General features: G+C 69.9%; 103 protein-coding genes and 1 pseudogene (2 of these 104 cut by a window edge). 41 read left to right on the top strand and 63 right to left on the bottom strand.

Annotated elements, in window-relative coordinates:
- The 6 genes in view from FB561_RS15610 to FB561_RS15585 are tightly spaced (each overlapping or abutting the next) and all read right to left on the bottom strand, a layout consistent with a single transcriptional unit that may run on beyond the window.
- Positions 1–587, bottom strand: partial view of a sirohydrochlorin chelatase gene (locus FB561_RS15610; protein WP_238334830.1) — the 5' portion only. 157 nt of this gene lie to the left of the window's left edge; the window shows 587 of its 744 coding nt (coding positions 1–587); it begins with the start codon at positions 585–587; the stop codon falls past the left edge of the window.
- Positions 584–1,711: a uroporphyrinogen-III synthase gene (locus tag FB561_RS15605; protein ID WP_145807341.1), complete on the bottom strand. Its 1,128-nt coding sequence runs from the start codon at positions 1,709–1,711 to the stop codon at positions 584–586. The genes FB561_RS15610 and FB561_RS15605 overlap by 4 nt, the downstream gene beginning before the upstream one ends.
- Complete coding sequence (gene nirD, locus FB561_RS15600; RefSeq protein ID WP_145807339.1) at positions 1,701–2,048, bottom strand: nitrite reductase small subunit NirD; 348 nt, start codon at positions 2,046–2,048, stop codon at positions 1,701–1,703. The genes FB561_RS15605 and nirD overlap by 11 nt, the downstream gene beginning before the upstream one ends.
- Positions 2,045–5,980, bottom strand: a complete 3,936-nt coding sequence (gene nirB, locus FB561_RS15595; RefSeq protein WP_145807337.1) for a nitrite reductase large subunit NirB — start codon at positions 5,978–5,980, stop codon at positions 2,045–2,047. Before nirB ends, nirD begins: the two co-directional genes overlap by 4 nt.
- A complete protein-coding gene (locus FB561_RS15590; protein WP_145807335.1) occupies positions 5,977–8,097 on the bottom strand; it encodes a molybdopterin oxidoreductase family protein in 2,121 nt (706 codons plus the stop codon). The genes nirB and FB561_RS15590 overlap by 4 nt, the downstream gene beginning before the upstream one ends.
- Positions 8,094–9,476, bottom strand: coding sequence for an MFS transporter (locus tag FB561_RS15585; RefSeq protein ID WP_145807333.1), 1,383 nt, complete (start codon positions 9,474–9,476; stop codon positions 8,094–8,096). Before FB561_RS15585 ends, FB561_RS15590 begins: the two co-directional genes overlap by 4 nt.
- Positions 9,477–9,700: 224 nt before the next feature.
- Here FB561_RS15585 and FB561_RS15580 point away from each other — a divergent pair, with 224 nt between their 5' ends.
- Positions 9,701–11,896 (top strand): MMPL family transporter, encoded by a 2,196-nt coding sequence (locus tag FB561_RS15580; protein WP_145807331.1) that lies wholly within the window; start codon positions 9,701–9,703, stop codon positions 11,894–11,896.
- A 182-nt stretch (positions 11,897–12,078) separates the two neighbouring features.
- Positions 12,079–13,515: an Nramp family divalent metal transporter gene (locus tag FB561_RS15575; RefSeq protein ID WP_145807329.1), complete on the top strand. Its 1,437-nt coding sequence runs from the start codon at positions 12,079–12,081 to the stop codon at positions 13,513–13,515.
- Positions 13,516–14,261: 746 nt separating this feature from the next.
- On the opposite strand, the gene FB561_RS15570 is transcribed toward FB561_RS15575, so the two are convergent.
- The 4 genes and pseudogenes from FB561_RS15570 to FB561_RS15555 all read right to left on the bottom strand — a co-directional run bounded on the left by FB561_RS15570 (position 14,262) and on the right by FB561_RS15555 (position 18,291).
- Positions 14,262–15,272 carry an IS630 family transposase gene (locus FB561_RS15570; RefSeq protein WP_420371357.1) on the bottom strand — a complete coding sequence of 337 codons (1,011 nt, stop codon included), beginning with the start codon at positions 15,270–15,272 and terminating at the stop codon, positions 14,262–14,264.
- Between the two features lie 430 nt (positions 15,273–15,702).
- Positions 15,703–15,942: pseudogene (locus FB561_RS39215) on the bottom strand (Hint domain-containing protein); the annotation flags it as partial.
- 57 nt (positions 15,943–15,999) lie between these two features.
- A complete protein-coding gene (locus tag FB561_RS15560) occupies positions 16,000–17,775 on the bottom strand; it encodes an acetyl/propionyl/methylcrotonyl-CoA carboxylase subunit alpha (RefSeq protein ID WP_145807323.1) in 1,776 nt (591 codons plus the stop codon).
- Positions 17,776–17,841: 66 nt separating this feature from the next.
- Complete coding sequence (locus FB561_RS15555) at positions 17,842–18,291, bottom strand: Lrp/AsnC family transcriptional regulator (RefSeq protein WP_145807321.1); 450 nt, start codon at positions 18,289–18,291, stop codon at positions 17,842–17,844.
- Between the two features lie 70 nt (positions 18,292–18,361).
- On the opposite strand from FB561_RS15555, the gene FB561_RS15550 reads away from it, so the two are divergent.
- Together FB561_RS15550 and FB561_RS15545 are read left to right on the top strand one after the other, a co-directional pair.
- A complete protein-coding gene (locus tag FB561_RS15550) occupies positions 18,362–19,312 on the top strand; it encodes an SMP-30/gluconolactonase/LRE family protein (RefSeq protein ID WP_145807319.1) in 951 nt (316 codons plus the stop codon).
- A gap of 10 nt (positions 19,313–19,322) precedes the next feature.
- Positions 19,323–20,249, top strand: a complete 927-nt coding sequence (locus FB561_RS15545) for an SMP-30/gluconolactonase/LRE family protein (RefSeq protein ID WP_145807317.1) — start codon at positions 19,323–19,325, stop codon at positions 20,247–20,249.
- Positions 20,250–20,264: 15 nt separating this feature from the next.
- Here the strand turns inward: FB561_RS15545 and FB561_RS15540 are convergent, their stop codons facing one another.
- Entirely contained in the window at positions 20,265–20,582 is a 318-nt protein-coding gene (locus FB561_RS15540; RefSeq protein WP_145807315.1) for a nucleoside triphosphate pyrophosphohydrolase, read from the bottom strand.
- Between the two features lie 103 nt (positions 20,583–20,685).
- On the opposite strand from FB561_RS15540, the gene FB561_RS15535 reads away from it, so the two are divergent.
- Positions 20,686–21,567 carry a peptidylprolyl isomerase gene (locus FB561_RS15535; protein ID WP_145807313.1) on the top strand — a complete coding sequence of 294 codons (882 nt, stop codon included), beginning with the start codon at positions 20,686–20,688 and terminating at the stop codon, positions 21,565–21,567.
- Positions 21,568–21,660: 93 nt separating this feature from the next.
- Here FB561_RS15535 and FB561_RS15530 read toward each other — a convergent pair whose 3' ends face one another.
- The 3 genes from FB561_RS15530 to FB561_RS15520 all read right to left on the bottom strand — a co-directional run bounded on the left by FB561_RS15530 (position 21,661) and on the right by FB561_RS15520 (position 25,752).
- Entirely contained in the window at positions 21,661–22,833 is a 1,173-nt protein-coding gene (locus tag FB561_RS15530; RefSeq protein WP_145807311.1) for a glycoside hydrolase family 76 protein, read from the bottom strand.
- 94 nt (positions 22,834–22,927) lie between these two features.
- Positions 22,928–24,136, bottom strand: a complete 1,209-nt coding sequence (locus FB561_RS15525; RefSeq protein WP_145807309.1) for a SpoIID/LytB domain-containing protein — start codon at positions 24,134–24,136, stop codon at positions 22,928–22,930.
- Positions 24,133–25,752, bottom strand: a complete 1,620-nt coding sequence (locus FB561_RS15520; RefSeq protein ID WP_145807307.1) for an N-acetylmuramoyl-L-alanine amidase — start codon at positions 25,750–25,752, stop codon at positions 24,133–24,135. Before FB561_RS15520 ends, FB561_RS15525 begins: the two co-directional genes overlap by 4 nt.
- Before the next feature lie 152 nt (positions 25,753–25,904).
- Here FB561_RS15520 and FB561_RS15515 point away from each other — a divergent pair, with 152 nt between their 5' ends.
- Positions 25,905–26,396 (top strand): winged helix-turn-helix transcriptional regulator, encoded by a 492-nt coding sequence (locus tag FB561_RS15515; protein ID WP_145807305.1) that lies wholly within the window; start codon positions 25,905–25,907, stop codon positions 26,394–26,396.
- A 72-nt stretch (positions 26,397–26,468) separates the two neighbouring features.
- Positions 26,469–27,335 (top strand): hypothetical protein, encoded by an 867-nt coding sequence (locus tag FB561_RS37905; RefSeq protein ID WP_170284681.1) that lies wholly within the window; start codon positions 26,469–26,471, stop codon positions 27,333–27,335.
- Between the two features lie 374 nt (positions 27,336–27,709).
- On the opposite strand, the gene FB561_RS15505 is transcribed toward FB561_RS37905, so the two are convergent.
- Positions 27,710–28,120, bottom strand: coding sequence for a VOC family protein (locus FB561_RS15505; protein WP_202880624.1), 411 nt, complete (start codon positions 28,118–28,120; stop codon positions 27,710–27,712).
- A gap of 10 nt (positions 28,121–28,130) precedes the next feature.
- Complete coding sequence (locus FB561_RS15500; protein WP_170284680.1) at positions 28,131–28,574, bottom strand: helix-turn-helix transcriptional regulator; 444 nt, start codon at positions 28,572–28,574, stop codon at positions 28,131–28,133.
- A gap of 181 nt (positions 28,575–28,755) precedes the next feature.
- On the opposite strand from FB561_RS15500, the gene FB561_RS15495 reads away from it, so the two are divergent.
- The 3 genes from FB561_RS15495 (at position 28,756) to hypB (ending at position 33,818) form a co-directional block, all read left to right on the top strand.
- Complete coding sequence (locus FB561_RS15495; RefSeq protein WP_145807301.1) at positions 28,756–32,604, top strand: S8 family serine peptidase; 3,849 nt, start codon at positions 28,756–28,758, stop codon at positions 32,602–32,604.
- A 63-nt stretch (positions 32,605–32,667) separates the two neighbouring features.
- Complete coding sequence (locus FB561_RS15490) at positions 32,668–32,997, top strand: hydrogenase maturation nickel metallochaperone HypA/HybF (protein ID WP_145807299.1); 330 nt, start codon at positions 32,668–32,670, stop codon at positions 32,995–32,997.
- A gap of 2 nt (positions 32,998–32,999) precedes the next feature.
- Positions 33,000–33,818, top strand: coding sequence for a hydrogenase nickel incorporation protein HypB (hypB, locus tag FB561_RS15485; protein ID WP_145807297.1), 819 nt, complete (start codon positions 33,000–33,002; stop codon positions 33,816–33,818).
- 22 nt (positions 33,819–33,840) lie between these two features.
- Here the strand turns inward: hypB and FB561_RS15480 are convergent, their stop codons facing one another.
- Complete coding sequence (locus FB561_RS15480; RefSeq protein WP_145807295.1) at positions 33,841–35,538, bottom strand: 13E12 repeat family protein; 1,698 nt, start codon at positions 35,536–35,538, stop codon at positions 33,841–33,843.
- Positions 35,539–35,656: 118 nt separating this feature from the next.
- On the opposite strand from FB561_RS15480, the gene FB561_RS15475 reads away from it, so the two are divergent.
- A complete protein-coding gene (locus tag FB561_RS15475) occupies positions 35,657–36,157 on the top strand; it encodes an AAA family ATPase (protein ID WP_145807293.1) in 501 nt (166 codons plus the stop codon).
- Here FB561_RS15475 and hypE read toward each other — a convergent pair.
- The 5 genes from hypE to FB561_RS15450 all read right to left on the bottom strand — a co-directional run bounded on the left by hypE (position 36,140) and on the right by FB561_RS15450 (position 41,532).
- Entirely contained in the window at positions 36,140–37,231 is a 1,092-nt protein-coding gene (hypE, locus tag FB561_RS15470; RefSeq protein ID WP_238334829.1) for a hydrogenase expression/formation protein HypE, read from the bottom strand. The genes FB561_RS15475 and hypE overlap by 18 nt on opposite strands.
- The gene (gene hypD, locus FB561_RS15465; protein WP_145807291.1) at positions 37,224–38,354 is read right to left on the bottom strand and encodes a hydrogenase formation protein HypD; all 1,131 of its coding nucleotides are present in this window, start codon (positions 38,352–38,354) and stop codon (positions 37,224–37,226) included. The genes hypE and hypD overlap by 8 nt, the downstream gene beginning before the upstream one ends.
- Positions 38,351–38,665, bottom strand: coding sequence for a HypC/HybG/HupF family hydrogenase formation chaperone (locus FB561_RS15460; protein ID WP_145807289.1), 315 nt, complete (start codon positions 38,663–38,665; stop codon positions 38,351–38,353). Before FB561_RS15460 ends, hypD begins: the two co-directional genes overlap by 4 nt.
- Positions 38,656–40,950 carry a carbamoyltransferase HypF gene (hypF, locus tag FB561_RS15455; protein ID WP_145807287.1) on the bottom strand — a complete coding sequence of 765 codons (2,295 nt, stop codon included), beginning with the start codon at positions 40,948–40,950 and terminating at the stop codon, positions 38,656–38,658. Before hypF ends, FB561_RS15460 begins: the two co-directional genes overlap by 10 nt.
- Positions 40,951–41,049: 99 nt before the next feature.
- Positions 41,050–41,532: a helix-turn-helix domain-containing protein gene (locus tag FB561_RS15450; RefSeq protein ID WP_145807285.1), complete on the bottom strand. Its 483-nt coding sequence runs from the start codon at positions 41,530–41,532 to the stop codon at positions 41,050–41,052.
- Between the two features lie 252 nt (positions 41,533–41,784).
- Between FB561_RS15450 and FB561_RS15445 the strand changes: the two genes are divergently transcribed.
- Genes FB561_RS15445 through FB561_RS15405 form a run of 9 tightly spaced genes read left to right on the top strand, consistent with a single transcriptional unit; the run spans position 41,785 to position 49,492 of the window.
- Entirely contained in the window at positions 41,785–42,855 is a 1,071-nt protein-coding gene (locus FB561_RS15445) for an NADH-quinone oxidoreductase subunit B family protein (RefSeq protein ID WP_202880623.1), read from the top strand.
- Between the two features lie 4 nt (positions 42,856–42,859).
- Positions 42,860–44,665, top strand: a complete 1,806-nt coding sequence (locus tag FB561_RS15440; RefSeq protein WP_145807282.1) for a nickel-dependent hydrogenase large subunit — start codon at positions 42,860–42,862, stop codon at positions 44,663–44,665.
- Entirely contained in the window at positions 44,665–45,516 is an 852-nt protein-coding gene (locus tag FB561_RS15435; protein ID WP_145807280.1) for a NifU family protein, read from the top strand. The genes FB561_RS15440 and FB561_RS15435 overlap by 1 nt, the downstream gene beginning before the upstream one ends.
- Positions 45,513–46,199 carry a DUF5947 family protein gene (locus FB561_RS15430; RefSeq protein WP_202880622.1) on the top strand — a complete coding sequence of 229 codons (687 nt, stop codon included), beginning with the start codon at positions 45,513–45,515 and terminating at the stop codon, positions 46,197–46,199. Before FB561_RS15435 ends, FB561_RS15430 begins: the two co-directional genes overlap by 4 nt.
- On the top strand, positions 46,192–46,824 hold the full coding sequence (locus FB561_RS15425) for a DUF6084 family protein (protein WP_145807278.1): 633 nt from the start codon (positions 46,192–46,194) through the stop codon (positions 46,822–46,824). Before FB561_RS15430 ends, FB561_RS15425 begins: the two co-directional genes overlap by 8 nt.
- Positions 46,821–48,119, top strand: coding sequence for a hypothetical protein (locus tag FB561_RS15420; protein ID WP_145807276.1), 1,299 nt, complete (start codon positions 46,821–46,823; stop codon positions 48,117–48,119). The genes FB561_RS15425 and FB561_RS15420 overlap by 4 nt, the downstream gene beginning before the upstream one ends.
- Entirely contained in the window at positions 48,116–48,604 is a 489-nt protein-coding gene (locus FB561_RS15415; RefSeq protein WP_145807274.1) for a hydrogenase maturation protease, read from the top strand. Before FB561_RS15420 ends, FB561_RS15415 begins: the two co-directional genes overlap by 4 nt.
- A 1-nt stretch (position 48,605) precedes the next feature.
- Complete coding sequence (locus FB561_RS15410) at positions 48,606–48,824, top strand: HypC/HybG/HupF family hydrogenase formation chaperone (protein ID WP_145807273.1); 219 nt, start codon at positions 48,606–48,608, stop codon at positions 48,822–48,824.
- Positions 48,821–49,492 (top strand): DUF6390 family protein, encoded by a 672-nt coding sequence (locus FB561_RS15405; RefSeq protein WP_145807271.1) that lies wholly within the window; start codon positions 48,821–48,823, stop codon positions 49,490–49,492. The genes FB561_RS15410 and FB561_RS15405 overlap by 4 nt, the downstream gene beginning before the upstream one ends.
- A 5-nt stretch (positions 49,493–49,497) precedes the next feature.
- Here FB561_RS15405 and FB561_RS15400 read toward each other — a convergent pair whose 3' ends face one another.
- Genes FB561_RS15400 through FB561_RS15390 form a run of 3 tightly spaced genes read right to left on the bottom strand, consistent with a single transcriptional unit; the run spans position 49,498 to position 51,584 of the window.
- Entirely contained in the window at positions 49,498–49,878 is a 381-nt protein-coding gene (locus tag FB561_RS15400) for a helix-turn-helix domain-containing protein (protein ID WP_145807269.1), read from the bottom strand.
- 45 nt (positions 49,879–49,923) lie between these two features.
- On the bottom strand, positions 49,924–50,202 hold the full coding sequence (locus FB561_RS15395) for a muconolactone Delta-isomerase family protein (protein ID WP_145807268.1): 279 nt from the start codon (positions 50,200–50,202) through the stop codon (positions 49,924–49,926).
- Positions 50,203–50,204: 2 nt separating this feature from the next.
- Entirely contained in the window at positions 50,205–51,584 is a 1,380-nt protein-coding gene (locus FB561_RS15390; RefSeq protein WP_145807266.1) for an NAD(P)H-quinone dehydrogenase, read from the bottom strand.
- Between the two features lie 31 nt (positions 51,585–51,615).
- On the opposite strand from FB561_RS15390, the gene FB561_RS15385 reads away from it, so the two are divergent.
- Complete coding sequence (locus FB561_RS15385; RefSeq protein WP_145807264.1) at positions 51,616–52,077, top strand: gamma-glutamylcyclotransferase; 462 nt, start codon at positions 51,616–51,618, stop codon at positions 52,075–52,077.
- Positions 52,078–52,115: 38 nt separating this feature from the next.
- The gene (locus FB561_RS15380) at positions 52,116–53,765 is read left to right on the top strand and encodes a phospho-sugar mutase (RefSeq protein WP_145807262.1); all 1,650 of its coding nucleotides are present in this window, start codon (positions 52,116–52,118) and stop codon (positions 53,763–53,765) included.
- 101 nt (positions 53,766–53,866) lie between these two features.
- Here the strand turns inward: FB561_RS15380 and FB561_RS15375 are convergent, their stop codons facing one another.
- From FB561_RS15375 to FB561_RS15360, 4 genes are all read right to left on the bottom strand, one after another.
- Complete coding sequence (locus tag FB561_RS15375; RefSeq protein WP_145807260.1) at positions 53,867–54,328, bottom strand: hypothetical protein; 462 nt, start codon at positions 54,326–54,328, stop codon at positions 53,867–53,869.
- A gap of 187 nt (positions 54,329–54,515) precedes the next feature.
- Entirely contained in the window at positions 54,516–55,445 is a 930-nt protein-coding gene (locus FB561_RS15370; RefSeq protein WP_145807258.1) for a neutral zinc metallopeptidase, read from the bottom strand.
- A 112-nt stretch (positions 55,446–55,557) separates the two neighbouring features.
- Positions 55,558–56,439: an alpha/beta hydrolase gene (locus FB561_RS15365; protein ID WP_238334828.1), complete on the bottom strand. Its 882-nt coding sequence runs from the start codon at positions 56,437–56,439 to the stop codon at positions 55,558–55,560.
- Positions 56,436–56,993 carry a PH domain-containing protein gene (locus FB561_RS15360; protein ID WP_238334827.1) on the bottom strand — a complete coding sequence of 186 codons (558 nt, stop codon included), beginning with the start codon at positions 56,991–56,993 and terminating at the stop codon, positions 56,436–56,438. The genes FB561_RS15365 and FB561_RS15360 overlap by 4 nt, the downstream gene beginning before the upstream one ends.
- A gap of 127 nt (positions 56,994–57,120) precedes the next feature.
- Here FB561_RS15360 and deoC point away from each other — a divergent pair, with 127 nt between their 5' ends.
- From deoC to FB561_RS15345, 3 genes are read left to right on the top strand one after another with little or no spacing between them, the layout of a single operon-like run.
- Positions 57,121–58,089, top strand: coding sequence for a deoxyribose-phosphate aldolase (gene deoC / locus FB561_RS15355; protein ID WP_202880621.1), 969 nt, complete (start codon positions 57,121–57,123; stop codon positions 58,087–58,089).
- 3 nt (positions 58,090–58,092) lie between these two features.
- A complete protein-coding gene (locus tag FB561_RS15350) occupies positions 58,093–59,529 on the top strand; it encodes an aldehyde dehydrogenase family protein (RefSeq protein WP_145807256.1) in 1,437 nt (478 codons plus the stop codon).
- Complete coding sequence (locus FB561_RS15345; protein WP_145807255.1) at positions 59,519–60,394, top strand: aldehyde dehydrogenase family protein; 876 nt, start codon at positions 59,519–59,521, stop codon at positions 60,392–60,394. The genes FB561_RS15350 and FB561_RS15345 overlap by 11 nt, the downstream gene beginning before the upstream one ends.
- An 81-nt stretch (positions 60,395–60,475) precedes the next feature.
- Here the strand turns inward: FB561_RS15345 and FB561_RS15340 are convergent, their stop codons facing one another.
- From FB561_RS15340 to FB561_RS15330, 3 genes are all read right to left on the bottom strand, one after another.
- Positions 60,476–61,243: a class I SAM-dependent methyltransferase gene (locus tag FB561_RS15340; protein WP_145807253.1), complete on the bottom strand. Its 768-nt coding sequence runs from the start codon at positions 61,241–61,243 to the stop codon at positions 60,476–60,478.
- 66 nt (positions 61,244–61,309) lie between these two features.
- Complete coding sequence (locus tag FB561_RS15335; RefSeq protein ID WP_145807251.1) at positions 61,310–61,930, bottom strand: hypothetical protein; 621 nt, start codon at positions 61,928–61,930, stop codon at positions 61,310–61,312.
- 55 nt (positions 61,931–61,985) lie between these two features.
- Positions 61,986–63,002: a serine/threonine-protein kinase gene (locus FB561_RS15330; protein ID WP_145807249.1), complete on the bottom strand. Its 1,017-nt coding sequence runs from the start codon at positions 63,000–63,002 to the stop codon at positions 61,986–61,988.
- 79 nt (positions 63,003–63,081) lie between these two features.
- Here FB561_RS15330 and FB561_RS15325 point away from each other — a divergent pair, with 79 nt between their 5' ends.
- Entirely contained in the window at positions 63,082–63,621 is a 540-nt protein-coding gene (locus FB561_RS15325; RefSeq protein WP_145807247.1) for an RNA polymerase sigma factor, read from the top strand.
- A gap of 22 nt (positions 63,622–63,643) precedes the next feature.
- On the opposite strand, the gene FB561_RS15320 is transcribed toward FB561_RS15325, so the two are convergent.
- Positions 63,644–66,001, bottom strand: a complete 2,358-nt coding sequence (locus FB561_RS15320) for a M1 family aminopeptidase (protein WP_145807245.1) — start codon at positions 65,999–66,001, stop codon at positions 63,644–63,646.
- Between the two features lie 139 nt (positions 66,002–66,140).
- Here FB561_RS15320 and FB561_RS15315 point away from each other — a divergent pair, with 139 nt between their 5' ends.
- Positions 66,141–66,635 (top strand): GAF domain-containing protein, encoded by a 495-nt coding sequence (locus FB561_RS15315; RefSeq protein WP_202880620.1) that lies wholly within the window; start codon positions 66,141–66,143, stop codon positions 66,633–66,635.
- Positions 66,636–66,641: 6 nt separating this feature from the next.
- Here FB561_RS15315 and FB561_RS15310 read toward each other — a convergent pair whose 3' ends face one another.
- Positions 66,642–67,526 carry a LysR family transcriptional regulator gene (locus tag FB561_RS15310; RefSeq protein ID WP_145807242.1) on the bottom strand — a complete coding sequence of 295 codons (885 nt, stop codon included), beginning with the start codon at positions 67,524–67,526 and terminating at the stop codon, positions 66,642–66,644.
- A 96-nt stretch (positions 67,527–67,622) separates the two neighbouring features.
- On the opposite strand from FB561_RS15310, the gene FB561_RS15305 reads away from it, so the two are divergent.
- Positions 67,623–68,081 carry a hypothetical protein gene (locus FB561_RS15305; protein ID WP_145807240.1) on the top strand — a complete coding sequence of 153 codons (459 nt, stop codon included), beginning with the start codon at positions 67,623–67,625 and terminating at the stop codon, positions 68,079–68,081.
- A 3-nt stretch (positions 68,082–68,084) separates the two neighbouring features.
- Here the strand turns inward: FB561_RS15305 and FB561_RS15300 are convergent, their stop codons facing one another.
- Positions 68,085–69,344, bottom strand: coding sequence for a sensor histidine kinase (locus FB561_RS15300; RefSeq protein WP_145807238.1), 1,260 nt, complete (start codon positions 69,342–69,344; stop codon positions 68,085–68,087).
- Positions 69,341–70,033 (bottom strand): response regulator transcription factor, encoded by a 693-nt coding sequence (locus tag FB561_RS15295; RefSeq protein WP_145807236.1) that lies wholly within the window; start codon positions 70,031–70,033, stop codon positions 69,341–69,343. Before FB561_RS15295 ends, FB561_RS15300 begins: the two co-directional genes overlap by 4 nt.
- Before the next feature lie 127 nt (positions 70,034–70,160).
- On the opposite strand from FB561_RS15295, the gene FB561_RS15290 reads away from it, so the two are divergent.
- From FB561_RS15290 to FB561_RS15270, 5 genes are read left to right on the top strand one after another with little or no spacing between them, the layout of a single operon-like run.
- Positions 70,161–70,433, top strand: coding sequence for a hypothetical protein (locus FB561_RS15290; protein ID WP_145807234.1), 273 nt, complete (start codon positions 70,161–70,163; stop codon positions 70,431–70,433).
- Positions 70,430–71,458, top strand: coding sequence for an AAA family ATPase (locus FB561_RS15285; protein WP_145807232.1), 1,029 nt, complete (start codon positions 70,430–70,432; stop codon positions 71,456–71,458). The genes FB561_RS15290 and FB561_RS15285 overlap by 4 nt, the downstream gene beginning before the upstream one ends.
- A complete protein-coding gene (locus tag FB561_RS15280) occupies positions 71,455–72,459 on the top strand; it encodes a DUF58 domain-containing protein (protein WP_145807230.1) in 1,005 nt (334 codons plus the stop codon). Before FB561_RS15285 ends, FB561_RS15280 begins: the two co-directional genes overlap by 4 nt.
- Positions 72,456–73,403 (top strand): VWA domain-containing protein, encoded by a 948-nt coding sequence (locus FB561_RS15275; RefSeq protein WP_145807229.1) that lies wholly within the window; start codon positions 72,456–72,458, stop codon positions 73,401–73,403. Before FB561_RS15280 ends, FB561_RS15275 begins: the two co-directional genes overlap by 4 nt.
- A 19-nt stretch (positions 73,404–73,422) precedes the next feature.
- A complete protein-coding gene (locus FB561_RS15270; protein ID WP_145807227.1) occupies positions 73,423–74,364 on the top strand; it encodes a S1C family serine protease in 942 nt (313 codons plus the stop codon).
- A gap of 22 nt (positions 74,365–74,386) precedes the next feature.
- Here FB561_RS15270 and FB561_RS15265 read toward each other — a convergent pair whose 3' ends face one another.
- The 18 genes from FB561_RS15265 to FB561_RS15180 form a co-directional block, all read right to left on the bottom strand.
- The gene (locus FB561_RS15265; RefSeq protein ID WP_145807226.1) at positions 74,387–75,661 is read right to left on the bottom strand and encodes a sulfatase family protein; all 1,275 of its coding nucleotides are present in this window, start codon (positions 75,659–75,661) and stop codon (positions 74,387–74,389) included.
- Positions 75,654–77,318, bottom strand: a complete 1,665-nt coding sequence (locus tag FB561_RS15260) for a glycoside hydrolase family 13 protein (RefSeq protein WP_145807225.1) — start codon at positions 77,316–77,318, stop codon at positions 75,654–75,656. Before FB561_RS15260 ends, FB561_RS15265 begins: the two co-directional genes overlap by 8 nt.
- A gap of 15 nt (positions 77,319–77,333) precedes the next feature.
- Positions 77,334–79,178: a glycosyl hydrolase family 28-related protein gene (locus FB561_RS15255; RefSeq protein WP_145807223.1), complete on the bottom strand. Its 1,845-nt coding sequence runs from the start codon at positions 79,176–79,178 to the stop codon at positions 77,334–77,336.
- Positions 79,179–79,229: 51 nt separating this feature from the next.
- A complete protein-coding gene (locus tag FB561_RS15250; protein ID WP_145807221.1) occupies positions 79,230–80,039 on the bottom strand; it encodes an ATP-binding cassette domain-containing protein in 810 nt (269 codons plus the stop codon).
- Complete coding sequence (locus tag FB561_RS15245; protein ID WP_145807219.1) at positions 80,036–81,067, bottom strand: ABC transporter ATP-binding protein; 1,032 nt, start codon at positions 81,065–81,067, stop codon at positions 80,036–80,038. The genes FB561_RS15250 and FB561_RS15245 overlap by 4 nt, the downstream gene beginning before the upstream one ends.
- A complete protein-coding gene (locus FB561_RS15240) occupies positions 81,060–82,553 on the bottom strand; it encodes an ABC transporter substrate-binding protein (protein ID WP_145807217.1) in 1,494 nt (497 codons plus the stop codon). Before FB561_RS15240 ends, FB561_RS15245 begins: the two co-directional genes overlap by 8 nt.
- A 65-nt stretch (positions 82,554–82,618) precedes the next feature.
- Positions 82,619–83,503 (bottom strand): ABC transporter permease, encoded by an 885-nt coding sequence (locus FB561_RS15235; protein ID WP_145807216.1) that lies wholly within the window; start codon positions 83,501–83,503, stop codon positions 82,619–82,621.
- Complete coding sequence (locus FB561_RS15230) at positions 83,500–84,429, bottom strand: ABC transporter permease (protein WP_145807214.1); 930 nt, start codon at positions 84,427–84,429, stop codon at positions 83,500–83,502. The genes FB561_RS15235 and FB561_RS15230 overlap by 4 nt, the downstream gene beginning before the upstream one ends.
- Before the next feature lie 51 nt (positions 84,430–84,480).
- Complete coding sequence (locus FB561_RS15225) at positions 84,481–84,807, bottom strand: DUF6385 domain-containing protein (RefSeq protein ID WP_145807212.1); 327 nt, start codon at positions 84,805–84,807, stop codon at positions 84,481–84,483.
- A 45-nt stretch (positions 84,808–84,852) separates the two neighbouring features.
- Positions 84,853–85,785: a DUF6772 family protein gene (locus FB561_RS15220; RefSeq protein ID WP_202880619.1), complete on the bottom strand. Its 933-nt coding sequence runs from the start codon at positions 85,783–85,785 to the stop codon at positions 84,853–84,855.
- A gap of 46 nt (positions 85,786–85,831) precedes the next feature.
- The gene (locus tag FB561_RS15215) at positions 85,832–86,896 is read right to left on the bottom strand and encodes a LacI family DNA-binding transcriptional regulator (protein WP_145807210.1); all 1,065 of its coding nucleotides are present in this window, start codon (positions 86,894–86,896) and stop codon (positions 85,832–85,834) included.
- 111 nt (positions 86,897–87,007) lie between these two features.
- On the bottom strand, positions 87,008–87,751 hold the full coding sequence (locus FB561_RS15210) for an alpha/beta hydrolase (protein WP_170284679.1): 744 nt from the start codon (positions 87,749–87,751) through the stop codon (positions 87,008–87,010).
- Positions 87,752–87,780: 29 nt separating this feature from the next.
- Positions 87,781–89,571, bottom strand: coding sequence for a hypothetical protein (locus FB561_RS15205; protein ID WP_145807207.1), 1,791 nt, complete (start codon positions 89,569–89,571; stop codon positions 87,781–87,783).
- A 266-nt stretch (positions 89,572–89,837) separates the two neighbouring features.
- Positions 89,838–91,265, bottom strand: a complete 1,428-nt coding sequence (gene xylB, locus FB561_RS15200; protein ID WP_145807205.1) for a xylulokinase — start codon at positions 91,263–91,265, stop codon at positions 89,838–89,840.
- Between the two features lie 82 nt (positions 91,266–91,347).
- On the bottom strand, positions 91,348–92,832 hold the full coding sequence (locus FB561_RS15195; protein ID WP_145807203.1) for a mannitol dehydrogenase family protein: 1,485 nt from the start codon (positions 92,830–92,832) through the stop codon (positions 91,348–91,350).
- Positions 92,829–93,686, bottom strand: a complete 858-nt coding sequence (locus tag FB561_RS15190; RefSeq protein ID WP_145807201.1) for a carbohydrate ABC transporter permease — start codon at positions 93,684–93,686, stop codon at positions 92,829–92,831. Before FB561_RS15190 ends, FB561_RS15195 begins: the two co-directional genes overlap by 4 nt.
- Positions 93,683–94,639, bottom strand: coding sequence for a carbohydrate ABC transporter permease (locus FB561_RS15185; protein ID WP_145807199.1), 957 nt, complete (start codon positions 94,637–94,639; stop codon positions 93,683–93,685). The genes FB561_RS15190 and FB561_RS15185 overlap by 4 nt, the downstream gene beginning before the upstream one ends.
- A gap of 10 nt (positions 94,640–94,649) precedes the next feature.
- Positions 94,650–96,017 carry an ABC transporter substrate-binding protein gene (locus FB561_RS15180; RefSeq protein WP_145807198.1) on the bottom strand — a complete coding sequence of 456 codons (1,368 nt, stop codon included), beginning with the start codon at positions 96,015–96,017 and terminating at the stop codon, positions 94,650–94,652.
- A 148-nt stretch (positions 96,018–96,165) separates the two neighbouring features.
- Between FB561_RS15180 and FB561_RS15175 the strand changes: the two genes are divergently transcribed.
- Both FB561_RS15175 and FB561_RS15170 read left to right on the top strand, forming a co-directional pair.
- A complete protein-coding gene (locus tag FB561_RS15175; RefSeq protein WP_145807196.1) occupies positions 96,166–97,140 on the top strand; it encodes a sugar-binding transcriptional regulator in 975 nt (324 codons plus the stop codon).
- A gap of 5 nt (positions 97,141–97,145) precedes the next feature.
- Positions 97,146–97,934: a phosphotransferase gene (locus tag FB561_RS15170; RefSeq protein ID WP_145807195.1), complete on the top strand. Its 789-nt coding sequence runs from the start codon at positions 97,146–97,148 to the stop codon at positions 97,932–97,934.
- 9 nt (positions 97,935–97,943) lie between these two features.
- Here the strand turns inward: FB561_RS15170 and FB561_RS15165 are convergent, their stop codons facing one another.
- Positions 97,944–98,375, bottom strand: a complete 432-nt coding sequence (locus FB561_RS15165) for a hypothetical protein (RefSeq protein WP_145807193.1) — start codon at positions 98,373–98,375, stop codon at positions 97,944–97,946.
- A gap of 274 nt (positions 98,376–98,649) precedes the next feature.
- Between FB561_RS15165 and FB561_RS15155 the strand changes: the two genes are divergently transcribed.
- The 4 genes from FB561_RS15155 to FB561_RS15140 all read left to right on the top strand — a co-directional run bounded on the left by FB561_RS15155 (position 98,650) and on the right by FB561_RS15140 (position 102,424).
- A protein-coding gene (locus tag FB561_RS15155; RefSeq protein ID WP_145807189.1) for an IS3 family transposase occupies positions 98,650–99,815 on the top strand; the annotation gives its coding sequence in 2 pieces (ribosomal slippage) (positions 98,650–98,934 and positions 98,937–99,815; 1,164 coding nt in all).
- Between the two features lie 500 nt (positions 99,816–100,315).
- Positions 100,316–100,915 (top strand): uridine kinase family protein, encoded by a 600-nt coding sequence (locus tag FB561_RS15150; protein ID WP_145807188.1) that lies wholly within the window; start codon positions 100,316–100,318, stop codon positions 100,913–100,915.
- 86 nt (positions 100,916–101,001) lie between these two features.
- A complete protein-coding gene (locus FB561_RS15145; protein ID WP_145807186.1) occupies positions 101,002–101,673 on the top strand; it encodes a hypothetical protein in 672 nt (223 codons plus the stop codon).
- 70 nt (positions 101,674–101,743) lie between these two features.
- Entirely contained in the window at positions 101,744–102,424 is a 681-nt protein-coding gene (locus FB561_RS15140; RefSeq protein WP_145807184.1) for a DUF998 domain-containing protein, read from the top strand.
- An 18-nt stretch (positions 102,425–102,442) separates the two neighbouring features.
- Here the strand turns inward: FB561_RS15140 and FB561_RS15135 are convergent, their stop codons facing one another.
- From FB561_RS15135 to FB561_RS15105, 7 genes are all read right to left on the bottom strand, one after another.
- A complete protein-coding gene (locus tag FB561_RS15135; protein ID WP_145807182.1) occupies positions 102,443–102,994 on the bottom strand; it encodes a hypothetical protein in 552 nt (183 codons plus the stop codon).
- A gap of 94 nt (positions 102,995–103,088) precedes the next feature.
- Positions 103,089–104,363, bottom strand: coding sequence for a thymidine phosphorylase (locus tag FB561_RS15130; RefSeq protein ID WP_145807180.1), 1,275 nt, complete (start codon positions 104,361–104,363; stop codon positions 103,089–103,091).
- A 3-nt stretch (positions 104,364–104,366) separates the two neighbouring features.
- Positions 104,367–104,783, bottom strand: coding sequence for a cytidine deaminase (locus tag FB561_RS15125; RefSeq protein ID WP_170284678.1), 417 nt, complete (start codon positions 104,781–104,783; stop codon positions 104,367–104,369).
- Complete coding sequence (locus tag FB561_RS15120) at positions 104,761–106,050, bottom strand: ABC transporter permease (protein ID WP_145807178.1); 1,290 nt, start codon at positions 106,048–106,050, stop codon at positions 104,761–104,763. The genes FB561_RS15125 and FB561_RS15120 overlap by 23 nt, the downstream gene beginning before the upstream one ends.
- The gene (locus FB561_RS15115; protein WP_145807176.1) at positions 106,047–107,252 is read right to left on the bottom strand and encodes an ABC transporter permease; all 1,206 of its coding nucleotides are present in this window, start codon (positions 107,250–107,252) and stop codon (positions 106,047–106,049) included. Before FB561_RS15115 ends, FB561_RS15120 begins: the two co-directional genes overlap by 4 nt.
- A complete protein-coding gene (locus FB561_RS15110) occupies positions 107,253–108,803 on the bottom strand; it encodes an ABC transporter ATP-binding protein (RefSeq protein WP_145807174.1) in 1,551 nt (516 codons plus the stop codon).
- A gap of 93 nt (positions 108,804–108,896) precedes the next feature.
- The gene (locus FB561_RS15105; protein ID WP_145807172.1) at positions 108,897–109,973 is read right to left on the bottom strand and encodes a BMP family lipoprotein; all 1,077 of its coding nucleotides are present in this window, start codon (positions 109,971–109,973) and stop codon (positions 108,897–108,899) included.
- 304 nt (positions 109,974–110,277) lie between these two features.
- Between FB561_RS15105 and FB561_RS15100 the strand changes: the two genes are divergently transcribed.
- Positions 110,278–111,465, top strand: coding sequence for an amidohydrolase (locus tag FB561_RS15100; RefSeq protein WP_145807170.1), 1,188 nt, complete (start codon positions 110,278–110,280; stop codon positions 111,463–111,465).
- Positions 111,466–111,569: 104 nt separating this feature from the next.
- On the opposite strand, the gene FB561_RS15095 is transcribed toward FB561_RS15100, so the two are convergent.
- On the bottom strand, positions 111,570–113,150 hold the full coding sequence (locus FB561_RS15095) for an acyl-CoA mutase large subunit family protein (protein WP_145807168.1): 1,581 nt from the start codon (positions 113,148–113,150) through the stop codon (positions 111,570–111,572).
- Positions 113,151–113,284: 134 nt separating this feature from the next.
- On the opposite strand from FB561_RS15095, the gene FB561_RS15090 reads away from it, so the two are divergent.
- On the top strand, positions 113,285–114,572 hold the 5' end (the start) of the coding sequence (locus FB561_RS15090) for a M14 family metallopeptidase (RefSeq protein WP_145807166.1). The gene runs 1,820 nt beyond the window's last position; 1,288 of the gene's 3,108 nt are visible here — the first part of the coding sequence; the start codon lies at positions 113,285–113,287; its stop codon lies off the right edge, out of view.

The following is a 114,572-nucleotide window of genomic DNA, read 5'->3' as shown; positions in this document are numbered from 1 at the left end:
TACGTCGCGACCGCGACGCGTCCTGGTGTCCGGGCAAGGACCGACGGGAGACGCTCGCCCGCACCGGAGACGCACCCGATCTCCACCGGGCGGTCGACCAGCTCGGCCAAGGACGCGGCGACGGCCGAGCAGTCCAGGAGGGCCCGCCGGTCCGAGGATCCGGCCGCGGCCAGGACGACCCGGTCGATCCGCCGGAACGAGCCGACCGCCTCGATCAGCCGATCGGCCAGCACCTCGGCGAGGACCGGGTCGGGTCCAAGCGCACCGGCAGCGTGGACCTGGCCGGGTCGTCGCTCGGCCTCCCCCGCGACGTCGACGGCGACGTGGTACCCGCTGCTGAGCAACAGTGGCACGACCACCGCCTCGTTGCTGTCGGCCACAACACGGGAGACGAGGGACGGCAGCGCCGGCTCGACCACGTCGACGAAACCGAGCGAAATCGGTACGTCCGGCCGCAACCGGGCCATCTCGCGGACCAGCGCGTGCACCTCGCGGAGTCCCCGAGGATCCGCGGTCCCGTGCGCGGCCGCGACCAGGTCGACAACCCGCTCCGGCCGATGTGGGTCGACAACGCTGGGCTCGATCACGTCGGTACCCCCGCGGGTTCGACGGCCAGGCGGTAGCCGCGGCGGACGACGGTACGGACCAGCTCGGGTTTGCCGACCGCGGTCCGCAGACGGTTCACAGTCACCTCCACCGCATGGACGTCCTCGGCTCCCGGCAGCACTGCCAGCAGATCCGGACGTGACACCACATCACCACCGGCCGCCACCAGAGCAGCCAGTACCGCTCGGGGCCCAGGTCCCAGCGGCAGCACCACACCGTCCAGGACCGCGGCACCACCACGGATCACCAGTTGACCGAACGTCGTCTCGATCGAGCGCGCGTTGTCGTCCGTGAGCCGGTCGGTCACGCTCCGGATCAACGCACCCAGCCGGAACCGGTCCGGTACCAACGGCTCCAGCCCCAACGCGACGAAGGGCGCGGCGGTCACCGGACCCACACACGCGTTCAGCACCCGCCCTGTCCGCAGTGCCGTCACCAGCGCGTCGTACTGCCCGTTCAGTGCGGCCGCGTCCAGCAACGCCTGAGCACCGGGCGCGGACGTGTGGACGACCGCGTCCACGGCACCCGTGCAGAGCTGACCGATCATCTTGTCCACCGCGGCCGGATCGGGCGCCGGACCCCAGCGGTACACCTCCAGCCCGCGGACCGACGCACCGGCGGAGCGCAGCGCTTCCTGCAGCGCGGGGTCCGACAGGCCGTGCAACTGGACGACGATCTTCCGCCCGCCGACGCCCTGGTCGCGCAACCAGTCCACGACCTCGGCCGTCGTCTCCGAGCGGGCCGACCAGTGCTCCACCAGCCCGGCCGCGCGGATCGCGCCGCGCGCCTTCGGACCCCGCGCCAGCAACCTGGCCTGCTCCAGCGTGCTGAGCAGGTCTGCCGCCAGACCCGCGGTGTCGGCCGCCTCGATCCAGCCGCGGAAGCCGACCGCGGTGGTGACCACGACGTCGTCCGGCGGGTTCGCGATCACCCGCCGGGTCGCCTCGATCAGCGCATGGTCGTCCGGCGCGGGCACGATCTGCAGTGTCGGCGCGTGCACCACCTTCGCCCCGCGCCGCTCGAACGACGCGATCAGGTCGTCCGCGCGCCGGTGGGCGGTGACGGCGATCGTGCAGCCGCTGAGCGGGCCGGGCCTAGTCGTCACCGAGGCTCACCAGGACCTGACCGTCGACGATCTGCACCGGGTACGCCGGGACCCGGACGTCCGGGTCGTCCAGGCACGCCCCGGTGCGCAGATCGAAGACCTGCTTGAACATCGGCGACGCCACCGTCGGGACGTCGCCCCGGCTGCCCACGATGCCACGGGACAGCACGTTCGCCCCACTGAACGGGTCCTGGTTGCCCAGGGCGTATACCGTGCCGTCGTAGGTACGGAACAGCGCGATCTGCCGGTCCCCGAGCAACGCGGCCACACCGCGCTCGGGCAGCAGCACCTCGTACGCGCAGACCGGGGTTGCCGTCGTCACTGTCGGGACACTCATCCACGGACCTCCAATCGGGGGCCGGCCAGCAGCACCGGCTCGAGCTGACCGCGTTCGGCCGGGGTCGCCGGGCGCGGCTGGTTGCGTTCGACCACGTAGCGCAGGTCGGCGTCGGGCTGGTCCGGCGCGTTCACGAACGACACGAACCGGGCCAGTTTCTCCGGGTCCCGCAGGGTCGCCTGCCACTCGTCCTCGTACGAGCCGATGTGCGCCGCCATCGCGGCGTCGAGGTCGGCCGCGATCCCCAGGCTGTCCTCGAGCACGACCGCGCGGACGTGGTCCAGGCCGCCCTCGATCTCGTTCAGCCAGACCGCGGTCCGCTGCAGCCGGTCCCCGGTCCGGACGTAGTACAGGAGGAACCGGTCGATCGCCTGCAGCAACTGCTCGTCGGTCAGGTCCGAGGCCAGCAACTGCGCGTGCCGCGGGGTCATGCCGCCGTTGCCGCCGACGTACAGGTTCCAGCCCTTCTCGGTGGCGATCACGCCCACGTCCTTGCCGCGGGCCTCGGCGCACTCGCGGGCGCAGCCGGAGACGCCGAGCTTGAGCTTGTGCGGCGACCGCAGCCCGCGGTACCGCAGCTCCAGCGCGATCGCCATCCCGACCGAGTCCTGCACCCCGTACCGGCACCAGGTGGACCCGACACACGACTTCACCGTGCGCAGCGACTTGCCGTACGCGTGCCCGCTCTCGAACCCGGCGTCGACCAGCCGGGACCAGATCGCCGGCAGCTGCTCGATCCGGGCGCCGAACAGGTCGATCCGCTGGCCACCGGTGATCTTCGTGTACAGCCCGAAGTCGCGCGCGACCTGGCCGATCACGATCAGCCCCTCGGGGGTCACCTCGCCGCCGGGGATCCGCGGGACGACCGAGTACGTGCCGTCCTTCTGCAGGTTGGCCATCACGTGGTCGTTGGTGTCCTGCAGGGTGGCCCGCTCGCCTTCGAGCACGTGGACGCCCGGGTCGAGGCTGGCCAGGATCGACGCGACCACGGGCTTGCAGATGTCGCAGCCGCGGCCGGTCCCGTGTCGTTCGACGATCTCGCTGAAGGTGCGCAGCTCGGTCACCCGGACCACGTCGAACAGTTGCGCCCGGGACAGCGCGAAGTGCTCGCACAACGCCTTGCTGACCTCGACACCGGCCGCGGCCAGTTCGGAGTTCAGCAGGTTCTTCACGATCGGCAAGCAGGAACCGCAGCTGGTACCGGCCTTCGTCTTGCCACACAAGGACTTGAGGTCACCGCACCCGTCGTCGCGGACCGCGCACCGGATCGCGCCGGCCGACACGTTGTTGCAGGAGCAGACGGGAGCGTCGTCCGGCAGCTCCAACTGAGCCGGCTGCACACCCTCGGGCAGCAGGTACGACGCGGGGTCGCCGCCGAGCTCGCGTCCCACCATCGGCCGCAGCGCGGAGTACGCCGAGGCGTCGCCGACCAGGATGCCGCCGAGCAACGTGCGCGCGTCGTCGGAGAGCACCAGCTTCTTGTAGACCCCGGCCACCGGGTCGGCGTACACGATGTCGAGCGCGCCCTCGGTCGCGCCGAACGCGTCGCCGAAGCTGGCCACGTCGACCCCGAGCAGCTTCAGCTTCGTGGACGAATCGGCGCCCGGGAACGTCGCCTCGCCACCGAGCAGCCGGTCCGCGACGATCTCGGCCATCGCGTACCCGGGCGCGACCAGCCCCCAGACCCGGCCCTCGATGCAGGCGACCTCGCCGATCGCCCAGACTCCGGGGACCGAGGCTCGGCAGGCCGCGTCGACCACGATGCCACCGCGTTCGCCGACCGCCAGGCCGGCGGCGCGCCCCAGCTCGTCCCGCGGCCGGACCCCGGTGGCGAACACGACCACGTCGGCCGGCAGATCGGGTCCGTCGGCAACGGCCATCGCCTTCGCGGACCCCTGGGACGTCGTCTTCACCCGGGTCACCTGGGTCGAGGTGAGCACGTCGACGTCGAGCCCGCGGATCAGCCGGGCAAGCGCACTCCCACCGCCCTCGTCCACCTGCAACGGCATCAGCCGCGGCGCGAACTCGACCACCTGCGTGACCGCACCGAGCGCCCGCAGCGCACCGGCCGCCTCCAGGCCGAGCAGACCACCGCCGACGACGACGCCGCTGATCTCGTCGCGTTCACCGCGCAGCCGTTCGACGTACGTGCGCAGCGCGGCAACGTCGTCGATGGTGCGGTAGACGAAGCAGCCCGTGGCGTCGCTGTTCTTCACCGGCGGCACGAACGCGTTCGAGCCGGTCGCGAGCACCAGCTCGTCGTACCCGATCACCTCGTCGCGCACGGTCCGGACCGTCTTCGCGTCCACGTCGATCGAGGCGACCGTGACGCCCTTGCGCAGGGTCACGGCCGGGTCGTCCCACAGCTCCGGCTCACCGAGGCTGAGGTCGTGCGGGTCGCGGCCGGAGAAGTACGTGGTCAGCGCGACCCGGTCGTACGGGAGCCGCGGCTCCTCGGCGAGGACGGTGATCCGCCACGCGACGTCGGCGTCACGGGAGCGCAGTGCCTCCACCAGCCGGTGCGCCACCATGCCGCCACCGACGATCACCAGGTGCTTGGCCCTGTTCAGCTGTTCCATCGTCGCCCTCCTGGTCGGGGGTTCGGTCTCGCCGCGCCGGAGCCGGTCGAGAAGGGAGCCGACCGCGCCGGTGCAACTGCCGCATCCGGTGGTCGCCCTGGTCGTCGCCGCGATGCCGGCCACACTGTCGGCACCCGCCTGCCAGGCCGCTTCGATCGCGGCCTTCGTCACTCCGTTGCACCGGCACACCGGGGCCGGCTTCCGCGGCGGTTCCGGTGCCTGCAGCAACGAATCCGCCAGGACCGGGGTCCGCCGGTCGGCCAGCAGTACCAACTCGGCTGCCACCTCCGGCGCCCCGATCGCCACCGCCGCGTGGACCACGCCGTCCCGCAGTACCGCTCGCACGTACCGCTCGCCGTCTTCCAGTCGCACCACGGCGCCGTCCGTGTCGGCGGCACCGAGTACGAGGACGTCCAGCCCACCGGCGGTGAGCCGCACGACCTCGGGCGCGCCGACAGCGGGTACCGCGGTCCGCGAGGCGTCCGGGACCGTGGTGAGGTGCGTAGCGAGCGCGACCGCTTGTGCCCAGGCCGATTCGACGGTGCCGGTGACGACGCCGTCCTGCTCCGCGCAGTCGCCGATGGCGTGGACACGATCGTCGGCCGGGCTGGTGAACGTCTCGTCCACCAGTACGCCGCCGCCTGCGCCGAGCGGGAGTGCTGCGGCTGCGGCGAGTTCGGTGCGCGGTCTGACGCCGCAAGTGGCCACGAGCAGTTCGCCGAAGACCACGCGGCCGCCGCTCAGGTGCAATGCGCGGAAGTGCTCGCCCCGCGACTCGGCCGCCTGAACCTCCGCGTTGAGGACGACCTCGATCCCCAGCTTCCGTGCAGCTCGTGTGATCCGCCGACCAGCGGTGGCCCGGACGCTCTTGTCCAGCAGGGTTTCCCCGTCATGGACGAGCGTGACGGCGACGCCGCGTTCCCGGAGTGCGCACGCCGTCTCCAGGCCGAGGACGCCACCACCGAGCACCACGGCCCGGCGTACTCGCCCGGCCGCCTCGACGATTGCGGCCGCGTCGGTTGCCGTACGCAAGGTCAGTACGCCGTGTGCCCCGCGAACCGCGTCGGGCACCACCGGTACCGCCCCGGTCGCGAACACGAGCCGGTCGTACGCGTGCTCCGTGCCCGCGCCGTCGGTCACCACCCGGCGAGCGCGATCGACGTGGACCGCGGTGGCCCGTTCTTCCTTGCCCACAACGGGTTCCGCGGCACGGCCGGCGACGTACTCGGTCAGCCGGTTCCGGTGGTACGAGCCCTCGTCGCCGAGGACGGTCACGGCGTACGCCTGGTCCAGCAGGGAGGCCAGCCGCGTACCGGCCATGCCGCGGCCGATGATCACGATGCGCTCGCTCATGCGGGGACTCCCCTCGCCGCGATCTCGGCACTGACCTCGACGGCGCAGGCCTTGAACTCCGGCATCCGCGAGATCGGGTCGAGCGCGTCGTTGGTGAGCTCGTTCACCGCGCTCGCGCCGCCGTAGTGGAACGGCACGAACACCGTGTCCGGCCGGACGTCCGAGGTCACCCGGGCGGCCGCCACCATCGAGCCGCGCGCGGTCCGCAACCGCACCGGGGCGCCGTCGACGACCCCGAGCGACGCGGCGACCCGCGGGTGAAGCTCCACGAACACCTCTGGCTCCGCCTCCGCCAACTCCACCACGCGTCGGGTCTGCGCCCCGCTCTGGTAGTGCTGGAGCAGCCGTCCCGTAACCAGGTACAGCGGTGAGCCGCCGGTCAGGTCGTCCGCCACGGGCCGATGATCCACGGCGATCACCCGCGCCCGGCCGTCCGGCGTACCGAACGAGTCCGCGAACAACCGGGGCGTGCCCGCGTGGTCCTCGGCCGGCACCGGCCAGTACAGCGCCTCGCCAGCGTCGAGCCGGGCGTACGTGATGCCCGAGTAGTCCGCGATCCCGCCCTCGCTCGCGCGCCGCAGCTCCTCGAACACCTCGGCCGGGTCCGTCGGGAACGAAGCTGCGCACCCCAGTCGCGCGGCCAGGCCGGCGAAGATCGCGAGGTCGCTGCGGACGTCGCCCGGCGGAGTCACCGCTGCCTTGCGCCGCAGGACCCGGCCTTCCAGCGAGGTCATCGTGCCGTCTTCCTCGGCCCACTGCGTCACCGGGAACACCACGTCCGCCAACAGCGCCGTCTCGGACGGGACCACGTCGGCCACCACGAGCAGGTCGAGCGCAGCAAGGTGGTCGCGGACCGAGGCGAGCCGGGGAGCGGATACGACCAGGTTGCTCCCGTGGACGAACAACGCGCGCGGGCCGTCCGGCGTACCGAGTGCGTTGATCAGCTCGACCGCGCTCTGACCCGGGCCGGGCAGGTCCTCGGGGTCGACGCCCCACACGGCTCCCAGGTGCTGCCGCGCGGCCGGGTCGGCGATGCTGCGGTAGCCGGGGAGCTGGTCCGCCTTCTGCCCGTGTTCGCGGCCGCCCTGTCCGTTGCCCTGTCCGGTGATGCAGCCGTACCCGCTCCCGACCCGCCCTGGCAGTCCGAGGGCCAGGGCCAGGTTGATGCAGGCCGTCACGGTGTCCGTGCCCTTGCTGTGTTGCTCGGCGCCGCGTCCCGTGAGGATGAACGCCCCTGCTCCACCGTGGATGGGCGCCGCCGCCGCGAGGACCCGCGCAGCCTGCCGGATCACCGCGGCCGGTACGCCGGTCACCCGCTCGGCCCGCTCCGGCCACCAAGCCGCGGTCGAGCGGTACAGCCCGTCCGGGTCGTCGGTCCGCGCCGCGAGGTACTCCGTATCCGCCAGCCCCTCCTGCAGTACTACGTGCGTCAGGGCCAGCACCAACGCCAGGTCCGTCCCCGGGGTCGCCTGCAGGTGGATCCCCGCACCGTCCTCGGTGAGCTGTGCGGTCGCCGTACGCCGCGGGTCCACCACCAGCAGGCCACCCCCCTCCCGGGCTCCCGCCAGGTGGGCCACGGCCGGCGGCATCGTCTCGGCCAGGTTGCTCCCGACCAGCAGGACGGCCGCCCCGCCGGCCACGTCCGTCAAGGGGAACGGCAGCCCGCGATCGATGCCGAAGGCCCGGTTCGTCGCGGCGGCCGCGGACGACATGCAGAACCGGCCGTTGTAGTCCACGTTCTTCGTCCGCAGCGCGACCCGGGCGAACTTGCCGAGCGCGTACGCCTTCTCGTTCGTCAGGCCACCACCACCGAAGACCGCCACCGCATCGTTGCCGTGCTCGGTCTGCAGCTGCCGGATCCGCCCGGCCACGAAGTCCAGCGCGTCGTCCCAGCTCGCCTCGACCAGCTCACCGGCCGCGTTGCGGACCAGCGGCGCCGTCAACCGGTCCGGCGCGGTGAGCACCTCCGCCGCGGTCCAGCCCTTCCGGCACAGCCCGCCGCGGTTGGTCGGGAACTCGCGCGGCCGCACCACCACCGCACCCGGCTCAGCGGCCGGGTGCAGCGACGTGGCGCACTGCAGCGCGCAGTACGGACAGTGCGTGGCGACTCCCGTCACACGCGTTCCCCACTCAGCGGGCCACCACGGCGCAGGTAGCAGAAGTACGTGACACCCAGGCAGACCACGTAGAAGGCGCAGAAGCAGTACAGCGCGGGGACGAGCGACCCGAAGTGCCCGCTCGACATCGCGAACCCACGCGGTACCAGGAACCCGCCGTACGCACCGATCGCGGACGCGATCCCGATGCACGCTGCCGCTTCCCGCTTGGCCCGGACCAGGTCCGTCCCACCGTCCAGGTCCCGCGTGGTCTGCCGGAACACCGCCGGGATCATCCGGTACGTCGAACCGTTGCCGGCGCCGCTGGCCACGAACAGGAACAGGAAGCTGACCAGGAACCCGGGGAAGCTGCCCGCGTTCAGCGAGACGACCGCGGCCAGGATGCCCAGGCCCATCACCACGAACGCGCAGACCGTCACCTTGGCGCCGCCGACCGCGTCCGACAGCTTGCCGCCGAACGGCCGGGCGACCGAGCCGACCAGCGCGCCGAGGAAGGCCAGCTGGACCCCGGCGATCTCCGGGAAGGTGGTCTTGATCAACAGCGGGAACGCGGCCGAGAAGCCGATGAACGAGCCGAACGTGCCGATGTACAGGAACGAGATCACCCAGGTGTGCGGCCGCTTCGCCGCCGCGATCGAGGCCCGGAACGACGAGGTGGCCGCGGACAGGTTGTCCATCACCCGCCAGGCCAGGATCGCCGCCAGCGCGATCAGCGGCAGCCAGATCAGCCCGGCCCGGTTCAGGGTCAGCCCGGCTCCGGCGACGATCACGATCGGCACCAGCAGCTGGACCACGGCGACGCCCAGGTTGCCGCCGGCCGCGTTCAGCCCGAGCGCGAAGCCCTTGTCCCGTTCGGGGTAGAAGAAGGAGATGTTGGTCATCGAGCTGGCGAAGTTCCCGCCGCCGACGCCGGCCGTCGCGGCCACCAGGGCCATCAGCCAGAACGGTGTGTCCGGCCGGGATACGAAGAAGGCCAGCCCGATCGTCGGGATCAGCAGCAGCAACGCCGAGACGATGGTCCAGTTCCGGCCGCCGAACCGCGGCACCGCGAACGTGTACGGCAGTCGCAGGGTGGCCCCGACCAGGCTCGGCAGCGCCACCAGCCAGAACATCTGGTCGGTGGTGTAGGCGAAGCCCGCAGCCGGCAGCGACACCACGACGATGCTCCACAGCTGCCAGACCGAGAAGCCGAGGAACTCGGCGAAGATGGACGGCCACAGGTTCCGCTGCGCCACCCGGCGGCCCTTCTCCGCCCAGAACGCGGTGTCCTCCGGGTCCCAGACATCGATCCAGCGACCCTTGCGGGGCTGGTCGACGGTACCGACCGCGCCGGCCTGCTCGCGCGGAGTGACGACCTCCGGTCGCGCCTCGAGCGTCATGCTTCGTCTCCGATCCTCGACCCCACTGATTAGGCCAGGACGCTATGACCGGGGTGTTTCCGAGTGGTCATCCTGTTGTTACGTCGCCGAAACGGCCTCCGCACACCACCCGGCGGGCGGTGAGAGCTGACCGTCCGGTAGGGCGGCGGGGCATCGGCGGTGCGAGCCGCCCGGCTGGGTACTGTGCGGGTCTACGCAAGCTGGACCGAACGAGGGGACCACGGGTGGACCAGCAGGGATCGGGAACCGATCAGCACCACAGGGCCGAGCACAAGGCACCGCGGCGGAAGTCCGGCCGGTGGGCCTGGCGCGCGGCGATCGCGGCGGTCCTGGTCGGCTGGCTCGTCCTCGGCGCGCTCGGCGGTCCCACCGTCGGCCGGCTGAGCGAGGTGCAGGAGAACGACAACGCGAACTTCCTGCCCAAACAGGCCGAGTCCACCCTGGTCGCGGACCAGGCGGCGAAGTTCGTCGACTCGCGCGCGCTGCCGTACTTCGTCCTGATCGAACGCGAGAGCGGCATCACCGCCGACGACCTGGTCGCGGCGAAGGGGTTCCTCGCAAAGGTCGGGGACCTCGACCTCGGCGCGGGCAAGAAGCTCGGCGACTACCTCGCCGCGCCCGCCCAGCAGGTCATCCCGTCCGAGGACCGCAAGGCGCTGCTGCTCACCGTCGAGCTGGACGGTGACAAGGCCGACGAGGTGGTCACGGAAGGCGAGACCGTGCTGTTCGCCGCCGCCGACTCGATGCGGACCGAGATCAAGCAGAGCCTCACCCCGACCGGGCTGCAGGTGTACGTGACCGGGCCGGGTGGTGTGTTCGCCGACTTCGTGGTCGCGTTCGGCGGGATCGACGGCATCCTGCTCGGGGTCGCGCTGGCGGTGGTGTTCGTGATCCTGCTGATCGTGTACCGCAGCCCGGTGCTGCCGATCGCGGTCCTGCTCACCGCGGTCTTCGGGCTCGCCCTGGCCGCGCTGGTGGTCTATCCGCTGGCAGAGAACGACGTGATCGAGCTGAACGGGCAGAGCCAGGGCATCCTGTTCATCCTCGTGGTCGGGGCCGCGACGGACTACTCGCTGCTGCTCGTCTCGCGGTACAAGGAAGAACTGCACGACTACGAGAGCAAGTTCGACGCGATGCGGGTCGCCTGGCGGGCGTCGATCGAGCCGATCGCGGCCAGCGCGGCGACCGTCATCCTCGGCCTGCTCTGCCTGCTGCTCTCCCAGCTCGGCAGCACCAAGGGACTCGGCCCGGTCGGGGCCATCGGCATCGCCGGCGCGCTGATCTCCGCGATGACGTTCCTGCCCGCGGTCCTGCTCGCGTTCGGCCGGCGGATCTTCTGGCCGTCGATCCCGAAGCTGGACCACGTGCACGCGAGCGACCAGGTCGGCGGCCGCAAGCTGTGGGGCCGGGTGTCCGGGCTGGTCGGCCGCAGCCCGCGCAAGGTGTGGGCGATCACGGCGCTCGCGCTGCTGGCCTGCGGCGCTTTCCTGCCGACGTTCAAGGCGTCCGGGATCTCGCAGGAGGAACTGTTCCTGGACAAGGTCGAGTCGGTCACCGGCCAGGAGCAGCTGGCCAAGCACTTCGACGCCGGCGCCGGGACCCCGGTCCAGATCCTCACCCCGCAGGGCAAGGCCACCCAGGTGATCGAGATCGCGAGCCAGGTCGACGGCGTCGGCGCCGCGGCCATCGGCGCGGCCCCGGGGACACCGCCGAAGGTTGTCGAGGGCAACGTCCTGGTCCAGGCCACGCTGGAGGTGGCGGCCGACTCGCCCGAGGCGACCAAGGTGGTCGAGCACCTGCGGACCGAGCTGGACAAGGTCGGCCCGGAGGTCCTGGTCGGCGGCACCACCGCGATCAACCTGGACGTGCTGGACGCGAGCGAACGCGATCTGCGGGTGATCATCCCGGCGATCCTGCTGGTCATCTTCGTGGTGCTGATGCTGCTGCTCCGCTCGATCACGGCGGCCGTCCTGCTGGTGGTGGCGAACGTGATCTCGTTCGCGGCTACGGTCGGGGTCAGCGCGCTGGTGTTCAACCATGTCTTCGGGTTCCCCGGTGCCGATCCGTCGATCCCGCTGTACGCGTTCGTGTTCCTGGTCGCGCTGGGCATCGACTACTCGATCTTCCTGATGACCCGGGTCCGGGAGGAGTCGATCCACCAGGGCACCCGGCCGGGCATCCTGGTCGGCCTCGCCGTCACCGGCGGCGTCATCACCTCGGCCGGCGTGGTGCTCGCGGCCACCTTCTCCGCGCTCGCGGTGCTGCCGATCCTGTTCCTGGTCCAGATCGCGTTCATGGTCGCGTTCGGCGTACTCCTCGACACCACCGTGGTCCGCTCGCTGCTCGTCCCCGCCCTCTCGTACGACCTGGGCCGCAAGGTCTGGTGGCCGAGCAAACTGGCTCGCGCGAAGCAGCCTTGATCTCATGGCGACGTTCAAGGGAGCCCTGGTAATGCTGCGGTCCTGAGTCGCCGGCGGCGATTTGTCGACAAGGCGCCCCACCGTGCGCAGTACGTCGTGATCTGTCAAGGCTGTGTCGGGTCGCCTCTACGGCGCTGGTTCGTTATGGTCCGGAGCGGGGGTCGATTGGGAATGAGGAGCCCATGGCAGACACCAGGTCCACACAACAAGTCTTCAACCTGCCGACCAAGAACCTGCCCGCACCGCAGGTTCGCGACCTACCCGAGCCACCCAGCCAAACCTGGAAGATCGTCGGCCCCGGCATGGTCGGCGCCGGCGTCGGGCTGGCCTCGGGCGAATTCATCCTCTGGCCGTACATCGCGTCCCAGGTCGGGCTGGTGTTCCTCTGGGGCGCCGTCGTCGGGGTGTGCGTCCAGTGGTTCCTGAACATGGAGATCGAGCGGTACACGCTGGCCACTGGTGAGACAGCGTTGACCGGCTTCAACCGGTACGGGAAACACTGGGGCCTGTTCTTCGCGATCATGACGTACTTCGCGAACCTCTGGCCCGGCTGGGCGACGAGCTCCGCCTCGATGCTCACGTACCTGTTCGGCGCGGGCGATCCGCGCTGGATCGCGATCTGCATCCTGCTGGTGATCGGCGCGATCCTGACGCTGGCGCCGGTGGTCTACGTGATGCTGGAGCGGCTTATCTTCGTCAAGATCGCGGCTGTCGCACTCCTGGTCGTGCTCGCACTCGTCTTCGCGATCCGCGGCAAGACGTACAGTGCGCTCGGTGACGCGGTCACCAACCCGCAGTTCCCGGTCGACCAGCTCGGCTTCGCGCTGGTGATGGGCGCGATCGCGTACGCCGGTGCCGGTGGCGGCCAGAACCTCTGCCAGAGCAACTGGATCCGCGACAAGGGTTTCGGCATGGGCGTCCACGTCCCCCGGCTGACCTCCCCGGTCACCGGCGAGACCGAAGCCGACCCGACCGCCAACGGGTACACGTTCACACCGAACGAGGAGAACATGGCCCGCTGGCGGCGCTGGTGGAAGTTCGCCAACATCGAGCAGGCCGCCACATTCGTCGCCATCACGATCGTGACCATCGTGTTCACCTCGATGCTTGCCCACGCCACCCTGTTCGGGAACCCCGACGTCCAGAACAAGATCTCCTTCCTCAAGGTGGAAGGAACCCAGCTGCAGACCCTGGTCGGCGGCTGGTTCGGCTACCTCTTCTGGGCCATCGGCGCCTTCGCCCTCTTCGCCGCGGCCGCCGGAATCGTCGACTACACCTCCCGGCTCGCCGCCGACATGATCAAGTCCCGCTACCTGCGCGAATCACCGATGACCGAGTCCAAGCTCTACTTCTGGCTCGTCTGGGGCCTGGTCGCCTTCGGCATCCTGGTCCTCCTCGCCGGCCTGGACCAGCCCCTGGTCCTGCTGGTCATCTCAGCCTGCACAGCCGGCACGATGATGTTCATCTACTCCGGCCTGCTCTGGTGGATGAACTCCAGGGCCCTCCCGCCGGCCATCCGCATCACAAGGCTCCGCACTGGGGTTCTCATCTTCGCCTTCCTGGCCTTCGGCTTCCTAGCCATCTTCACCGTCATAGACCAAATCAAGAACAACTTCTGAGTTTCATAGGTGGGAGCCGAGGTAGCCCGACGCCGAGCCTTCGTCCGTCGGCTCCCACCGACCCACTCGCGGCTGAAGCAGCCTCTCCGCCACGGCGTCAATGCCACAGGGCCTACCGGCTCCCCGAAGATTTGATGCCTAGGTCGATCTACTTTCGGTCTGCAACTAACAGCAGGGTCGGCTATTTCATCCCAGCAGAATCTTCGACAGCATCTTCCAACGCCAACGCCAGATCCTCGCGTATACGAGCAATCTGCTGAACATGCCCCGATCGATCAGGCAATGGATCGGAACTCTGATCTTCTGCAGCCAATCTGCACTCTCCACTCTCCCCTACCAGACCACGCGCCGACGGCGGCGTCGCTGACCCGTTGCCATGACGCCATTTCACTTCATCAACCGGATAGACACCCCATACTGGATCCGTAGTTCGTCGACGAGGACCTGGCCGGCGTAACTAACGACTCCCCTCAGCCACCATTGCTCTTGAGGGACATTCTCGAGGACATCAGGGATCAGGATAGCGCGGAGCTCTTCGTCGGCTCTCATTACATCACGACGAATTGACTCCATTGATGGGTACGCTGACAACTGCGGCGCATTGAAAGCTTTTTCAAGATCGTTTCTTACAGTCAGATCGTTGAAATAGTCTTCATTTAGCTCACCCTGGTAGCCACTAATGCACTCCGCGACGAATTCAACCCATCGTCCAACCAGGGATGCCGGATCGAAATCCCGCCAACGCCCTAGTGTCGCGTAAAGGATGTTCTTTGACCTGGGTTGGTGTGGTCGAGGATGTCGTCGGCGGTCTTGGTCCAGGTGAAGGGTTGGCAGCGGTCGTTCCAGCCGTCGATGAATCGGCGGATCGCGGTGGTGAGTTCGTTGACGCTGTTGAAGCTGCCGCGGCGGATGGCTTGGCGGGTGATGATCCCGAAGAAGATCTCGACCATGTTCAGCCAGGAGCCGGACGTCGGGGTGAAGTGCAGCGTGATCCGCGGGTTCTTGGCCAGCCAGGCTTGCACGTTGGCGTGTTTGTGGGTGCGGTAGTTGTCGCACACGATGTGCAGCCGGCGCCGGGGATAGGCCTTGGCGACCTGCTTCAAGAACTTGAGGAACTCGGTGTTGCGGTGCCGCGGGTAGCAGGCGTCGACGACCTTGCCAGTGGCGACCTCGAGCGCGGCGAACAGCGTGGTGGTGCCGTGCCGAACGTAGTCATGGGTCTGTTTCTCAGGGATCCCGGGTCGCAGTGGCAGGATCGGCGCGGTCCGGTCCAGGGCCTGGATCTGGGACTTTTCGTCGACCGACAAGACGATCGCGTTCTCCGGCGGGTTCAGATACAGACCCACGACGTCGCGGACCCTGGCCTGGAGTTCGGGATCGGTGGAGAACTTGAACGTCTCGACCCGCCACGGCTGCAGGCCCCACTGTTTCCACACCTTCGCCACGGTCACGTGCGACAGCCCCAGCTCGGTGGCCAGTAGCCGCGACGACCAGTGCGTCACACCGAGCCGTTCCGGTGGCGGCTCCAACGTGGCCAGCACGACCTCGACGTCATCGATCTGCTTGCGACGCCCCGGTTTCGGCCGATCGTCCAACCCGCCGAGACCTTCAGCCAGATAGCGCTTCTTCCAGCCGATCACCGTCGGCTTGGATGCCCCGACCCGCTCCACGATGTCCTTCACCGGCACGCCATCTGCAGCCAGCAACACGATCCGCGCCCGCTGCGCCAGCCCCGCCCGCAGCGACGGCGAACGCATCCACGACTCCAGAACCTCACGATCGCCCGGCGACACATCCACCACCACAGTCAACGCCACGACCGAATGATTCCGAAGAACCAACCCGAAGTAAAGTTACTTCGCTAACGCGACACTAGGGACCGGATAAACTCCGAGAACGCCTCGACAAAATCGCTATCTCTATCCATATAACTGCTCATTTGCACGCCCAGCGAAGTACTCCATTGGGTTGTCCGGCCTGAAGAAGATAGTGATTCTATTACCTTCCCGCATCCCGAGCCGACCGGCCGAGTCCAGCCGAATTACGGTGACTCTACCATCAAGATTTCGCGTTGTCTCCATCGCGCCACTAGGACACGATTCGCTGCACATCAGCGATCTAGCATCGTCGACGTACTGCTCGAATCGACCATCATAATCATACTCCGGCATATCGGCGCCAGATTTTTTACCTACGCCAAGGACGCTTGTCATACTTATGATCAGCAATTCCCGGGCCGAAGTCACAGTTATGCACAAGGACCGGGACGTTCCCAACCAAGACGAAATAGTTGTGCGCATTCTCGACTGTTATATTGTGAACGCGAATAGAAGCCTTCGACCGCGCAACGGCCGCGACCTTAACGGTGAGTTCTTTCGACGAAAATTGCAGAGTGTCACCCACGAGCAGATTGTTTGCTCCCACCCAGCGATTCTCCGACGAAAGGAGCCGCCGAACCGCGCCCCGCCCCCGCGTACCCCCGAATCAGTCCTTGAGGTCGCAGATGACCGCGCCGGCTGCGACTGTGGCACCGACCTCGGCCGAGAGCCCGGTGACCGTGCCTGCCTTGTGGGCGTTCAGCGGCTGTTCCATCTTCATCGCTTCCAGGACCACGATGAGGTCGCCCTCGGCAACGGTCGCGCCTTCTTCGACCGCGATCTTCACGATCGTGCCCTGCATAGGCGAGGCCAGCGAATCACCCGAGGCCGCGGACGACTTGCTGCTCCCGCCGGCGCGACGGGCCGGCTTCTTCTTGCCTGCGGCAACACCCGCACCAACGGCCGAAGCGCCAAGCCCAGCAGGGAGTACGACCTCGAGCCGCTTCCCACCAACCTCGACAGTCACCTTCTCCCGCTCACCGGCCTCGGGGGTCTCAGCAGCACCCTCGTACGGCGGGATCTGGTTGTCGAACTCGGTCTCGATCCACCGGGTGTGCACCTTGAAGCCGTCTTCGCCGACGAACGCCGGATCCGAGACCACGGTCGCGTGGAACGGGATGACCGTCGGCATTCCCTCGACCACGAACTCCTTCAGCGCACGGCGGGACCGCTCCAGCGCCTGGGTCCGGTCGCGGCCGCTCACGATCAACTTCGCCACCAGCGAGTCGAACGAACCAGGGACCGTCTCGCCCTGGTCGTACCCACCGTCGAGCCGCACGCCCGGACCGGACGGCGCGTGCCAGCGGGTCAACGTCCCCGGGGCCGGCAGGAATCCACGTCCCGCGTCCTCCGCGTTGATGCGGAACTCGATCGAGTGGCCGGAGACCTCCGGGTCGTCGTAGCCGAGTTCCTCACCGTTCGCGATCCGGAACATCTCGCGGACCAGGTCCAGCCCGGTGACCTCCTCGGAGACCGGGTGCTCGACCTGGAGCCGGGTGTTCACCTCGAGGAACGAGATCAGCCCGTCCTGCCCGACCAGGAACTCGCACGTCCCGGCGCCGACGTACCCGGCCTCGCGCAGGATCGCCTTCGAGGACGTGTACAGGGTCTCCAGCTGCGACTCCGAGAGGAACGGTGCCGGCGCTTCCTCGACGAGCTTCTGGTACCGCCGTTGCAGCGAGCAGTCCCGGGTGGAGACGACAACAACGTTGCCGTGGGCATCGGCCAGGCACTGCGTCTCGACGTGCCGGGGCTGGTCCAGGTACCGCTCGACGAAGCACTCGCCCCGGCCGAAGGCGCTGACCGCCTCGCGGACCGCGGAGTCGAACAGCTCGGGGATCTCCTCCATCGAGCGGGCGACCTTCATCCCGCGACCGCCGCCGCCGTAGGCCGCCTTGATCGCGATCGGGAGCCCGTACTGCTCGGCGAAGGCGACCACCTCGGCGGCGTCCGCGACCGGGTCGGGCGTCCCGGGGACCTGCGGGGCGCCGACCTTGTCGGCGATGTGCCGGGCCTTCACCTTGTCGCCGAGCGAGTCGATCGCGGCCGGCGGCGGGCCGATCCAGATCAGGCCGGCATCCAGCACGGCCTGGGCGAACTCGGCGTTCTCGGCCAGGAACCCGTACCCCGGGTGCACCGCGTCCGCGCCGGAGCGGGCGGCGGCGTCGAGGATCTTGGCGATGTTCAGGTAGGAGTCAGCCGGGGTCGCACCGTCGAGCGAGTACGCCTCGTCGGCGAGCCGGACGAACAGCGCGTCCCGGTCGGGCTCGGCGTACACGGCGACGCTGGCCAGGCCGGCGTCGGCGGCGGCACGGACGACCCGGACGGCGATCTCGCCCCGGTTCGCGACCAGGACCTTGGTGATCTGCTTGCGGTCTGACACAGCTGAACTCCCTTCGGCGTCGCCTGAGTCTAGGGACAACGTAGCCGGAGGAGGACAGGGCGTTGATCACACCACGGCGGGCGCTCTCTCGAAGAAGGATTCCAGCACGACAATTGTCTGAGTACTGGTCACGCCGTCCACCAAGTGGAGCGATCGCAGCGTCGCCTGCAGCGCTTCGGTGCTCCCGGTCCGCACCTTCACCAGCACCGATGCCGGTCCCGCGATGATGTGCGCCTCCTCGACCGTCGGGATCGCCTGCAACGCGTCCAGCGTCGGCTCGTCGCCCATCCACGCGTCCGAGTCGAGCAACACGTACGCGAGCACGCCGCTGCCGAGGGCCGCCGGATCCACCTCGATCGTCGTCCGGCGGATCACGCCGGTCGCCTTGAGTTTGCGGACCCGCTCGTGCGCGGCGCCCGCGGACAGGCCGACGGCTTGCCCGAGTGCGGCGTACGACTGGGTTGCGTCGTTCTGCAACCGCACGAGCAGGGCGCGGTCGACATCGTCTATGGCCATGAACACCTCTTGCCGAATCAGATCCTGTGAACTAGAAATCTAGCAGTAGATCATTCAGAAAGAAGGCATCATGACTGTCACGCTGTCCGAGCCGCCCGCCCGTCTGAGGGCCGACCTGGTCACGCTGGACGAGCGCTTCGGACCGGTCGCGCGCGGCGACGAGTACGTCGAGCGCCTGTACGCCGGCGGCCGCTGGCTGGAGGGACCCGTGTACTCCCCGGCCTGGCGATGTCTGCTGTTCAGCGACATCCCGAACGACCGGATGCTCCGCTGGGACGAGGTGTCCGGCCAGGTCTCCGTGTTCCGGCAGCCCGCCGGGTACACCAACGGCCACACCCTGGACGCCCGCGGCCGCCTGATCAGTTGCGAGCAAGGGAATCGCCGGGTCACCCGGACCGAGGCCGACGGATCGATCGCGGTGCTCGCCTCCCACCTGGACGGCGCCCGGTTGAACAGCCCGAACGACGTGGTCGTGCGCTCCGACGGCTCCGTCTGGTTCACCGACCCGCCGTACGGGATCACCTCGAACTACGAGGGGCACGCGGCCGAGCAAGAGATCGCCGGATGCCACGTGTACCGGGTCTCGCCGGACGGCGTACTGACCGTGGTCGCCGACGACTTCGTCCGGCCGAACGGGCTCGCGTTCTCCCTCGACGAGTCGCAGCTGTACGTCGTGGACACCCCGGCGCGGCACATCCGAAGGTTCGACGTGAAGGACGACGGCAGGCTCACCGGCGGGGACGTGTTCGCCTTGTGCGAGGCCGGCATGTTCGACGGGATCCGGCTGGACGCGACCGGCCGGGTCTGGGCGGCGACGCACGAAGGCGTGCACTGCTTCGATCCCGACGGCACGCTGATCGGCAAGCTGCTGTTCCCCGACGTCGTGTCGAACCTGTGCTTCGGCGGTGCCAAACGGAACCGGCTCTTCGTCACCGCGACCACCTCGGTGTACTCCTGGCTGCTCACGACGGACGGCGCGCCCGCCCCGTACGATCGGAGAACGCTTTCTGCCGCTTCCTGAGGAGTCCCGGATGACCCTGCTCGCACCGCTGGCCGGAACCGCCCCCGCCGTCTGGGAGAAACAGGACGACCGGTTCGCCGGCATCCGCGGCGACCAGCACCTCGAGCGACTCTGGACCGGCGGCCGCTGGCTGGAGGGACCGGTGTACTCGCCGGACGGGAAGTACCTGCTGTTCAGCGACATCCCGAACGACCGGATCCTGCGCTGGGACGAGACCTCGTACCAGGTGTCGGCGTACCGGCAGCCGGCCGGCAACACCAACGGCCATACCCGGGACACCGAGGGCCGCCTGGTCAGCTGTGAGCACGGCCACCGCCGGGTCACCCGGACCGAGCACGACGGCTCCGTCCGGGTCCTTGCCGACGGCTACGAAGGCAAGCGGCTGAACAGCCCGAACGACGTGGTGGTCCGGTCCGACGGCTCGGTCTGGTTCACCGACCCGGCGTACGGGATCGACAGCGACTACGAGGGCCACCGGGCCGACATCGAGACCGGCGGCTGCCACGTGTACCGGATCGGCCCCGACGGCTTGATCAGCCGGGTGGCCGACGACTTCGTCCGGCCGAACGGGCTCGCCTTCTCCAACGACGAGTCCCTGCTCTACGTCACCGACTCGGACGAGGGCCACATCCGCGTCTTCGACGTCAGCGCGGACGGCACGGCGCTGTCCGGCGGCGACGTCTTCGCCGAGTGCGGCAACGGGATCTTCGACGGCATCCGCCTCGACACCGAGGGCCGCGTCTGGGGCGCCGCGGCCGACGGCGTGCACGTGTACCACCCGGACGCCACCCTGCTCGGCAAGCTCCTCGTCCCCGAGACGGTCTCCAACCTCTGCTTCGGCGGCGAGAAGCGCAACCGTCTCTTCCTCACCGCGACCACCTCGCTGTACTCGCTCTACACCACCGTCAACGGCGGCCGCCAGCCGTACGACGCGTAGTGCCGAGGACGGGGGTCAGCCGACTCCCGTCCACACGATCCGCTCGGTGAATCCGCCCCGCTGCTCCGCCTTCTCCTCGCGAACCTGCTCCAGCCGCACCCGGTCGACGCCCAGGTCGGCGGCCAGCGCGTAGACCACCTCGAGCACGTCGGCCAGTTCCTCGATCGCCTGCTCCTGACCCGCTTCGAGGAACTCGCCGACCTCCTCGGTCAGCTTCGCCCGCAGGCGGCGCCGGTACTCGTCCGGGCCGGCCTGGTACGTGTTCGGCTCCTCGCCGTGCGCGCGGACGATCTCGGGGATCCGGTCCCGGACCAGCTTGCCGTCGCTCGTCATGCCTGCCTCTCCGATGATTGCTTTTCCACAACCTTCTTGGTTTACCAGCTGATTCTCAGGGTTTGGCTGTAAGTTCCCTGCGTCGGTGCGTGGGAGGAGAACCATGTCGAAGAAGACCCATCAGCAGCAGCTGGCGGCGCGGAAGGCCGCGCGGCAGGCGGAGCGCGCGGCGGAGCGGGCCCGCCGGCGCCGGATGCTGGCGATCACGATCACCTCGATCGTGGCCGTGGTCGTGGTGATCGCCGGGGTGATCGTGATCGCGGCCAACACCGGCGACGAGAACACGCCTACAGCGGGTGAGTCACCGAGTACGCCGCCCACCGCACTGCCGTCAACGGCCGGCCCGGACAACAAGCCGAAGTCGATCCCGACCGCGCTCGCGGCACCGCTGAAGCGCCCGACCGCGCTGCCGGCCCAGGTGGACTGCACGTACACCAAGGACGGCGACGCGGCGAAGAAGGTGGACCCGCCGGCCAACGGCCAGGTGAAGGCGAGCGGCACGTCCGCGGTCACCCTGAAGACGAGCGTCGGCGACCTCGGCCTCACCCTGGACAGCGCGCTCGCGCCGTGCACGGTGAAGAGCTTCCTCAGCCTGGTCGGGCAGAAGTACTTCGACAACACCATCTGCCACCGCCTCACCGTCGGCGCCGGCCTGCAGGTACTGCAGTGCGGTGACCCGAGCGCCAGCGGCATGGGCGGCCCGGGGTACAAGTTCAACGACGAGGTGTTCCCCCAGTTGAAGTACGGCCGCGGCACGCTGGCGATGGCGAACTCGGGCCCCAACACCAACGGCAGCCAGTTCTTCATCGTCTACGGCGACGGCACCGGCCTCGACCCGGCGTACACGGCCTTCGGCACCGTCGACGCGACCGGCCTGAAGGCGATCGACAAGGTCGCCAACGCCGGCGTCCTCCCCGAAGGCGGCCCCACCGACGGCAAGCCGGCCACCGAGGTCCGCATCACCAGCGCGACCGCCGCCAGCTAAGACCCTGCATCGCGACCGCCCGGACGGCTGTCCGCTACCGCAAAAGGCTCCCCCTTCCGTCGGGGGAAGGAGGAGCCTCTTGCTCAGTCGGGGTCAGGCGAGTTCGTCGTACCTGCTGCGGGGCCAGGCGAGGAGGGCGTCGATCTGGACCATCGCGGACTGCTCCAACAACTGGACGGGGCCGTCGACGAAGTGGAAGAGACCGGTCTCGGGGTCACGGACCTCGCGCCAGGCGCGGTCGGAGTACGCCTGCATCGTCTGCTTGTAGCGCGGGTCGTGGCTGACCGAGTCGAGGATGAGCAGGTTCTTGAACCAGATCGAGTTGAACCGGGTCGGCTGCTTCCAGAGCCGGTCCTCGCTGCCGTAGAAGGCGAGCGACGCGTTCGCGACCGACTTGGCGTCGTTCAGGTACTTCTTGTCACCGGTCGACTTGTAGAGCAGCACGCCGGCACCGAGCATGACGCCCTGGTTGTAGCTCCACTGCGTCTTCTCGACGTTGCCGGCCAGGTCGATGTGGTCCCAGTACAGCCCGTTCGGGGCGAGCATGCAGTCCTGCGCCCACTTGTACATCTTCTGCGCCCAGGTCAGGAACGACTTGTCCTTGGTGAGCAGGTAGAGATGCGCGCCGAGCTCGGCGCCGGGGCCGTTCGACACCGTGTTGCGGTCCTGGCTCCACGGGGCCTGGGTCCAGTAGACGCCGCCGGCGCACGGGTGCGACGGGTCGGTGTCCCAGCCGTGCACGACGAGCGCGAAGATCTCCTTCGCCCGCGCCAGCGACGAGCGGTCACCAGTCCGCTGGTAGTGCTGGATCAGGTTGAGGCCGATCCACTCGTTGTCGTCGTAGAACTTGTCGCCGCCCTGACCGAGCGGCGGCCGGACGTAGGAGTCGTACCCCTTCGGCGTGGTGCCCGCGTTCCAGTACGGCTCGTACCCGTCGAGGCGCTTCTCGGCCTCGCCGTCCCAGCGGCGGCCGAGTCCGGGAATGCCGGCCAGGTTCTCGGCGGCGACGACGGCCTGCGAGTACGGCCAGACGTAGGCGTACGGGTTCTGCTGCTCGTTCGGGTACTCCTCCAGCAGCAGGCCCTTGCCTGCGTCGAAGTACTGGTTCATCGCTTGGTACGACGCGGCGGCGCGGGCCGCGGCGCTCACCGGGCCGTCCCCCTGGGTCGGGGCGGCACCGGCGGTCGGGGTGTGCAGCGCGCCGAGCATCGCGACGGCGAGCAGCCCACCGGCGACTCGGGTTGATATACCAAATTTACTGGGCATCGATCTGCTCCTCCTGGGCGGCAGCGGTTGACATCGATGTCAGTTTCTAACTGTCACAGGGATTCCGCGTCAATGGCTCGGCACCCCCGAATTGTCAGGGAATAGTTGGTATATCAAGCGGCTGCACCCCGGCGAAGGTGAACCAGGCCGACCGCAAACCCAGCCGGGACCGCACCGCGTCACCGCTGAGCACCTTCCGCCCGGACGCGCCGACCGCCTCGACCGAGTTCACCCGGCCACCCGTCGGGCCGACCCCCGTGCGCGAGGTGATCTTCAGGCTGCGCAACGCGCCGACCCCGAAGGCCGCCTGCAGCTGGGCGCTGGTCCGGGTGACGGTCCAGGTCGCGTTGGGATTCCGGTTGCCCGGGTACGCGTCCCAGCTGTCCAGCTTGAGCACCTGGTACGCCGTGTCGCCCGCCGCCGTCGCTCCCCCGTTGGACGAGGAGAACTCGGCGATGATCGGCGCGTTCCGGTGCACCCGGATCTGGCCCGCGGTCGCCGCGATGGCCGCGTTCGTCGACGCCACCTCGGCGCCGTACCCGCCGTACACCTGGCAGGCGACCGTGTCACAGAGGTCGTACGCCCGGTTCCCGGCCCGCTTCCGGTGGTACGCCGAATAGGTGCGCGCGGCAACGGCCTGGGCCTGTAGCGCGGCCGGACGCCAGCTGGTGATCGCCTCCCGCGGGACCACGCCGCGCAGGTACGTCTCCAGCGGCAGCACGTTGATCGTGTCCAGGTGCGGGCCGGCCACGTCGGCCGAGCGGATCGCGCCGCGGTACCCGACCTGGGCGCCGCTCGGCATGATCAGCGCGATCACGGCCGCGCCCTCGAACTGACCCATCCCCGGCAACGTGCGCCACAGCGTCCACTTCCGCTGCTTCGCGTCGAACCAGCTGACCCGGGTGCCGTGGTCGCCGTGCGGGTCGATCGACCACTGGTTCCGATTCGATGCCCTGGGCAACGTGTAGACCTTGTTGCCCTTGAGATCGCGGAGTTTCAGGTTCGCCGCGGCCGCGACCCGGACGCCGTCGGTGGTGTCCCCGGTGAGCCGGACCCGGATGGTCCCGGTCGCCTTGCCCGTCCCGGTCCCGGGGTAGTAGAAGTCGAGGATCTGGCGTGCGTTCTTCCCGGCGATCGCGGCCCCCTGTGCGCCGTACTGGGACATGCCGCGACCGTGGCCGAAGCCGCGACCGGTGATCGTCTGGACCGCCTCGGCCTCGACCGGCTCGCCGGGCTCACCGGCGACCGCGAGTCCGCTCGGCAAGGTGGCCAGCACGAGCCCGACGGTCAACGCCCGCTTCACGAGAGGTACACCTGCTGGGTCCGGGTGCTCAGGGTCAGCGTGCCCCGCTGGAATCGTTGCTGGGTGCCACCATTCACCTTGTACGTCGGCGAGGTGGGCAGGCCTAGCCGGGACGACTCCGCGCCGAGTGCGCCGTACCTGCGCGAGATCAGCCCGTACACCGCGTGCATCCCGGTCCGCGGCGACCAGTAGATCGCGCCGCTGCGGAACGCCTGGACCCGGCTGCCGGACACCCGGCCGTTGCGCTGTTCGGCGACCGGCAGACCGAGGACGCCGTCGGGCCCGATCGCCCGGAACCGCGCGCGGAATCCGCCCTGCACCGACTTCGCCCCGGTCCTGGACGACCAGTAGATGTCCCGGTTCCCGAAGTACGTCGCCCGGCCGGTCCTGGTCGGGTGCTCACCCCAGAAGGGCTGACCGATCGCACGGTACCCGCCGAGCCGCTGGGCGTACTGGTAGATCTCGGTGGACACGCTCTTGCCCATCAACGCGTGCACTCGTTGCCGCAGCCACCCGAGTTTGGAGTACAGGTCGTTGCCCGGGCACGCGGTCGCCTTGGTGTCACGGTGCCCGGAGACGGTGTTCAGCTTGGTCCCGGCGAGGACGACGGTGCCGACCGGGGAGCGGTAGTTCGCGTCCAGCTTCCAGGCGACGATGCGGGCCGTCGCCTCCAGCATCTGCGCGCTCGGGGCCGTCTTCTCGTAGTTGCCGATCAGCGAGACGCCGAAGGAGTTCGCGTTGTACGCCCCGGTGTGCGCGCCGAGCACGGGCAGCTGCATCCCGCCGTACCGGCCCTCCCAGGCGCGGCCGAACCGGTCGACGAGGAAGTTGTACCCGAGGTCGCACCAGCCACGGCTCTTCACGTGGTACGCGTACATGCTGCGGATCATCGCGGGCACCTGCGCCCGGGTGTAGTCGTTGCGGTCGGCCGTGTGGTGGACGAACGCAGCCTGGACCGTGCTCGTGTACTTCGGCTTCGCGCAGGCGGCCCCGTTGTGACTGCGCAACCGCTCGTCCGCGCCCCAGCCGGGCCGGCCGATGATCGCCGGAATCGGATACGGCGGCCGGCTCGCCTGCCGATCCACCTCGGCACCGGTGACCGTGGCCGCGGCCTGCGGGTTCTCGTCGGACACGCTCGTGCCGGGGTTGATCAGGGCAACCTTCGCCCCACGGATCGCGGTCCCGTCCTTGGTCGTCAGCGACGCCTCGATCCCGCTCGCGTCACCGACCCACCACGGTTCCGTCCCGGAGCGCGCGCGGCCCTCCCGGTCGGACGGCCCGTGCTCGTCCTCCACGTGCAGCGACTCCCACGCGGACCACGCTCCGTCGCGCTGGACCCGGACCTTCACCTGGACCCGGCTCGAATCGGCCTGGTACGGCCAGGTCACCCCGACCAGGCCGAACGGCTTCGTCGCCTGCGCGGACGCGTTGGCGGACCGCGTACCGGGTGCCGTGTTGAGCGGCAGCTCCTCGTACGACGGGGACTCGCCGACCTCGCCGGCCAGTACTCCGGCAGCGGGTGCGGGGTGGTTCCACGGAAGCGGGAGCAAGGTGGCGAACAGGGCCAGCCCCGTCGCCGCAGCCCCCGTGAGTCGAAGGGATCGAGTGGTGCTCATCGGACAGCCTCCGGCCGAGCTGGTGCTTGATGCGACAGCAGTAACCGATTATGTGCGAGGAGTGACCGGGATCCGCGCATTCCCGTCACCCTGCGTGGCGTGGGCGGGTGGACGACCTAGAATGACTTCGGAAATCGAAGTGAGGGGTCGTGATGCGGAACCAGTTCCGGTTCGAGGATCTGTCCTGCCCGCTCTCGACGACGGTCCAGCACGTCGGCGAGTGGTGGACGCTGCTGATCCTGCACGACGCGTTCGACGGCTTCACCCGGTTCGACGAGTTCCAGCGCAACCTGGGCATCTCGTCGAGCATGCTGACCACCCGGCTCCGCACCCTCGTCGACGACGGGCTGCTGGAGCGGCGCCGGTACCAGGACAGGCCGACCCGGTACGAGTACGTGCTGACCGACCTCGGCCGGTCGCTACGGCCGGTGATCGTCGCGCTGGCCGCCTGGGGCAACGCCCGGCTGGCACCCGCGGACCGGACGATGATCCTGGTCGACGCCGAGACCGGGACCGAGGTCGAACCGGTCCTGGTCGACCGGGCCAGCGGCCGCCGGATCGACGGGCCGGAGCACGTCTTCACCTCCGGACCCGCGGCGAGCGAGGCGATGCGGCGCCGGTACGACCCCGCCGAGCGCGGCTGACCCGCGGGATTTTTCCGCGGAATTGGACCGCTTCGGTAGGCTCGACGTAAAGCCCGTCGAGGAAGGCTCGTCATGGAATTCATCCTGCTGATCGCGGTCGTCGTGATAGCAGTTCTGGCGTACCGGTCGTACAGACGCACCCAGCTGCAGTCGAAGCAGCAGCAGCAGATCACCGCGGCCGAGGTCGAATCGGTCAAGCGGACCGCCGACGAGGACATCACCCGGTTCGGTGAGGAGCTGCAGGAGCTCGACCTGGACATGGTCGGCAAGGACCTCGGCGACGGCGCCCGGCAGGACTACCAGCGCGCCCTGGACTCCTACGAGTCGGCCAAGCAGGCCGTCACCCAGGTGACCGAGGCCGAGCAGATCAAGCACGTGATCGAGATCCTCGAGGACGGCCGCTACGCGATGGCGTGCGTCCGCGCCCGGGTGAACGGCGAGCCGCTCCCGCAGCGCCGCCCGTCCTGCTTCTTCAACCCGCAGCACGGCCCGTCCGTCGAGGACGTCACCTGGTCTCCCCCGGGCGGCGCCCCGCGCGAGGTCCCGGCCTGCGCCGCCGACGCCGAGCGCGTCCGCGCCGGTGCCGACCCGGACATCCGCAAGGTCATGGTCGGCCCGCAGCGCGTCCCGTACTGGCAGGCCGGCCCGGCCTACGCCCCGTACGCCCAGGGCATGTTCGGCGCCCTCGGCGGCGTGATGACCGGTATGTTCATCGGCACCATGCTCGGCGGCATGTTCGCCGGCGGCGGCTACGGCGACTACGCGGCCGGCTACGACGCCGGCATGGCCGACGGTGGCGGCGGCGAAGGGGGCGACGGCGGCGGCGACTTCGACTTCAGCCAGGACTCCGGCGGCGGCGACATGGGCGGCGGCGACGGCGGCGGCTGGGACTTCGGCGGCGGCGACGGCGGCGGCTTCGACGGCGGCTTCGACTTCTGACCCCACCCCGCTGACCAGCGGAACAACACCACGAACCACCCGGGAGCCCCAGGCCCCGGGTGGTTCGCCGTTCAACCACCCACCCAAGCCGACACCGAGTACCAGTAGCCGGGACCGTGAACCCGTAGCCGGGACCGTGAACAAGCTATGGCCTGTACCCGGCCCCGGTTGGTGTTCCAGGTCCCGAGTTGGGTCCGAGCATCCGCGAGCCGCGTTGCCCGCCTGCTGTGGGCGGATGGTCGGCCACTTTGTGCGTGGGTCAGGCACCTCGTCGGCGCGGAAGTGGCTGAGCCGCGTACAAAGTCGGCCTGATGCGCGCGGGCGCGGGGTGTTCCGCGGCGTGCGGGGGTGCCGGGGGTGCGCGGGTGTGCGGGTTAGTTGACTTCGCTGATGCGGATGAGGTTGCCGGCTGGGTCTCGGAAGGCGCAGTCGCGGACGCCGTAGGGCTGCTCGGTGGGTTCCTGGACCACTTCGGCGTCGCCGCTCTGGAGTTTCTCGAAGGTTTCGTCGAGGTCCGGGGTGGCCAGGGAAAGGCCGGCGTACGTGCCCTTGGCCATCATCTCGGCGATGGTGCGGCGCTCGTCCTCGGTGACGCCCGGGTCGGCGCCGGGCGGGTGCAGGACGATCGCGGTGCCGGGCTGGTTGGGCGGACCGACGGTGAGCCAGCGCATGCCGGCGTACCCGACGTCGTTGCGGACCTCGAAGCCGAGCGTGTCGCGGTAGAACGCGAGCGAGGCGTCCGGGTCGGTGTGCGGCAGGAACGCGTAGTGAATGGTGATGTCCATGCCGCTCAGGCTAGGCGCGGGCGGCGGGCCGCGCTTCTCGATTCCTGATCGGTCTGGTCACCTGTTTCTCCACGCAGGCCGGGATCCCCGCGGTGCCCTCGGTCATCTGCCGGCGGTAGACGCTCGGCGGCACCCCGACCAGCTCGGTGAAGCGGGTGCTGAACGTCCCCAGCGACGAGCTGCCGACCGCGAAGCAGACCTCGGTGACGCTCATCTCGCCGATCCGCAGCAGCGCCATCGCGCGCTCGATCCGCCGCGTCATCAGGTACCCGTACGGCGACTCACCGTACGCGGCGCGGAACTGGCGGCTCAGGTGCCCGGCGGACATGTTCACGCCGCGAGCGAGCGCCTCCACGTCGAGCGGCTGGGCGTACTCCCGGTCGATCCGGTCCCGGACGCGGCGTAGCAGGGCCAGGTCGTTCAGCCGCTGCGCCTCCTCGGATCTGGTGGTCACCCTGAAATCGTGCCATATCCGTCTCCCCACCCCCGAGCGCTGCCGGCCCATCGACCCACCAGAAGCCCGGACCTGGCCGACATCCGCCATGGCGGGATCAGGCCAGCCGAGCGTCTTGCCGGGTCCCGCCCGGGCTGACGAGGATCGACGGTCGACCGCCCCGTGCTGAAGGAGAACCCCCGTGCGCATACCGACGTCCCGGCCGATCCGTCGCGTCCTGGCCGGGGTCCTCCTGCCGGTCGCCGTGGTCGCCTCCGCCCTGGCCGGTACCGCGGCCGCCGAAGCGAGCCCACTCGGCAAGATCGAACCAGGGTTGTCCTCGAAGCTCACCACGGCGCGGACCGACTTCTGGGTCCGGTTCGAGGCGCAACCCACGCTCGGTTCGGCCGCGCGGATCAAGGGCTGGAAGGCCCGCGGTGAGGCGGTGGTCGCCGGTCTCCGTGGCAAGGCGGACCGGGACCAGGCCGACGCGGTCGACGTCCTCCGGAAGGCGAAGACGGGCTACACCTCGCTGTACATCGACAACTCGATCTATGTCCGCAACGGCAGCCGCGAGCTCGCCGAGAAGCTCGCCGCCGATCCGAAGGTGGTCTCGCTCCGCCCCACGACCACGTACCAGCTTCCGGCCCCGACCGCGGGTTCGAGGACCAAGGCGGCCGCCGGGATCGAGTGGGGTGTCTCGGCGATCCACGCGGACCAGGCGTGGACCCGGTACCGCAGCACGGGTCAGGGCATCGTGATCGGCAGCATCGACTCGGGGGCGCAGTACGACCACCCGGCCCTGGTGTCGTCGTACCGCGGGACCGTCGGCGACGGCACGTTCAGCCATGACTACAACTGGTACGACCCGGAGAACGCGTGTGGGAGTCCGGTCCCGTGCGACAACGTCGGGCACGGGTCGCACACGCTCGGGACGATGGCCGGTGACGACCACGCCGGGAACCAGATCGGGGTCGCGCCGGGCGCCCGGTGGATCTCGGCCAAGGGCTGCGCGACGACCGACGGGTGTTCCGATCTCGGCCTGGCCCTGAGCGCGCAGTGGATGCTGGCGCCGACCAAGCTGGACGGGTCCGACCCGGATCCGTCCAAGCGGCCGAACATCGTCAACAACTCCTGGTCCGCGCCGGTCAACGACCCGTGGTACCAGGACTGGGTCCGGCAGTGGACCGCGGCCGGCATCTTCACGACCTTTGCCGCTGGCAACAACGGGCCGGCCTGCTCGACCAACGGCTCACCCGGTGACTACGCCGAGTCGTACGCCGTCGGCGCGGTCGACGAGCAGGGCAAGATCGCGAGCTTCTCCTCCCGCGGCAACCCGCAGTCCGGCGAGGTCAAGCCCGACATCGTGGCGCCGGGGCAGATGGTCCGGTCCAGCGTTCCCGGCGGGCGGTACGCCTGGTACAGCGGAACGTCGATGGCCGCGCCGCATCTCAGCGGCGCCGTCGCGCTGCTCTGGTCGGCCGCGCCGTCGTTGGTCGGTGACGTGGCCGCGACCCGGGCACTCCTGGACCGGACGGCGCACGATCGCGACGACACCAGCTGCGGCGGTACGGCGGCGGACAACAGCGTGTACGGCGAGGGCATGCTGGACGTGCTCGACGCCATCGGCAACGCGCCCCGGCCGGACGCCGGCCTGCTCACCGGCAAGGTCACCGACGCCACCGGATCCCCGGTCGCCGGGGCGAAGCTCAGTGCACCGGGCAGCGTGGTCGCGACTTCGGATGCCCAGGGCAACTATCAGTTGTACCTCGACGCGGGCGAGCACGATGTCACGGTCCAGCTGTTCGGCTACGACAGCCAGGTCCTCGGCAAGCTCGCGATCCAGGCGCAGTCGACCACCACGAAGGACATCACCCTGGCCGTCAGTCCGCGGTCGACGCTGAGCGGCCTGGTCCGGGACGGGTCCGGCCACGGCTGGCCGTTGTACGCGAAGCTGACGATCGACGGTGTCCCCGGCCAGTGGTTCACCAAGCCGACCACCGGCCGGTACTCGATCGACCTGCCGGTCGGCGCGGTGCACCGCTTGACGGTCCAGCCGATCGCCGCCGGGTACACCGCGAGCAGCTTCGACATCGAGCTCACCGAGGACACCCTCAAGGACGTGAACGTCCCCGTCGATCCGCGGAACTGCAAGGCCCTCGGGTACGACGCGCAGTGCGGCCGCGTGTCCGGCGGCCTCGTGCACGGCGTGGTCACGGACACGAACACCAAGCAGCCGATCACGGCCGCGACCGTCACCGCGAACGGGCACACAGCGACGACGATCGCCACGCCCGACGACGAAGGCCAACCGGACGGGCTGTACTGGCTGTTCGTGCCGCTCGGCAGTACGGAGAAGGTCAGCGCGTCCCGGAACGGGTACCAGGTCCAGCGCAAGGCGGTCGAGGTCGAACGTGACTGGATCACGTCGGCGAACTTCGCCCTCAAGGCCGGCCGCCTGACCGTGTCCGAGTCCGCCGTCGACGCGAGGCTCCGGCTCGGCAAGACGGCCACCCGCCAGGTCACCCTGCGGAACGACGGCACGGCACCGCTCACGTACTCGCTGGCCGAAGCACAAGGTGGATTCGACCTCCAGCGGCTGACCACTCCCACCGGCGCACCGGTTCGCCGTACGCCGGTGACTCCGCAGGCTGGTCGGGTCGTCAGCGCGTCGACCAGCTCCACAGCCGAGCCGAGCGCGAGTTGGTGGATGCCGGTGGCCGACTACCCGACGACCGTCAAGGACCACGCCGTGGCGACCTCCGGCGGACTCGTGTACTCGGTCGGCGGGGCTGTTTTCGGTGGCAGTGCGACCCCGGCCTCGTACGTCTACGACCCGGCGCAACTGCAGTGGCGGCGTCTCGCGGACATGCCGGAGGCGCGGCAGAAGCCGGCCGCGGGCTTCGTGGACGGCAAGCTGTACGTGGTCAGCGGGTGGGGTCCGCAGGGACCGCCCGCGGCGCGCACGATGATCTACGATCCCGCGGCGAACCGGTGGACCACCGGCGCCGACAACCCCAAGCCCTGGGGCGCAGCCGGCTCGGCGGTGCTCGACGGCAAGGTGTACTCCGTCGGCGGCTGCGAGGGTGAATGCCAGACGGCGACCACCGACGTCACGGCGTACGACGTGGCCCACAACCGGTTCGACCTGGTCGCGCCGTATCCGGAGCCGGTCTCGTGGCCGTCCTGCGGCGGGATCGACGGGAAGCTGTACTGCGCCGGCGGGCTCGGTGAGGGGTCGCCGCGGAGTTCGAACCGGAGCTACGTCTACGACCCGGTGAGCAACGCGTGGTCCCGGATCGCGGACCTGCCGGTCGACCTGTGGGCAAGCAGCTACGCGGTCGCGAACGGTCAACTGGTCGTCGCGGGCGGTGTCGCGGTGCGTTCCTCGGTACTCACCAACGAGACGTTCGGCTACGACCCCGAGTCGGACCGGTGGACCGCGCTGCCGAACAGCAGTCGCGCCATCTACCGCGGCGCCGCGGCCTGCGGCTTCTACCGGGTGGGCGGCCTGGTCGACGCGCGAGCGGTGCCGTACAGCGAGCAGTTGCCGGGCTTCGACGACTGCGAGGAAGCGGGAACAGACGCACCCTGGCTGAGCGAGTCGGCCACGACCGGCACCCTGGCCCCGAAGACGAGCGTCACCATCACCGTGACGCTGAACGCGAAGGTGGTCGCGCAACCAGGCGTGTACCGCTCGCGCCTCCTGGTCCGGGAGAACACCCCGTACGCCGCGGGCCCGGTCGACGTCACGATGACCGCGGACGCTCCGCCCAACTGGGCAAGGCTTTCCGGCACCGTGACCGCGAAGGCGTGCGACGGGAGCGTCCAGCCGGTACGGGACGCCGTGCTCGCGATCGACCGGCGGAGTGACTCGTGGACGCTGACCAGCGGGGCGGACGGCGGGTACGCGCTCTGGTTGCCGGGGAACGCGGTGAAGACCCGCGTCGTGGTCGCGGCGAACGGTTACCGGCCCGCGTCGGTGGACGTCGTACTGCGTCCGGGTGCGGACACGCTACTGCCGTTCACCCTGCAGCCGTTGAGCTGCTGAGGCCGGGCGGTCCGGTGTCCCCGGCCTTGCCGGACCGCCCGGCGCGGTTCTACCGTCCGAGATGTGCACGAGCTCGCGATCGCCGAGAGCGTGATCGGGGCGGTGACCGACAAGGTCGGGGACGGTCCGGTGACGGTGGTGCGCCTGGAGATCGGGAAACTCTCCGGCGTCGTGGTGGACTCGCTGCGATTCTGCTTCGACGTCGTCGCGGCCGGGACCGGGCTGGAGCGGGCGACGCTGGACATCGACGAACCGGCGGGCCGGGCGTACTGTCGGGACTGCGGTGACGAGTTCGCCCTCGAGGACCCGATCATGCTGTGCCCGTGCGGTAGCGCGAACCTCGACGTTCTCAGCGGCCGGCAGCTGAGGATCCTCTCGGTGGAGGTGGCCTGACGATGTGCAGCACCTGCGGATGTTCCGGCGAAGGCAGCGGCACCCGCATCTCCCTGATCGAGGAACATCACCACGACCACGGGGACGGTCATGACCACGGCCACGGTCATGACCACGGCCACGGTCATGGGCACGGGCATGGGCATCCGCGCGAGGAGAGCCGGACGGTCTTGCTGGAGCAGGAGATCCTGGCGAAGAACGACGGGATCGCCGCGGTCACCCGCCGACGCCTGACCGAGCGCGGGATCACCGCGGTCAACCTGATGAGTTCCCCCGGCTCCGGCAAGACGACGTTGCTGGAGGCGACGATCCGCGCGTTCGAGGGGACCCGCGAAACCCTTGTCGTCGAAGGCGATCAGGAGACCTGGCTGGACGCCCGGCGGATCCGCGAGACCGGCAGCCGGGTGGTCCAGATCAACACCGGCGCCGGCTGTCACCTGGACGCGGACATGCTGGCGAACGGTCTCACCGAGCTCGATCCGCCGGACGGCGCGCTGGTCTTCGTGGAGAACGTCGGCAACCTGGTCTGCCCGGCCCTGTTCGACCTCGGCGAGATCGCGCGGGTGGTGATCATCTCGGTCACCGAGGGCGCCGACAAACCGGCCAAGTACCCGTACATGTTCCGCACCGCCGACCTGGTCCTGCTGAACAAGGTCGACCTGCTCCCGTACGTCGACTTCGACGTCGACCTCTGCCTCGACCTGATCCACCGCCTCAACCCCGACGCCGAGTTGCTGAAGGTCTCCGCCACCAAAGGCGACGGCCTGGGTGCCTGGCAGCACTGGCTCACCACGCTGCAGCTGGACCCGGCACTCAGGTGAGTCGCGCCCTGTCGATCCGTCGTCAGCCTGGGCGGGCGTCGGCGTCGGCGTCGGCGTCGGCGTCGCGAGGATGGGCGTTGTCGGTGCGGCGGGTGCCGGTGTGGTCGACGTGGAAGGTGAAGCCGTGGGGGCTGGTCCATTCCAGGGCACCGTCGGTCACACGGCTGACCTTCCAGCGGCCGTGGGTTTTGACCCGGTGGCTGTAGCGCCGTAGCGGGATGAGTTTGGTGGTGCCGGTCTGCCCGGGTGGACCGTGCGGGTCGTAGGGCTGGATGTGGTCGAGGTCGGTGGCGAGCGTGGTCTCTGCGGTGCCGTAGGGGAACTGTTCGATGGGGTGGATGAGTTTGAGTTGCTCGCGCAGCCGGCGGGGGATTTCGTAGGCGTCGACGCTGATGGTGTCGTTCAGGTCGATCACCGGCCGGACCGAGTAGGGGCGGTGGCCGATGAGTTCGGTGAGCTGGGTGGCGAGGAGCGGCCCGGCGCCTTCGACCCGGGCGACGCCGTGGCCGGTGGCGAGGGTGTGGTCGGTGAGGTGGACGTAGATGGTGGTGCGGCTGGTGCGGGAGCCGGTGATGCCATCGAGTTGGGCCAGGTCGGCGTTGACCACCTGACGTGTGGGCACGCCGGAGTCCACCGGTGTCTGCTCGGCGGTGGCAGGGGTATCGGCAGGGATGTCCCACGGCTCCACTCCGCCTGCCTCGCCGGCGGCGCCCGCGGCCGCTGTCCCGACGGCGGCGTCCGGTGCCGCCGACTGCGGCGGTGCCTCGCGAGGTTGGACAAGTTCCAGCTGAGGGAGATCAGCCCGCAGTGCGCTCCCCTGCACCGGATCCGGCTGGACGGAACCGGGCTGAGCGGCAGTCGCGCCGTCTCCGGCAGCAGTCCCGCTGTTTGCGGCAGCAGTCGCGCTGTTTGCGGCGGCAGTCGCTGAATCGCTGGCCGCCGGCTGGGCAACGACTCCGGCGCGCCCGGCGGTGAGAATGGCTTGGGCATGGGCCGGGTCGGCCAGGATGCCCAGCGCCCGCGCCCGCCGCAGCCGCACAGGATCCGGATCACCCAGCGTCTTCAACGCCTCCGCCAGCGCGTCAATCGTGGCGTCGAAGCGCAGCACGTCACCGGTCGCGGCCAGGATCCACACCGACTTGGTGCCGTGATCATCGGCCCGCCCGACATACACACCACGCTCACGCGCCTTCCGCTCGGCAGCAGACCGGGCAGCATCCTGATCAGCGCGATAACGAGCAGCGGTGACGATCTTGCCGAGCCGGACCGGGGTGACGGTGTCGACGAGGCCGGCGACCTGTTCGTCGACGATCGCTGCAGCTTCTTCGGACAGGTCCAGGCAGGCGGTCGCGACCTTGCAGGCTTTCCACGGCGTCGCCTCCCCGTTCAACACCGTCGCCCAGATCCGCGGGAGCCGATGCCGTAGCGCCAACGCCTGCCCGATGTAGGCCGCAGCGCTGCCCGCCGACGTCCCGACCATCGCCCCGAACTCCGCCGGCGCGAACTCCGCAATCGCCGGACACCCCACACCCCCATAAACCACACCCCGCTCCCGCCCCTCCCCACCCCGAGCAGGCAACCCATCAGCACAGTGCAAATCAGCAAACACCTGCGCATGCACCAACAACCGAGCCTCAAGCCGATCGATCTCAGCACGATGCGCCGCGGCCGAGGTCAGTACCCCGGTCGCGTCGAGCTCCGCAACATCGCCATCGAACATGTGATCGACTATAGATCAACCAACCGACACCACCGCAAATCCACTATCCACAGACCCCCTTGTGGATAAGGCGAAACTAGTCAGCCACCCAAGATGGTCAACACACTAAGATGAGCGGATGCGACGTGTCTTGGTGACGGGGATGTCCGGGGTCGGGAAGTCGACCGTGATCGAGCGGCTGGCCGCGGACGGCCACACCGCGGTCGATCTGGACGATGCCGAGTGGTCCGAATGGGTGGACGTCGAGGACGATGACGGGCCGTCGCCGGAGAAGGCCGGGCAGGACTGGGTTTGGCGGGCGGACCGGGTCCGGGAGCTGCTCGCCCGACCGATCGAGCGGCCGTTGTTCGTCAGTGGATGCGCAGCGAACATGGGCCAGTTCGTGCCGTCGTTCGATGCAGTCGTCCTGCTCAGTGCGCCGAAGGACGTGATGGTGGAGCGGCTGACCACCCGGACCACCAACGTGTACGGCAAGGACCCGGCGGAGGTCGCGCGGAGTCTGGAGTTCAAGGATACCGTCGAGCCGCTGCTGCGCGAGGTCGCGACTGTCGAGATCGACACGCGAGCGCCCGTCGACGAGGTGGTGGCCGTGGTGGTGCGGTCAGCAGATGCGGGGTAGTTGTTCTCCGATCGGGGTGTCGACGACCCGGGTCGCGCCGAAGGCGGTGCGGGTGACGACCAGACCCGGGTGGTCCTCGACGCACTCGCCGATGATCGCCGCGTCCTGGCCCAGCGGATGGGCTCGCATCGCCGCCAGGACAGCGTCCGCGTCGCCCGGCGCGACCACGGCGAGGAGCTTGCCCTCGTTCGCGACGTAGAGCGGGTCGAGGCCGAGGAACGAGCACGCGTTCGCGACCGTCTCCGGGATCGGCAACTGACGTTCGACCAGATCGATCCCGGTCCCGGCCGCCTTGGCGATCTCGTTGAGCGACGTGGCCACGCCGCCGCGGGTCGGATCCCGCAACACGTGCAGGTCGGTCGTCACGTCCAGCATCGCCGCGACCAGGCCGTTCAACGGGGCGCAGTCGCTGACCACCTCGGTACCGAACGAGATTCCCTCCCGTACGCTCATGATCGCGATTCCGTGCACGCCGATCATCCCGCTGACGATCACCACGTCCCCGGGGGCGGCGCGTTGCGGCCGGATGTCCACGCCCTCGCGGACCAGCCCGACGCCGGCGGTGTTCACGAAGACGCCGTCCCCGTGGCCCGCGTCGACCACCTTCGTGTCCCCGGTCGCGACGATCACGCCGGCCCGCTCGGCCGCGGTGCCGAGGTCCTTCGCGATCCGCCCGACCACGGACAGCTCGACGCCCTCCTCGAGGATGAAGCCGCAGGACAGGTACGCCGCCTGCGCGCCGCTCATCGCCAGATCGTTCACGGTCCCGTTGACGGCCAGGTCGCCGATGCTGCCGCCCGGGAAGAACAACGGCCGGACGACGAACGAGTCGGTCGAGAACGCCAGCCGCGCACCACCGAGCTCGAAGACCGCCGAGTCGGTCAGCCCGGCCAGCACCGGATTCGCGAACGCCGGCACGAAGAGGTGCTCGATCAGCTCCCCCGACATCTGCCCGCCGCCACCGTGTCCCATCACCACGTTCGGGTGGTCGCGCAACGGCATCGGGCACGTCCAGCCGCTGAAGTCCGGCGGATCCGGGACCGACGGATCCGGCAGCGGGATCGGCTCAATCACCGCTGCTCACCGCCCCGGTACCAGCGGCCGCCGGTGTCTGCAGACGGCGGTACAGGTAGTACGCGGCGCACGCGCCCTCGCTCGAAACCATCGTCGCGCCGAGCGGGTTCCTCGGCGTACAGAGGGTGCCGAACGCCGCGCACTCGTGCGGCTTGATCTGCCCCTGCAACACCTCACCACTTCGGCAGATCGTCGACTCCTCGGTGGCGATGTCGCGGACCTGGAACCTGTACTCCGCGTCCCACTCGCGGTAGCGCTCCGACAGCCGCCAGCCGCTCCGCGGGATCATCCCGATCCCCCGCCAGGACCGGTCGGTGGTCTCGAACACGTCCTCCAGCATCGCCTTCGCGGCCGGGTTCCCTTCGTCCCGGACGGCCCGCTGGTACGCGTTCTCGACCACGTGCTCACCGCGTTCCAGCTGGGTCACCGTGCGCAGGATCCCGGCCAGGATGTCCAGCGGCTCGAACCCGGTCACCACGATCGGCACCCGGTATCTGTCGGCGAGCTCCGGGTACTCCGCGGTGCCCATCACGCTGCAGACGTGACCGGCGGCCAGGAAGCCCTGGACCCGGCAGTCGGGCGACTGCATGATCGCCTCGATCGCGGGCGGCACCCGGACGTGCGAGACGAGCAGGCTGAAGTTGGGGATGCCGAGCTTCTTCGCCTGGTACACCGTCATCGCGTTCGGCGGCGCGGTGGTCTCGAAGCCGATACCGAAGAACACCACCTGACGATCCGGGTTCTCCTGGGCCAGCCGGAGCGCGTCCAGCGGCGAGTACACCACCCGGACGTCGCCGCCCTCGCTCTTGATCCGGAACAGGTCGCGCCCGCTGCCGGGGACCCGGAGCATGTCGCCGAAGGAGCAGAAGATCACACCCGGCTGGGACGCGATCTCGAGCGCCTTGTCGATGATCTCCAGCGGGGTCACGCAGACCGGGCAGCCAGGGCCGTGGATCATCTGCACCCCGTCCGGCAGCAACTGGTCGATCCCGTGCCGCACGATCGTGTGCGTCTGCCCGCCGCAGACCTCCATCATCGACCACGGCTTCGTCGCCGTGGCGTGGATCTGGCCGACCAGGTGCTTGGCCAGCTCGGGATCGCTGAACTCGTCCAGGTACTTCATTGCGCGGCCCCCCACTCGGTCCCCGGCGGCCGCCGCTCACCGGCCTGCTGCGCGGCCAGGCCCCACTGGTCGCCGAACTCCTCCTCCAGCGCGCCGAGCTTGCGGTACAGCTCGAGCGACTGCCGGGCCGACTCCTCGTCCAGCCGCTGCAGCGCGAACCCGACGTGCACGATCGTGTACTCGCCCTCCTGGAGGTCGGGCAGGTACGCCAGGCAGACGTCCTTGATCACGCCGCCGAAGTCCACTTTGCCCATCCGGGTCCCGTCCTCCTCCCGGATCTCCACCACTCGTCCCGGTACGGCTAGACACATGCTGTTCCCTCCTTCCGTTCACGGGCCGCGACAGCCAGTTGCCCGAGCGCCAGACCGGCGTCGGTGGGCGGCACCCGGTGCGGCCGGAGCACGGTGAACCCGCCTTCGGTCAGCGCCCGGCAAGTTGCCGACAGCAACACTTTGTTCACGAACACGCCACCGGACAGAGCGACTGTGGACAGCCCGTCGGCCGTCCTGATCCGCTCCGCCTCCGCGACAATCAGCCCGGCCACCGCTCGGTGGAACCGGGCACTCACCACCCCGGCGTCCACCCCGGCCAGCACGTCCCTGACGACGGCAGCCAGCACCGGTGCCGGGTCGATCTCCTCACCCTGTAAGGCGAACTCGTACCCGCCCCGCTCGTCGGCGACGGCCAGGCCCTCCAGCTCGATGGCGGCCTGCGCCTCGTACCCGACGCGGTGACACACTCCCGCCAACGAGGACACCGCGTCGAACAACCGGCCCATGCTCGACGTGGGTACGCAGGCGATCTCGCGCTCCAACTGCGCGGCCAGCAGGTCCCGTTCCGCGCCGGTACATTCGGCCACGGACGGCAGCCGCGGATCCCACGGCAGCCCGGCCGCTCGCAGGTGCGACAACGCCATCCGGCAGGGATTACGGACCCCCGCGTCCCCACCCGGCAACGGCACGTACCGAAGATGGGCCAGCCGCTCGAACCCGTCGTACGTCGCGCGCATCGCCTCGCCGCCCCACACAGCCCCGTCATCGCCGTACCCCGTGCCGTCGAAGGCGAAGCCGATCACCGGACCGTCGTGCCGGTGCTCCGCCATCACCGAGGCGAGGTGCGCGTGGTGATGCTGCACGCTGACGACGGGCCGTCCGGCCGCATGCCGAAGGGCCCACTGCCGCGATCGGTACCCCGGGTGCTTGTCGGTGACCAGGAGCTCCGGCTGGACCCCGGTGAGCAGCTCGAGGTGTTGCTCCGCCTTCTCGAACGCGCGCAAGGTGGCGAGGTTGTCCATGTCGCCCACATGCCCGGACAACCACGCGTACCGGCCGTCGCCCAGGCAGAACGTGTTCTTCAGGTCCCCGCCCACCGCCAGCGTCGGCCGCACCGGGATCGGTAGGTCGATCGGGAACGGCGCGTACCCGCGGGAGCGACGGACCGGCAGTTCGGCCCTGTCGACGATCCGGACCACCGAGTCGTCGCACGGCACGTGGATCGGCCGGTCGTGCCCGAGCCAGGCGTCCGCGAGCGCGGCGAGCCGTACCTCGGCCTCGTCGTCGGCGGTGACGATCGGCTCGCCGGAGAGGTTGCCGCTGGTCATCACCAGCACGCACGGACCGGGTTGGTCGAACAGCAGCTGGTGCAGCGGGGTGTACGGCACCATGATCCCGAGGTCGGGGTTGCCCGGGGCAACACTCGGCGCGATTCCGGAGCTGGATCGACTCCGCAACAACACGATCGGCCGCAGGTGACCCGCGAGCAGCTCGGCCTCCGCGTCGTCGATCTCCGCGATCGATCGTGCCGCGGCCAGGTCGGCCGCCATCACCGCGAACGGCTTGTTGCCGCGGTCCTTGCGCTTCCGCAAGGACGCGACCGCGGTCTCGTCGGACGCGTCGCAGACCAGGTGGAATCCACCCAGCCCCTTCACCGCAAGGATCCCGCCCGACCCGAGCAACAGATGCGCGACCGCCAACGCCTCCTCGCCGTACCGCGGTTCGGTGCCGGGCTGATACAGGCGAAGCCGGGGACCGCAGAAAGGACAGGCGATCGGCTGCGCATGGAACCGGCGGTCCGCGGGATCGGAGTACTCGCGCCGGCAGTCCGGGCAGAGCGGGAACGCCGCCATCGTCGTGGCCGGCCGGTCGTACGGCAGCCCGGTGATGATGGTGAACCGCGGCCCGCAGTTCGTACAGCTGACGAACGGATGCCGGAACCGCCGGTCGGCCGGATCCGCCAGCTCGGCCAGGCAGTCCGCGCAGGTCGCCACGTCGGGTGAGACCAGGGTCCGGCCGGTTCCCGCGGCGGATTCGAGGATCACGAACTCGGTCCCGCCGGCCGGCTCGACCGCCTCGGCCTGGACGCTCTCCACGACGGCGAGAGGCGGGGCGTCCACCGCGATCCGCCGGGCGAACGCGGCCACCGCGACGGCCGGTCCCTCGACCTCGGCGATCACGCCGGCCGCGGTGTTCGCGACCTGACCGGACAGACCCAGCTCGCGGGCCAGGGCGTACACGAACGGGCGGAACCCGACGCCCTGGACGACCCCCGTCACCAGCAGGCGATCACGGACCCGCGTGCCATCGATCGTTGCCCTCACCCCACCGGTGTGGCCGCCGAAAATTCGCGCATTCCGTCAACGACGGACTCTTTTTCGCAGCCTAGACCCGGGCGACGGCCGGCAACAGCCCCGGAAGAATCACGGCCCGAAGATTTCGTGCAATCGGCGCAGGTCCCGTAATCGCGGTTCGGTGTCACCGCGGAGCCACCTGCTGATGGTGCGCACCGACACTCCGATCCGGCGGGCCGCCGCCTGCTGGGAGAGCCCTTGGCCGCGCAAGACTCCGGTGAACCACTCGGCGAAGGGCTCGGGAGACGACTCGACCGGACGACCGGTCGCACCGTGCAGGACCTCGACCTCGACGCCGTCGGGAAAGAGCCGCACGGTGACGTCGAAGGTCCCTTCCGCCGGACCGGCCGCGGCCAGCAGAGCGCTCGTGATCGCGTGGTAGAGGGACTGCTGCTCGGCCGGCTCCAGCGCGGCGGGCTGGAGCGCTTCCCGGACGAACAGCTCGGCGTCCGGCAGCGATCCCGGGCGCGCCGGGAAGACATGGGAGACGACGACCACGGGCGAGACGAAGGTCTCGCTGCCGGAGCCGTCCGGCGGCGGATCGGCAGGCATCTCGGCACCGCTCCAGGGCATTTCCGGTCGATGTTCGCGGTAATGCTCAACGATACCCACGGAACGCACCGGACCCGCTCGGCCGAATTGTCCCGGAATCGCGGAATCACGGAATTCCCGACACTGCCATTAATACCTGACACAAGTGTCTGTCCCGCGCGCCGGTCCGGACGTAGGGTCCGAAACAGAGGCGCGCCGAGGCCCGCCAGGTGCCGGTGCGCACGTCAACCGTGGGTCAGGGAGGCGGGGCTCGTGTCCACCACGCTGGAGCCGGAACACGCACAGGAGACGGCCGAGGAAGCGGCGGTCCACATCCTCTGGATGAACGGTGGGCTGAGCTGCGACGGCGACTCGGTGGCGCTCACCGCGGCGACTCAGCCGAGTATCGAGGAGATCGTCCTCGGCGCCCTGCCCGGGCTGCCGAAGATCGCGGTGCACTGGCCGCTGATCGACTTCGAGTGCGGCCCGGAGACCGGTGCGGACAACTTCATCGAGTGGTGGCACAAGGCCGACCGCGGCGAGCTGGAGCCGTTCGTGCTGGTGGTCGAGGGCTCGATCCCGAACGAGGCGATCAAGTCCGAGGGGTACTGGGCCGGCTTCGGCAACAACCCGGCCACCGGACAGCCGATGCGGACCTCGGAGTGGCTGGACCGGCTGGCCTCGAAGGCGACCGCGGTCGTTGCCGTCGGCACCTGCGCGACGTACGGCGGGATCCACGCGATGGCCGGTAACCCGACCGGCGCGATGGGCGTGCCGGACTACCTGGGCTGGGGCTGGAAGTCGAAGGCGGGCCTGCCGATCGTCTGCGTCCCCGGCTGTCCGATCCACCCCGACAACCTGTCCGAGACGCTCGTCTACCTGCTGTACCAGGTGGCCGGCCAGGCCCCGATGATCCCGCTCGACGCCGAACTGCGGCCGCAGTGGCTGTTCGGCAGCACCGTGCACGAGGGCTGCGACCGGGCCGGGTACTACGAGCAGGGCGACTTCGCCAAGGAGTACGGGTCGGCCAAGTGCCTGGTGAAGCTGGGCTGCTGGGGCCCGGTGGTGAACTGCAACGTACCGAAGCGAGGCTGGATCAACGGCGTCGGCGGCTGCCCGAACGTGGGCGGGATCTGTATCGCCTGCACGATGCCCGGCTTCCCGGACAAGTTCATGCCGTTCATGGACGAACCCACCGGCGCCCGGGTGTCGACCACCGCGAGCACGGCGTACGGGACCGTGGTGCGCCGGCTGCGCAAGTACACGATCCGGCAGAAGAACAAGGAACCCAAGTGGCGGCACAAGGGTTCGCAGCTCTCCACCGGCTACACGAAGGTCTGGTGACACGATGACCACCACCGCACCGAAGACGAGCGGCCGGGAAGCCTCGAAGGCCGAGTCCGACGTCGTCGAGATGGCCTGGGACCCGATCACCCGGATCGTCGGCAGCCTCGGCATCTACGCCAACGTGGACTTCAAGCAGAAGGTCGTCCAGGAGTGCCACAGCACCTCGTCGATCTTCCGCGGCTACAGCATCTTCATGAAGGGCAAGGACCCGCGGGACGCGCACTTCATCACCAGCCGGATCTGCGGGATCTGCGGCGACAACCACGCCACCTGCTCGGTGTACGCGCAGAACATGGCCTACGGCGTCGCCCCGCCGCATCTCGGCGAGTGGATCGTCAACCTCGGCGAGGCCGCGGAGTACATGTTCGACCACAACATCTTCCAGGAGAACCTGGTCGGGGTGGACTACTGCGAACGGATGGTGAAGGAGACCAACTCGGGCGTGCTGGAGCTGGCGAACCGGACCCAGGCACCGCACACGGCCGACCACGGGTACCGGACGATCGGCGACATCATGCGGGCGCTGAACCCGCTGGAGGGCGAGTTCTACCGGGAGGCGCTGCACGTCAGCCGCTACACCCGGGAGATGTTCTGCCTGATGGAGGGCCGGCACGTACACCCGTCGACGCTGTACCCCGGCGGCGTCGGCACGGTGGCGACGATCCAGCTGTTCACCGACTATCTGACCCGGCTGATGCGCTACGTCGAGTTCATGAAGAAGGTCGTGCCGTTGCACGACGACCTGTTCGACTTCTTCTACGAGGCGCTGCCCGGCTACGAGGAGGTCGGCCGGCGGCGGATCCTGCTCGGTTGCTGGGGCAGCCTGAACGACCCGGCGGTGTGCGACTTCCGGTACCAGACGATGGAGACCTGGGGGCGGCGGATGTTCGTCACCCCCGGCGTCATCGTCGACGGTGAGCTGGTGACCAACAGCCTGGTCGACATCAACCTCGGCCTGCGGATCCTGCTCGGCAGCTCGTACTACGACGACTGGGCCGGTGGCGGGTACGAGAAGTTCGTCGACGTGGACCCGCTCGGCAACGCGATCGACGTCCGGCACCCGTGGAACCAGCACACGCTGCCGAAACCGCAGAAGCGCGACTTCTCGAACGCGTACAGCTGGACGATGTCGCCGCGCTGGTTCGACGGCAAGGACCACCTGGCCCTGGACACCGGTGGCGGCCCGCTCGCCCGGCTGTGGTCGACCGCGCTGTCCGGCCTGGTCAGCACCGACTACGTGCAGGCCACCGGGCACAGCGTGAAGATCCAGCTGCCCAGGACGGCGCTCAAGCCGGCCACGGAGTACGAGTGGCAGATCCCGCGCTGGAGCAACGCGATCGAGCGGAACCGGGCCCGGACCTACTTCCAGGCGTACTCCGCGGCGCTCGCGCTGCACTTCTGCGAGAAGGCGATGGCCGAGGTCAGGGCCGGCCGGACCGAGACGTGGACACCGTTCAAGGTGCCCGAGGAGGCCATCTCCTGCGGGTTCACCGAGGCGGTCCGCGGCGTCCTGTCGCACCACGTGGTGATCCGCGAGGGCAAGATCGCGAACTATCACCCGTACCCACCGACCCCGTGGAACGGCAGCGTCCGGGACAGCTACGGCACCCCGGGACCGTACGAGGACGCGGTGCAGAACACGCCGATCTTCGAGGAGAACCCACCGGACCGGTTCAAGGGCATCGACATCATGCGGGCGGTCCGCAGCTTCGACCCGTGTCTGCCCTGCGGGGTGCACATGTTCGTCGGCAACGGACAGGAGAAGTCCCACCTGCACTCGCCCACGATCGCCGTCAAGCCGTACTGATGGACGCACCGACGGAGGTCGCCGCGGTCCAGCAGCTCGGCGAGCGGATCGACGTCCTGCTCGACGAGGTGCAGCGGGAGGCCACGCCCGCAGTGACCGCGAAGGTCGAGGAACTGGTGCGCGCCGTTCTCTCGTTGCACGGTGCCGGACTGGAACGGCTGCTGGGCCGGCTGGACGAAGCGCGGACCCGGGACCTGCTCGAGGACGACCTGGTCGCCGGGTTGCTGCTGCTGCACGATCTCCATCCCGACGACGTCGGCACCCGGATCCAGGCGGCGCTGGACCGGGTCCGGCCGTACCTGGGCTCGCACGCGGGCGGGATCGACTACCTCGGGCTGGACGACGACGGCGTGGTGCACCTGAGGTTGCAGGGCAGCTGCGACGGCTGCCCAGGTTCCACCACGACCGTTCGGCTGACCGTGGAGAACGCCGTCCTCGACGCGGCGCCCGAGGCCGTGGCGGTCGAGGTGGAGGGCATGGTCGAGGCCACGCCACGACAGACCCTGCTGACGATCGAGCCGTTCCGGCCGCACGAGGAGAGTGCGGGCTGGCACCGGCTGAAGCTCTCGGTCGCTCCCGGTGAGGTCCAGCGGGTGACCGGTCTCGACCTGTTCGTCGCCAACCTGGCCGGCACATTGTTTGCCTATCTCAACAATTGCCCGGTCTGCTCGGCGACCTTGCACACCGGCGCGCTGACAGGTGACGAGCTCACCTGTTCCCGCTGCGCCACCCACTATGACGTACGGCTGGCCGGCCGAGCGAAAGACGGCGGAGAACCGTTGGAGCCACTGCCACTGTTGCCCGACGGAGAGGACTGGAAGATCGCAGTACCGGGGAGGCAACCAGTGTGAGGACCTCGGCTTCGCTGCGCTCGCTCGCGCGCGGCTCGCCTGTACGACCGCAGGGTCCGGCCGCAACGCCGGATCCCGCGGCCGTGTTGGGCCGGTTCACCGGCGGCTCCCGGGCCCAGGGTGCGCCGGGTGAGCAGTGCGAGATGTGCGCGGTCCCGATCGGCCCTGTGCACCCGCACGTCGCCGACGTCCCGGACCATCGGCTGCTGTGTACCTGCCGGCCGTGCTATCTCCTGTTCAGTACGACGGCCGCGTCCCGTGGGCACTACCGCGCCGTCCCGGAGACGTATCGGCACTACGCCGACTTCGCCCTCACCCCGGCCCAGTGGGACTCGCTAGGGATTCCGGTCGACCTCGCGTTCTTCTACCGGCAGACCGAGGGCGATCGGTACGTCGCGTTCTACCCGAGTCCGGGTGGTGCCACCGAGTCGCTGCTCGACCTGGCCGGGTGGGACGAGGTGGTCGCCGCGAATCCGTTGCTGGGCGAGCTGATCCCCGACGTCGAGGCCGTTCTGCTGCGCCGGACCGGGGACGGGGTCGAGTGTCACCTGGTCCCGATCGACGCCTGCTACGAACTGGTCGGGCTGGTCCGGCAGTCGTGGGAGGGCTTCGCGGGTGGCGAGGAGGTCTGGCAGCGGATCGACGAGTTCTTCGCCCGGATCCGGGAGCGTGGCGATGGTTGACCTGGAGTTCACCTGCCTGGGCGCCGACTCGGACCGGTACGCCGCGGCCCCGACGATCCTGCTGCACCTGCGCGTCACCGAGACCACGGGGACGCCGGTCCACGTGCTCGCGTTGCGCAGCCAGATCCGGATCGAGCCGGTACGCCGCCGGTACGACGACGAGGAGGCCGCGGCGCTCGCGGACCTGTTCGGGTCCCGGGACCGCTGGGGCGAGACGCTCAAGCCGTTGCAGTTCGCGTTCGTGTCCCAGTTGCTGCCCGGGTTCACCGGCTCGACCGAGGTGGACCTGCAGTTGCCGTGCAGCTACGACTTCGAGGTGGCCGCGCACAAGTACCTCTACGGGCTGCGCGAAGGCGGTGCGCCGCTGTTGCTGCTGTTCAACGGGACGATCTTCACCGGACAGGCGGGGCATCTCGCCGTCACCCCGGTGGCGTGGCAGAAGGAGACCCGGTACGAGCTGCCGGTGTCGGTGTGGCGGGACGCGATGGACCAGCACTTCCCGGGCGCGTCCTGGTTGCGGCTGCGGCGGGACACGTTCGACCGGCTGTACGCGTACCGCGTCCGCGAGGCGCTACCGGGCTGGGACGACGCGATCGACCGGCTGTTGAAAGAGCAGCAGCCATGACGAGCGCGTTCGACACCGTCCAGCAGCTCGCGGACGCGGTGCTGTTCGAGGGGTACGTCCTCTACCCGTACCGCGCGTCCTCGAACAAGAACCAGGTCCGCTGGCAGTTCGGCGTCCTGATGCCACCGGCGTACGCCGAGGTGGACGCGTCAGAGCGGACGTGGTCCCAGCTGGAGTGCCTGCTGGACGGTGACGACGCGGAGCTGACGATCCGGCTGCGCTTCCTCCAGGCCCAGCAGCGATCCGTGCTGTCCGCCGACGGGGTCGAGGTGGACAGCTTGGAGTACGACGACGCGACGTACGTACCGTGGGACGAGGCCGTCGAGCGGACCGTGGACAGCACGGTCCGGGTGGACGCGCTGCCGGCCGAGGTGCCGTTCGTCGTTGCCGGGGGCACCGAGTACGAGGCGATCGGCGCGGCCGGGCAGCTTCGGCGGACCAGAGCCGAGCTGACCGGTGCGCTCCTGGTCTCGGCCACCCCGTTGCCCGGCCCGTACGGCGTCACGCGGTTGCGGGTGCGGGTCGAGAACCGTTCATCGGAAGGTGGGACCGAGCGGACCGCGGCGTTGCGGCGGGCGTTGATCGCGCATCACGTGCTGCTCGCGTCGGAGGGTTCCCGGTTCCTGTCGTTGCTGGAGCCGCCGGAGTGGGCGAGCGGGTATGTCGCCGAGTGCGAGAACTCCGGGCTCTTCCCGGTGCTCGCGGACGGGCTGGTGCTGGCGTCGCCGATCATCCTCTACGACCAGCCGCGGATCGCGCCGGAGAGCCAGGGCGACCTGTTCGACGCGACCGAGATCGACGAGATCCTCAGCCTGCGGACGATGACGCTCACCGACGCGGAGAAGCGCGAGGTCCGCGGCACGGATCCCCGGGCCGCGGCGTTGCTCGACCGGGTCGACTCGATGCCGCCCGAACTGCTCGACCGCCTGCACGGCACGATCCGCTACCTCCAGCAGGTCACGTCCGATCCGGAGCCCCCCGAGGAGGCGAAGCCGTGGTGGGACCCGGGCAACGACGCCTCGGTCTCCCCCACGGCCGACACCGTGGTCGTCGGTGAGGTTGCCGTTGGCAACGGGACCAGGGTGCGGCTGAATCCGGGTGTGAAACGGGCCGACGCGCAGGACATGTTCCTCACCGGCCGGCTCGGGACCGTGGTCGCCGTGCTGGCCGACGTGGACGGCGAGACCCACCTGGCGGTCGCGCTGGACGGCGCGGAGGGCGAGGTCCAACGGTCGCACGGGCGGTACCTGTACTTCAGCCCGGACGAGGTCGAGCCGCTGGTGGGGACCGGATGACCGCGCGGATCCTGGTGGCCGGACTGGGCAACCTGTTCTGTACCGACGACGGGTTCGGCGTCTCGGTGGTCCAGCGGCTGGCCGGGCGGACCTGGCCGGCCGGGGTCGAGGTGAGCGACTTCGGCATCCGCGGCATCCACCTCGCGTACCAGCTGCTGGAGCCGTACGACCTGGTGGTGCTGGTGGACGCGATCGACCGCGGTGGACCGCCGGGCACCGTGTACGTGGTCGAGGCGGAACCGGCCGACGAGCCGGGGCCCGAGGTCAGCATGGACGCGCACGACCTGGCACCCGACGCGGTGCTCGCCCTGGTCCCGCGACTCGGCGGCACCCTGGGACCGGTCGTGGTGGTCGGCTGCCAGCCCGCGGACCTCGGGACCGGGCTCGGTCTCACGCCCGCGGTGGAGGCAGCCGTGGACGAGGCGGCCGAGGCAGTCACCGAGCTCGTCCTCGCCGCGGTCGCCGGGACCCGGGAAGGAGTCTGACATGTGCCTGGGCATCCCCGGCCGGATCGTCAGTACGGACCCGGGCAACGATCTCGGCCGGGTCGAGGTCGCCGGGGTGGTGCGCGAGATCAACCTGTCCCTGCTGGACGGGCCGTTCGTCCCCGGGGAGTACATCCTGATCCACAGCGGGTTCGCGCTCGAGCGGATGACCGCGGAACGCGCCGCGGACGCCCTCGCGTTCTTCGGGGCCGAGCCGTGACCGAGGGCCCGACCCTCTTCGTCCGGTACGCGCTCGCGCCCAACCGGCTCGGGTACTGCGGCCCGTCGGACGGCAGCACGTTCTTCGAGTACGGCGTGACCGGGCGGGTCGACCCCGGGCTGCGCACCCTGGCTCGTCAGTTCGAGGGTGCGTGGCCGCAACTCCAGCGGATCGCAGCCGCGAGCGGGGCCGTGGATCCGCTCGACCGCGAGGTGGTCGAGGCGTACTGGATCGGCAACCGGCTGCTCGACCGGGCCGGGACCGCGGAAGGCGAGCTGCCGCACCACAGTTTCCAGGTGTTCTGCGCGTACCCGTGGTTCGACCTGCTCGACGACGAACGCAGCAGCGAGCAGGCGTTGCGGGTACTGGACCAGTGCCGGATCAGGTGGGGCCGCGTCGTCGCGGACACGGGCGAGCACGTCGTGGTCGAGTCACGGCCGCTGGTCCGGCGTACCGGCGGGCTGGTCCTCGGTCCGCTGCGCCAGGAAACGGTGATCCGGGGAGTGGACGGGATGAGCCTGGTCGGGCCCCTTCGTCCCGGTGAATGGGTCTCCCTGCATTGGGAGTGGGTCTGCGATCGCCTGACCCCGGCGCACCTGGCCGCGCTCCGCCGGTACTCGGCCCACCACCTGGAACTCGCGAATCAGCGGCACGCGCTGGTCCGGTGACGGTCTCAGCGCCGTGTCGGCCGGGAGGGAACGTCCGGTCCGAGGATCCACCGGCCGTCCGTGGCTCGCCGCTCACGGACCGGGTCGGCCGGCTTCGCGAAGCCGTCGGCGAGGTCCGGGATCCAGCTCGTCGGGGTCTCGGTCAGCCCGAGCAGGTAGGTGACCGTGCAGTCCAGGGCCGCGGCCAGTTCGGGCAACCGGACCACGTCCACGCCGGCGCCGTGCTCGAAGCTGCTGAGGGTCTTGTTCGTCGTCCGGATCCCGCGTCGCGCCAGCCGGGTGACCACTTGCTTCTGCGTCAGGCCGAGCTGGAGCCGGCGGGCGCGGAGCCGGTGCGTCACGATCAGGTGCCGGTCGACGGCGACAGCGTCGGAGTCTTCGAACATGAGGACCTCCCGTGCTGCCCACCATGACCCGGACCGGCGGGTCCGTCAATCAGCGGCTGGCCCGGAGTCCATCTCGGCCAGCGGGTACACCGTGTAGCGGGCGAAGTTGAACACCGGCGCCCGCCCCAGCAGCCGCTCGAACTCCTCGTGCGAGCCGACCTCGTAGATCCAGGCCCCGCCGTGCGAGCCGACCACGTGGTACCGCGACAGCACCTTGCCCTCCTGCTCCAGCCGCCGCCCGTACTCCGGCATCGCGCCGACCGCCCGGGCCATCTCCGGGGAGAGCAGGCTCAGCTCGATCTGCCAGAGCACGAGGAACTTCATCGTCAGTTCCGCAGGTGCAACCGGCGGGCCGCCTCGGCGACCGAGCCGGAGATGGACGGGTAGACGGTGAACGACTGGGCCACCTGGTCGACGGTCAGCCGGGCCCCGACGGCGAGCGCGATCGGGTGGATCAGCTCCGACGCCCGCGGCGCGACCACCACACCACCGACCACGATGCCGGTGTTCGGCAGGCAGAACAGCTTCACGAACCCGTCCCGGACGCCCTGCATCTTGGCCCGCGCGTTGTCGGCCAGCGGCACCTTCACGACCAGCGCCGTACTGCCGCCCGCGTCCAGGGCCGCCTGGGTCAGGCCGACGGTGGCGATCTCGGGTGCGGTGAAGACGTTCGAGGAGACCGTGGACAGGTCCAGCGGGGTGACCGCGTCGCCGAGGGCGTGCGACATCGCGATCCGGCCCTGCATCGCGGCCACCGAGGCGAGCATCAGCACCCCCGTACAGTCACCGGCCGCGTACACGCCGCGAGCCGTGGTCCGGGACACCTTGTCGACCGTGATGAAGCCGCCGTCGCCCAGCGACACGCCCGACTCGGTCAGTCCCATGTCATCGGTGTTCGGCAGCGAACCGACCGCGAGCAGCGCGTGCGATCCCTCGACCTTGCGGCCGTCGGTGAGCGTGACCACGACGCCGTCGCCCTGCCGCTTGACCGACTCCGCGCGGGACTTGCCGAGCACGGTCAGGCCACGCCGCTGGAACACGTCCTCCAGCACGGCGGCCGCGTCCGCGTCCTCGCCCGGGAGCACCCGGTCCCGCGACGACACCAGGACGACCTCGCTGCCGAGCGCGTCGTACGCGCTGGCGAACTCGGCGCCAGTGACACCGGAACCGACCACGATCAGCTTCTCCGGCAGGTCCTCGAGCTCGTACACCTGCTCCCAGGTGAGGATCCGCTCACCGTCCGGCTCCGAACCCGCCAGGATCCGCGGCCGCGCGCCCGTGGCGATCAGGACGAAATCCGCCTCGAGCCGCTCGTCACCGGCCAGGACCGTCTGCGGACCGTCCAGCCGGCCGCGGCCGTGGATCACCCGGATCTTGTCGTCGGCGAGCCGCCGGGTGATGCCGTCGGACTGCGCGGCCGCCAGCGCCTTGACCCGTTGGTTGACGACGGAGAGATCGACACGCACGGAGTTCGCCGGATCGTCGTCGCCGTCGTCGAGCCGGACCCCGAGCTCGCCGGCCTCCTCCACCTCGGTCATCACCTCGGCGGTGGCGATCAGCGTTTTGCTCGGAACACAGTCGGTGAGCACGGCGGATCCGCCGATCCCGTCGGAATCGACGACCGTCACCTCCGCTCCCAGCTGGGCGGCCGCACTCGCCGCTTCGTACCCGCCAGGACCGCCACCGATGATCACAACTCGCGCCACGAGACGCCATTGTTCCGTATCCTGTTTCGTCGTGACCCTGTACGCCGCGTTTGCGTCGAATCTGGACCCGAAGGTGATGGCCGAACGGTGCCCGTACTCCCCCCTGCGCGGGACCGGGTGGATCGTCGGCTGGCGCCTGACCTTCGGAGGCGAGGAACTCGGCTGGGAGGGTGCGATGGCGACCGTCGTCGAGGACCCCGCGGACCCGGCGAACCAGGTCTTCGTCGCGCTCTACGACGTGCACCCCAAGGACGTCGAGCGGCTGGACGAGTGGGAGTGGATCGACCAGGGCGTCTACCGCAAGATCCAGGTCCGGGTGCAGACCCTGGACGGTGAGCAGCTGGCCTGGATGTACGTACTGAACGCCTACGAGGGCGGCCTGCCCTCCGCCCGCTACCTCGGCATCCTCGCCGAGGCCGCCGAGGCCGCCGGCGCACCGGACGACTACGTGGCCGACCTCCGCGCCCGCCCCTGCCAGTCCTCCGGTCACTAGCACGCTTTCCTGGCCGAACTCGGCGGTATCGTGCGGGCGTGACCGCCAACGATGCCGCTCTCACCCGTACCGCCGCCGCTGCCTGGCTCGCGGAGGACCCTGATCCCGACACGCGGGCGGAGCTGCGGCAACTGCTGGACTCCGCGGCCGACGCCGAGCTCGCGGACCGGTTCGCCGGGACGCTGGAGTTCGGGACCGCCGGGCTCCGCGGAGCCGTCGGCGCCGGGCCGAACCGGATGAACCGGGTCGTCGTGATCCGCGCCGCCGCCGGCCTCTGCGCGTACCTGAAGGCCAACGGGCTGACCGACGGCCCGGTCCTGATCGGGTACGACGCCCGGCACAAGTCCGACGTCTTCGCCCAGGACACCGCGGCCGTGGTCCGCGGGGCCGGGCTCGACGCGATCCTGCTGGACCGGCCCGCCCCGACCCCGGTGGTCGCCTTCGGGATCCGGCACCTGGACGCCGTCGCCGGAGTGGTCGTCACCGCCTCGCACAACCCGCCGCAGGACAACGGGTACAAGGTCTATCTCGGCGACGGCTCGCAGATCGTGCCGCCCGCGGACAGCGAGATCGCCGCCGCGATCGACGCGGTCGGCCCGCTGGCCTCCGTCCCCCGGGGCGACGACTGGCAGACGATCGGCGACGAGCTGCTGGACGCGTATCTGGAGCGCATCGCGACCCTGGTCCCACCCGACGCACCGCGGGCGTTGACGGTCGCGTACACGCCGCTGCACGGGGTAGGCCGCGCCCTGGTGGAGCGGGCGGTCGAGCGCGCGGGCTTCGCCGTACCGGCCGTAGTGCCGTCGCAGGCCGACCCGGATCCCGACTTCCCGACGGTGTCGTTTCCGAATCCTGAGGAGCCCGGCGCGATCGACGCGGCGCTGGAGCTGGCCCGGGCCCAGGGGGCGGACCTGGCCGTGGCGAACGACCCGGACGCGGATCGCTGCGCGGTCGCGGTCCCGGATCCGGCCGCGGACGGCGGGTGGCGGATGCTCCGCGGGGACGAGCTGGGCGGGTTGCTCGGGGAGTTCCTGCTGTCGCCGCACCCCGACGGCGTGGCCGCCTGTTCGATCGTGTCGTCGTCGTTGCTGGGCAAGATCGCGGCGGCGTACGGGGTCCGGTACACCGAGACGCTCACCGGGTTCAAGTGGATCGGCCGCGTCCCGGACCTGGTCTTCGGGTACGAGGAGGCGCTCGGGTACTGCGTGGATCCGGCGGCCGTGAAGGACAAGGACGGTGTGTCCACACTGATCCGGGTGCTCCAGCTCGGCGCCCGGGCGAAGGCGGCCGGGCGGACCTTGCCCGACCTGCTGGACGACCTGGCGAAGAAATACGGGCTGCACGCAACCGATCAGCTGTCCGTCCGGGTCGAGGACCTGAGCCTGATCGCGCAGGCGATGGAGCGGTTGCGGGCGACGCCGCCGACCGAGCTGGGCGGCCACACCGTCGACCGGGTGGACGACCTGAGCGAGGGCAGCGCGGACCTGCCGCCGACCGACGGCCTGCGGTACACGCTGTCCGGCGGCGCCCGGGTCGTCGTCCGCCCGTCCGGGACCGAGCCGAAGCTCAAGTGCTACCTGGAAGTGGTGATCCCGGTCCGCGCCGACGACGTCCCCGCGGCCCGGACCCAGGCCGCCACCGAGCTCGCCGCGATCAAGCGCGACCTCGCCACCGCCGCCGGAATCTGAACAACGAAAGGGCCCCTGGTGACCAGGGGCCCGATTCGGTACCGCGCTGAGGCTGCGGTGCTGCCGGTGGGAGCGACTGGCGGGTTACTCCCGGCGGCGGGTCAGCGGACGGCGGCCGCTTCCTGCTCCGCCTGCTCGGCCTGCTCCTGACGCAGCGAGCTCTGCAAGGAAGAGTGCAGGATGCGCAGGGTGCTGGTGGACTGCATCAGGGCGTCCCGCTCGTCCGGGTTCCGGTGGGCGAGCGCGGTGATCTCGTTGATCGCCGCCTCGATCCGGGCGATCCGGGCGGCGACCGAGCCCTCCTGGCTGCTCGCGCTGCGGATCGCGTCGGACGTCACCGTCCAGACGTCCTCCTTGTCGTTCGTGCGGCGGGACAGGTCGACCATCTGGCCGAGCGCGCCCAGGTCGCTGTCGATCTGCGCGCGGTCGTCCGCCGAGGTGATGCCGGCGGTGGCCTGGCGCAGCCGGGTCACGTGCCCGGACAGCTCCGACCAGCTGCACTTGCCACTCTTGATCTTGTCCAGCACCTTGGTGTACTCGGTGTTGAACTCGTCGTAGTTCACTGTCCTTGACTCCTGCCGTTCGACGTTCGACCCAGATGCTAAGGCGTGCGGACCCGAAACACGGTTACCACACGATCGCAGATCGTGTACGTGTCGGCAAAAACCGAAGGCGCCCGGAGAGCCAACGCTCTCCGGGCGCCCTGGTTACGGCGCCGTTGTCACGGAACCGTCATGGTTACCGAATCGATCAGGCGATCCGGGTCGCCGGGGCGGCCCAGGTCTGGCAGCTGCCCGGGTGGCTGTACCGGCCGTTGCCCTTGAAACCGGCCTGCGACCAGAAGTTGTGGCTGGTCCACGAGCCGTGGTCCCGCGGGTAGCCCGGACGGTCGCCGGAGTGCGAGACGACGTAGTCCCACTGCGCCTTCAGCCCACCGGTCATCGGGTAGTAGGCCTTGTTGGCGCCGATGTACGCGGAGCCGAAGCAGGACGCCTGCAGCTCACGACGACGGCTCTCGGCCAGGCCCGCGTCCTTGGACATGTGGTTCTGCCGCCACCAGGAGGCGGTCAGCAGGCCGCTCATCGCCTGGACGTGGTGACCGTACTCGTGCGCGATCGTGTTGGTCGCGTACGCCACGGCGAACGTCGGGTTCTGCGAGTAGTAGGTGACGATCTGGCGCCACGGGATGTAGATGGTCCCGTTGCCCGACGAGCAGTAGAAGGAGATCCAGCCGGTCACCGAGCCGCAGGAGGTCTTGATCGTGTTGTAGCCGTGCACGACCAGGTTCGGCTTGACGTTCCACTTGGCGTTGCCGGCCCGCCACAGGTTGCTCTTCCAGACCGCGTGCATGCAGCGGACGAGTTCCTGCTCGAAGTACCGGACCCGGTACTCCGTGTTCAGCGCGACGTTGGGCCGCTTGCACTTGGACGCCGGGATGGCGCCGGTGTTGTAGAGCTTGTTGTACCGCACCGCGTTCCAGGCGCTGGCCGAGGTCCAGCCCGCGTCCCGACCGGAGTCGTTCGGCGGAACCTCGGCGACCTCGCCCACGACGGGGAGCGGCTGCACTGCCGTCGGACCGGCCGTGACGGCCTGAGCATTCGGCATCGCGAGTGCCGCGCAGCTGGCCAGGGCGATGGCGCCGACCAGGCCGCGCAGCTTCTTGCTGGAGAGATGTTTCATGCGCTCCACTCTCGATGTACTGGGGGACTTACCGGAGCCAATCCTGAATCACTGGGAGGTCATCTCCGGGCGGACAGCGGGTCGGACGCCGCAACTGCCCCTCAAGTTCCCCTCAACTTGCGATTTCGCCCCCGAGAAACCGCAGGTGGTCAGGGAGCATGCGCCGCCAGTAACCGGCGGTATGGGCGCCGGCCTCGATCCCGCCGGCCGCGTGGACCTGCTCGCGCAGATCGCGGACCGCACCCGCGAACGGGTCGTCCCGGCCGCAGTCGATGCGAAGAGCAACGTCCTTCAGCTCGGCCCGGCCGAACACCTGGTGCCGCGCGAAGTCGTCCGGTCCGTCGTACGCACCGGGCGCGACGTCCGCGTACTCGTGCCACAGCGCCGGACTCATCGCCCCGGCCGCGACGACCCTGTCCCCGGCGTCGGCGGCGAGCAAGAGCGCGCCGTACCCGCCCATCGACCAGCCGAGGACGCCGTACCGGTCGGTGCGAAGACCGCGTTCGGCCAACAGGGGAAGGAGTTCGGCGGTGAGCATCCGCTGCGGGTCGTCCCCGGTCGTGCGCTGATGCCAGTAGCTGTCCTGTCCCCCGTCCACGGCGACCAGCGCGAACGGTGCCGTCCCGCTCTGCACGACCTGGGTGAGGTACCGGTCGGCGCCGAGGTCGTTGACGGCCGAGGTGTGGTCACCGCCTCGGCCGTGCAGCATCAGGACGACCGGGAGCCGCGCGTCCAGGCGCTGGCCCTGCGGGTACAACGCGGTCCAGCCGACCGTGGTCCGCCGGGCGGCGGACTTGAACGTGCCCGCCACGGCTTGTCCCGCGGCGACATCCGGGACGACGCCGTCCTCGCCGGTCAGGCCGAGCTTGGCGTGGATCCGCGCCCTGCCCGGGAGAACCCCGGTCTCCACACCGGCCGCGGCCGCGACGACGGCACCGATCGCGGTACCGGCCGTGGCCGCGAGGAAGCGGCGCCGGCCGATCCGCGGGCTCACCGCAGGAGTTGGGCGACGAGGGCGATCACGAGCAGGGCCGCCAGCGCGATCAGCTCCGGCAGGGCCCAGGTGGTGACGACCTTGCTGTCCGGATCGGCCGCGGCGGCGTACCGCTCCCGGTGGCTCTCGATCCGCTCGACCACGAAGTCGGCGCGCGAGATCGAGTTCTCCGCGGCCAGTTTGCGGCCGCCGACCCGCTGCTTGCGCAGGTCCCGCATCACCAGTTGCACGCCGGGGCAGCGGATCCGGCCCGCGCCCTCGGTCTCGACCCGCAGGATGTCGGCCACGTCGACGTCGGTGATCCGGTTCCACGGGACGTGGTGGTCGCGGACGTGGTTACGGATCAGCAGCCCGTCCGGCCGCAGCGTCACCGAAGGCCGGAACAGGCCGAGGTAGGTCACCACCATCAGCACTCCGATCAGCGCGGCCACCAGCAGCCCGCCGAGCGTGCGCCACTCGATCACGATGTCGACCAGCCCCACCAGCCCGATCACCATCACCACCGCACCGGTGATCCGGTTCGACGACGACAGGTACTGCTCGTTCTCAGACACCTTCGGTTTCACCCGGACAAAGTAGCCGGTCGTGGTACCGCGGACGAGGGCGGCGATCCGTGGGTGGAATCACGTCCGGACCGCGCGCGGATCGGGGCGGCGGCGAAATCCGATTAGACTGCCGGGCGTGACCACCATCGACAACGGCGTCGGTTCCGGCGTCGACAGTCTGGCCGACGTGACCTCTTCCGAGGACCGGCTGCGGCGGTTCCTGCTCGGGTTGCCTGGTGTCGACCAGGTCGGCGCCGAGGCGCGGGCCGCCATGCTCGGGACGCGGTCGATCAAGACGACCGCGAAGGCGTACGCGCTGGACCTCGCGATCCGGATGATCGACCTGACCACGCTGGAGGGCCAGGACACCCCGGGCAAGGTGCGGGCGCTGTGCGCGAAGGCGCGGCGGCCCGACCCGGCGGACCCGAGTGCGCCCCAGGTCGCCGCGGTCTGTGTGTACCCGGACCTCGTCGCCACCGCGAAGTACGAGCTGCGCGACTCCGGGATCAACGTGGCCAGTGTGGCGACGGCGTTCCCGAGCGGGCGGTCGAGCCTGGCGATCAAGGTGCAGGACACCAAGGACGCCGTCGCCGCCGGCGCCGACGAGGTGGACATGGTGATCGACCGGGGCGCCTTCCTGTCCGGGCGGTACGGGCTGGTCTTCGACGAGATCGCCGCGATCCGCGAGGCCGCCGGGGAAGCGCACCTGAAGGTGATCCTGGAGACCGGTGAGCTGGTCACCTACGACAACGTGCGGCGGGCGTCCTGGCTGGCGATGCTGGCCGGCGCCGACTTCATCAAGACCTCGACCGGCAAGGTCTCCCCGGCCGCGACGCTGCCGGTGACGCTGGTGATGCTGGAGGCGGTCCGCGACTACCACGAGGCCACCGGGCTGCACATCGGCGTCAAGCCGGCCGGCGGGATCCGGACCGCGAAGGACGCGATCAAGTACCTGGTCACGGTGAACGAGACCGCCGGACCGGACTGGCTGGACCCGGAGCTGTTCCGGTTCGGCGCGTCCAGCCTGCTGAACGACCTGCTGATGCAACGCACCAAGCTCGCCACCGGCCACTATCCGGGCCCCGACTACTTCACGCTGGACTGACGCATGAGCAGATTCGAGTACGCACCGGCCCCCGAGTCGCGGGCCATCGTGGACATCAGGTCCTCCTACGGGCTGTTCGTCAACGGCGCCTTCGTCGAGGCGACGGACGGCAAGCCGTTCAAGACGGTGAGCCCGGCGTCGGAGGAGGTGCTGGCCGAGGTCAGCGAGGCCGGCCCGGCTGACGTCGACAAGGCGGTGAAGGCGGCCCGCAAGGCGTTCGACAAGGTCTGGGGCCCGATGGCTGGCCGGGACCGGGCCAAGTACCTGTTCCGGATCGCGCGGCTGATCCAGGAGCGGTCCCGTGAGCTCGCGGTGCTGGAGTCGCTGGACAACGGCAAGCCGATCCGCGAGTCCCGCGACGTCGACCTCCCGTTGGTCGCGGCGCACTTCTTCTACTACGCGGGCTGGGCCGACAAGCTCGAGTACGCCGGCGCCGGGCCCGACCCGCGGCCGTGGGGTGTGGCCGGCCAGGTGATCCCGTGGAACTTCCCGTTGCTGATGCTCGCGTGGAAGATCGCCCCCGCGCTCGCGGCCGGGAACACGGTCGTGCTGAAGCCGGCCGAGACCACCCCGCTGACCGCGCTCGCGTTCGCCGAGATCTGCCAGCAGGCCGACCTCCCGCCGGGCGTCGTCAACATCGTCACCGGGGCCGGCCGAACCGGCCAGGCGCTGATCGAGCACCCGGACGTGGACAAGATCGCGTTCACCGGATCGACGGCGGTCGGCCGCTCGATCGCGAAGGCGGTGGCCGGTACCGACAAGAAGGTGACGCTCGAGCTCGGCGGCAAGGCGGCGAACATCGTCTTCGAGGACGCGCCGATCGACCAGACCGTCGAGGGCATCGTCAACGGCATCTTCTTCAACCAGGGCCACGTCTGCTGCGCCGGGTCGCGGCTGCTGGTCCAGGAGAGCGTGTACGACGAGGTTCTCGGCCGGCTCAAGCGCCGGATGGAGACCCTGCGCGTCGGCGACCCGCTGGACAAGAACACCGACATCGGCGCGATCAACTCGTCGGCCCAGCTGGCCCGGATCCGCGAGCTGTCCCAGGTCGGCGAGGACGAGGGCGCCGAGCGCTGGTCGCCGGAGTGCGAGCTGCCGGCCCAGGGGTACTGGTTCCCGCCGACCGTGTTCACCGGGGTGACGCAGGCGCACCGGATCGCCCGCGAGGAGATCTTCGGGCCGGTGCTGTCGGTGCTCACCTTCCGGACCCCGGCCGAGGCAGTGGAGAAGGCCAACAACACCCCGTTCGGGCTGTCCGCCGGCGTCTGGACCGACAAGGGCTCCCGGATCCTCTGGATGGCGAACCAGCTGCGCGCCGGCGTCGTCTGGGCGAACACGTTCAACCGCTTCGACCCGACCTCGCCGTTCGGCGGCTACAAGGAGTCGGGCTACGGCCGCGAGGGTGGCCGTCACGGTCTGGAGGCCTACCTTGCCCACTAAGGACAGCTCCCGTCTCGACGTACGCAAGACGTACAAGCTGTACGTCGGCGGGGCCTTCCCGCGCAGCGAGTCCGGCCGCTCGTACGTCGTGACCGATGCCAAGGGCAAGTTCCTCGCGAACGCCTCGCAGGCCTCCCGCAAGGACGCCAGGGACGCCGTCGTCGCGGCCCGCAAGGCGTTCGGCGGCTGGTCCGCGCGGACCGCGTACAACCGCGGCCAGGTGCTCTACCGGATCGCCGAGGTGATGGAGGGCCGGCACGACCAGTTCAGTGCCGAGGTCGCCGCCGCCGAGGGACTGTCGATCTCCAAGGCCCGCGCCCTGGTGGACCAGTCGATCGACCGCTGGGTCTGGTACGCCGGCTGGGCGGACAAGCTGGCCCAGGTGGTCGGTTCCAGCAACCCGGTGGCCGGCCCGTACTTCGACTTCTCGTTGCCCGAGGCAACCGGTGTGGTGGCGCTGCTGGCCCCGCAGGACTCCAGCCTGCTCGGCCTGACCAGTGTGATCGCGCCGGCGATCGTGTCCGGCAACACCGCCGTCGTGGTCAGCTCGTTCGACCGGCCGGTGCCCGCGATCACGCTCGGCGAGGTGATGGCGACCTCCGACGTTCCTGGTGGCGTTGTCAACATCCTGACCGGATCCGCGTCCGAGGTGGGCCCGTGGCTGGCCTCGCACCTGGACGTGAACGCGATCGACCTGTGCGGGGTCCAGGACGCCGACGAGGCGCGCGACCTGGAGGCCGCCGCCGCGGAGAACCTCAAGCGCGTCCGCCGTCCCGAGGAGGAGGACTGGTCGGCGAACCCGGGCCTGTCCCGCCTCACCCAGTACCTGGAGACCAAGACCGTCTGGCACCCCATCGGCCTCTGAAGCCGAGCGTCTCGTGGGTTAACCCGCCGGGTTGCTGGTTGGCCCACGGTATTTCGGTGGGCCAACCATGCACGTGAGGGGTTAACCCGGCAGACGCGGGCGGCGGGCGACGGCGAGCAGGGAGCCGCCCGCCGGGAGGTTGAGGCCGGCCCGGATCAGGGCACCCTCGGCCCGCATCACCTGGTAGCAGGCGGTGTTCAGCGGGGCGGCCATGTCCAGTTCACCCTCGACGTCGGCGGCGTCCCGTTTGACCAGGCGGGACGCCATCATCGCCGGCAGCAACAGCGACACGAACGACGTCACCCGGAGCACCTCGAAGCCGGCGTCCTGGAGCTCGCCGATCAGCTCTCGCCGGGTGTACCGCTTGACGTGGTGCGCGGCGACGTCGGCCTTGCTCCACAACCACTTGTGCTGCGGCACCGTGATCAGGACACCGCCGCCCGGCCGGACCGACGCGAACATCCCGGCCAGTACCGCGGGCGCGTCCTCGATGTGCTCGATCACGTCGAACGCGCCGGCCACGTCGAACTCCGCGTCGTACGGGTTCTCGGTCGCGTCCAGTTGCCGTAGTTCCACGCCCTCGGGCATCCGGATCCGCGCGTTCGCGAGGCCTTCCTCGAAGAGTTCGGTTCCGACCAGCCGCCAGTCGGGGTGGTCGCGGCGGACCCGGTCGATGACGTACCCGTTGCCACAGCCGAGCTCGAGGAACGAGCGGGCGGCCGGGAAGTTGCGGTCCAGGGCCCAGCCGATCAGGTCACTCCGCGCACGGAACCAGAAGCTGCCCGCGTCCAGCGCGAAGAGCCGCTCGAACTTCTCTGGGTCGTAACCGCCACTCGTCTGCCCACTCATTGCCCGAACCTACGGTGCCCGGGCCCCGGCCGCCAGAGAAACGACCGCGTTCCTGATCGCCTGTCCTCATTCGGCCTTGCTGATCACCGTCCGGGTCAGGGCCGGGTTCGGATCGGGGTAGCAGCTCACCGGCGAGGTGATGGTGACGAACTTCCACTTGATCTTCGCCTGCAGGGTGAGCCCGGGGTTGTCGAAGCCGGTGCCGTGCAGGCGGGTCTCGATCGCCCCGGCCTGGCCCGCCTTCAGCCGGACCGTGAGCCGCGGCAGCTGGTACGCCGCGCCGCCCGCGATCGGACCGGCCACGCGGAGGGTGACGACGCCCTGGCCGGCCTCGACGGTGGGCTGGGAGTTCAGGCCGGATCCGCCGGTGAGGAACGCGCCCTCGAAGCTCGCGTTCGCGGGCACCGGGACGCGGAGCGCGAGGTCACGGACCTCCTTGAGCTTGAAGCCCTTCACCTCGCCGGGCAGCGAGCCCGGCTTGAGGTCGACCACCACGTCGAAGGTCGCGCCCGGCTTCACCGAGGCCGGCGCCTTCGCGTCCGCGCCCTGCCGCAGCGACACGTGGTGCTGCCCGAACTTGGTGTCCGCCCGGCACGCGTAGCTGACCGGTTCCGCCGCGGCCGCGGGGAGTGCGGTGGCCAGGGATACGACTGCCACGGTAGCCAGCAACTTCCGTAGAGTAGCCATGAGATCACTTTAAGCAACCATACGGTGAGAGCGGAGGACCCGTCTCAGTCAGTGATCAGCGCCCGAGCAGGAACCAGGTCGCCACGGCCGCGCCGACGAACAAAACCGGCAGAGCGGCCAGAACCCACTGCCGACGACCAGGATGCGCGGTGGTGCCGGCCGACCTGATCGTCGTGTCCACGGCGTCCGGATCGCCGGCAGCGGTCCGCGCGGACGCGAGCATCGGCGCCTCCTGCTCCAGCCGGTACGCCTCCGCCTCCAGGTGTTCGGCCAGGGTGTCCGCGCGCTGCCAGCGGTCGCCGACGCGGTACGCGAGCGCCCGGGCCAGCAGGTCGTCGAGCTGACCGACCGCGTCGTGCAACAACGGGCGCAGGCTCGGCGGGTTGCTGTCCGGGTCGCGGCCGAGCACATCGGAGATCGAGGACACGACGAACGGCGCGCGGCCGGTCAGCAGCGCGTACGTCACCGCGCCTACCGCGTACACGTCGGCGCGCTCGTCGAAGCCGCCGTCACCGCGACCCTGCTCGGGTGCCATGTACGACGGCGTCCCCACGGCCTGGGTGAGACCCGAAGCCTCGGCGGCCCTTTTCGCCAGGCCGAGATCGGCGAGCACGATCCGGTGCGTCCCGCCGCCGGACTCCAGCCCGTTCGACGGGCGCAGCAACAGGTTGGCCGGGGTGATGTCGCGATGGACGACGCCCTCGGCGTGCAACGCGGCGACCGCGCGGGCCAGATCCGCACCCCACCACAGCGCGTCGGCCGGATCGACCGGGCCACCGGCCAGGATGTCGGCCAGCGTGCCGCCGTCGACGTAGTCCATCACGAAGTACGGCCGGCCGTCGGGTAGCTTGCCCAGGTCGAACACCCGGACCACCCGGTCGCTCGCGATCCGGCGCATCAGCCGCGCCTCGGACAGGAACCGCTCGCGCACATCGGCCCGCGAGGCCCAGTTGTCGGCCAGCACCTTCACGGCCACGTCCACGTCGAGGTCGTCGTCGTAGCCCCGCCAGACCGTCGCGAACGCGCCCGCGCCGACCTGCTCCTGCAGCCGGTATCGCCCGATGACATCCATCCCGGCTATTGTCGGGGAGGGCGGGGCCGAAGCGAAGAGTACTGCGGCGGACACACCGCGTCGGACACTCTGGGGGAGCATGAACGAGGACCTGGAAGAGCTCGCGGCCCGGGCGGCGGCCGGGGACCAGGCCGCGTTGCCCGAACTGCTGCAGGCGATCCGTCCCCAGGTCCAGCGCCGGGTGGCGAAGTTCCTGCCGTACCGCGAGGACGCCGAGGAGGCGGCCCAGGACACGCTGCTGACGGTGGCCACCAAGATCCAGACCTTCAAGGGCACCGGGACTTTCGCGGGCTGGCTGACCGTGGTCGCGACGAACCAGGCCCGGCAGACCTACCGATCGCTCAAGCGCCGTGCGGTCGAGCAGTCCGCCGAGGTCCTGCCCGAGGCGGTCGACCCGCGCACCACCTCGGTCATCGCCGGGTCCCGCCTCGACCTGCTCGAGGCCCTGGAGGCGCTGGAGGCGAACCACCCGCAGCTCGTCCAGCCGTTGGTGCTCCGCGATCTCGGGGCGATGTCCTACGCCGAGATCGCCGACGAGCTCGACGTCCCGCTGGGTACGGTGAAAGCCCGGATCCACCAAGCCCGCAAGCAGGTCGCGGAGCGTCTCACCGTCCGCTGATCCGCACCGCCGCCTTCCTCGCTCAGCCGAAGGCGCGTCGGGCCCGGACCGCGCGGCGCAGGTCGTCGCTCTGGTCGGCCACGGTCCGGCGGATGCTCGGGGCAACGTTGTCGTCGGCAAGCAGCCGCTCGGCCAGCTCGATCGTGCGCGGCTCGACCGCGTACCGCGGGAACGCCCGCGTCGTGGCCAGCTGCAACGCCATCCCGAACCGCAGCTCGGCCGTGCCGGCGATGTCGGTGAAGAACCGCTCGACGTACGGCGCGGTCGCCTCGGCCTGACCGGGATGCCAGAACCCCTCACAGGTGGCGAACAACTCGTTCACGCCGATCCCGGACTCCGCCGTGATCCGTGCCCAGGCCGCCTCCTTGCCGTCGGCCAGCGCGGCCCGGCACCGAGCCGCGTGGATCACGCCTTCGGTCGACCGGTCCCGGGTCAGTTCCGCGTCGACGTCTGCGGCACCGAACTCGCCCAGCCGGACCAGCCGCAGCACCAGGGACCAGCGCAGATCGGTGTCGATCTCCAACCCGGCCGGTACGCCCGTCCCGGCGAGCCAGCCGCGCAGCAGGTCCACGTCGCCGGTCATCGCAATGGTGCCCCGGGCAACGGCCAGCTGCAGGCTGCTGCCGGCCGGCGCCCCGGAAAGCCTGCTGGTCAAGGCGTTCGCGAGCTCACCCCGGTACGGCTCGTACGGGAGCGCGACGCCGATCAGCCGGTCCTCGGCCCAACGCAGCAGCGACCCGATCGCGATGTCGCTGTCCTCGGCCGGCAACGCCTCGAGCAGGATCGCCAGCGCCTTGCGCGGATCCAGGTCGGCCGTCGCGACCGAGTCCCGCAGGCTGTTCCAGATCACCGCGCGGGTGGTTCCGTCGGCGATCCGCAGCAGCACCTTCGGCAGCCGGTCCAGCGTGTCCGCGTCCAGCCGGATCTTCGCCCAGGTGTCGTCGCCGGCGTCCGGGATCACCAGGGCGACCGCGGGATCGAGGGCCACGTCGACCTGGTCCTGGTCGAGCAGGACGTCGACCGAGGTGGCTTGCCCGGCTTCGTCGTACCCGGCGACCGTGAGCTGATGCGGGCGCTCGGCGTGGTCCGGCCGGTCCCGGTGCAGCCTGATCCCGGTCGCCGTCCGCTCCGCACGCAGCGTGTCCACGCCGGACGTGCGCAGCCACTGCTCGGACCAGTGCGGCAGGTTCTCCGCGCCGGCAGCGGACAGCATCGCGATGAACTCGCCCAGGTCCGCGTTACCGAACTTGGCGTACGAGATGCCGTCGAAGTCGTCGAGCGAGCCGCGCGCGTCCTTCACCGCGTCGGCCGCGACCGGGTGCGTCGACGAGCGTTGGTCCGCCTGCAGCCCCCACCACTTCCGGACGAAGCCGAAGTCGGTCCAGTGGCCGGGGTGGTCGGTCGCGTCGTGCGAGACCCGGTGCGCCATGTACTCCGCGAACGACTCGTTCAGCCACAGGTCGTTCCACCACTTCATCGTGACCGTGTCGCCGAACCACATGTGCGCCATCTCGTGCACCACGATCCGCGCCCGGGTACTGCGCTCCGCGTCCGTCACCGCCGACCGGAACACCAGCCGGTCGGTGAACGTCACGCAGCCCGGGTTCTCCATCGCGCCGAGGTTGAAGTCGGGCACGAACACCTGGTGGTACTCGCCGAACGGGTACCGGTAGCCGAACAGCCGGTGGTACTCGTCGAACGCCTGCCCGGTCACCGTGAACAGATCCTCGGCATCGCGGTCCAGGGCCGGCGCCAGCGACTGCCGGCAGGCCAGGCTCAACGGGATCCCGTCGTGCTCACCCTGGATCTGGTGGTACGGACCCGCCACCAGCGTCACGAAGTACGTGGACAGCGGCTTCGTCTCGGCCAGCTCCCAGTGCCCCGGCGCGGTCCGGGTGGCGGCGCCGTTGCCGAGCACGATCCAGTCCTCGGGCGCGGTGACGGCCACCGTGTACGGCGCCTTCAGGTCGGGCTGGTCGAAACAGGCGAAGTACCGCGGCGCGGACTCCAGCGAGGACATCCCGTACAGGTAGACCCGGTCGTCGGCGGCGTCGACGCTGCGCTGCATCCCCTCGCCGTCGAAGGAGTACGCCATCGACGCCTCGACGACGAGCTCGTTCTCGGCCCGCAGCGCCTCGAGCGGGAACCGGCCCTCGGCCAGCCGGCCGACGTCGAGCGACTCGCCGTTGAGCGTGACCGACCGCAGCTCGGCCGGTTTCACGTCCACCCAGGTCGACCCGCCGGGCGTGGCCCGGAACCGGATCGTGCTCACGGTCGCGAACGTCTGCTCGTCCCCGGTGAAAGCGAACTCGAGCCGGTAGGCCGGCTCCTGGACTGTTGCGGCCCGCTCGCGGGCCTCCTCGACCGTCAGCGCACGCATTGGCCGACCCTAACAACCGGGCGGCCCGCCGGTGGTTGCGTTCTGCTCACAGCAGGAGGTCGTCGGTCACGGAGTGTGATGCGGACTGGCGCTCCGGCGCGGAGGGAGGGAGGATGCCTCTGAGCGGGAGGAGCGGGCTGTGAGGGCTGCGGAGGAGTACCGGGCGGAGCTGGCGGCGGCGCACGACCTGGGCGAGGTGACCCGGCTGGCGCGGAAGGCGGCCCGGGAGGTCACCGGCGCGCAGGGTGCGACGTTCGTGCTGCGCGAGGAGGACTCGTGCTTCTACGCCGACGAGGACGCCATCGCGCCGCTCTGGAAGGGCCAGCGGTTCCCGATCACCTCGTGCATCAGCGGCTGGGCGATGCTCAACCACCAGACCGCGGTGATCCCGGACATCGAGCAGGACGACCGGATCCCGCTGCAGGCCTACCGCACCACCTTCGTCCGGAGCCTGGCCATGGTCCCGGTCGGCGAACCGGTGTCGGTAGCCGCCGTCGGCGCCTACTGGTCCGTCTCGCGCCGCCCACTCAAGGCCCGGGTCGCCGAACTGGAGAGGCTGGCCGCCCTGATCGCCGAAGCCGTCGACCGGGTAGGCCTCGAGAACGCCCCCTGGGCCCCCACCTTCCGCCGCTGAATCCGTCTACCTCGCGGCGGCCCGGTGGATGTGGTCGGCCAGCGCGGTGATGGCCGCTGTGGGTTCTCGGGCGGCCCGGCAGAGCAGGTGACGGCGGAGGGACCACGAGTCCTGGAGCGGGCAGATGTCGAGGTCCGGCATCTCCGGGACCGCGCGACGCGGGACCACGGCCAGACCGGCACCGGCCGCCGCCAGCGTGATCAGCGTGTGCAGGTCGGGCACCAGGGTGCGATAGCGGGCCACGGGCGCGTTCGGGGCCAGGTGGCGGTCGATCCACCCGCGCAGTGACGAGTCGAGCGACAGACCGACCATCGGGTGCTCGGCGGCCTCGCGGTACGTCATCTCCGACCGCCCGGTGAGCACGCCACCGGCTTGGCCGATCACGACCAGATGGTCGTCGGACAACGGCTCGATCGGCAACTCGGTCTCGCCCGCCTCGTCGTGCAGCACGATGCCGAGATCCGCCTGCCCTTCCACCAGCAGCCGCAGACTCTCCGGCGTCCGGTGCTCCGAGACGGCCACGTCGTACTCCGGGTGCGCGCTGAGGAAGCCGGTCAGCGCGAGGGGGACCAGCCGGTGCATCGCCGACGCGCCCGCGACCAGGACCACCGGCCGACTCGGCGGCGCCGTGTAACTACCGACCGCGCTGTCGAGCCGGGTCGTCTCCGCGAGCACGGCCTGCGCATGCCGCGCCAGGGTCGTCCCCGCGGGGGTCGGCCGGACCCCTCTGCGTTCGCGGATCAACAGAGGCAGACCGGCCTGCGCCTCCAGGGCTCGTACCCGCGCACTCGCCGACGGAAGACTCAGGTGGACCGCGCTCGCGCCTGCCGTGATGGACCCTTCGGCCACCACGGCGACGAACAGCCGCAGATCGTCGAGGTCATAGCGCATGCGCTCAGCCTATGTCTGAGACAGAGTCTTGCTGAGCGAATCCCGCATTGTGCGGCCCGCTGGATTCGCCGATCCTCGGGAGGACAGGAGGTCCTCATGCAGAATCCCAGCCAGACCGCGACGGCCCGGCTCGCCCTCTCGTACGAGGCGTGCCAGCTGGCCGAGACCGTCCGCCTGGCGGTGCCGATCCAGCGGGACGAGCTGGGCGACCGGCCGGCGGCGGCGCTGGAGCTCGCCGCCGACGTCCTGGCGGCGACCGCGCGGTACCTCGAAGCTGTTGTCGTGTACGCCCGGATGTCCGGGGCCGACTGGCCGCGGATCGCGCCGCAGCTGGGTTTGTCCGAAGGGCTGACCCGGATCCGGTACGGGACCGCGGAGACCCGCTTCCGGGGTGGGACGGCCGCGGTCCCCGGCGACTGGTGGCGTACCCATCTCCTCCGCGAACCGCTGGAGACCGCGCTCGACCTCGACGACTGGGTCCGGCGGCACAGCGACGAGGACACCGGGACCACGCCGGTGTCCGGGCCGCTTTCCGCCGAGGTCAGCTGGGCCTGACGGTCACAGCCGTGGACCGAGCGGGTCCTCGTCCGGTGGGGTCGGGGATCGTCGGGTGGTGTTGGTGAGCGATCGCTCCGGCAGCCAGAGCACGAACGTGCTGCCGATCCCGACCTCGGAGTGCAGCACGACCGACCCGCCGTGCGACTCGACGATCTGGCGGACGATGGCCAGACCGAGACCGGCCCGGCGCTCACCGCTGGACGGGACGGTCGACGGCGGTTGCCGTTGCCCCGACCGGAAGAAGCGGTCGAAGACCCGGTCGGCGTCCTGTTCGGCGATCCCGGGTCCCTCGTCGCGGACCGCGATCCAGGCCCACCCGTGGCGGCTGCCGACGGCGAGGACGAGTTCGCTGCCGCCGCGGGCCAGCCTGACCGCGTTCGACAGCAGGTTGTCCACGGCCCGGCGCAACGCGGACGCGTCCCCGGCCGCGATCGGGCCGGGCGACAACCGGCGGACCAGCCGCAGCTCCCGGTCGGCCGCGAGCAGGGCGTACTCCTCGGCCGCCTCCCCCGCGATCGCGGCCAGGTCCACGTCGGCGTCGACGAACGCGGGCGAGTTCCGCCGGGCCGACGCGAGCAGGTCCTCGACCAGCCGGGTCATCCGCTGGATCGCCCGGGACACGATCGCGGTCGCCTGGGCCCGGTCGTCGGGAGGCGTGTCGTCGTGGGCGAGGACCGCGTCCACGTTCGCCTGGATCACGGCCAGCGGGTTGCGCAGTTCGTGCGAGGCGTCGTCGACGAGCTGGCGCTGCGCGACGAACGCGGACTCGAGCCGGCCGAGCATGTCGTCCACGGTGTCGGACAGGTTCCGCAGCTCGTCCTTCGGGCCGTCCAGCGCGATCCGCCGGGACAGGTCGGTCGCGGAGATCTCCTGCGCGGTCGCGGTGATCCGGCGGACCGGCCGCAGCGCGCGCCCGGACAACCACCACCCGGTGCCCAGGCTGACCAGGAACAGCACGCCCATCCCGGCGGCCGAGTAGTTCCGCAGCGTCTCCAGGGTCCGGTAGTTCACCGCCGACTCGATGCTGGACAGCTCGGCGGCCTGGATGATGTACCCCTCTTTCACCTTGAGCTCGCCGTCGGCGCCGCGATGCACCTTGTTCACCGTGATCGGGTTCAGCGGCTTGGGATCGAGGTACGCCGACAGCGCGAAGTACAGGCCACCGAGCAGCAACGCGGACAACGCGATCAGCACCGCGGAGTACGTCAGCGTGAGCCGGAAGCGGATCGTCTGGGCCCACCCGGGCAGCCGTGTCGTCATGACTCACCTCGCAGCCGGTACCCCCGGCCGATCACCGTTTCCAGCAAGGGTTCCTCGCCGTCCAGCGTGAGCTTGCGGCGCAGCGTCCCGACGGTCACCCGGACGCTCTGGGTGAAGGGGTCCGCGTTCTCGTCCCAGACGTGTTCGAGCAGTTCCTCGGCCGAGACGACGTGCCCCGGCCGCGACATCAGGTACCGGAGGACGCCGAATTCCTTCAGCGTCAGCGGGAGCTCGCGACCGGCCCGGGTGGCGAGATGCCGAGAACTGTCCAGGACGAGCTCGCCGACGTGCAGCTGGGTGGTCCCGTTCGTCACGTCGCGCCGGAGCAGGGCGCGGATCCGGGCCAGCAGCTCGACCAGCGCGAACGGCTTGGTCAGGTAGTCGTCCGCGCCCTCGTCCAGGCCGCGGACCCGGTCGGCCAGCGAGGCGCGCGCGGTCAGCATCAGCACCCGCAGCTCCCGGCCGGACGCCACCTCGATCTCGCCCCGCCGGACCGCGCGGCACAGGTCGAGCCCGCTGGTGTCCGGCAGCGTGATGTCCAGGATGGCCAGGTCGTACGCCGTGGTCGCGACCTTCTCCATCGCCTCGGCCCCGGTCAGCGCCGTGTCGACGGCATAGCCGGCCCGGCCGAGTCCCGAGCGCAGCGCGCTGACCAGGCCTTCCTCGTCCTCCACCACCAGTAATCGCACCTGCCCAAGGTAGCCGGGCGGACCCGGATCGCCGGGGTCTGCTTTCGGTGCACTTTCGTTCTGCTTTCCGGTCGTTTTCGCCCTCACCTGATGAATTGGTGGCCACCATCCGATCGAAGGAGCCAGCATGAATCTCCCCGGTAAGCGTGTCCTGCTCGGTACCGCGATCGCCACCGCCGCGTTGGGCGTCGGCGGGATCGCGTACGCGGCCGGCAACGACCCGGTGCCCGAGCAGGGCTACGTCACCATCGAGGACGGCGCGACCACCCCGTCACCGAACCAGAGCATCGCCCCACAGCAGAACGGCCGCGACTGCCCCGAGAAGAACGGTTCGGGCCAGCAGGCGCAGCCGGAGTCCCAGCCCGAGCAGGGTCAGGCCGATCCGCGGGGTCAGGCATGACGGCAGTCCTGGAGCGGGCCCTCTTCGAGGTCAAGCGGGTCGTGGTCGGCCAGGACCACCTGGTCGAGCGGATGATGGTGGGCCTGCTGGCCCGCGGTCACTGCCTGCTCGAAGGGGTCCCGGGCGTCGCCAAGACGCTCGCGGTCCGGACCCTGGCCGAGGTGATCGGCGGCCGGTTCGCCCGGTTGCAGTTCACCCCGGACCTGGTCCCCGGCGACATCGTCGGGACCCGGATCTGGCGGCCGTCGGCGGAGGGGTTCGACACCGAGCTCGGCCCGGTCTTCGCCAACCTCGTGCTCGCCGACGAGATCAACCGGGCGCCTGCCAAGGTGCAGTCCGCGTTGCTCGAGGCGATGGCCGAACAGCAGGTCAGTATCGGCGGCACCAGCTACCCGTTGCCGGAGCCGTTCCTGGTACTGGCGACGCAGAACCCGGTCGAGTCCGAGGGCGTGTACGCGTTGCCCGAGGCGCAGCGGGACCGGTTCCTGCTGAAGATCACGGTCGACTACCCGAGCCCGATGGAGGAGCTCACCATCCTGCAACGGATGAGCTCGCGCCGCCCGCACGCGAACCCGGTGCTCACCCCGGCCCTGGTCAAGGAGCTGCAGGAGACCACCGAGGACGTGTTCGTGCACAACGCGGTCGCGGAGTACGTCGTCCGGCTCGTGCACGCGACCCGCGTTCCACGGCAGTACGGGATCGACGATCTGCAAGGGGTGCTGGAGTTCGGCGTGAGTCCGCGGGCCACTCTCGGCCTGGTCGCGGCGGGACGCGCGCTCGCCTTGTTGCGGGGCCGCGACTACGTCCTGCCGGCCGATGTGGCGGACGTGGCGCTCGACGTGATGGCTCATCGCCTGGTCCTCACCTTCGACGCTCTCGCTGACGGCGTGGACCCGCGAGCCGTGGTCGCACGTGTCCTGCAGGCCGTCGACCAACCGCACGTGGTCCCGGCCGACGACGCGCCCGCCGTCAACGCCCCGCCCGGCTTCGATCCCACCGGCGGCGCTCAAGGCTCGGCCGCATGAACCGCCCTCTCCCGCCGGCCACTGCTTCCGGACCCGACCTGCTGGCCGGGCGGGAACGGGCTCTGCGCGCACTGGAGCTCTCCGTGAAGCGGCGGCTGGAGGGTTACCTGCAGGGCGACATCACCGGGCTCCGCAGCGGACCGGGCAGCGAGCCGAACGAGGCCCGGCCGTACCAGGCCGGGCAGGACGACGTCCGCCGGATGGACTGGAACGTCACGGCCCGCTCGCTCGAACCGCACGTCCGGGCACCGCTGGCCGAGCGCGAGCTGGAGACCTGGGCGTTGGTGGACGCGTCGGCGAGTATGGACTTCGGCACCGCCCTCAGCGAGAAGCGCGATCTCGCCGTCGCCGTGGTCGGTGCGGTCGGCCTGCTCGCGGACCGCCCGGGCAACCGCCTCGGCGTACGGGTTGCGCTGGGCAACGAACTCCGCCGGGTCCCCGACGGGGGCGGGCACGCGGCACTTCGCCGGACCGTCCGCACGTTGCTCTCGTTGCCCAGGGCAACCCCTGGGGAGTACCCCGCGACCGACCTCGGCCGGGCGATCAGCCGGCTGGCCCGCGAGCACCCGCGGCCCGGGCTGCGGGTGGTGGTGTCCGACTTCCACGACGACAGCGGACTGTTCCCGGCGACCGCGGGCGACCGCCTCGGTGGCTGGGCGGGACCGTTGCGCCGGTTGACCGCGCGGCACGAGGTCCTCGCGGTCGAGATCGTCGATCCGCGGGAACTCGAACTGCCCGAGGTCGGCCTGCTCACGCTGGTCGATCCCGAGACCGGCCGGCGCCGCGAGGTCCACACCGGCAGCAAGCGGCTGCGCGCCCGGTACGCCGCGGCGATGACCGAACGGCGGGAACAGACCGCGCAGGCGATCCGCGCCGCGGGCGCCGGCCACCTGATCCTGCGGACCGACACGGACTGGGTCCGTGACGTCGCCGCCTTCACCACCGCGCGCCGGCGGGCCGCGGCCCGCCGCAACCCCCGAGGGAGGACCGGGATCCGATGAGATTCGAGCAACCCCTGTGGCTCTGGCTGCTGCCCGTCGCCGCGGCACTCGTCGTCGCGTATGTCGTCGCCCAGCGCCGCCGGAGCCGGTACGCCGTCCGGTTCGCGACGCTGCCGATGCTGGAGAAGGTGGCCCCGCGCCGCCCCGGCTGGCGACGGCACGCGCCCGCGCTGGCGTTCCTGGCCGCGATCGTGGTGCTGACCATCGCGATCGCCCGGCCCGTCGCCGACGTCCGGGTGCCGCGGGAACGCGCGACCGTCGTGGTGGCGATGGACATCTCCAACTCGATGGCGGCCACCGACGTGGCGCCGAACCGGTTCGAGGTGGCCAAGGAGGCGGCGACCGAGTTCGTCAACAACCTGCCCGAGCAGTTCAACGTCGGCCTGGTCTCGTTCGCCCGGACCGCGGCCGTGGTCGCGCCACCGAGTACGAACCACCAGGCGACCGTGGACGCGATCGAAGGGCTGACGCTGACCGACAGCACGGCGATCGGCGAAGCCGTCCTGACCAGCCTGCAGGCCGTCCGTTCGCTGGACGCCCAGGCTGCCGAGGACCCGCCGCCGGCCCGGATCGTGCTGCTGTCCGACGGCGGCAACACGGCCGGCCGGCCGATCGACGAAGGCGCCCGCGCGGCCACCGAGGCCGGCGTCCCCGTCTCCACGATCGCGTACGGCACGCCGGACGGCACCGTCGACATCGAAGGCCGGCCGGTGCCGGTCCCCGCCGACACCGGGTCCCTGCAGGACCTGGCCGAGGCGACCGCGGGTTCCTTCTACGCCGCCGAGAGCGACCAGGAACTGCGCGACGTGTACTCCGACCTCCAGTCGTCGATCGGCTGGACCACCGAGGAACGCGAGATCACCAACCTGGTGGCGGGTATCGCCCTGGCCGCGGCGCTGCTGGCCGGCCTCGCCTCGCTGCTCTGGTTCTCGCGGTTGCCCTGAGCACCTTTTAGGAGTCCTTGTGAGCCCTCATCTGGGTCAGCCGTTCCGCGGTCCCCACTACCGGCCCGGCCCACCACCGGCCGCACCGCAACCCCCGGCCGCGCCCACCGGCCTCCCGTTCCCCGTCACCCCGGCCTCGGCCCCACCGGCTCCCCCCTCGCCGGTGCCGGCCGGGGTGGCGGCCCCACCTGCACCGGTACGCCGTACCGGACGGGCGCTGGTGGCCGGGCTCGCCCTGTCGATCCTCGCCGGCGGTCTGGCCGGCGCGGTCACCGGTTCCTGGGGCGACGACCCGTCCCGGCCGGCGACGGCTCAGTTGCCCCAGGCCTCGGCCCCGTCGGCACCCGGTACCGGCGGCTCGTCGATCGCCTCGGCGGCGGCGAGCGTCCTGCCCGGGGTGGTGTCCGTCCGGGCCGGCCGGGCCACCGGCTCGGGGTTCGCGATCGACCAGCAGGGCCACGTGGTCACCAATGCCCACGTGGTCGAAGGCGCCCGCTCCGTCTCCCTGGTCCTGGCGAACAACCGCACCCTCGAAGCAGACATCATCGGTATGGACACCGACAACGACCTGGCCGTCCTGCAGGTCTCCGACGCCGCGAACAGCTCCGGCCTCCGCGCCCTCACCCTCGGTCGCTCCGCCGAACTCCGTGTCGGCGACCCCGTCCTCGCCGTCGGCTCACCCCTCGGCCTGGAAGGGACCGTCACTGCCGGCATCGTCAGCGCCGTCAACCGCCAGGCCCGCTTCGGCGACAACAGCAACCGCCAGTCCGCCATCCAGACCGACGCCGCCATCAACCCAGGCAACTCCGGCGGCCCGTTGGTCAACGCGTCCGGTCAGGTCGTCGGCGTCAACACCGCCATCGCCACCCTCGGCTCCAGCAGCCGCAGCGGCAACATCGGTATCGGCTTCGCCATCCCGGTCGACCGGATGACCACCATCGTCCAGAACCTCATCGACTGAGTGGCTCCAGGCCGCTCCGGGATCAGCGCGCGCCGGCCGTCGCCCGGCCGGCCGCGCGGGCTTCGGCGGTCGATCGCTGGGCGTCGATGTCGGCGGTGAAACGGGCTGCCAGGGCGAGGAGTTCGTGCAGGACCTCGGGGTGGTTGTCCTTCAGGTCGTAGCTCTCCGCCGGGTCGAGCTCGAGGTTGAACAGCTGCGGCAGCTCCCGGTGGTGGGCCCGGTTCGGGTCTCGCGGGAACCGATCGAGGTGCAGCTTCCACGGGCCCGACCGGACGGCGTTGAGCGTCCACCAGTGGAAGAAGTACAACGCCCGCTGGTCCGGGCCTGTTCCACCGGCGAGCACGGCCGAGATGTCCTCGCCGTCGACCGGGCGATCCGGCCGCACCGACCCCTCCGTCAGTGCGGCCAGGGTCGGCAGCAGGTCGAACAGGCAGGCGACTTCGTCGGACACCGTGCCCGCCGGGATCCGCCCCGGCCACTGGGCGACGAACGGGACCCGGATTCCCCCTTCGTACGTGTGCAGCTTGGTCCCCCGGAGCCCGCCCGTGCTGCCCTCGAACCACGGCCCGTTGTCGCTGGTCACCATCACCAGGGTGTCGTCGGTCAAGCCGAGGTCGTCCAGGGCGTCGAGCAGCCGGCCGATGTGGTGGTCCAGGTTCTCGACGACGTCGCCGTACTTGCCGCCGGCCGACCGGCCCCGGAAGCCCTCTTCGACGTGCAACGGCAGGTGCGGCATCGTGTGGGCCACGTACGCGAAGAACGGCTCGTCCGCGGTCCGCTTGATGAAGTCGATGGCCTGGTCGGTGTACGCCCCCGTGAGCGTCGCCTGGTCGACGTCGGTCGTGGTGATGTGCTCCCCCTCGAAGAGCTCGACCGGGTGCATGTCGTTGCTGTACAGGAGCCCGGCGTACTCGTCGAACCCGTGCCGCGTCGGGTAGTGCTCCGGCCGGCAGCCGAGATGCCACTTCCCGAACATCGCCGTCCGGTACCCAGCGTCCCGCAGCATCTCCGGCAGCGTGTACTCCCAGTCCGACAAGCCTGCGCCGTCTGTCGGCGACAGCACCTTGGGCAACCCGACCCGCTGCGGGTACCGCCCGGTCATCAGGGCGGCCCGCGACGGGGTACATACCGCCGACGCGGCGTACATGTGCCGCAGGTTGATGCCGTTCTCGGCGATCGAGTCGATCCGCTGCGTCCGCAGGATCCGGTTGCCCATACAGCTCAGGTCGCCGTAGCCGAGGTCGTCCATCACCACCAGCACGATGTTCGGCTTGGTGCGCGCTCCTTGGTCACCCATTTCGTACCCCGTTCCGCGTCTGCTCGCTGTGCTCGAAATCCAGCCACACCGCGCCGTCGGGTGGAACCACGCCGGCACCCGCACTCTCGTCGCTGGACAAGAGCACCCGACCGTCCAAGGGGAGCGGGATCGGCGCCGTGCCGAAGTTGACGACACAACCGAAGCCGGGTTCCCGCGTGAAGACCAGCACATCGTCGCGCGGCGCCTCACCCCAGTGCAGCCGGTCCGTCCCACCCAACGCGGAATGCGTCCGGCGAAAGCTCAGCGCCCGGCGGTACAGCCAGAGCATCGACGAGTCGTCGCCCTCCTGGACCGACACCGCGTTGGCACCCCACCCCTCAGGCTGCGGCAGCCAGGACCCGTCCTCGCCGAACCCGTACGAGCTGCCGTCCGTTGTCCAGGGCAACGGGATGCGCGCGCCGTCGCGTCCCCACCGACGTCCCTGGGAGCGAACCCAGATGGGGTCCTGCCGAGCGTGCTCGGGAACGTCCGCGTCCGCCAGACCGAGCTCGTCACCCTGGTAGATGTAGGCGCTCCCGGGCAGCGCGAGCGTCAACAGCGCCGCGGCCCGGGCCCGGCGACGCCCGAGGTGCTCGTCGACCGGGCCGAGCTCGGGTCCCGCGACGCCTGGGCGACGTCGGGTGTCGGCGCGGCCGTACCGGGTGACCACCCGCTCGATGTCGTGGTTCGACAGGCCCCAGGTGGTGGGCGCGCCCACCCGAGCCGTGGTCGCCATCGAGGCGTCGATCGCGTCGCGCATCGACGCCGCCGTCCAGGCGGACTTCAGGTACAGCAGGTTCAAGGTGGTGTGCAGCTCGTCCGGCCGGACGTACCGCGACAACCGTTCCGCGTCCTCGAGCCAGGCCTCCGCCGCGAAGATCCGGGGCGGGTAGTAGGAGTCGGCGATCTTGCGCCAGTCCCGGTAGATCTCGTGCACCTCGTCGCGGTCGCGGTGCGGGTGGTCCGGCCGGGTGAGATCGGCGAGCAGGGCGTCGTCGGGATAGCCGAGATCCGGGAGCCCCGGCGCCTTCACCAACGCCGTGGCGACGTCGATCCGGAAGCCGTCGACGCCGAGGTCGAACCAGTACCGCAGGATGTCCTCGAACTCGGCCCGCACCTGTCCGTTGTCCCAGTTCAGATCGGGCTGGGAGGCGTCGAAGAGATGCAGGTACCACTCGGGCCCGTCGTCGACCCGGGTCCAGGCCGGACCGCCGAACACGCTCAGCCAGTCGTTCGGAGGACGCTGTCCGCCGTCGCGCCCGGGGCGGAAGTGGTACCGGTCGCGGGCCGCCGATTCCGGTGCCGAGCGCAACGCCTCGGCGAACCAGGCGTGGTCCGACGAGGTGTGGTTCGGGACGATGTCGAGGAGCACCCTGATCCCGGCTCCGTGGCACTCGTCGATCAGCGCCCGCGCCTCGGCCACCGAGCCGTACCGCGGATGCACGGCCCGGTAGTCGGCCACGTCGTACCCGGCGTCGCGCAACGGTGAGTGGAACCAGGGCGTGATCCAGATCGCGTCGACCCCCAACGCGGACAGGTACCCGATCCTGCCGCGCAGACCGGCGATGTCGCCGACCCCGTCCGCGGTCCCGTCCGCGAACGACTGGATGTACAGCTGGTAGATCACCGCGTCCCGCCACCACTGGGCCGAGTTCATGTCGTCCTCCCCTAGCTACCCGATCGGGTTGCCGAGCGGCACCCGGCGCCACGCCGTACCGTCGGACATCGCCAGACACGGTTTGCCGTCGTGCCCGTCCCGGACGTGGATGAGCGCACCTGGTGAATCGGCGGCCGCCGGCAAGGTCGACACCGTATGCGGGTGCAGCCGGGTCGCCCTGGTGTACACCGTGCGGATGTTCGCGGTGGCGCTGCCGAGGTCGCGGGCGTTGTCGGTCGGCGGGATCAGGCCCGCCACGCTGGCCTGGAAGGCGACCACGTCGTTCGACGAGTTCGTGGCGCAGAGCAGGTTGGTGGCCGCCGCGCCGGACGCGTTCACCGCGACCACCTCGACCCCGCCCTTGACGCCCGGTCCCCCACCGACCGTGGCCGCGCCCTCCACCAGGTACGAGCCGTAGTTGTCGTTGGCAACTACAACGGACGCCGTACTGACGACGCGGGCGGCACCGTTCTTCGCCGCGGCCAGCTGGAGTTTGGTGAAGCGACCCGGTTCGGTCTCGACGAACGAGTCGGCGCCGATCGTCCCCGCCGCGACCAGGGCGTCCGTCTCGAACGCGTTGCCCACCACGGTGGACTCGGCCAGCGTGCCGGCGATCCTGATCGGCGCCCCGGCCGGGTTCGGGTTGGCCGAGATCGCGTTGCCGAGCACGGCGAACCGGGTCGCGTCCGCGTTCGTCCGCACCACTCCGTGGATCGACGACCTGGACAGGTTCCAGTGGTCGAACGAGTTGCCGGTGATGCTGACCTTGTCGGCGGCCTGGTCGAACTGGATGCCGGAGCCGTCGATCCAGTTGAAGGTGTTCGCCGAGATCGTCACGTTCTTCGCCGACACCCCGCTGGTGAAGTGGATCGCGTACCGGGGCGGGTCCCACGCGCCCGGGGTGGTGTCGAAGCCGCCGAGCACGTTGCCGGTGATGGTGAGGTTGTGGCCGCCGGCATCGATCTGGACGATCGCGTTGCCGGTACCGTTCTCCACCACGTTGCCGCTGATGGTCGAGTTCGTCAGGCTGCCCTTGAACAACCGGCGGCCGATGTCGAGCAGGTTGTTGCTGATCACCGCACCCCGGAAGTTGCCGTCCGGGGCGCCGGTGAACACGATCGCGTCGAAGTTCGAATGGAAGTGGTTGTCGGTGATCAGCCACTTGCGCAGCCCGTACGGCAGCACGTGGACCCCGCTGCCCTGGACGCCTTCGGTGGGCCAGGAGATGCTGATACCGGTCGTGCAGACGGCCACCTTGTTCTTGCTGAACAGGAAACCGCGGCCGACACTCTCGATGGCGCGCTGGAACCGCAGGAACGAGCACTCGACGATCGTCACGTCGGTGTCGTCGGTGTTCGCCGTCCGGGCGACGTGGATGCCGACGTTGGTGGCGGTCTTGACCGGGGCGTCGAAGGCCACGCCGTGGATCCCGCCGAGCGAAGCCTCCCACCGGAGGCCGACGCCGTCGTGGTCGAAGATCAGCTTCGACGCCTCCTCGCCGAACATGCCGTACCCGCGCAGGACGAAACGGTTCAGGTGCTGGCCGGGCGTCTCGTACTCGTGGTCACCGACGACCAGCGTCGAGGTGACCTTGTACTGCCCGGGCGGGATCACGACGATCTTGTTCAGCTGCGAACGCGCGGCGTTGATCGCTGCCTGGATGGCCGCGGTGTCGTCGGCGACGCCGTCACCGACAGCGCCGAACTGCTGGGGTGTGAGGACGGGCGTGCCGTCGGCCTGGACCAGGCTCGGTGCGGCCGCGGCCTGTGCGGGTCCGCCGAGTGCGAGCCCGCCGACGCCGGCGGCACCTGCGACGGCGGTGGAACGGATCATCGAGCGGCGGTTGATGCGTTCGGTCATGCTCTGCTCCGATCGTGGGTCTTCGGTAGGGCGGTACCGCGGCGGTCGAGGTCAGGCACTCACCTCGAGATCGACGGCGGCGGAGAGAAGCTCTCGGGTGTAGTCGTGCTGTGGATCGGTGAAGAGGGTCTGGACGCCGGCGCTCTCCACCAGCTCGCCCCGGCGCATGACCGCGACGCGGTCGGCGACCTGCCGCACCACCCCGAGGTCGTGGGTGATGAAGAGCATCGACAGACCGTGCGTCCGGCGAATGCTCACCAGCAGCTGCAGGACCTGGGCCTGGACGGAGACGTCGAGCGCCGACACGGCCTCGTCGCAGATGAGCAGCCGCGGCTTGAGCGCCAGGGCACGCGCGATGCTGACCCGCTGGCACTGCCCACCCGACAACGCCGGCGGGCGTTTCCTGGCGACGTCGGGATCCAGCCCGACCTGGTCCAGCAGCTCGACCACCGCGTCCCGCCGGCGCCGTGGATCGGTCCGGACACCGGCCGGCGCCGCGTCGGGCTGGGCCTGCCAGGCCTCGCTGATGGACGCCTCGACGGACCGGCGCGGGTTCAGCGAGGACCGCGGATCCTGGAAGATCATCGCGATCCCCCGGCGCGCCCGCGGGCCACCGCGTGGGTCCAGCAGCGACGCGCCGTCGAACTCGACCGACCCGGACGCCGGCGCGACGAGCCCGACGACGGCGCGGGCGATCGTCGACTTGCCGGACCCGGATTCACCGACCAGGGCGACCGCTTCGTCCGAGGCGACGTCCAGGCTCACCCCGCGGACCGCCTCGACCTGGGACCGCCGGCCGAGACTGCCGGTCCGCGGGCCGGGATAGGTGACGGTCAGGTCGCTGATCCGCAGCCCGGTCATTGCAGCTCCTCCGCGAAGTGGCAGGCACTGACCCGGCCCGGCGCGATCTCCCGCAACTCCGGTACCTCGGTCCGGCAGCGGTCCTCCGCGCGCGGGCACCGCGGGTTGAACGGGCAGCCCGCCGGACGGTCGAACGGGTTGGCCGGACTGCCGGGCAGCGGGTCCGCGATCGCGCTGCGGGTGCGGACCGACGGCACGCTACGGACCAGCGCGGTCGTGTACGGATGCAGGCCGCGCGACAGTACGGCCTTGGCTGGTCCGCGTTCGCAGATCCGCCCGGCGTACATGACGACGAGATCGTCCGCGACGTGCGACATCACGCGCAGGTCGTGACTGACCAGCAGCAGCGCGAGATCGTCCTCGTCACGGAGGCGGCCGAGCAGGTCCAGAATCCGCGCCTGCACGGTGACGTCGAGCGCGGTGGTCGGCTCGTCGGCCAGCACGAACCGGGGCCGCCCCGCGAGCGCCAGCGCGATCATCGCGCGCTGCCGCATCCCGCCGGAGAACTCGTGCGGGTACGCCGCGACACGGCTCGCCGCGTCCGGTACTCCGACGTGGTCGAGCAGTTCCACCGCCCGCTGCCGCGCCTCGCGCTTCGACGCACCGCGGCTGCGCAGGATCTCGCCGACCTGGTCGCCGATGGTCATCGTCGGGTTGAGCGCGGACGACGGATCCTGGAACACCACCGAGATCTCGGCGCCCCGGACCTGCCGGATCCGCTCCCGGCCGGCCGTGACCAGGTCCTCGTCCCCCAACAGAACCTGGCCGCTGACCACCGCGGTCTCCGGGACCAGCCCGACCAGGGCCATCGCCGTCAGCGACTTCCCGCTGCCGGACTCCCCGATCAGCCCGGTCGTCCGGCCCTGGACGACGTCGAACGAGACACCGTCGACGACGGCCGCCTGGCCCCGCGGACCGGGTAGCACGATCCGCAGCTCCCTGACCCGCAAGGTACCGTCCGGCCGCTCCGGGGGACCGCCCGACCTCACCAGGGTCGCGCTCGCCCGACCGGGGCGCCGGTCACCCATCGAGGGTCACCGACTGGAACCGCGGCAGCCCTTCACCGTCCGGCTGGAAGCCGCCGACCGACGACCGGTTCGCGAAGAGGTTCTTGACGAACATCGGGTACATCCCGACCGCCTGGTCCCAGATCAGCTTGGTCGCCTCGGCGTACGCCGTCTTCCGGTCCTCCGGATCGACCGCGCTCCCGGCCTTCTTCAGCAGCTCGTCCAGCTTCGGGTCGCAGTACCCGGTCCGCTTCGCCGCGCAGGTGTAGAGCCGGCCGAGGTTGTACGACGCGTCCAGGCCGAGCGTGCCGACCTGCTGGATGTTGATGTCCCACTTCAGCGCCAGCAGGTCCTTGGTGTAGACGGCCTGCTCCTTCTCCAACGCCTGGGCCTTGACCCCGATGGCCGCGAGATCGGACACCACCGACGTCACCCACTGCCGGAACTGGGCCTGGGAGAAGTGGAAGCGCAGCGTCGTGTTGAAGTCGAACCCCGCGGCGACGAGCGCCTTCTTGGCCGCATCCGGGTCGTACTTGACCGGCTCCTGCGGGGCGTACCCGAAGACGGTCGGCGCGATCACCGAGTTGGCGGGCTCACCGCTGTCCGGGTAGAGGGCCTTGATCTTCTTGTCGAAGTCGACCGCCTGCCACAGCGCCTTGCGGACCTCGGCCTTCTGCAACGACGGTGTCGACGAGTTCATCCACATGGTCAGGACCCCGGAGCCGGCCGCCGAGGCGATCTCGATCTCGGAGTTGCTCTTCAGCTGCTTCACCTGGTCGTCGGAGATGCCCCAGATGATGTCGAGCTCACCGGTCTCCAGCGCGGTGACCCGGGCGGCGACCTCGGGGACCGAGCGGATCGTGACCCGCTCGATCGTCGGCTTGTCGCCCCAGTACTTGGCGTTCGGCACCATCACCAGATCGCCCCCCGGGGTGAACGACTCCACCTGGAACGGGCCGGACGTCACCGGCTTGTCCAGGTAGCTCTGCTCGGTGGCGGCGGCCGGGGTGATCATCAGGCCGGTCAGCTTGGCCGGGAGCGCCGGGTCGGGGTTCGCCGAGGTGAACGTCACCACGGTCCCGGTCGCCTGGGCCTTGACGTTCTTGAAGTTCGCCGAGAACGGGCTGTCCGCCGCCACCGTGCGCTCGAACGACTTCACCACGTCCTGGCCGGTGATCGGGGTGCCGTCGGAGAAGGTGATCCCCGGCCGCAGCGTGAAGGTGGTCTTCGTCGCGGTGCCGTCGGTCTCCCACTTCTCCGCGACCCTGCCGTCGAACTTGCCCGGGCCGACCGTGTCCAGCAACGGGCTGTAGAGCTGGATCGACGCGACCCGGGTGCCGCCGTCGATCGCCAGCGGCCCGTTCGGGTCGATCGACTCGATCGGGAACTGGCCCGCGACGGCGATCTCCCCGCCGGCCGCGGAACTCCCGCCGGAGTCACAGGCCGTGGCCGCGACCAGGCTGAGGACCGCGGTGGCCGCGATCACGGAGTGCCGAAGGAATCTCATGTCCTTGCTCCTCACTGAGCTGTGCTCGGCTTTGCGACGTACCAGGTGCGGACCGCCGCCGTCCGCTAGTGCTTGCGACCGAAGTGCCGGGTGAGCCGGTCCCCGGTGAATCCCACGCAGATGACCAGCACCGCGAGGAAGATGCCCGGGAAGGCCGAGATCCACCACGCGCTGCCGAGGTACTCCTTGCCGGAGGCGATCGACTGCCCCCAGGACGCCGACTCCGGCGGCAGGCCGAGACCGAGGAAGCTCAGCGAGGCCTCGGCCAGGATCGCGCCGGCGAACTCGGTGGTGGCCAGCGCCAGGGTCGGCCCGGCGATGAACGGCAGGATGTGCCGGACGATGATCCGGCCGCGCCGGACCCCCATCACCGTTGCCGACAGCACCCAGTCGCGTTCCCGCAGGGTCATCGCCATCGACCGGGAGAGCCGGGCGAACCCGATCCAGTTGGTCACGCTGAGCGCGATCACCACGATCGCCAGGCTCCGGTCGAACACCCCGGCGATGACGATGGCCAGCAGGATCCCCGGAAAGGCGAGCAGGACGTCGATGACCCGCGACGCCAGCAGATCGGTCTTGCCGCGCCGGTACCCCGCGAGACAGCCGACCGTGATCCCGACCAGGCCGCTGAACAGGACGACGAGCGTCCCGATCACCAGCGAGGTCCGGGCCCCGTGGACGACCTGGCCGAGCAGATCCCGGCCGAGGGCGTCGGTCCCGAGCAGCGCCGTACTGCCGTCGCTGAGGACCGAGCCGGGACCGAGCAGCCGATCGTCGAGCTCCCCGCCGACCGACGAGTACTCGACGAAGAACGGACCCACCAGGCCCGCGACGACGTACAGGCCGAAGATCACCACGGGGACGGCGGCAACGACCTTCCGGGCCGTGGTCCGCCGGGACCGGGTCGCCGCCGGCGTGACCGTGTCCTGGACCAGCCCCATCGCCGTCATGACGCCCCTCCCACCCGGATCCGCGGATCCAGCCGGGCGTTGAGCACGTCGGCGAGCAGGTTCATCGTCACGACGATGATCGCGAACAGCACCGTCGCGCCCTGGACGATCGCGTAGTCACGGTTGCCGACGGCACTCACCAGGAGCGAGCCGACACCTTCCCACGCGAACACCTGCTCGACGATCACCGCACCGCCCATCAGCGTGCCGATGTGCAGGGACACGATCGTGACGACCGGGATCATCGCGTTCCGCAGGGCGTGCCGGCCGAGGACCGCGCGCTCGGTCAGCCCCTTCGACCGAGCCGTCAACAGATACGGCTCGGTGGTGACCTCGGCGACACTGCTGCGGGTGATCCGGGCCACCAGCGCCGTGAACGGAATCGCGAGCGTCACGGCCGGGAGTACGAGATGCCGCAGGTCGCCCGATCCCGCGCTCGGCAGCAGCCGCAACGTCAACGCCATCAGGAGAATCAGCATGATGCCCGACCAGAACGGCGGCACCGCCTGCATGACCAGGGTGATGCCCGAGATCGCCCGGTCGGCGAGTTTTCCCGGCGCCCGGCCGGCCAGGATGCCGAGCAGGACCCCGATCACCAGGGCGAGCAGCGTCGCCGTGAGCGCGAGGACGACCGTCGCGGGGAACCGTTCGAGGATGACCGTCATCGCCGACTCGCGGAACCGGTACGACCTGCCGAAGTCCCCGGTGACCGCCGACCCCAGGTAGTCCAGGTACTGCACCGGGAGCGGCCGGTCGAGGCCGAGATCGGACCGCAGCGCCTCGACCTCGGCCGCGGTCGCGTCCGGTCCCAGCTGGACGGTGGCCTGGTCTCCGGGGGCGAGCCGGAGGATCACGAAGGTGAGGGTGAGCGCCCCCCACACGGTGAACAGCATCAGGCCGAGTCGACGCACGAGCTGAGCGAGCATCGATACCGCCTCCTCTCGATCGCGGCGACCGGCACCGGCCGCCCTACCTGGTCAGCCCTTCAGGGCAAGGTGAACCAGCACCCGGGCCGGTTGTTCGGACGTCGCTCCGGTGATGGCCAGCCGGAGCCAGCCACCGAAGTTCGCCAGCTCGAGCGCGACGATCTCGTCGTCCGCGGCCACCGTCGTCGGTGTACCGCGGTCGACCCAGTGCAGTCCGTCCGGCGAGATCTGCGCCTGCACGGACAACGCCGGGTGCGTCCCTTCGACCTGGACGAAGAAGACGGCCTCGCCGGCCCAGCCCACCTCGTACGGGTGGGTGGTGTGCGCGGCCTCGATCGTCAGCCGGCGTTCGATCACCGAGGTTGCGAATGTGAGCACGGAGCGGACCCTTCTGAGATGGCGTGGGCAGAGGTACGGACGAGCTCATTCGGTCGAGTACACGACGGAGTCGAGGAAGAGATTCACGCTGCGGTTCGTGTCGGTCTCGACGAAGAAGATCGGGTTGATCAGGTTGGTGATGCTCTTGTACGGGTCGGACAGCGTCGGCGTCAGGCCGCGCAGGTCGAAGGTCCGGTCCATGCTCTGCAGTTCGACGTACTCCCGGCGCTGGTAGTCGACCAGCAGCCGCAGGTACAGCCAGTTGATCTTGTCCGGGCTTTCGTTGTAGAGCAGGTCCTGGTCACCGTCCGGCACCCACTGGAAGGCGTCCGCCGACCCGTCCGGGAAGCGCCGCCCGTACCAGAGGTTGTCGATCCCGGGCCGCTGCCAGCCGTCCTCGCGGCCGTAGCACCAGTCCTTCTTCGTGACGCCCTCGGCGACCTTCCAGTACTGCCACTTCTTGGTGAGCTTGCCGTTGACCGAGTTCACGTAGCGGACGCCGGGCATCCACCGGTACTCGGTGTCCTGCAGGTCGAAGTAGAAGCCGAACGCGCGCAGGTCCTCCTCGCCGAACCCGAGCCGGTCCTGCTGCGGGGTGTAGGCGTACCAGGTCTCCATCTGCACGTAGCGCAGGTTGGGATCGAAGTTCGACAGCCGCTTGAGCGCGCACCCCATGCTGCCGTTGGCCGGCTTCTCCTCGTACCGGTTGGCGACCGGCTTGGTGTTCAGCTTGAGCGAGTACGTGCCCTCCATCGACCCGTGGGTGGCGGCGAACCGCATCGGCGCCGCGCTCAGCATGGTCGGCGCCCAGCTCGCCAGGTCCACCTCGGACGGGTGGTGCCGGTAGTCGTCGTTGACGAAGTTCGGGGTCAGGTCCATCCAGCCGTTGAAGCCGCGGTCGAAGTCGTCGTAGGTGACGACGGTCTTCAGCGGGTTGTACTTTTCCAGGCCGCGCTCGTAAGCCATGACCTTCTGCATCGTGCCTCCGTCGAAGTGAATGGTCGGACCTTGTGGTCCGGTGAACTCAGGCGCCGGGCCGGCCGGGCGGTGCGGCCACCGAGTCACCGGGAATCTGGGTGCAGTCGAGGTACAGCTGCCGCTCGGTCGCGGTGTCGTCGAACAGCTGGAGCAGGAGCCGGACGGCTTCGCGGCCCATCTCCTCCCGGGGAAGGGCGAACCGGCTCCAGTCCCGGACAGTTGCGTCCCGCAACAGTGGGTCGCCGAGCACGGCGACCGAGAGATCCGCGGGGATGCTCAGCCCGAGCTCGGTCGCGGCCCGCTCGACGGCCGCGATCACGCTGTCGTCGTGGCTCGGCTCGACCACCACCGCGGTGATCCCGGCCGCCAGCCACTCCCGCAGCCGTACCGCGGTCAGCGGCGACTCCTCGTCGATCGCGATGAACGGGACGTCGGCGGCGGCGATCCCGGCCTCGTCGAGCCCCTGCCGGAACCCGGCCTCGCGGTCCCGGGTCCACTCCTTGTCGTCGGTGACCTTCAGGTACGCCAGCTTCCGGTGCCCGGCCTGGGCCAACCGGCGGACCATCTCCCGGGTCGCGCCGATGTAGTCGGCCGCGACGTACGGCAGCTCGACGCCGGGGACCTCGCGTCGTCCGACGAAGACGAACGGGAAATCCTCCTTGATCAGCTCGGCGACCTCGCTGCGGTCGAGCTGACGGCCCAGCAGGACGCACCCGTCGGCGACCTTCAGCCGATTGACCCCGTCCGCGTAGATCCGCCGGCCCGCTTCCGGACTGGCCGAGCTGAACAGCAGCAGGTCGTACCCGAACTCGGCGGCCGCCCCTTCCACCCCGAGCAGGAACGGGAAGTAGAAGTCCCGCTGATCCACGGGAAAGACCGACTCGAACGTGTACAGGCCGAGCATCCGGTTGCGCCCGCCCTTCAGACTGCGCGCCGCGGTGTTCACCGTGTACCCGAGCTCGGCAGCGGCCTCCAGGACCGCGCGCCGGGTGTCCTCGGCCACCAGGTCGCTGGCGGCACCACCGCTGATGACGAGCGAGACCGTCGCCTGCGAGATGCCGACCCGGCGAGCGATGTCCACCTGGGTCGGGCGCCGTCGTTTCGCTGTCATGGCCGTCCTTTAATACGTATAAATAAGAAGTGAGCGCCACCGTACGGACACCCGCCGCCAGTCGTCAAGACCCCAGCCCTCAGCCTCTTGCCGAGCCGGCGCCGGCCCCGCTCAGGAGCTCTGAAGGACCGTCCGGCGCAGGAATCCGATGATTTCCTGGGTGGTCAGCTCGAAGTATTCCCGGGATTTGTGAGCATTGAAGAACCCGTGCTTCTGGCCGTCGTACAGAACGATTTCCGCTTGCCCGCCGACGGCATTCACGGCGTCGGCGAACCTGATCGAGTTCTCGTGGTGGACAGCCGTGTCCGCCGTTCCGTGCAAGAGGATCGACGGCGGCGTCGTCGCGCTGACGTGATGCACCGGCGAGTACATCAAAGCCTGGTCGTCATCCTCGAAATGACGTCGCCCAAATCCTTTCGGGAAATCGCCGGTGGTGTCCGTGACCGGATTCAGCAGGGCAACCGCGGCCGGTCGATACTCCGGAACAGAACCAGGCAATTCGAGCACCGCGGTCGCCAACGCCAACTGCCCACCGGCCGACCCCCCGACGGCCACGACCCGCGCCGGATCGCCGCCGAGGTCCGCTGCCAGCTCGAACACGGCGTTCATCGCATCCACGGCATCCGCCGCAGCCACGACAGGCCCGTCGAGCCGGTACTCCACCAACACGGTGACCATGCCCAAGGCGTTCAGCAGTTCGGCCTGCGGCACGAACTGCTCCCAACTCCCCCGAACCCACCCACCCCCGTGAAAGAAGACCGCCACCGCCGCCTGCCCTCCACCCGGATCTCCAGGCGGCAACACCCGCAGGTAGAGCGTCCGGCCTCCAACAGTCTTGTAAGCGATCTCGCGCACGACGGGCATTATGCGCGAGATCGCTCAGTTCACTTGACCTTGACGGTGGCAGCTCCGGACAGGCCGGCCGCGTGTTGCTTGGTGGCGGCACGGAGAACCCGGATCGACCAGGTACCGGCCGTCGGGAAGGAGTACGCAATGCGGGTGACCGTGCTGCTCGGCACGGCAACACTGCGGACCGTGGTCCAGACCGTCGAGCCCGGTTTGCGCGCCTGGAGGTGGGCCACGGCTCCCGCTTCGTACGGCGCGGCGGCGACCTCATACGTCGTCGCCTTGCCGCGAATGACCGACGTCGGCACGCTCCGCCAGACCACCGTCGCCACCGACACCGCTGCGACGGTCGGGGTGATCACGGTCTCCCCCGGTACCGATGACGCGAGGACCGCGCGGAAGTTGCCGTTGGCACCGCTGGTGAACGGGATCGAGGCGATCCCACCAGTCATGGTCTTCACCGAGCCGACCGTGGCCCACGCGGTACTGCCGACCGCTTGGCGCTGCAAGGTGACCGTGACGCCCGCGGGTGCGGCGGTCCAGGCTCCGATGCGGTGGCTGTCCTGAACCGTCACCTTCGCCGTACCCCGCTGGCCGTACGGCACCGCCGGAGCCGTGGTAGTCGCTCGGCGGGCGGCGTGCACGGTGACCGGCCGCTCGAAGAGCTTCGAGTACCCGTCGGCGTTCAGGTAGAGGCCGAGGCTGCTCCGCCCCGAGGCCCTGGGAGTCACCGGCGCCGTGGTCCGCAGGGTCGCCGCCGGCGTGGTGCAGAACGCTCCGAGTCCCGTGCTGTCGATCGGCTGGGGAGCGGCCAGCTCGGCGTGGCATTGGGTGAGGAGATGACCGGTCGGAGCGTCGCCGTTGAGGGTCACGACCGAGCGACGTCCGACCACCAGCGTCGGCGCCACAACGGTTGCCTTGAAGTCCGACACCAGCACGGTCCGAGTGGTCGGCCGGCCGATGATCCGGCCGGCGGTGTCGAACAACTCCAGCTTGACCTGATGTGTGCCGAGCGTGAGATCGTCACCCTGCATGTAGACCGACACCTGCTGCTTGGCAGTCGGTTGCTGCCAGTTGTTCGGCATCCACACCCCCGGCAAGACCAGCACCGCTCGCTCGGCGCCGTCGACGGTGAGCCGGACGGCGGCCGGCTTGCTCCCGCTCAGCAGCGGGCCCTGCACCAGCAGGTTCGCGCTGAGCCCGGCCCAACCAACGACGGCCGGCCTTTCATCGCCGAGATCGAAGCCGGCCTGGTTCGCGTGGTTCACGCGAAGCTGGGTGACCTGCCCGGAGCCGTAGTACCCGTCCACGCCACGAGCCCGGGTCTCCACCCGGTACAAGCCGTCGGTCAGGTCGGTGACGTCGAGGTCGAGCAGCGCGTCCCGAGCCAGGCCCCGGGACGACGAGAAGGGCGCGGAGGCGGTCAGCCTGGTGGCGCCGGTGGCGAGCTCGATCAACCGCAGTTCCGCCACGGCTTCGCCGGGATCGTTGATCACGGTCACCCGGAAGGTTGCGGAGCTGTCCGCCACCCCATCGCTGAACACCTCTCCGTCCCGGAGATGGCGAAGCTCGTAGATCTGCGTCGGCGCGACGAAGGAGAGGTACCCTCCGCCGTGGCTGATCGCGCCGGACGCGGTCGTCAGCTTCGCGCTCAACAGCAGTGAGCCGCTCTGCGGGTGATCCCAATCGCCGATCCGGAGCGGCACGGTGAGCTCGCAGGTCGCGTCGCAGGTCCCGGGCTCGATCGTGACCGCGCCGGACACGTAGTACCCGAGGGTGACGTCGACCCGGCCGCTCGGTTCCCCGCCGAGATCAACCTTCAGCTTCACCGGGACATCGCCCAGCGGAACCGTACTCTCAGGCACCGGACTCAGCACGGTGACTGAAGGCTCGGCCGCGGAGACAGCAGGTGCCGCGGAGGCTGGAAGCGCCGCCGTCGCCAGAAGTCCGGCCAGAGCCAAGGGCACGACGAAGCGCGAGAGAGTACGCAAGGGATCCCCCAGGATTCAGAGCGGGCGCGAGAGGACGCGCTCGCTCTGTTATCGGGGAAAGACGCTCTCTGTTACATCGACTGCGGAAAGTGATGGTCCAGTAGTCAGGACCGAGGAGCTGCCAGCAAGGGGCGGGTGCCGGTGAGGACTTCGGCATAGCGGGTGCGGACCGGTGCGGCTTGGTCGTCTGTCATGACTGGAGACTCTGGTTTGCCGGTGGCAACGGTCCAGGTGGGTGGGGTGTCTTCACCAGAGACAGCCCAGGCGGCCTGGCGGGCGGCGCCGAGGGCTACGTACTCGGCTGGTTCGGGCAGGACGACGGGTGCACCCAACAGGGCTGGGGCGAGGGCCTGTACTGCGCGGGAGCGGGCCGCGCCGCCCAGGAGGAGTACGCGTTCGACCGGGAGGCCTTGGACGCGGAGGGCGTCGACCGCGTCGGCCAGGCCGCAGAGGAGGCCTTCTACGGCGGCTCGGGCCATCGTGGCTGGTTGCATGGTGGCTCTGGTCAGGCCGTAGATGAGACCGGTGGAGTGAGGGAGGTCGGGGGTGCGTTCGCCGTCCAGGTAGGGCAGGAGGACGAGGCCGTCGCTGCCTGCGGAGGTGAGGGCGGCTTCGTCGAACGCGGCGAGGTCCAGGCCGAGCATCTGCGCGGTCGCGGAGAGCACGCGGGCCGCGTTGAGGGTGCAGACCAGGGGCAGGTATCCGCCGGTCGCGTCGGCGAATCCGGCGACCAGGCCGGACGGGTCCGCCGTCGATGCCGAGGACCGCGCGAACGCCGTACCGCTGGTCCCGAGGGAGACGGCCACGTCGCCGGGCTGCAGGTCGAGCCCGAGGGCCGCGGCCATGTTGTCCCCGGTTCCCGCGGCCAGGGCAGCTCCGGCCGCGGTGTGGCCGACGATCTCGGTCGGGCCGGCGACGCGAGGTAGGGCGAGGGAGCGGCCGAAGGCGCGTTCGACCAGGTCGGGGCGGTAGTCGTTGGTTGCCGGGGACCACCAACCGGTACCGGAGGCGTCACCGCGGTCGGTGGTGAGGTCCCCGATGCCCTGCCGGTCCGCGGCCAGTTTGTGCGTCATCCAGTCGTGCGGCAACGCGACCGCGGCCGCCCGGTCCGCCGCGTCGGGTGCGGCCGAGCGGACCCAGCGCAGCTTGGTGACCGTGAAGCTCGGGACCGGGACAGAACCGACCGCCTCGGCCCACTTCTCCGGGCCGCCCAGTTCGGTGACGAGCTCGGTGGTCGCGTCGGCGGAGCTGGTGTCGTTCCAGAGCACGGCCGGGTGGACGACCTCGCCGGCTTCGTCGAGCAGCACCATGCCGTGCTGCTGGCCGCCGACCGAGATCGCCTCGACACCGTCGAGCAAGCCGTCGGACGCACTCTCCCAGGCCCGGTACCACTCGGCCGGATCCACCTGGGTGGCGTCGGGATGCGGTGCCCGTCCCTCGCGCAGGATCTCGCCGGTCTTCGCGTCGCACACCACGACCTTGGTCGCCTGGGTGGAGCAGTCCACCCCGGCGACCAGTCTCGGCTGGCTCATTCTCGGCCTCTCTCCTCAGTCGGTCTGCCAGCCATTCTCGTCACCACGGCCAGGACCGCCAGCCCCCGCCCGCCTGCTGAGCTCACGCGAAACTTTCGAGCGTGGCTCGGGCTCCGCGTTCGTGCAAGGAAGCGAGCGACGACGTGTACGCCTGGACGAACCGCTCGTCCTGGGCGAGGTCGCCGAAGAGGTCCGGGTCGGAGATGAACACCAGCGGGTCCTCGTGGTTGTGCTGGGCCCGCTCGACCAGCTTGTCGCGCAACCGGTCGACCACCTCGATCGGCTCGCCCTGCTCGTCCACGGCCTCGGCGTACCGGGCCCACGAGGCGACCACCAATGCGGCGCGGTCGATCGTCCGGCCGGCGGTGAGCTGCTCGCGGACCACGGGCAGCAGCCACTTCGGGATCCGGTCCGAGCTCTCCGCGCACAACCGGGCCAGGGTGTCGCGGACCTCGGGGTTCGCGAACCGCTCGATCAGCTGGTGCTTGTACCGGTCCAGGTCTACCCCCGGGACCGGCGGCAGGGTCGGCGTCCCCTCGTCATCCATGTAGGTGAGCAGGAAGTCGACGAACAGCTTGTCCTGGCAGACCTCGTGCGCGTACCGGTAGCCGGCCAGGTAGCCGAGGTAGCACAGCGCCTGGTGGCTCGCGTTCAGCAGCCGCAGCTTCATCAGCTCGTACGGCTCGACGTCCTGCACGAGCTGGACGCCAACCTCCTCGTACGGCGGCCGGTCGCCGCCGAACTCGTCCTCGAGCACCCACTGGGTGAACGGCTCGCAGACCACCGGCCAGCCGTCGTCGATCCCGAACCGCTCGGCCAGCGCGGCCTTGTCCGCGTCGGTGGTGACCGGGGTGATCCGGTCGACCATCGAGTTCGGGAACCGCACCTCGCGCTCGATCCAGCCGGCCAGCTCCGGGTCCTTCAGCCGGGCGAACGCGGTCAGCATCTTCTTCGCGACGTGCCCGTTGCCCGGGATGTTGTCGCACGACATCAGCGTGAACGGCGCCACCCCGGCCGCCCGCCGTCGCGCCAGCGCCTCGACGACGAACCCGAACACGCTGCCCGGCGTCGCCCCCGGCTCCAGGTCCGCGGCCAGCGCCGGGTCGGAAGTGTCCAGCTCACCGGTCACCTGGTGGACGTTGTACCCGCCTTCGGTGATCGTCAGCGACACGATCCGGGTGGCCGGATCGGCCATCCGGGCCAGCACCGCCTCGGGGTCGTCCGGCGCGAACAGGTAGTCGACGACGGACCCGATCACGCGCGGCTCGAGCGTGCCGTCCGGGTGCTTGACCACCAGCGTGTACAGCCCGTCCTGCGCGGCCATCACGTCGGCCATCCGGCGGTCCTGGGGCAGGACGCCGACGCCGCAGATCCCCCAGTCCAGCGCCTTGCCGTCGTTCATCAGCCGGTCCAGGTACATCGCCTGGTGGGCCCGGTGGAATCCGCCGACCCCGAAGTGCACGATGCCGGCGCGGACCTCCGCCCGGTCGTACTCCGGCCGGCCCACCTCGGTACCGAGGGCGCCCAGGTGGGCGGGGCCGAGCTGCTGCGGGCTGGTCGATGTCACTTGACGGCTCCCAACGACAGGCCCTGGACCAGTTTGTCCTGGGCGGCGAATCCGGCGATCAGTACCGGCAGCGACACCACCAGGGAGGCCGCGCACACCTTGGCCAGGAACAGGCCCTGACTGGTCACGAAGCCGGTGAGGAAGACCGGTGCGGTCTGAGCCACCGTACCCGTGAGCACCCGGGCAAACAGCAACTCGTTCCAGCTGAAGATGAAGCAGATCAGGGCAGCGGACGCGATCCCCGGCGTGACGACGGGCGCGACCACCGAGCGCAAGGTCCGGGCCAGGCCGGCCCCGTCGACCGAGGCGGCCTCGAGGATCTCGACCGGGACCTCGGCGAGGAAGCTGCGCAGCATCCAGACCGCGATCGGCAGGTTCATCGAGGTGTACAGGATGATCAGCAGCCAGATGTTGTCCAGGAAGTGCACCGACTGCGCGAACAGGTAGATCGGCAGCAGCCCGGCGACGACCGGCAGCATCTTGGTGGAGAGGAAGAAGAACAGCACGTCGGTCCACTTGCGCACCGGCTTGATCGACAGCGCGTACGCCGCCGGGAAGGCGAGCAGGATCACCAGGACCGTCGACAGCAGGCTCGCGGTGACCGAGTTCAGGATCGACGGCCAGGGTCCGGAGTCGAAGAACGCCTTGTACCCGTCGAAGGTCAGCGGAGCCGCGATCGACGGCGGGTTGGTGGCGGCGTCCGGCTCGGAGTGGAACGAGGTCAGCGCCATCCACAGCACCGGCAGCACGAACAGGATGCCGACGATCCAGGCCACCCCGGTCAGCAGCAGCCCGCTGCGCGGCGGTTTGCGGAAGGTGGGTCCGGCGGACGTGGCCGGGTTCGCGGTACTCATCGTCCGGTCTCCTCCCTGAACAGCGTGGACACCGAGCGCAGCGCCAGCGTCGCGATGATGATGGTGCCGATCACGACGATCACGCCGGCGGCCGAGGCGCGGCCGTAGTCGTGCGCGGTGTAGAAGGTCTGGTAGATCGAGTACGGCAGGTTCGCGGTGCCGAGGCCGCCGGAGGTGATCGTGAAGACGTGGTCGAAGTTCTGCACCACGTAGATCGATCCGAGCAGCGCGCTCAGCTCCAGGTACTGCCGCAGGTGCGGCAGCGTCATGTAGCGGAAGATGTCCCAGCTGCTGGCGCCGTCGATCCCGGCCGCCTCGACCACGTCGAGCGGGCGGCTCTGCAGCCCGGCCAGCAGGATCAGCATCATGAACGGCGTCCACTGCCAGACCAGCGCGAAGATCACCGACCACAGCGGCTGGTTGCTGATCCAGTCCGGCTGCGGCGCGTTGTCGCCGAAGATCCAGGTCAGCACGCCGTTGAACAGCCCGTACTCCGGGTTGTAGAGAGCGTGCTTCCACAGCAGCGCAGCGGCCACCGGAACGACCAGGAACGGCGTGATCATCATTGTCCGGACGATGCCGCGGCCCCGGAACTTGCGGTCCAGCAGCAACGCGATCACCAGACCGAGGACGAGGCTGATCAGGACCACGGCCGCGGTCAGCAGGATCGTCACCAGGATCGCCTGCCGGGTGTTCGCGTCGGTGAGGACGCGGCGGAAGTTGTCGATCCCGGCGAAGGCGCGCTCGTCGGGGTAGTAGGCGTTCCAGTCCATGAAGGACGTCACGATCGTGACCAGGAACGGCAGCTGCGTCACCACGATCATGAACACCAGCGCGGGCAGCAGCGGCGCGCGCCGGGCCCAGTCGCCGGTCTTCCGCAGCAGCGTGCCCTGGGAACCGGGCGGGGCCGCGGCCTGCTTGCGCGGCCGGGCCGGCGTGTCGACTGTCGTCATCTCGGCTCCCTCACTTCGCTTCTCGTGAGCGGTACCGCTCGGCCACGTCGTCGGCGAGTTCCTGGCCCCGGCCGAGCGCCTTCTCCACCGTCATCCGGCCCGCGATCGCCGAACTCACGTCCTGGCTGACCTGGGTGCCGAGATCGGGGAACTCCGGGATGTCGACGAACTGGATCCCGATCGCCGGCCGCGGCTGCACCCCCGGGTTGCGCGGATCCGCCGCCTCGATCGCCTGCTTGGTCGGCTCGGCGAACGCGCCGGCCTCCTTCACGTACTGCGGGTTCGCGTACGTCGAGGCCCGCTTGCCGGCCGGGACCCGGGACCAGCCGAGCTTCTGCCCGACCAGTTCCTCGTACTCCTTGCCGGAGGCCCAGGAGATGAACTTCCAGGCGTTGTCCTTCTTCTCGCTGGCCTGCTGGATGCTCCAGGACCACGCGTACAGCCAGCCCGAGCTGTCCGTCTTCACCACCGGCGCGGGCGCGTACCCGATCTTGCCCTTCACCGGGGAGTCGGGCGCCTCCAGCGATCCGGCCGCCGAGGTCGCGTCGTACCACATCGCGACGTTGCCCTGGACAAGGTTGTTGAGACACTCGGTGAACCCGGCCTGGGGAGCGCCGAGCTCGCCGTGGTTGCGGACCAGGTCGACGTAGAACTTCGTCGCCTCGGTGAACTCCGGCGAGTTCACCTTGGCCTGCCAGTCCTCGGTGAACCAGGTCCCGCCGAACGTGTTCACCACCGTGGTCAGCGGCGCGAACAGCTGGCCCCAGCCCGGCTGGCCGCGCAGGCAGATCCCGCGCATCCCCGGCTGGGCGTTGTCCACCTTGGCGGCGATGTCGGCGACCTGCTGCCAGGTCGGTTTGGCCGGCATCGTCACGCCCTTCGAGGCGAGCACGTCCTTGCGGTACATCAGGAACGACGACTCGCCGTAGAACGGTTCGCCGTACACCTGACCGTCCTCGCCGGACAGCGACTGGGTCATCGGCTTCAGCACGTCGTCCTGGTCGAACGACGGGTCCTCGGCGATGTAGTCCGACAGCGGCGCGATCCACTTGCTGGTCGCGTAGATCGGGATCTCGAAGTTGCTCAGCGAGGCGACGTCGTACTGGCCGGCCTGGCTGGAGAACTCCTGGCTGATCTTGTCCCGGACGTCGTTCTCCGGCAGCACGGTGAAGTTCACCTTGATGCCGGTCTCTTTGGTGAAGTGCTCCGCGGTGAGTTGCTGCAGGTCGATCATCTGCGGGTTGTTCACCATCAGCACGTTGATGCTGTCGGCTCCACCGCCGCCGGCGCCACCACCCCAGCCCGCGCAGCCGCTGGCCGCTCCGGCGAGGAGGACCGCGACCGCCAGGGCGCCGATCCTTTTCCGCTTACCCAGCACGAGTGCTCCTTCGCAGTCGGCGTCGGTCTCGGGCTTGCTCAAATGAGCAGGGGGCTGCTCACGGAACGAGTGAACCGGAGGCGATTCCCGCTGTCAAGACTCTGTGCAACACTAGGGCGCAGTCATGCTCATATGAGCGGGAGGTCAGATGGAGCCGAGCAGCAACGCCGCGAGCACCGGGACCCCGGGGCCGGCGCAGCTCGTCCTGACGGCGTCGATCGCGCGCCGGTACTACGTCGACGGCCGGTCCAAGGTGGAGATCGCCGAGGAGTTCCGGCTCAGCCGGTTCAAGGTCGCTCGGCTGCTCGACCAGGCCCGCAACAGCGGCATGGTCCGGATCGAGATCAGCCACCCGGGCACCATCGACCTGGACCTCTCGGCCCGGTTGCGCGAGGCGCTCGGGCTGCGCCGCGCGATCGTGGTGGACACCCCCGAGGTCGACCCGGCCGCGCTCCGGCTCCAGCTCGGCAAGGCCGCGGCCGACCTGCTCACCGAGATCGTCACCGCCGAGGACGTGCTCGGCCTGGCCTGGGCGCGCGCGGTGACCGCGATGACCGAGCAGCTGACCTCGCTGGCCCGGGTCCCCGTCGTCCAGCTCACCGGCGCGCTGACCCGGCCCGACATCGAGGCGAACTCGGTGGAACTGGTCCGCAACGTGGCCCGGTTGTCCGGCGGCCCGGCGTACCTGTTCTACGCGCCGCTGGTCGTCCCGGACGCGTCGACCGCCCGGGCGTTGCGCCAGCAGCCGGAGGTGGCCGACGCGATCGGGCACTTCGACTCGGTGACCAAGGCCGTGGTCGGGCTCGGGTCCTGGGCGAACGGGCAGTCCACGTTGTTCGACGCGATGGACGAGCAGGCTTGTGAGCAACTGCGCCGGCGCGGAGTGGTGGCGGAGATCTCCGGGGTGTTCGTGAACGCCGCCGGCGAACCGGTCCGGACCCCGGTGACCGAGCGGGTGATCGCGATCAACGCGGCCCAGATGGACGCGATCGACGAGGTGGTCGCGATCCCGTACGGCGTGGCGAAGGTGGAGGCCGTGCTGGCGGCGGTCCGCGGGGGGCTGGTGAACGGGCTGGTCACCCATACCCCGCTGGCGACGGCGCTGCTGGACGAGATCGCCTGACCCCGATGGGCGAGGTCGAGACGCAGTTGCCCGGCGGGACCGCGAACCGCGGCCGGGTGGTCCGGGTCGGCGACACCGTCCGCCGCCCACTCCGGCCGAGCGGCCCGGCCGTGCACCGGTTGCTCGATCACCTCGAACGGTCCGGATTCGACGGCGCACCACGATTCCTCGGCATCGACGAGCACGGCCGCGAGGTGCTGTCGTTCGTCCCCGGCGAGTCCGTCACCCCGCCGTACCCGGCCTGGTCGATGACGGACCAGGCGCTCGACAGCGTCGCCGTGCTCCTGCGCCGGTACCACGAGGCGGTGGCCGACTTCGTCCCCGAGGACGTCGCCTGGGCCGAGCCGGTACCCCGCGCGTACGTGGACGGCCTGGTCAGCCACAACGACCCGAACCTGGACAACATCGTCTTCCGCGACGGCACCGCGGTCGCCCTGATCGACTTCGACCTGGCCGGCCCGGGGTCCGCGTTGTGGGACGTGGCGACCGCGATCCGGCTCTGGGCCCCGCTCCGCCCCGAGCCCGACGTCGACGACCAACGCCGCGGCCGCACCCTGACCCGGCTCAAACGCTTCGCCGACAGCTACGGCCTCTCCCCCGAGGACCGCACCCGCCTGGTCGAAGCAGCCACCGACAACCACACCTGGTGCATGGACTACGTCCGCCGCCGGGCCGAAGCCGGCCACCCCTGGTTCCACCAAAGATGGTCCACCGGCGAAGCAGCCCTCACCGCCCGCACCAACACCTGGTTCGCCACCCAGGCCCAAACCCTCCACCAAGCCCTCCTGAACTGAGAGCCGGCCTCACCTCTCCCGCTCTTCGCGGAGCGCTTCCGCGACGAGGCGCCCTTCCTCGACGCCTTCGCGATAAGCGTCCTCGTACTTCCGGACCCCGTACGGCACGAATATCGCCATCCAACTCGGCCAGACCTTGAACGCGTCCAAGCCGGACACCACCACGATCGCCAGCCCGAGCAAGGTCAAGGCGATCACCGCCAACCCGCCGCGGCGCCCCAGTACCCGGGTGTCGTCGCCGACCAGCGGAGTCCTCGTCATCGCGCCGACCACGAAGAGCAACGCGGTCAGGGCGACTATCACGAGCAACGCGCCCGCGGCCCAGCGATTCCCGCCGACCCACACCTCGTCGTACCGCACGATGCGCACGCCCTGGACCGCCATGACGCCGGCGATCCCCAGATAGGCGACCAAACCTGGCCAGCTCAAACGAGGTGCCATGCGAATCTCCGGTTCTATGCGACTGCTGGAGATATCGCCCGCAGAGCTCCGTCGTTACCCGCGCGCCCCACACCCCACCACCCACGACCTCGAGCACGAACCCGCCACCTCCACCCCACACCCCGCCACCCGCCACCTTGAGCACGAACCCGCCACCCCACACCCCGCCACCCGCCACCTTGAGCACGAACCCGCCACCCCACACCGGGTCTGCTGTACGAGTAGGTGACATCTGTGCTGGCTTGCCGTGAGGCTGGCCTGGAAGGATGTTGCTGTGCCTAAGCCTTATCCCCGCGAGTTCCGTGACGATGTCGTTCGGGTGGCTCGTGACCGTGATCCCGGTGTGACGGTGGAGCAGATCGCCAAGGACTTCGGGGTGCACCCGATGACGTTGTTCAAGTGGCTGCGCCAAGCCGAGATCGATGAAGGCACCAAGCCGGGTGTGTCTCGTGGTGAGTCGGCCGAACTGCGCGAGGCGCGGCGGCGGATCAAGTTGCTGGAGCAGGAGAACGAGGTGCTGCGCCGTGCGGCGGCCTATCTGTCGCAGGCGCATCTGCCGGGAAAAGGCTCTACCCGCTCGTGAAGAGGCTGGCCGCGGACGGGATCCCCGTCGTGGTGACGTGCCGGGTGCTGAAGATCGCTCGCCAGCCGTACTACCGGTGGCTGGACCAGCCGGTCACCACCGCCGAGCTCGAGCAGGCTTATCGCGCGAACGCGTTGTTCGGCGCGCACCGCGACGACCCCGAGTTCGGTTACCGGTTCCTGGTCGACGAGGCCCGCGCCGCCGGCGTGTCGATGGCGGACCGGACCGCGTGGCGGATCTGCTCAGCGATGGGCTGGTGGAGCGCGTTCGGCAAGAAGCGGAGCAAGAACGGTAAGAAGCCTGGTCCGCCGGTCCACGACGATCTCGTGCGTCGTGATTTCACCGCGCAGGCACCCAATCGGTTGTGGCTGGCCGACATCACCGAACACCGCACCGGCGAAGGCAAGCTCTACTTGTGCGCGGTCAAGGACGTCTACTCCAACCGGATCGTGGGCTACTCCATCGACTCCAGGATGAAGTCCCGCCTCGCCGTGGCCGCGCTGAACAGCGCCGTCGCCCGCCGCGATGGGGTCGCCGGCTGCGTGCTGCACACCGACCGCGGGACGCAATTTCGGTCCAGGAAATTCGTGCACGCACTCGGCCGCGACGGCCTGGTCGGCTCGATGGGCCGGGTCGGGGCCGCCGGTGACAACGCCGCGATGGAAAGCTTCTTCGCGCTGCTGCAGAAGAATGTTCTCGACCGGCGCACCTGGTCCACGCGCGACGAACTCCGCGTCGCGATCGTGAGCTGGATCGAACGGACCTACCACCGCCGCCGCCGGCAAACCGCCCTCGGCCGATTGACCCCCATCGAATACGAAACAATCATGACCACACCGGCCAGTCAGGCCGCGTGACCGAAACTGTCACCTATCCGTGCAGCAGACCCCAAAGACGCCCCCCTCAGGTGGCACGAAGCCTCGACCCCACACCCCGCTACCGGCGACTTTGAGCACGAACCCGCCACCGCCACCCCGCCGCCGGCGACTTTGAGCACGAACCCGCCACCCCCACTCCCGCCACCGCAACTTTGAGCACGAACCCGCCACCCCAACTCACCCCAAACGACCGACCCGCGCACAAAGTCGAGCCGGCACCACTGACCCGCGCACAAAGACGTCCAGGTCAGGTGGCACGAAGCCTCGCCCCACAACCGCCACCCTCGTACCGTCCCGCGCCTCGCCAACGCCGACTTTGAGCACGAACCCGCCACCCCAACCCACCACAAACGACCGACCCGCGCACAAAGTCGAGCCAGTGCGACCGAGCCGCGCACAAAGTCGGCGCCGAGGGAGGCGAGGGAGGCGAGGTGTTACCCGTGGGTGGGGGTGCGCCTGGGATGCCGGAGAATGTGCGGGTGAGCGCGCGCGTCGTCCTGCTGGCCGGTCCTTCGGGGACCGGGAAGTCTCATCTCGCCGAGTTGGTGGGGTTGCCGGTGGTGCGGCTGGACGACTTCTACCGGGACGGGGACGACGAGGCGATGCCGCGGTCGTCGCTCGGCATCATCGACTGGGACGATCCGTACTCGTGGGACGCCGGGCGGGCCGTGGACGCGTTGGAGCGGCTGTGTACGACGGGGTCGGCGGACATGCCGATCTACGACATCGCCGTGGACGCGACGGTGGGTCACCGCGTCGTGACGACCGAGGGTCAGGCACTGGTGATTGCCGAGGGCATCTTCGCGGACCAGATCGTCGGCGAACTGAGGTCCCGCGAACTGCTCGCCGCCGCGATCTGCGTCCGGCACCACCGCGTGGTCACCTTCCTGCGCCGGTTCCAGCGCGATCTCCGCGAGCACCGCAAACCACCGCTCACGTTGCTCCGCCGCGGACTGCGGCTCCTCCGGGACGATCCCCGCGTCGTCCGCCGCTGTCTCGACGCCGGCTGCGAACCCCTCCACCCGAAGGCCGCCCGCCGCCGCATCACCGAGCTCCTCGCCACCACCCGGGCCCGCTGACCGCCAGGGAGTCAGGTGTGGTTTGCCTGGGGTTCACCTGGATCTGATCCGATCGGCTTCGAATTCCCTGGAGCCGTGGAGGAACCGTGAGGCGGAAGGCCGTTGCGTCGAGCTGTGCCGTACTGACGGCCGCGGTCCTCGGGCTGACCGGGTGCGCCGGTGGGGACGCGGGTGCCTCGACGACGACCCGGGACGTGGCCGGTACCGCGCCTGAGGTGAACGCCGCACCCACCGCGCCGACCGGCCTGGCGGCGCAGATCGTCGTCCCGAAGGGCTACGCCGCGGATCCGCGGGGATCGAGCGGGACGTTCGACCTGCAGACCTTCCTCGCGTCCATCTCGCCGGCCCCGCCCGAGGACCGCGCGCTGCTGCTCAACGCGGGGTTCAAGACCGGGTACCAGGCCGTCCGGGTCAGCCCGGATCGGCGCAAGCAGTACACCGTGCAGCTCTTCCGGACCAGCTCGAACCGGCAGGCGAAGAACCTCCAACTCGGCCTGTGGAACCAGAGCTCGCACAGCAAGAAGTTCTCCGTACCGGGGGTTCCGCAGGTCTTCAGCGACCAGCGGGTCGTGGTCACGGGCACGGTCAACCGGTCCGAGGCGATCGCCGAGACCAGCTTCGTCGTCGGCACCACCGTGGTCCGGACCAAGGTGAGCGAGGTCGGCGCCGTCGGCGGCACCCTGACTCCGGACGTCACCTTGGCCACGACCGTCGCCCAGCAGCAGCATCTTCGGCTCGCCCGGCCCGCCGCCGGGTAGCTCCCGCGCTACCCACGGCCGGTCGTCGGCACCCTGTCCGGGCGCGACGGCAATCCCTACCGTCGTGGCCATGACAACTTCAGCCAGGCTCGGGGCGATCGGATGGATCGCCGGGGTGGTGCAGTTCTTCGCGGTGATGGTGATCGTCGAGCTCGCCTGGGAGTCGCCGTACAGCTGGGCGGACAACAACATCAGCGATCTCGGCAACGTGACCTGCGGCGAGTTCGGCGGCCGGTCCGTCTGCTCGCCCTTGCACGACCTGATGAACGTCTCGTTCGTACTCGGCGGCGTCCTCATCGTCGGCGGGGTGCTGCTCACCTCCACCGCCTGGCCCCGGGGTGCCGTCGCGATCATCACCAGGCTGTTGCTGGCAGCAACGGGTTTCGGCTGGGCCGTCGCAGGACTGTGGCCGGCCGACGTCAACGAGGACATGCACGTCCTGGGCGGCGCGGTCATCATCTTCCTCTGCGGCAACGCGGCCCTGCTCCTGGCCGGGTTCCTGCGCACCGGGACCCCGATCAGCCGCACCCGCTGGTACGCCGCGGGATTCGGCGCGCTCGGTCTGGCCGCGATGGTGCTGCACTTCGGCGGTCACGGCCTCGGTCTCGGGACCGGCGGGATGGAACGCGTGACCGCCTACGGAGTACCGCTGTGGCTGCTACTGACCGGAGTCTTCGTGCTCCGGTCAGGCGGCGATGAGGTCGGCGAAGTCCGGCAGCGTCGTACCGGTCTGCACAGCGCTCGGCACTGACTCCAGGGCCCGGCCGGATCAGCCGCCGAGACCGGTACCGCTTTGCCGTCCGGTTTGCGGGCGATGCGCGGTCGGCCGCTCGCCCGAGGCGTCGGGCTTACCGAAAGCCGCCGGGGAAGCTGCCCGGCCAGGCGTTCCTGGGGTCACCGATGCCCCCAGGAAGCGGTTCGGGTTGTTCCGATCGGCCGCGTTGATGTGCTGCACCGCCCGGCTCCTGGCTTCGTCGCGCGCCTTCGGATCCCGGTCGTTCGGGGGCTCGACCAGCGGTCGCCACGACGACCCCATGGCACGGCGATCCTTCACGCCGGTCTGAGGGTCATAGACCACCGTCTGCTTCATCCGGTAGTCGACGAAGTTGTACAGATCCGTGAGCGGCGCCGACTGGGCCGCCAACTGGGTCAGCCGCACCTTGTCGGCGTCGTCGAGCTTCGACCACTGCCAGTCGTCGCCCAGACTACTGACCACCGCGGCCCGGCAGCCGGCCGCGTCGGCGTACAGATGCGGATCGCCCCAGCCTTGGCTGCCTGCCCGGGCGTGGTCGTCGGGGTACGACTGGCGCAGCAGGTCCATGAACGCGCGTTGGTCAAGCGGCAAAGTACGCTCCTCGGCCGGGGGTCGTGAGAACCGGCCCAGGATCCCAGGTCGCGGGGGCAGAACGCAGTGGTCAGGCGGTGATGCGGTCGATGATCAACCTGTGGTCCGGCGCCGTCGAACCGATCTCCACTGCGCTCGCCAGTACTTCCAGAGCCCGGTCGAAGCGTGCGGTGTCCTCGGTGTGCAGGGTCATCAGCGGCTGTCCTTCGGTGACCTGGTCGCCCGGCTTGGCGTGCAGCTCGACCCCCGCGACGTCGGACACCGGGTCCTCCTTGCGCGCCCGGCCGGCCCCGAGCCGCCACGCGGCCACGCCGACCGCCATCGCGTCCAGCTTGGTCAGCACACCGGACGACTCCGCCTTGATCACCTGCTGTTCCGGAGCCACCGGCAGCGGGGCGTCCACGTCGCCGCCCTGGGCCGCGATCATCCGGCGCCACACGTCCATCGCGGAACCGTCCCGCAGCTTCTCCGCCGGATCCACGTCCGTGACCCCGGCCGCGGCCAGCATCTCGGTCGCCAGCGCCACGGTCAGCTCGACAACGTCACCCGGCCCACCACCGGCGAGGACCTCGAGCGACTCGCGGACCTCGAGCGAGTGGCCCGCGGTCAGGCCGAGCGGTGTCGACATGTCGGTCAGCAACGCGACCGTGTTCACACCCTCATCGGTGCCGAGAGCAACCATCGTCTCGGCCAGCTCGCGGGCGTGGGCGAGCTCCTTCATGAACGCGCCGGTGCCGACCTTCACGTCCAGGACGAGCGCGCCGGTGCCCTCGGCGATCTTCTTGCTCATGATCGAGCTGGCGATCAGCGGGATCGCCTCGACGGTACCGGTCACGTCGCGCAGGGCGTACAGCTTCTTGTCCGCCGGGGCCAGCCCGTCGCCGGCCGCGCAGATCACCGCGCCGACATCCTCGAGCTGGCGCATCAGCTCGTCGTTCGACAGCGCGGCCCGCCAGCCGGGGATCGACTCCAGCTTGTCCAGCGTGCCGCCGGTGTGGCCGAGACCGCGCCCGGACAGCTGCGGGACGGCGACCCCGCAGGCCGCGACCAACGGGGCCAGCGGCAACGTGATCTTGTCGCCGACGCCGCCGGTGGAGTGCTTGTCCGCGGTCGGCCGGGACAGCTTGGCGAAGTCCATCCGCTCCCCGGAGGCGATCATCGCCGTGGTCCAGCGGGCGATCTCGCGCCGGTCCATCCCGTTCAGCAGGATCGCCATCGCCAGCGACGCCATCTGCTCGTCGGCGACGTCGCCGCGGGTGTACGCCGCGATCACCCAGTCGATCTGGTCGTCGGTCAGCTCGCCCTTGTCCCGCTTGGTGCGGATCACGTCGACCGCGTCGAACATGCGCTAGTCCTCCAGGTCCTCGGGCCCGAACGCGTCGGGCAACAGCTCCCGCAACGGCCGCGGGCCGCTCGGGGTTTCCAGCAGCAGGCCGGGCCCGCCGTTCTCGTGCAGCAACTGCCGGCACCGGCCGCACGGCGTCAGCAGCTCACCGTCGTGGTCCACGCAGGTGAACGCGACCAGCCGGCCCCCGCCGGTCCGGTGCAGCTCCGACACCAGCCCGCACTCGGCGCACAGGGTCAGCCCGTACGACGCGTTCTCCACGTTGCACCCGGCAACGATCCGGCCGTCGTCCGCGTACGCCGCGGCGCCGACCGCGAACCCGGAGTACGGCGCGTAGGCGCGGCCCATCACCTCGACCGCGGCCGCCCGCAAGGCGGCCCAGTCGATCGGGTCCGCGCTACTCGGTGACGTACGGCTCACCGTCGGCCTTCGGAGCTCGGACCCGGCCGACCAGTCCGGCGACGGCGATGATGGTGGCCAGGTACGGCGCCATCAGCAGCAGCTCGCCCGGGATCGGGGTCTGGATGATCTGCAGCTGGGACTGCAACTGGGTGGCGAAGCCGAAGAACAGCGCGGCCACCATCGCGCCGATCGGGTGCCAGCGGCCCATGATCAACGCGGCCAGCGCGATGAACCCGTTGCCCGCGGTCATCTCCTTGGAGAACGAGCCCGCGTACCCGACGGTGAAGAACGCGCCGCCGAGCCCGGCCAGTACGCCGGCCCAGAGCACCGCGGAGTACCGGACCCGCTTGACCTTGATACCGACCGTGTCGGCTGCCTTCGGGTGCTCGCCGACCGCGCGGACCCGCAGGCCCCACCGGGTCTCGAACAGCACGAACGTGACCACGGCGACCGCGATGTACGTCAGGTACACGAGCACGGTCTGCTGGAACAGGATCGGCCCGATGAACGGGATGTCGCCGAGCAGCGGGATCTTCACCGCGGACAACACCTCGGGGGTGTTCAGGTTCTGCGCGTCGTCCTGCAGGAACTGGTCGAACAGGTACCCGGTGATACCGGACGCGAAGACGACCAGGACGACACCGAGGACCACCTGGTTGACCAGGTACTTGATCGAGAACACGGCCAGCAGCGAGGCCATCAGGACCCCGGTCACCGCGGCCGCGATCAACGCCGCCACCTGGCTGCCGGTCGTACTGGAGACGACGGCCGCGGTGAACGCGCCGACCAGGAACTGGCCCTCGATCGCGATGTTGATGACGCCGGCCCGCTCGCACAGCACCCCGGCCAGCGCGCCGAGGATCAGCGGGGTGGCGAAGTTCAGCGTGCCCTGAAACTGGTTGGCCAGCGGGAAGGTCTTGCCCGCGGCGGCCCAGCACAGGAACGAGCCGATGAAGCAGATCCCGAGCAGGGTGGCCAGGTAGCCGGAGTACGACTGCGGCACGCGGCGCAGGACGTACGCGCCGGCGGCGATGATGCCGAGGATCCCGAGGATCAGCGCGGTCGCCTGGGCCGGGACGCCGAGCAGGTTGTTCTGCAGGTCGCCGGAGACGAGCTGGAAGGTGGCCTTGCCGCCGTTGGTGAAGATCGCCAGCAGCAGCCCGATCAGGGCGAACACCACCATCAGGCCGCCGACGCGCAACCGGCGGGTCCGCTCGGCCGGCGCCTCGATCGCGGCCGGGGCCGGTTCCCGGACGGTGTCCTGGGTCGTGGTCGTCTCGCTCATCCGTTCCAGCCTTTCGCGAGGACGGGCCCGGTCCCACGTTCCTTCGGCAGGAACCGGAAGATCGAGCGCACCAGCGCCGGGGCCGCGACGAACAGCACGATCACGGCCTGCAGGACGGTGGTCAGGGTCAGCGGCGTCTGGGTCTGCAGCTGCATCTGCAGGCCGCCCGCGTTCAGCGCGCCGAACAGCAGCCCGGCGAGCACTGTCCCGAGTGGCGTACCTCGGCCGAGCAGCGCGACCGTGATCGCGTCGAACCCGACCGTCGCGGCGACGCCGTCGGTCAGCGGCAGATCGGTCCCGAGCACCTGCTGGGTACCGGCCAGGCCGGCCAACGCACCGGCGGTCACCATCGCGATGATGTACGCCCGGCCGACCGACATGCCCGCGGTCCGGGACGCGTCCGCGTTCGCACCCACCGCGCGCAGCTCGAAGCCGATCGTGGAGCGGTTCAGCAGCCACCAGACGAAGACCGCGGCCAGCAGCGCGAGGATGAAGCCGCCGTGCAGCCGGGTGTCACCGAACTGGGGGTACTGCGCGTTCGGGTCGGCGATCGGGCTGATCGGGTCCTCGCGGCCGGGCCGCTTGAACGTCGTTGTCGTCAGCAACCACTGGAGCAGGTAGATGGCGACGTAGTTGAGCATGATCGTGACGATCACCTCGTGCGCCCCGGTCCGCGCCTTCAGGACGCCGACCACGCCGCCCCAGAGCGCGCCGCCGACCAGGCCGCCGATGATCGCGAGCAGCAGGTGCAGCACCGGCGGCAGCTGCCAGGCGAAGCCGATGTAGGCGGCCAGGATCGCGCCCATGATCAGCTGGCCCTGGGCGCCGATGTTGAACAGCCCGGTCCGGAACGCCAGCGAGACGGCCAGACCGCCGCAGATCAACGGGGTCGCCTGGGTGAGCGACTCGGTGATCGGGTCGATCCCGCCGATCGCGCCGACGACCAGCGCCTTGTACGCCTCGCCGACCGCGGTCAGCGCCGCCGACACGGTGTCCATCGGCGCGGCGCCGAAGTACTTGACCGCGGCCTGCACCTGGTCGTCGCCGATGATGATCAGGACCGCACCGACGACCAGCGCCAGCACGATCGCGCTCAGCGAGACCAGGCCCTGGACCGCCCAGTTCGGCAGCCCGCTGCGCTGCGAACCGGCGGGCGGGCCGGCCGGGGCCGGGGCCCGCTCGGTGACAGTGTCGTTGCTCATCTAGATGGTTCCCAACGTGGTCGGGTGCTCGGTGGCCTCCGCTTGCGCCTCACTCTTGGAGGCGCCGGCCATCATCAGGCCCAGCTCGTCGCGCGGGGTGTCGGCGGGGACGACGCCGACCACCTTGCCGCGGTACATCACCGCGACCCGGTCGGCCAGCGCGGCGATCTCGTCCAGCTCGGTGGACACGATCAGCACCGCGGTCCCGCGGTCCCGCTCCTCGACGATCCGGGTGTGCAGGAACTCGATCGAGCCGACGTCGACACCGCGGGTCGGCTGCGAGGCGACCAGCAGCTTCAGCGGCCGGGACAGCTCCCGGGCCAGCACGACCTTCTGCTGGTTGCCGCCGGACAGCGACGAGGTGGACAGCTCGACGCCCTGGGTACGGATGTCGAACTCCTCCACCCGGGCCTCGGCGTTCTTGTGGATCTCGTCGGTCCGCAGCGAGAGCCCCTTGCCGAACGGCTCCCGCCGGAACAGGTCGAGGACCAGGTTCTCGGCGACCGAGAACGGCCCGACGAACCCGTCGTGACCGCGGTCTTCGGGGACGTACCCGATGCCCGCGTCCAGCCGTTGCCTGGTACTCGCGGTGGTCAGGTCCTTGCCGTCCAGGCTGATCCGCCCGGCCGCGACCGGGCTGAGCCCGAGCAGCGCCTCGGCGAGCTCGGTCTGGCCGTTGCCCTGGACACCGGCCACCGCGAGGATCTCGCCGGCCCGGACCTCCAGGTCCACGGCATCGACGGCGGTGAACCCGCGCTCGTCGATGACGGTGAGCCCCTCGACCATCAGGACCGGCTCGCCGGGCTGGGCCGGTTCCTTGTCCACCACCAGGTCGACGGCGCGGCCGACCATCAGCTCGGCCAGCTCTTCCTCGGTCGCGGACGGCTCGGCGTTGCCGACCACCTTGCCGCGGCGGATCACGGTGATGGTGTCCGCGATCGCCTTGACCTCCTTGAGCTTGTGGGTGATGAAGACGATCGACGTCCCGCTCTCCTTGAGCCGCCGCATCACCTCGATCAGCTCGTCGATCTCGGCCGGGGTGAGCACGGCCGTCGGCTCGTCCAGGATCAGTACCTTGGCGTCGTTGGTGAGCGCCTTGATGATCTCCACCCGCTGTTGCACCCCGACCGGGATGTTCTCCACCAGCGCGTCCGGGTCCACCTCGAACCCGTACCGCTCGGACAGCTGGGTGACGAGCGCCTGCGCCCGCTTGCGGTCCAGCACGCCGGCGCCGCGGGTGTTCTCCCGGCCGAGCATGATGTTCTCGGCGACGGTGAACACCGGGACGAGCATGAAGTGCTGGTGCACCATGCCGATGCCGTGCGCGATCGCGTCACTGGGCGAGGTGATCTTCACCTTCTCGCCGTCGACCAGGATCTCGCCGGAATCGGGCTGCAACAGCCCGTACAGCATGTTCATCAGGGTGCTCTTGCCGGCACCGTTCTCACCGAGCAGACAGTGGATCTCACCGGGCTCGATCACCAGGTCGATGTGGTCGTTGGCGACCAGGGAGCCGAAACTCTTGGTCAGCCCCGAGAGCTCGAGATGCATGCGGGCAGCCTTCCTTCAGACGGCGAGCCAGGAAGGCCACCCGGTCGGGGCGGTCTTCCTGGCTCGCACCGTACTACGCGGTGACGCCTACCTTCAGGAGGCTTTCGGCTGCGCCTTGGACTCGATGGTGATCTTGCCGCCGATGATGTCGGCCTTGATCTGGTCGAGCTCCGACTTCAGCTCGGCCGGCACCTTGCTGTCGAACTCGTGGAACGGCGCCAGCGAGGTGCCGCCGTTCTCCAGCGTGCCGATGAACTGGCTGTTGTCGAACTTGTTGTCGACGACGGAGACGATCGCGTCCTCGACGGCGACGTCCATGCCCTTCTTGACGCTGCTGATCAGGACCGAGCAATACTCCGCGGCGCTCTCGCAGCCGTCGGTGTCGACCCAGATCGCGTTGACCTTGCCGTTGCTCGCCTTGGCCGCCTGCAGCCCGCCCAGACCGGCCGGACCGGCCACCGGGAAGATGATGTCGGCGCCCTGGGTGATCAGGTTCTGGGCGGTGTTCTGGCCCTTCGCCTTGTCCTCGAAGTCACCGGTGAACAGACCGGCCTGCTTCGCGTCGTCCCAGCCGAGCACCTGGACGTTCTTGCCCTTCTGCTTGTTGTAGTACCGCACGCCCTCGGCGAAGCCGTCCATGAAGATCGTGACCGGCGGGATCTTGATGCCGCCGTAGGTGCCGACCTTGCCGGTCTGCGACATCGCCGCGGCCAGGTAACCCGCCTGGAAGCTGGACTGTGCGGTGTTGAAGCCGAGCGGCTTGACGTTGGCGATCGGCTGGGCCGGGGCCGAGTCGACGATCGCGAACTTGATGCCCTCGTTGGCCTTGGCCGCCTTGTCGGTGGCGTCCTCGAGCTTGAAGCCGACCGAGACGATGACGTTGCATCCGGCCGTCACCATCGCCTGCATGTTGGTCGGGTAGTCGTTGTCCGACTTCGACTCGGCCTTGACCTCGGTCAGCCCCTTCTCCTTCACGGCGGCCTGCAGGCCGGCGTAGGAGGTCTGGTTGAACGACTTGTCGTCGAAACCACCCGAGTCGGAGACCATGCAGGCCTTGAAGTCCTTGTTGGCGCCCCCGGCAGCCGAGTCCTCGGTCGGCTTGCTGCCACAAGCGGCGACGGCGAGCGTTGTCACGCCCACGATCGCCAGTCCCCGCACGTACTTCTTCACCGGACGTCTCCTTCGTCGACCAGATTCCCTTGCCCGGCGCGCCTACCAGCGTGCCGCATCCGCAGACTATAGGGGCCGGTCGGCGTTCCCAGAACGCCAAAGGGGCCTCGATACCGGAAAGTGACCGGCGCTTTCGTCACAATTCTGAAACTTCTCCGGTCTGGCTACCGTCCGCGCGGCGTGAATCACCATCCGCACCCCTACCCTGCCCGCGGCCGTCGCGATAGGTCAGTCGCCGTCACTTTCTGTGATCGTCGCCAAGGGCCCTCCCGTCCTCACGAAGCCCGAATGCGAAGATCGACAGATGACGACATCGCCCCAGCCGCTGCTCGCGGACCTGAAGGCGCGGGTGGAGGCGGTGCGAGAGGAAGCCATCGCCGTCCGCCGTGACCTGCACGCCCATCCCGAACTCGGCTGGCACGAGGTCCGCACGACCGAGCAGATCAGGCAACAACTGCTCGCCGCCGGCCTGTCACCCCAGGTACTCCCCACCGGCACCGGTCTGATCTGCGATGTCGGCTCCGGTGACACCTGCGTAGCGCTCCGCGCTGACATCGATGCCCTTCCGGTCCCCGACGCGATCGAAGCCCCGTGGCGTTCGACCCTGGACGGAGTGGCCCACGCGTGCGGGCACGACGTCCACACCGCCGCGTTGGTCGGCGCCGCCCTGGTCCTGGCCCGGATGGCCTCCGAAGGCCTGCTCGATCGCCGAGTACGCCTGATCTTCCAGCCGGCCGAAGAGGTCATGCCCGGCGGAGCCCTCGGCGTCATCGCGGCGGGTGGCCTCGAAGGCGTCCACCGCATCTACGGCCTGCACTGCGACCCTCGCCTCCAGATCGGCCAGTTCGGTCTCCGGGTCGGCGCGCTGACCGCGGCCTCGGACCGGGTACTGGTCCGGCTGCGCGGAGCGGGCGGGCATACGTCGCGGCCGCACCTGACCGGCGATCTCGTGTACGCGTTGGCGACCCTGGTGACACAGTTGCCTGCGGCACTCTCCCGCCGGGTGGACCCGCGAGCCGGGATGTCCCTGGTGTGGGGCCGCATCACGTCCGGGTCCGCGGCCAACGCGATCCCGGCGCGAGGCGAGGCCGAGGGGACGTTGCGGAGCTTGGACGTTGGCGCTTGGCGCCAGGCGGCCGAGCTGCTCCCCGAGTTGGCGGAGCACCTGGTCGCGCTGTACGGGGTGTCGGTGGATACCGAGGTAACTCACGGAGTGCCGCCGGTGATGAACGACGCGGGCGCGATCGACGTACTCCGGTCCGCGGTGCAGCTGAGCCTGGGCGCGGACGCGGTGGCGTCGACCGATCAGAGCCTGGGCGGGGAAGACTTCGCCTGGTACCTGGAGCACGTGCCGGGCGCGATGGCACGACTCGGGGTCCGGCCGGTAGGGGTCGAGACGGCCGCGGACCTGCACACCCCAGGGTTCAACCCGTCAGAACACGCGATCGCCTTGGGAACAACGGTCCTGGTGTCATCGGCCTTGCTGGATTGAGCGGATCTCCACCACTCACCAACCATCGGTGCCCGCATTCGCCGACGCTCAGGCCGGCGTTGATCGGCCCGGCAACGGGCAGTTGATGAGTGGTGGGCGTCCGCCTAGAACGTGTCCGCCGGTACGTAGACGCCCCACACGTCCCGCAGCGCGTCACAGACCTCGCCGACCGTCGCCCGGGCCTTCAGCGCGGCCTTCATCGGGTACAGGCAGTTGTCCGACCCTTCGGCCGCCTTCTTCAGCTCCGCCAGCGCGGCATCGACGGCGTCCTGATCACGCTCGGCCCGCAGCTTCGCCAGCCGCTCCACCTGCTGGGCCTCGATCGCCGGGTCCACGCGTAGTGGTTCGTACGGTTCCTCCTCCGCGACCGTGAAGCGGTTCAGACCGACCACGACACGTTCGGCCGAGTCGATCTCCTGCGCGATCCGGTACGCCGACCGCTCGATCTCCTGTTTCTGGAAGCCTTTCTCGATCGCGGCCACGGCACCGCCGTACTCCTCGACCTGGTCCATCAACTCCAGCGCCGCCTTCTCCACCTCGTCGGTGAGCGACTCGACGACGTACGACCCCGCGAACGGATCCACCGTCGCCGTCACGTCGGTCTCATAGGCCAACACCTGCTGGGTACGCAGCGCCAGCCGCGCCGCCTTCTCGGTCGGTAGCGCGATCGCCTCGTCGTAGGAGTTGGTGTGCAGCGACTGAGTTCCACCGAGTACCGCGGCCAGTCCCTGGACGGCGACGCGGACCAGGTTCACCTCGGGCTGTTGGGCCGTCAGCTGGACCCCCGCCGTCTGGGTGTGGAAGCGGAGCATCATCGACTTCGGGTTCTTCGCGCCGAACTCCTCCCGCATCACCCGGGCCCAGATCCGCCGGGCCGCGCGGAACTTCGCGACCTCCTCGAGCAACGTCGTCCGCGAAACGAAGAAGAACGACAGCCGCGGCGCGAACTCGTCCACGTCCAGCCCGGACGCGACCGCGGCCCGGACGTACTCGATCCCGTCGGCGAGGGTGAACGCGATCTCCTGCGCGGGCGTCGCACCCGCCTCGGCCATGTGGTAGCCGGAGATCGAGATCGTGTTCCAGCGCGGCAGGTCCGCCTTGCAGTACGCGAAGATGTCGCTGATCAGCCGCAGCGACTCCTTCGGCGGGTAGATGTAGGTGCCGCGGGCGATGTACTCCTTGAGCACGTCGTTCTGGATCGTCCCGGTCAGCTTGTCGCCGGCGACGCCCTGCTCCTCGGCCACCAGTTGGTAGAGCAGGAGCAGCACCGAGCCGGGCGCGTTGATCGTCATCGACGTGGACACCTGGTCGAGCGGGATCCGGTCGAACAGCACCCGCATGTCGTCGATCGAGTCGATCGCCACCCCGACCTTGCCGACCTCGCCGTGCGCGATCGGGGCGTCCGAGTCGTACCCCATCTGGGTCGGCAGGTCGAACGCGACCGACAGGCCCATCGTGCCGTGCTCGATCAGCCGGTGGTACCGCTGGTTCGACTCGGCGGCCGTCCCGAACCCGGCGTACTGGCGCATGGTCCACGGCCGGGCCGTGTACATGCTCGGGTAGACCCCGCGGGTGAACGGGTACTGCCCGGGCTCGCCCAGCTTCTCGGCCGGCTCGAACCCGGCCAGCCGCTCGGGTCCGTACACCGCCTCGAAGTCCCAGCCCGACTCGGTCTGATGGCTCATTCCCCCACCGTAAGGCGACCACACCGCCCACTGGTATCGGCGTAGCGGGTGAGATCGCGCACGCGAACTGTTGACTTGTGACCTGGGTCACAGGAGTCTGCCGACAGATCCACCGTCGACCGGGGAGGGGCGACATGCGCAGATCTACGGTTCTCATCGCGGCACTCGGACTGATCGCGGGCGGACTGGCCGCCGGATCACAGGCCACCGCCGCACCACCACCGTCCGGGGGTGACGGCCTCGAGGTGTACGTCGGTGAGGTCGGCCCGGGCCAGTTGCAGAAGCTCAGCGAAGCCGGCCTGGACCGCGAGGACGTCGCGACCGAGAAGGGGGCGAACGGCAAGGTCAAGGTCGAGGTCGTCGTCACCGATCGGCAGGCGGCCAAGCTCCGTTCCGAGGGCGTCGACCTGACCGTGAAGAAGGTGAAGGGCCGGGACGCGTCGCAGGAGGCGGCGCGCCAGGCCCAGGCCGGGAACACGGTGTTCCGCTCGTACAGCGAGCCCGGCGGGATCCGCGACGAGCTGATCGCGACCGCGCGGGACCACCCGGGGACGGCCAAGCTGGTCAACCTCGGCCGGACTGTGAACGGCCAGAGCCTGCTCGCCGTCAAGGTCACCAAGAACGCCCGCACCACCCAGGACGGCAAGCGACCGGCGGTCCTGTACGCCGGTGCGCAGCACGCGCGCGAGTGGATCACGCCCGAGATGGTCCGCCGGTTGATGCACCACTTCCTCGACAACTACGGCACCAACACCGAGCTGACGAAACTGGTCGACACCACCGAGCTGTGGTTCGTGCCGGTCGCGAACCCGGACGGGTACGACTTCACCTTCACCGAGGGCAACCGGTTGTGGCGCAAGAACCTGCGCGACAACGACGGCAACGGCAGCATCGTGGTCGGCGACGGCGTCGACCTGAACCGCAACTTCGCGGTCAAGTGGGGGTACGACAACGAGGGCTCGTCGCCGGATCCGAGCAGCGACACGTACCGCGGGCGCGGGCCGAACTCGGAGCCGGAGACGAAGGCGCTCGACGGGTTGTTCCGGCGGATCGGGTTCACCCACTTCGTCAACTACCACTCGGCGGCCGAGTTGCTGCTGTACGGGATCGGCTGGCAGGTCAGTACGCCGTCACCGGACGACGTGATCAACGAGGCGATGGCCGGGGACGACGCGAATCCCGCGATCCCCGGGTACGACCCGGACATCTCGGCCGAGCTGTACACCACCAACGGCGACACGGACACGCACGCCACGGTCAAGTACGGGACCCTCGGGTTCACGCCGGAGATGACGACCTGTCAGACCGTGTCGGCCGCGGACCCGAACGACCAGTGGCTGCCCGAGGACTGCGTCAGCGTGTTCACGTTCCCCGACGACGAGGCGCTGATCCAGGCCGAGTTCGCCAAGAACATCCCGTTCG

It is taken from the genome of Kribbella amoyensis, from assembly GCF_007828865.1.
Taxonomy (GTDB): Bacteria; Actinomycetota; Actinomycetes; order Propionibacteriales; family Kribbellaceae; genus Kribbella; species Kribbella amoyensis.
This window is presented reverse-complemented; position numbering and strand designations above follow the sequence as displayed.

What these genes read in the sequence shown, in the direction of transcription:
- FB561_RS15420 (WP_145807276.1), top strand. Translation starts at nt 46,821, where the DNA reads ATGACGAGCGCGTTCGACACCGTCCAGCAGCTCGCGGACGCGGTGCTG.
- FB561_RS15240 (WP_145807217.1), bottom strand. Translation starts at nt 82,553, where the DNA reads ATGAGATTCCTTCGGCACTCCGTGATCGCGGCCACCGCGGTCCTCAGC.
- FB561_RS15275 (WP_145807229.1), top strand. Translation starts at nt 72,456, where the DNA reads ATGAGATTCGAGCAACCCCTGTGGCTCTGGCTGCTGCCCGTCGCCGCG.
- hypD (WP_145807291.1), bottom strand. Translation starts at nt 38,354, where the DNA reads ATGAAGTACCTGGACGAGTTCAGCGATCCCGAGCTGGCCAAGCACCTG.
- FB561_RS15550 (WP_145807319.1), top strand. Translation starts at nt 18,362, where the DNA reads ATGACTGTCACGCTGTCCGAGCCGCCCGCCCGTCTGAGGGCCGACCTG.
- FB561_RS15135 (WP_145807182.1), bottom strand. Translation starts at nt 102,994, where the DNA reads ATGGACCTGCTGCGCCAGTCGTACCCCGACGACCACGCCCGGGCAGGC.
- FB561_RS15095 (WP_145807168.1), bottom strand. Translation starts at nt 113,150, where the DNA reads ATGAGCCATCAGACCGAGTCGGGCTGGGACTTCGAGGCGGTGTACGGA.
- FB561_RS15540 (WP_145807315.1), bottom strand. Translation starts at nt 20,582, where the DNA reads ATGACGAGCGACGGCAAGCTGGTCCGGGACCGGATCCCCGAGATCGTC.
- FB561_RS15165 (WP_145807193.1), bottom strand. Translation starts at nt 98,375, where the DNA reads ATGGCACCTCGTTTGAGCTGGCCAGGTTTGGTCGCCTATCTGGGGATC.
- FB561_RS15575 (WP_145807329.1), top strand. Translation starts at nt 12,079, where the DNA reads ATGGCAGACACCAGGTCCACACAACAAGTCTTCAACCTGCCGACCAAG.
- FB561_RS15215 (WP_145807210.1), bottom strand. Translation starts at nt 86,896, where the DNA reads ATGACAGCGAAACGACGGCGCCCGACCCAGGTGGACATCGCTCGCCGG.
- FB561_RS15310 (WP_145807242.1), bottom strand. Translation starts at nt 67,526, where the DNA reads ATGCGCTATGACCTCGACGATCTGCGGCTGTTCGTCGCCGTGGTGGCC.
- FB561_RS15425 (WP_145807278.1), top strand. Translation starts at nt 46,192, where the DNA reads ATGGTTGACCTGGAGTTCACCTGCCTGGGCGCCGACTCGGACCGGTAC.
- nirB (WP_145807337.1), bottom strand. Translation starts at nt 5,980, where the DNA reads ATGAGCGAGCGCATCGTGATCATCGGCCGCGGCATGGCCGGTACGCGG.
- FB561_RS15410 (WP_145807273.1), top strand. Translation starts at nt 48,606, where the DNA reads ATGTGCCTGGGCATCCCCGGCCGGATCGTCAGTACGGACCCGGGCAAC.
- FB561_RS15570 (WP_420371357.1), bottom strand. Translation starts at nt 15,272, where the DNA reads ATGCGTTCGCCGTCGCTGCGGGCGGGGCTGGCGCAGCGGGCGCGGATC.
- FB561_RS15130 (WP_145807180.1), bottom strand. Translation starts at nt 104,363, where the DNA reads ATGTTCGACGCGGTCGACGTGATCCGCACCAAGCGGGACAAGGGCGAG.
- FB561_RS15220 (WP_202880619.1), bottom strand. Translation starts at nt 85,785, where the DNA reads ATGCAGAAGGTCATGGCTTACGAGCGCGGCCTGGAAAAGTACAACCCG.
- FB561_RS15515 (WP_145807305.1), top strand. Translation starts at nt 25,905, where the DNA reads ATGCGGAACCAGTTCCGGTTCGAGGATCTGTCCTGCCCGCTCTCGACG.
- FB561_RS15300 (WP_145807238.1), bottom strand. Translation starts at nt 69,344, where the DNA reads ATGACGACACGGCTGCCCGGGTGGGCCCAGACGATCCGCTTCCGGCTC.
- nirD (WP_145807339.1), bottom strand. Translation starts at nt 2,048, where the DNA reads ATGAGTGTCCCGACAGTGACGACGGCAACCCCGGTCTGCGCGTACGAG.
- FB561_RS15440 (WP_145807282.1), top strand. Translation starts at nt 42,860, where the DNA reads ATGACCACCACCGCACCGAAGACGAGCGGCCGGGAAGCCTCGAAGGCC.
- FB561_RS15120 (WP_145807178.1), bottom strand. Translation starts at nt 106,050, where the DNA reads ATGAGCGAGACGACCACGACCCAGGACACCGTCCGGGAACCGGCCCCG.
- FB561_RS15335 (WP_145807251.1), bottom strand. Translation starts at nt 61,930, where the DNA reads ATGGCTACTCTACGGAAGTTGCTGGCTACCGTGGCAGTCGTATCCCTG.
- FB561_RS15535 (WP_145807313.1), top strand. Translation starts at nt 20,686, where the DNA reads ATGTCGAAGAAGACCCATCAGCAGCAGCTGGCGGCGCGGAAGGCCGCG.
- FB561_RS15520 (WP_145807307.1), bottom strand. Translation starts at nt 25,752, where the DNA reads ATGAGCACCACTCGATCCCTTCGACTCACGGGGGCTGCGGCGACGGGG.
- FB561_RS15460 (WP_145807289.1), bottom strand. Translation starts at nt 38,665, where the DNA reads ATGTGTCTAGCCGTACCGGGACGAGTGGTGGAGATCCGGGAGGAGGAC.
- FB561_RS15185 (WP_145807199.1), bottom strand. Translation starts at nt 94,639, where the DNA reads ATGACGACAGTCGACACGCCGGCCCGGCCGCGCAAGCAGGCCGCGGCC.
- FB561_RS15290 (WP_145807234.1), top strand. Translation starts at nt 70,161, where the DNA reads ATGAATCTCCCCGGTAAGCGTGTCCTGCTCGGTACCGCGATCGCCACC.
- FB561_RS15250 (WP_145807221.1), bottom strand. Translation starts at nt 80,039, where the DNA reads ATGACCGGGCTGCGGATCAGCGACCTGACCGTCACCTATCCCGGCCCG.
- FB561_RS15305 (WP_145807240.1), top strand. Translation starts at nt 67,623, where the DNA reads ATGCAGAATCCCAGCCAGACCGCGACGGCCCGGCTCGCCCTCTCGTAC.
- FB561_RS15230 (WP_145807214.1), bottom strand. Translation starts at nt 84,429, where the DNA reads ATGCTCGCTCAGCTCGTGCGTCGACTCGGCCTGATGCTGTTCACCGTG.
- FB561_RS15325 (WP_145807247.1), top strand. Translation starts at nt 63,082, where the DNA reads ATGAACGAGGACCTGGAAGAGCTCGCGGCCCGGGCGGCGGCCGGGGAC.
- FB561_RS15585 (WP_145807333.1), bottom strand. Translation starts at nt 9,476, where the DNA reads ATGACGCTCGAGGCGCGACCGGAGGTCGTCACTCCGCGCGAGCAGGCC.
- FB561_RS15555 (WP_145807321.1), bottom strand. Translation starts at nt 18,291, where the DNA reads ATGGCCATAGACGATGTCGACCGCGCCCTGCTCGTGCGGTTGCAGAAC.
- FB561_RS15475 (WP_145807293.1), top strand. Translation starts at nt 35,657, where the DNA reads ATGCGACGTGTCTTGGTGACGGGGATGTCCGGGGTCGGGAAGTCGACC.
- FB561_RS15245 (WP_145807219.1), bottom strand. Translation starts at nt 81,067, where the DNA reads ATGGGTGACCGGCGCCCCGGTCGGGCGAGCGCGACCCTGGTGAGGTCG.
- FB561_RS37905 (WP_170284681.1), top strand. Translation starts at nt 26,469, where the DNA reads ATGGAATTCATCCTGCTGATCGCGGTCGTCGTGATAGCAGTTCTGGCG.
- FB561_RS15545 (WP_145807317.1), top strand. Translation starts at nt 19,323, where the DNA reads ATGACCCTGCTCGCACCGCTGGCCGGAACCGCCCCCGCCGTCTGGGAG.
- FB561_RS15280 (WP_145807230.1), top strand. Translation starts at nt 71,455, where the DNA reads ATGAACCGCCCTCTCCCGCCGGCCACTGCTTCCGGACCCGACCTGCTG.
- FB561_RS15190 (WP_145807201.1), bottom strand. Translation starts at nt 93,686, where the DNA reads ATGAGTACCGCGAACCCGGCCACGTCCGCCGGACCCACCTTCCGCAAA.
- FB561_RS15260 (WP_145807225.1), bottom strand. Translation starts at nt 77,318, where the DNA reads ATGAACTCGGCCCAGTGGTGGCGGGACGCGGTGATCTACCAGCTGTAC.
- FB561_RS15340 (WP_145807253.1), bottom strand. Translation starts at nt 61,243, where the DNA reads ATGAGTGGGCAGACGAGTGGCGGTTACGACCCAGAGAAGTTCGAGCGG.
- FB561_RS15175 (WP_145807196.1), top strand. Translation starts at nt 96,166, where the DNA reads ATGGAGCCGAGCAGCAACGCCGCGAGCACCGGGACCCCGGGGCCGGCG.
- FB561_RS15170 (WP_145807195.1), top strand. Translation starts at nt 97,146, where the DNA reads ATGGGCGAGGTCGAGACGCAGTTGCCCGGCGGGACCGCGAACCGCGGC.
- FB561_RS15255 (WP_145807223.1), bottom strand. Translation starts at nt 79,178, where the DNA reads ATGACCGAACGCATCAACCGCCGCTCGATGATCCGTTCCACCGCCGTC.
- FB561_RS15395 (WP_145807268.1), bottom strand. Translation starts at nt 50,202, where the DNA reads ATGAAGTTCCTCGTGCTCTGGCAGATCGAGCTGAGCCTGCTCTCCCCG.
- FB561_RS15115 (WP_145807176.1), bottom strand. Translation starts at nt 107,252, where the DNA reads ATGAGCAACGACACTGTCACCGAGCGGGCCCCGGCCCCGGCCGGCCCG.
- FB561_RS15110 (WP_145807174.1), bottom strand. Translation starts at nt 108,803, where the DNA reads ATGCATCTCGAGCTCTCGGGGCTGACCAAGAGTTTCGGCTCCCTGGTC.
- FB561_RS15320 (WP_145807245.1), bottom strand. Translation starts at nt 66,001, where the DNA reads ATGCGTGCGCTGACGGTCGAGGAGGCCCGCGAGCGGGCCGCAACAGTC.
- FB561_RS15400 (WP_145807269.1), bottom strand. Translation starts at nt 49,878, where the DNA reads ATGTTCGAAGACTCCGACGCTGTCGCCGTCGACCGGCACCTGATCGTG.
- FB561_RS15450 (WP_145807285.1), bottom strand. Translation starts at nt 41,532, where the DNA reads ATGCCTGCCGATCCGCCGCCGGACGGCTCCGGCAGCGAGACCTTCGTC.
- FB561_RS15235 (WP_145807216.1), bottom strand. Translation starts at nt 83,503, where the DNA reads ATGACGGCGATGGGGCTGGTCCAGGACACGGTCACGCCGGCGGCGACC.
- FB561_RS15265 (WP_145807226.1), bottom strand. Translation starts at nt 75,661, where the DNA reads ATGGGTGACCAAGGAGCGCGCACCAAGCCGAACATCGTGCTGGTGGTG.
- FB561_RS15480 (WP_145807295.1), bottom strand. Translation starts at nt 35,538, where the DNA reads ATGTTCGATGGCGATGTTGCGGAGCTCGACGCGACCGGGGTACTGACC.
- FB561_RS15435 (WP_145807280.1), top strand. Translation starts at nt 44,665, where the DNA reads ATGGACGCACCGACGGAGGTCGCCGCGGTCCAGCAGCTCGGCGAGCGG.
- FB561_RS15140 (WP_145807184.1), top strand. Translation starts at nt 101,744, where the DNA reads ATGACAACTTCAGCCAGGCTCGGGGCGATCGGATGGATCGCCGGGGTG.
- FB561_RS15505 (WP_202880624.1), bottom strand. Translation starts at nt 28,120, where the DNA reads ATGGACATCACCATTCACTACGCGTTCCTGCCGCACACCGACCCGGAC.
- FB561_RS15330 (WP_145807249.1), bottom strand. Translation starts at nt 63,002, where the DNA reads ATGGATGTCATCGGGCGATACCGGCTGCAGGAGCAGGTCGGCGCGGGC.
- FB561_RS15285 (WP_145807232.1), top strand. Translation starts at nt 70,430, where the DNA reads ATGACGGCAGTCCTGGAGCGGGCCCTCTTCGAGGTCAAGCGGGTCGTG.
- FB561_RS15415 (WP_145807274.1), top strand. Translation starts at nt 48,116, where the DNA reads ATGACCGCGCGGATCCTGGTGGCCGGACTGGGCAACCTGTTCTGTACC.
- FB561_RS15370 (WP_145807258.1), bottom strand. Translation starts at nt 55,445, where the DNA reads ATGAAACATCTCTCCAGCAAGAAGCTGCGCGGCCTGGTCGGCGCCATC.
- FB561_RS15530 (WP_145807311.1), bottom strand. Translation starts at nt 22,833, where the DNA reads ATGCCCAGTAAATTTGGTATATCAACCCGAGTCGCCGGTGGGCTGCTC.
- FB561_RS15100 (WP_145807170.1), top strand. Translation starts at nt 110,278, where the DNA reads ATGACGACATCGCCCCAGCCGCTGCTCGCGGACCTGAAGGCGCGGGTG.
- hypB (WP_145807297.1), top strand. Translation starts at nt 33,000, where the DNA reads ATGTGCAGCACCTGCGGATGTTCCGGCGAAGGCAGCGGCACCCGCATC.
- FB561_RS15350 (WP_145807256.1), top strand. Translation starts at nt 58,093, where the DNA reads ATGAGCAGATTCGAGTACGCACCGGCCCCCGAGTCGCGGGCCATCGTG.
- xylB (WP_145807205.1), bottom strand. Translation starts at nt 91,265, where the DNA reads ATGAGCCAGCCGAGACTGGTCGCCGGGGTGGACTGCTCCACCCAGGCG.